A 112865-nucleotide genomic window follows, 5' to 3' on the forward strand; every position below is an offset into this window, starting at 1 on the left:
CATGCGTGCCTCATCCTCGTGAATTCGCCGTGTCGGGCGACGCGGAGCAGTCTGCCGCGGCGCGCTGGTTTGCAGCGAGTGTAGAAAGCGACGGAACCGTTTTCAAGCAATAAAAACGCCCGCCATCTTTCGACGGCGGGCGTTTTGCGGTTTTCGCCACATTGCGGCATCGCACGATGCCGCACGGGCCTCAACCCATCTTCGTGAATGCGCTGCACCAGCCCTTCGCCGACACCTGCTTGCCGGGGAAGGCGCCGCACGGGCCCGAAGCCGAACCCTTCTTGCCCTGGTACAGCATGCAGGCCGCGCAATCCTGGCCCGCCGCGTATTTCGGATACTTCGCCTTGTCGACCTTCGTGGCATCGGCCTTGTAGCCGAGTGCCACCGCGGCCGGATCGGTTTCCGACAGCATCGGCGCATCGGCCAGCGCTTCACGCGAAAGCGCCAGCGCGGACACGGCACCAATGCTCGTAATCAGGAAACTCCGACGGGATGTTTTCATGGGGGACTCGCTCCAACGTTATCGGTTTGAAAGCTGTTCTGGCGACAGCCGTTCGACAGAATAACGCTCAAGCGAATGAATGTGCGCGCCGAAATGCCGGAGATAAGGGATTTCACACGGGAGCTCACACGGAATTCACACGGCTGGTCCGCACGAATGCGGGCCGCGTGCGTCACCCATGCGACGTCATGTCGCCGACGCGCTGCGCGAGCGCGAGCGACGCGGTCAGCCCCGGCGACTCGATGCCGAACAGGTTCACGAGCCCGCGCACGCCGTGCTGCGCCGCGCCCTGCACGATGAAGTCGGCCGGCGGCTCGCCGGGCCCCGCGAGCTTCGGCCGGATCCCCGCATAGGCCGGCTGCAGCGCATCGTCGGGTAGCCCTGGCCAATATGTGCGGATCGACGCGTAGAACGCCGGCGCGCGCGCCGGATCGACTTCGTAGCGCAACGCATCGACCCACTCGACGTCCGGGCCGAAACGGGCCTGCCCGGCCAGGTCGAGCGTAAGATGCACGCCGAGCCCGGCGCGGTCGGGCATCGGATAGACGAGGTGCGAGAACGGCGCGCGCCCGGACAGGCTGAAGTAGTTGCCGCGCGCGAGATAGAGCGGCGGCACCCAGCGCGGGTCGAGCCCGCGCGTGCGGCGCGCGAGCGCCTGCGCGCCGAGGCCCGCGCTGTTGATCACGCACGCGGCCTCGATTTCGGTCGGCGCGTCGCCGCCGGTACGCACCACGAAGCGGCCGCCGCGCAGCACGTCGATCGATTCGACCGGGGATTTCACCGCGCACATCGCGCCGTCGCGCTCGGCGTCGCCGAGCAGCGCCAGCATCAGCTGGTGGCTGTCCACGATACCGGTGCTCGGCGAGAACAGCGCCTCCGCGCATTCGAGCGCGGGCTCGAGCGTCTGCGCCTCGGCACGCGTGAGCGGCATCAGGTCGAGCACGCCGTTTTCCGCCGCGCGCGCGGCGATCGCCTTCAACTGCTTCACCTGCGCGGCGCTCGTCGCGACGAGCAGCTTGCCCACGCGCCGGTGCGGCACGTGGCGTGTCTCGCAGAACTCGTACAACAGGTCGCGCCCGTGCACGCACGACAGCGCCTTCAGCGAACCGCGCGGGTAATAGAGCCCCGCATGAATCACCTCGCTGTTGCGCGAGCTCGTGCCCGTGCCGATCGCGTCGGCCGCCTCGAGCACGATGGTTTCGCGCCCGCGCGCGGCCAGTTCCCGCGCAATCGCAAGGCCGACGACACCCGCGCCGATCACCACACAGTCCGTCTGCTCCATGGCGTTTCGCGCCGCTTGCGCATCGAGGGGAGAGAAGGGAATTGTACGTCCCGGTCCGCCCGCTTGCCGAACGTCTCCGTATCGGCCTGCACGCGCCACGCGGCGAGGCGCGTGCAGGCCGGCTCAGAATCCGATCGGCCGGCGCTTCGTCGCGCCCTCGTCGGCGCGGATGTCGGACGGCGCGATCACGTCGCGGCCGCCGAGCCGCGCGGCGCCGAACGCATGCAGCAGCGCACGGCGCATCGTGCGCGGCGGCGTCGCGGCCAGCACGTCGAGCGCGTCGTCGTCGAGCGTGTCGGGGAAGCGCCGCCCCCACGCGTGCGACGTGCGGATCTCGTCGTAGATCGTCTGCGCGATACGGCGCGCGCCGGCCGCGTCCGGCGGCGCGATCTCGTACACGTTCATCCGGTTCAGCAGCGGCTCCGGAATCGCCTGCGCATCGTTCGCGGTCGCGACCCAGATCACGTTGCCGGCATTGATCGGCACTTCGGCGAATTCGTCGACGAACGCGCGCGCGGTGTCGTGCTCGAGCAACGCGTACAGCGCGCCGAGCGGATCGTATTGCGCGTCGCTGCCGGCCTTGTCGATCTCGTCGACCGCGATCACCGGGTTCGCATAGCTGCCGTTGACGAGCGCCTCGAACACCTTGCCGGGCTTCGCGTTCTTCCATTGCGACGACGCGCCCGACAGGATCCAGCCGGCCGTCAGCGAACTCATCGGCACGTAGTGATACGCGGTGCCGAGCAGTTGCGCGAGCGCCTTCGCGAAATGCGTCTTGCCGATGCCGGGCGGCCCGAGCAGCAGGATCGGCATCAGTTCGAGCCGGTCGTCTGTCTCGAGGCACAGCGCGACCTGCTTGCGCACGTCGTCGAGCGGCTCGGTGAAATTGGGCAGCGCGCCGCCGAGTTCGTCGAATGACGGCATCCGGTTCGGCTTCACGCAAAAGCGCAGATTGCCGGTCTTCAGCATCCGCTCGTAGGTGGCGCGCAGTGCGTCGCTCGCGCTCTCGTTCAAGTCGTTCAACGCGGTCTCGACCTGCTCGAGGTCGTACACCGTGCTCAAGGACGCTACCGCCAGTTCCTGTTTCACCATCGCCGTCGTCATACCAACCTCGCTACCGCTACCGTCACACGATCATCAGACCCTTACGATTTCAGTGTAGCGATCCCGCACCGGCGTGCAAGCAAGCAGCCGCCCCGGTCTGCTGCTAACACCACGCGCACACTGCAGCGCCGCGCGGTGCGGCGTATGATCAATGATTCACCGGCCGCCGCGCCGGCCATGCCACGGCGCCCGCGCGGCGCCGTGCGCTTCGTTTCGAAGGTATGCCGATGTCCATCCCTGCTGCCGTCCCGCGCGCCGACACCGATGCGATCGACGCCGTCGACTCCGCACTCAAGTCGCGCCGCGCGATTCGCGCGTTCCTGCCGACGCCCGTGCCGCGCGACACGCTCGAGGCGATCCTCGAAGCCGCGAGCCGCGCGCCGTCGGGCACCAACATCCAGCCGTGGCGCGTGTACGTCGCGACCGGCGCGACCCGCGACGCACTCGCCGCGGCCCTGAGCGCCGCGTACGACGATCCGGCGCGCGACGAGAAATACGTCGCCGAGTACGACTACTATCCGCGCGAATGGGTGTCGCCGTATATCGACCGGCGCCGCAAGGTCGGCTGGGACCTGTATGGTCTGTTGAACATCGGTCGCGACGAAAAAGCCCGCATGCACGCGCAGCATGCGCGCAACTTCCGCTTCTTCGATGCGCCCGTCGCGCTGTTCTTCACGCTCGACCGCGTGATGACGCACGGCGCATGGCTCGACTGCGGAATGTTCCTGCAGGGCGTGATGACAGCCGCGCGCGCACGCGGCCTCGATACCTGCCCGCAGGCCGCGTTCGTGCCGTTCCACCGGATCATCGCCGAGCATCTCGGGATGCCGCCCAATGAGCAGCTCGTCTGCGGGATGTCGCTCGGCCATGCGGACCCGGACGCGATCGAGAACCGTCTCGTCACCGAGCGCGCGAGCGTCGCCGAGTTCGCGCGCTTTTTCGCTTGAAAACGCATGACGCGGACCTACCTTTCGATCAGGACCGGATCGTGCTGCGAACCTGCGGCGATACGTCCTGTCACACCACCGTCCCGATCCATCGGGCGTAAGATGTGCGTCCGTTCCCCGCTACCCCGCGTTTCCGGAGAAGTTTCATGCTGAAACACGGCCTGGCCGTCCTGCTCGCGAGCGCCGCGCTCGCGGCCCATGCGCAGAGCCCCGCACCGGCCGTCGTCGCGTGGGAGATCCAGGTGGTACGTGACGGTCAGACGATCGACACGTTCCAGCAACGCACCACCGTGGGTCAAACCCGTACCGACACCCATCGCTATCCGTCCGCCGTGCCCGTCGGCTGCGGCAATGCCGCGCGCGTCGTGCCGACCGAGCGCTCGCGCTCGGTGACGGTCGCGCCGCTCACCGTCGACGACGCCGCACACACGGTGTCGCTCGCGCTCGACGTGCAGGAAACCCTCGACGACGAAAACGCGACGCGCAGCGATCCGTGCCTGCCCGCGTCGCCGCGGCAGATCGTCGCGAGCCATCCGGGCCTGTCGGTCGGCGGCGACGCATGGACCGACTGGACGCTCGTCGAGCAGCGCCCGCATCTCGTCTACCGCGTGCGCGCGCACGTCACGAAGGACTGAGCGCCATGTCCGCCGACGCCCTGTCCTTGCCGTTCGCCGAGCCGCACGCCGCGCCCGACGAAATCACCGCGGTCAGCTGGAACCTGCACAAGGGCCGCTCGCCGCTCGGCTTCACCGCATGGAACGCGATGCGCAACTGGATGCAGTCGACGCACGCCGACGTGTATTTCCTGCAGGAGGCGATGGCGCGCCGCATGCCGCGCCCGATGCTCGCCCCCGGCTTCGGCGCACCGATGGACGACACGGTCGACGACGTGTGGCACTGCCAGGCCACCGAGATCGCGCAGGCGCTCGACTGGCAGATCGCGCTCGGACCGAACGTGTTCAAGCCGTCGTGGCGGCACGGCAACGCGATCCTGTCGCCGCATCCGCTCGACCTCGGCGGCCGCTGGGACATCTCCGCGCACCGCTTCGAGCGGCGCGGGCTGCTGGTTGCGCGCGCGACGCTCGCGGGCGCACGGCCCGTCACGCTGCTGTGCGCGCACCTCGCGCTCACGCGCGCGGCGCGGCTGCGCCAGATGCACTGGATCGCGCACTGGATCGTGCGCAACGCGGGCGACGACCCGCTCGTGCTCGCCGGCGACTTCAACGACTGGCGCAACGATTCGGTCGCGCTGTTCGGCGAGATCGGGCTGTCCGAGGTCGCGACGCTGCTCGGCCAGTCGGGCCGCACGTTCCCCGCGTTCTCCCCGGCGCTCGCGCTCGACAAGATGTTCGTGCGCGGGCTGACGCCGCTCGAGTGGCAGGCGCCGTCCGGCGAAACCGCGTGGCTGTCGGACCACCTGCCGTATATCGCGCGGCTGCGCCTCGATCCGCAGTGACGCGGTAGCGCGGCAGCAGGGCTGCGCGCCAGAGTAGCGATTTGCCGGCCCGCCGCCGCGCCCGCCATGAGTATTCGTGCGTCGCGTTCCTGTTCGCGAGCCCGCGTGCGCAGCGCGGCGTCCACTCGACGCGCTGTGCGGCGCCGCGCTCGTCGGCCTGGGCGCGAAGCTCGCGGCTGATTGCTGAAAGCCAGTTGCAAGATTTCGTTGCGCCAAATCCGCGCAGCCGCGCGGGTCAAGCCCGCATCTGCCCCAAGCAGGGTAAAATACCCAGTTCCTCAATTGTCTGTCATCGAGAAGGCGCGTGTCCGACGCGCCGGCCGGCCGATCCGCGATCGGGCCGACGCACTCGGTTTTTTGCCCGTTTTTGGGCCCGTTACACGCGTCCGCTACGCGCGTCCGTTTTCAAAGCCATGAGCAAATACGACACCGCCACCGTCCAATCCGTCCATCACTGGACCGACACGCTTTTCAGCTTCACCTGCACCCGTGAGCCGAGCCTGCGCTTCAACAACGGCGAATTCACGATGGTCGGCCTCGAGGTCGACGGCAAGCCGCTCGCGCGTGCCTACTCGATCGTCAGCCCGAACTACGAAGAGCACCTCGAATTCTTCAGCATCAAGGTCCAGAACGGCCCGCTGACGTCGCGCCTGCAGCACCTGAAGGTGGGCGACTCGGTGCTGATCGGCAAGAAGCCGACCGGCACGCTCGTCGCCGACAACCTGCTGCCCGGCAAGACGCTGTGGATGCTGTCGACCGGCACGGGCCTCGCCCCATTCATGTCGATCATCCGCGACCCGGACATCTACGAACGCTTCGACAAGGTCATCCTGACGCACACCTGCCGCCTGAAGGGCGAGCTGGCGTACATGGACTACATCAAGCACGACCTGCCGGGCCACGAGTACCTCGGCGACATCATCAAGGAAAAGCTCGTCTACTACCCGACGGTCACGCGCGAGGCGTTCGACAACGAGGGCCGGATCACCGACCTGATCGCGACGGGCAAGCTGTTCACGGACCTCGGCGTGCCGGCGTTCTCGCCGGAAAACGACCGCGTGATGCTGTGCGGCAGCACCGCGATGCTGAAGGACACGACGGACCTGCTGAAGCAGGCCGGCCTGGTCGAAGGCAAGAACAGCGCGCCGGGTCACTACGTGATCGAACGCGCATTCGTGGACTGATCGATCCCCGAATTTGTGCAGCATCAAGAACCGGAGCAATAGCTCCGGTTTTTTTTCGCCCCTACTTGGCGAATTCGTAACAAACCGCGATCATTCCATGGCAAATCGTTACATTTTGATACGCACCATCCAGGTGCTTCCGTGTCAGTGTTTTTCCTACAACAGCTTCACTCGGATTATTCACATTTACCCTTAAATGTCCGCCTGGCATGACGTTTTCCAAATTTTTGAGATATTATTCGCCCCGCGCGGTCGCCGATTCGGCGACCATTGGAGGGTCGGACTCAAACGTTACAAGATGTAACTTTTGTTACCTCGGTACGGGGCGATTCTCTGGCGGCTGCCGTCATCGAAACGGCAGCCGATCCAGGCAGCCAGCCGGTGTCCGAACCGCTTTCTGATAGCAGGGAGAGTCATGGTTACGTCGCTCAATGCGCCCACGGGCGCTCACGCCCCGTTCCCGTCGCAGCCGCTCGACTGCGACGCAGCCGCGCCCGTGGCCGAAGCCCTGCCCGAACACGACACGTCCGCCGCCCGGATCGCGGCGCTGTCCCTCCAGCTGATGATTGCCGACGAGGCGGCGCGCCGCCATCTCGCCGGCGAGCTGCATGACGGACTCGGCGCCGAACTCACCGCCGCGCGTTTCGCGCTGGCAAACGTTCAAACGTGGCTGCCGGCCGATGCGCCGGACGGCTGCCTGCGCGCGCTCGAGCTGGCGCAGCAGGCGCTCGACTCCGCCACCGACGCCAACCGCCAGCTGATCGACGAGCGCGACACGCCGGCACTCGACGGCGGTGTCGTCGGCGCCCTGTCGACGTGGGTCGACAGCCACACGGCCCGCACCGGCCTGCGCACGAGCTTCGTCTGCGCGGCCGACGCGCGACTCACGCAGCTCGGCGGCGCCGGCGCGCTCGCCATCTTCCGCGTCGCGCAGGAAGCGCTGTCGAACGTCGCGAAGCATGCGCGCGCGACATCCGTCGACGTGCAGATCGACACCGACGAATCACATATGTCCCTGATCGTCACCGACGATGGGACCGGTCTTGCACGTAGCCGGCGCACCGGCTACGGTCTCGCCGGAATGCGCGCACGCTGCGAGGCGTTCGGCGGCAGCTTCGACGCGAGCGCGCCGGAAGCGGGCCGCGGCACGCGCGTCACCGCGCGCTTCGCGTGGGACTCGCTGTTCGCGGAGCCGGCGGCCGCGCGCCGCGCATCGCTTTCGTGAGGCCCTCATGAGCCTGAACATCCTGCTCGTGGACGATCACGCGATCGTCCGGCAAGGGATCCGCCATCTGCTGATCGACCGCGGCATCGCGCGTAACGTGACCGAAGCCGAGACCGGCAGCGATGCGGTGGCCGCCGTCGACCGCCAGGCCTTCGACGTGATCCTGCTCGACATCTCCTTGCCTGACACGAACGGCATCGAGGTGCTCAAGCGCATCAAGCGCAAGCTGCCGGGCGCGCCGGTGCTGATGTTCTCGATGTATCGCGAGGACCAGTACGCGGTGCGCGCGCTGAAGGCCGGCGCGGCCGGCTACCTGTCGAAGACGGTGAATGCCGCGCAGATGATCGGCGCGATCCAGCAGGTCGCGGCCGGCCGCAAGTACGTGAGCCCGGCGATGGCCGAGGCGCTTGCCGAATACGTGTCGTTCGAGAACGAACCGCTGCCGCACGAGAAGCTGTCCGACCGCGAATACCAGACGCTCTGCATGCTGGCGTCGGGCAAGCGCCTCACCGACATCGCGAACACGCTGTCGCTGTCGGTGAAGACGGTCAGCGTGTACCGGTCGCGGCTGCTCGAGAAGATGCGGCTGTCGAACAACGCGGAACTGACGTTCTACGTGATGAGCAACCGGCTCGTCGACATGGCGCCCGCGTCGGGCGCCTGATTCATCGTCCTCACCGCGCCGGCCGGCTCCGCGCCGGGCCCGGTGCGCCGAACGACGCACACAAGCGCTTGTTTTATCGGACGATTCCCGAGCGCGCCGCTGCGCCGCAGCGGGTCTTCCACGCCAAATCGGCTAAAATTACGGGTTTTCACTCACTCGGCGCCGCCGCGCTCGCGCGCGCTGGAGACTCATCCGCAATGTCCCTCTTCCGCAAGAAAAACGTCGATCGCATGATCGCCGGCGCACACGGCGCCGGGCTCAAGAAAGCGCTCGGCGCAATCGACCTCACCTTCCTCGGCATCGGCGCGATCATCGGCACCGGCATCTTCGTGCTGACCGGCACGGGCGCCGTGCAGGCCGGCCCCGCGCTGATGCTGTCGTTCGTGATCGCCGCGATCGCGTGCGGCCTCGCGGCGCTGTCGTACGCCGAATTCGCGTCGACGATTCCGGTCGCGGGCTCGATCTACACGTACTCGTACGCGACGCTCGGCGAGCTCGTCGCCTGGATCATCGGCTGGGACTTGATGCTCGAATACGGCCTCGCGGCGTCGGCCGTGTCGGTCGGCTGGTCGGGCTACCTGCAGTCGCTGCTGCAGGGCTTCGGGCTCACGCTGCCGACCGTGCTGACGGCCGCGCCCGGCGCGATTCCGGGCGTCGTCACGTGGTTCAACCTGCCGGCGTTCCTCGTGATGCTGGTGATCACGACGCTGCTGTCGATCGGCATCCGTGAGTCGACCCGCATCAACAACATCATGGTGTTCATCAAGGTGTCGGTCGTGCTGCTCGTGATCGCGGTCGGCGTCTTCCACGTCACGCCAGCGAACTGGAAGCCGTTCATGCCGCACGGCTGGAACGGCGTGTTCGGCGCGGCGGCCGTGATGTTCTTCGCGTTCATCGGCTTCGACGCGGTGTCGTCGGCGGCCGAGGAAGTGAAGAATCCGAAACGCGACCTGCCGATCGGCATCATCGCGTCGCTCGCGGTGTGCGCGGTGCTGTACGTGACGGTCGCGGCAGTCGCGACCGGCATCGTGCCGTCGGCGCAGTACGCGAACGTGTCGCACCCGATCTCGTATGCGCTGCAGATCGCCGGCGAGAAGTGGGTCGCGGGCTTCATCGATCTCGGCGCGGTGCTCGGCATGCTGACCGTGATCCTCGTGATGAGCTACGGCCAGACGCGCATCATCTTCGCGATGTCGCGCGACGGGCTGCTGCCGGCGGCGCTGTCGCGCGTGCATCCGCGCTACGCGACGCCGTTCCTGACGACCTGGCTCGTCGGCCTGTTCTTCGGGCTGATCGCCGCGCTCGTGCCGCTCAACGTGCTCGCCGAGCTGATCAACATCGGCACGCTCGCCGCGTTCTCGATGGTGTCGATCGCGGTGCTGGTGCTGCGCCGCACGCACCCGGAACTGCCGCGCGCATTCCGCTGCCCGGGCGTGCCGGTGGTGCCGATCCTCGCGGTCGGCGCGTGCCTGTTCCTGATGCTAAACCTGCAACCCGTCACGTGGGCCGCGTTCGGCATCTGGCTCGTCATCGGCCTCGTGATCTACTTCCTGTATTCGCGGCACCACTCGAAGCTCGCGCACGGTCAGCACGACGCGCATTGACCGCCGTCGCTGCGCGCGCACGCCGCGCGCAGCGGCACGACGCCACGCCGGGCCGTCACCGGCCCCGTGGGCACCCCCTCCCCGCCCGAACCCGCCCGGCCATCGGCGCCCCTTGAGCGTGGCGCACCACACGCACCACACGCGCCGCCGCGCCCCGCCCGCACCCGATCGCTGCCCGATCGTCGCGATTTCTTGCCCGATCGTCCGGATTTGCCCGCACGATTTGCACGCTGCCAGCACGCGCGCGCCGGGCGGTTCATAATCCGGCCATCGAACGACGGCCCGGCCCGGCGGGCCGTCCGGCAACAGGAACGGAATGATGGAAAGCGTCGATCTCGATGTACTGAAATCCAGCGCGCGCTGGCTCGACGAAGGGCGCCGCGTGCTGCTCGTGACGGTCGTGAAGACGTGGGGCTCGTCACCCCGCCCCGAGGGCGCGATGCTCGCGGTGCGCGAGGACGGCCTCGTGGTCGGCTCCGTGTCAGGCGGCTGCATCGAGGACGACCTGATCGCCCGCGTGCATGCGAGCGGGATCGCGGCCGATGCACGCCCGGAAGCCGTCAAGTACGGCGTGACGGCCGAGGAAGCACACCGCTTCGGGCTGCCCTGCGGCGGCACGATCCAGCTCGTGCTGGAGCCGCTCACGCCCGACAGCGGGATCGCCGCGCTGTGCGCGGAAGTCGAGGCCGGCCGCCTCGTCACGCGCACGATGACGCTCGCGACCGGCCGCGCGTCGCTGTCGCCCGCGCAGGCGACCGACGGGCTCGCGTTCGACGGCGACCGGCTCGTGACGATACACGGGCCGCGCTACCGGATGCTCGTGATCGGAGCGGGGCAGTTGTCGCGCTATCTGTGCCAGATCGCGGTCGGGCTCGATTATCAGGTGACGGTCTGCGATCCGCGCGAGGAGTACACGGATGCGTGGGACGTGACGGGTACGCGCGTCGTACACACGATGCCCGACGACACTGTGCTCGACATGAAACTCGACGCGCGTTCGGCCGTGATCGCGCTCACGCACGACCCGAAGCTCGACGATCTCGCGCTGATGGAGGCACTGAAGACGCCCGCGTTCTATGTGGGCGCGCTCGGCTCGCGGCGCAACAACGCCGCCCGGCGCGAGCGGCTGCTCGAATTCGACCTGAGCGAGGCGGAACTGGCGCGGCTGCACGGGCCGGCCGGCATCTACATCGGCAGCCGCACGCCGCCGGAAATCGCGATCTCGATCCTCGCCGAGATCACGGCCGCGAAGAACAACGTGTCGCTGCCGACGATCCTGCAGGTCGAGGGCGCGAAGGCCGCCCGCGAGATCGCGGCGAACAGCGGCGCGACCTGCGGCCTCTGAAGCTGGTTGCCCCGTGGCGCATGGCCGTGCCGGAGGCCGTCATGCGCCGGCGGACAACCGGCGCACGTCGATGGTCAAGTCAGGCGAGACCCGCGGCGAGCGCCGCGGCGACGGAGCCTGCCACCAGCACGACGCCGACCGTGCGGCGCTTGTTCAGCTCCGTCCACAGCAGCACGCCCGTCAGCGACAACAGGATCAGCGAACCGGCGATCGTGTCCATCAGCAACACCCAGCCGAGATTCATGCCGACGCCGCGATGCAGGTTGTTCAGCGTGGTCAGGAACGTATTGCCGGTGCGCTTCACCGATACGTAGCCATTGCCGACCCAATATTCGGCCTGCAGGCTCTGGTGCGGACCGAACAGGCCCATCTGCCAGTGCTCCGGCTGCATCACGCGCTTGTCGCCCCAGGCGACCGGCTGCGCAGGCTCCTTGCGCACGCGGCCCGGCCGGCCGTCGAAGTGCAGTTCGTGCTGCAGCCACTTCGTCATCGCGGCCGGCGACTTCGGCGCCGGATCCGGCAACGCGATCTGCATCTGCTCGACCTGCGGTTCGCCGGTCGGGATCTTCAGCGGCGGCGCACGGTGGTTGAGCAGCACGCCCGTCACGCCGAACAGCAGCCCGAGCACCGCGCCCCAGAGCCCGACCCAGCCATGCACCTTGCGCAGCCATTTGATGAAGGTCGCGCGGCGCGAGCGCTGGCGGCGCGTCGCCAGTTCGGCGTCGCTCAGGGGCCGTGCGGCCGGATGCAGCACGGTGACGCCCGCTGGGGGCCTGCCCGCCTGCGGCGGGGCGATCGTTTCGGGCGCGTTCACGCGAGAGTATCCATTCGTTCAAAGCAACGGGCAGCGCACGAAAAACGCGCGCCGCCCGGATAACATGAAAATGAGAATGGATATCATTACACAAATGACGCGCCCGCTCAATCCCACGGCGAACGTCGGCCGACAAGAATATCAGGCGATAACCGACGAAGCGCGCGGATTCCACGCCAATCCAGGTCAATAGAAGGAAATGCCGGCGAAATGATTGTGAAAGACTGTGACAACATCTCGCAAGGAAAACGGGCCGGCGAACGCTCAGCGGCGCAGCGGCGGTAGCGGAAAGTGCGGGGCGACGTCGCCCGGCCCGGGCTCGGTCCGATCGAGCGCGTACAGCCATGCCAGCAGATCCGCGACGGCCTGGTAAAGCTGCGGCGGAATCCGGTCGTCGAGATCGACCTGCATCAGCAGCGACACCATCTCCGGCGCGGTATGCACGTACAGCCCGGCATCCCGCGCACGAGCGACGATCATCTCGGCGAGCAGGCCGTACCCCTTCGCAACCACGCGCGGCGCGGTATCGCCCCCCTTCGGATCGTAGACGAGCGCGGTCGCGCGCTTGCGGGACGCCATGCTCATCGCGGCACCTCGTCGTCGGCGCCCGGCGTGCCGCCCGCCGCGCTGCGCGCATACGCGGCGGCTGCCGCCTGCGCGACGAGCGGGTCGAAGCCGTCCGGTTCGTCGCCGACCGCACGGATCGACAGTCCGCCGAGCTGCAGCCCCGATCCCTCGAACCGCTGCCGCAGCGCGGCCTCGTTCCGCGTGAGCCGGTCGGCGCCGGCCGAATTCGCGCGCAGTCGCGCGACGAGTTGCGCGCCATTGAGCACCAGCTCCGCGTCGACCGTGCCGAGCGACGGTAACGTGAGCGTCAGCCGCGTGCGCCATGCGATCCCGCTCCCTGCATCGTCGCCGCCGCGCGACGCGTGGCCACCCGGATCGTCGGGCTCGATCGTCCAGTCGAGGCGCGCCCCGGGCCACGCCTCGCCCGCCCAGCGGAACTGGTCGGTCGCGAGCGCATCGAGCTGCTGCCGGACGATCGGCACGGCGGCCGGATGTACGGGAGCCGGTGCCTGCGCCTGCGGATCCGCCGACGCGGCGCCCAGTTCGGCGCGCGCAGGCGTCCAGCGCGTGTCGGGGCGGTCGCCGAGCGGGTCGGTCGTCGCGGCCGTGACCGACGCCGCACCTTGCCGAGCGGCGGCAGCCGCGTTCTGTGCAAGCTCGCGCGGCACCGCACCGCCGGACGCGGGCGTGCCCGGCTGCGTGGCCGTTCGCGCCGTCGTCGGTAGCGGCAGGCGCTGCGCGAGCAGTTCGTCGAGCACGTCGGGTGCGTCCTGCTGCGCGGCATCCGGGGCGGGCTGCACCGGCGCGGTCGTGAGCCGCGCCTGCGGTTCGCGCATCAGCGCGGCGAGCGGGCGCTGGCCGGCCAGCCACTGCGCGAGATGGGATTCGTAAAAGAGGCCGCTTTCGCTCACGGCCTGCGCGAGCGCCGCACGCAGCGCCGCGACGGGCGGCGCGGCCGCCGCATCGCGCGCGGCCGCGACGTCAGACGCAGGCGTTGCAGTGGAAAGCGTGGCGGCGGACGCAGCCGGACCGGCGGCCGGCTGCCCGTCCGGCGGCACGGCCGCCGCCGTGCTCAGCAACACGGCAGGATCGGCCAGCAGCGGCGTGCGCCCGGCGATCACGGGCGTCGCGATGCCGCCCGAGCGCGAGATCGCGTCGAGCACGAGCGCGACCTCGGACAGCGCGGTCTGCGCGGATGCCGGTGGTGCCGCCGGCGGAGCCCCTGTCGAAGACGGCGACGACGCGCCGGCGCCCGGCGTGCCGACCTGCGCGGTCGCGCCGCCGCCAGCGGGCGCCGTCACGGAGCCGGTCAGCAGGCTGTCGAGGCGACTCGCCAGCAGGGCGGCCGCAACGGAGTCGATACCGGTCATGATCGGAGCCTGCTCACCTCAGCCACATCGTTGGGAAGCCGGGCAGGCGGCAACCGCCGCCCCGGCAAACGGGCACTACCCGCGAGCGCGGTAGAGATCGGTCAATACCTGGGTCGAGCGCCGCGCCTCGAACAGCGCGGACAGCCGGGCGACTTCCGGGCTCGCGAGATCGCGGATCGCGGCGTCGTCGGCGAGGATGCGGCGGATCAGCCCGAGCTTGCGACCGAGGTCGGCCTGGTCGAGCGCGACGCCCGGATCGGCCTCCTTCAGCCCATCGACGAGACGCAGGAATTCGGCCTGCAACTCCGGCAGCGCGCTCCACTCCGCGCCGCGCGCCGCGGACAGCATGCGGCCCGAAACGGCCGCGAGCGCCTCGTAGCGAGCGAAGTATTCGGCCTTGAGATTCATCGTGCCGCGCCCGCCGCCTGTTGCGCGGCCATGCGCGCGACTTCCGGAGCGATGCCCGTCCACGCTTCCTCGAGCGTCGCGAGCAACCCGTCGACCTCGACCAGCATCGCGTCGCTCGCGTGCATGTTGGCTTCCAGCAGGCGCCGGCCGATATACGTGTACAGCGCGTCGAGGCGCCCGGCGATCTGGCCCCCCGCGTCGCGGTTCAGCGACGCCTGCAGGCCGCTCTCGACGATCCCGATCGCCTTGCCGATCGCTTCGCCGCGTGCGGGCACGTTGCCCTGCTGCAGATGCATGCGCGCGAGCGCGATGGCCTGGCGCGCGCCCTGGTACAGCATCGCGATCAGCCGGTGCGGGGAGGCGCCCATCACCCCCGTCTCGACGCCGACACGCGCGTATGCACTGGCTCCAGCGTGTCCTGGGGAAAACATGCGCTTCTCCTTGTGTTGCGTTGGCTATGCGGTGGCCGCCGCGCTGCAATGCATGAAGCGGCCTTCTTCCAGAGTTATCGGAAGGGAATTGAAAAGCTTTAGGCGCACGGGCCGCCGGCCGGACCGGCAGGCCGCTCACCGGGCGCGTCGCCGGTCGGCCGCCCGCGGCTGCCCGTCGCCGGCTGGCCGACCCGGGTTGCCGGGCCCGTCACACGGACATCTGCATGATGTCGTTGTACGCGCTCACGAGCTTGTTGCGGACCTGGAGCCCGAACTGGAAACCGATGTTGGCCTTCTGCATGTCGACCATCACGTCGTTCAGCGACACGTTCGCCGCGCCGACCTCGAACGCCTGCGCCTCGCCGAGCGCGTGCTTCTGGTCGCCGCTGATCTTGTCCAGCGACGCCTTCATCGCGCTCGCGAACGTGCCGGCCGTCGCCGCGCCCGAACCGGCGAGCGCCGCCGTCGGGCTCGCGACCCCGCCGCTCGCCTGCGCGGCCATCGCCTGCATCTGTTGCAACACCGAACCGATTCCGCTGACGTTGGCAGCCATGCTGTCCCCAGACATATGAGAGTAGAGACCCGGACGCACCGGGCGCTCCGACGGCGCCGCACGACGCGCACCATGCCGGATCGCGAAAAAGGATAGCAGCGCGGCGCGCGCCAAAGCCGCGAAAGTACGGGGGAAACCCCGCTCTTTTCAGTCGATCGGAGTCGCGCTCCGGTCCCGATAATCGCATCGTGTCATTGTCCGTCCGCTCGTCCGAGCGGCTCAGTCGTCCCGCTCCGGAGAAATTCCACGCATGGATTCGCAGGCCAACTCGCTGATCAACCCCGACGCCCGCACGGGCCTCGCCAGCCCGGTGCCAGGCGCCACCGCGGCCGCCGCGTTGCCGGGAGCAGGCGGCGCCGGCGCGGACTTCGGGTTCGGCGGCTTCGCGGAACGCATCCCCGGCATCACGCGGATGAAGGGCAACCCGAAACTGCCGTTCGTGATCGCCGTCGCGCTCGCCATCGCCGCGATCACCGCGCTCGTGCTGTGGAGCCGCGCGCCCGACTATCGCGTGCTGTACAGCAACCTGTCGGACCGCGACGGCGGCGCGATCATCACCGCGCTCCAGCAGGCAAACGTTCCCTACAAGTTCGCCGACGCCGGCGGCGCGATCCTCGTGCCGTCGAACCAGGTACACGAAACGCGCCTGAAGCTCGCCGCGATGGGCCTGCCCAAGGGCGGCTCGGTCGGCTTCGAGCTGATGGACAGCCAGAAATTCGGCATCAGCCAGTTCGCCGAGCAGGTGAACTACCAGCGCGCGCTCGAAGGCGAGCTGCAACGCACGATCGAGTCGATCAACGCCGTGAAGACGGCGCGCGTGCATCTGGCGATCCCGAAGCCGTCGGTGTTCGTGCGCGACAAGGAAGCGCCGAGCGCATCGGTGTTCGTCGATCTCTACCCGGGCCGCGTGCTCGACGAGGGCCAGGTGCAGGCGGTCACGCGGATGGTGTCGTCCGGCGTGCCCGACATGCCGGCCAAGAACGTGACGATCGTCGACCAGGACGGCAACCTGCTGACGCAGACCGCGTCGGCCACCGGCCTCGACGCGAGCCAGCTCAAGTACGTGCAGCAGGTCGAGCACAACACGCAAAAGCGCATCGACGCGATCCTCGCGCCGATCTTCGGCACCGGCAACGCGCGCTCGCAGGTCAGCGCGGACATCGATTTCTCGAAGCTCGAGCAGACCTCGGAAAGCTACGGCCCGAACGGCACGCCGCAACAGGCCGCGATCCGCAGCCAGCAGACCAGCAGCGCGACCGAACTCGCGCAGGGCGGCGCATCGGGCGTGCCGGGCGCGCTGTCGAACACGCCGCCGCAGCCGGCCTCCGCGCCGATCGTCGCCGGCAACGGCCAGAACGGGCCGCAGTCGACGCCCGTCAGCGACCGCAAGGACCAGACGACCAACTACGAGCTCGACAAGACGATCCGCCACGTGGAGCAGCCGATGGGCAACGTGAAGCGGTTGTCGGTCGCCGTCGTGGTCAACTACCAGCCGGTCGCCGACGCGAAGGGCCACGTGACGATGCAGCCGCTGCCGCCCGCGAAGCTCGCGCAGATCGAGCAGCTCGTGAAGGACGCGATGGGCTATGACGAGAAGCGCGGCGACTCGGTCAACGTCGTGAACAGCGCGTTCTCGACCGCCACTGACCCGTACGCCGACCTGCCGTGGTGGCGCCAGCCGGACATGATCGCGATGGCGAAGGAAGCCGCGAAGTGGCTCGGCATCGCGGCGGCTGCGGCGGCGCTCTATTTCATGTTCGTGCGCCCGGCGATGCGCCGCGCGTTCCCGCCGCCCGAGCCGGCCGCACCGGCACTCGCGGCGCCGGAGGATCCGGTCGCGCTCGACGGCCTGCCCGCCCTGGAACAGGCGGACGAGCCCGATCCGCTGCTTCTCGGCTTCGAGAACGAAAAGAACCGCTACGAACGCAACCTCGACTACGCGCGCACGATCGCCCGCCAGGATCCGAAGATCGTCGCCACCGTCGTGAAGAACTGGGTGTCCGATGAACGCTGAAGGCCTGACCAAGAGCGCGCTGCTGCTGATGTCGATCGGCGAGGAAGAGGCCGCTGAAGTATTCAAGTTCCTCGCGCCGCGCGAGGTGCAGAAGATCGGCGCCGCGATGGCCGCGCTGAAGAACGTCACGCGCGAGCAGGTCGAGGAGGTGCTGCACGAGTTCGCGAAGGAAGCCGAGCAGCACACCGCGCTGTCGCTCGATTCGAGCGAGTACATCCGCTCGGTGCTGACCAAGGCGCTCGGCGAGGACAAGGCCGGCGTGCTGATCGACCGGATCCTGCAGGGCAGCGACACGAGCGGCATCGAGGGCCTGAAGTGGATGGACTCGGCCGCCGTCGCGGAACTGATCAAGAACGAGCATCCGCAGATCATCGCGACGATCCTCGTGCACCTCGACCGCGACCAGGCGTCCGAGATCGCGTCGTGCTTCACCGAGCGGCTGCGCAACGACGTGCTGCTGCGGATCGCGACGCTCGACGGCATCCAGCCGGCCGCGCTGCGCGAGCTCGACGACGTGCTCACCGGCCTGCTGTCCGGCAGTGACAACCTGAAGCGCAGCCCGATGGGCGGCATCCGCACCGCGGCCGAGATCCTGAACTTCATGACGAGCAATCATGAGGAAGGCGTGCTCGAAAGCGTGCGTCAGTACGACGCCGACCTCGCGCAGAAGATCGTCGACCAGATGTTCGTGTTCGAGAACCTGCTCGACCTCGAGGATCGCGCGATCCAGATGGTGCTGAAGGAAGTCGAGTCGGAAACGCTGATCATCGCGCTCAAGGGCGCGCCGCCCGCGCTGCGCCAGAAATTCCTCGCGAACATGTCGCAACGCGCGGCCGAACTGCTCGCCGAGGATCTCGACGCGCGCGGCCCGGTGCGCGTGTCCGAAGTCGAGACGCAGCAGCGCCGCATCCTGCAGATCGTGCGCAACCTCGCCGAGAGCGGTCAGATCGTGATCGGCGGCAAGGCGGAAGACGCGTATGTCTGATTCCGCGCGCGAGCACGCCGGCACCCTCACCGCATACCAGCGGTGGGAGATGGCGTCGTTCGATCCGCCGCCGCCCCCGCCGCCGCCCGACGATGCGGCAGCGGCGGCCGCCGCGCTCGCCGAGGAGCTGCAGCGCGTGCGCGACGCCGCGCATGCCGAAGGCCATGCGGCCGGCCACGTCGAAGGCCAGGCACTGGGTTACCAGGCCGGGTTCGATCAGGGGCGCGAACAAGGCTTCGAGGCCGGCCAGGCCGAAGCACGCGAACAGGCCGCGCAGCTTGCGGCGCTGGCCGCGTCGTTTCGCGAGGCCGTGTCGGGCGTCGAGCACGATCTCGCGTCCGAGCTCGCGCAGCTCGCGCTCGACATCGCGCAGCAGGTCGTGCGCCAGCACGTGAAGCACGATCCGGCCGCGCTCGTCGCGGCCGTGCGCGACGTGCTCGCCGCCGAGCCGGCGTTGTCCGGCGCGCCGCATCTCGTGGTGAATCCGGCCGACCTGCCCGTCGTCGAAGCCTATCTGCAGGACGATCTCGATACGCTCGGCTGGAACGTGCGCACCGACGCGTCGATCGAGCGCGGCGGCTGCCGCGCGCACGCCGCGACCGGCGAGGTCGACGCGACGCTGCCGACCCGCTGGCAGCGCGTCGCCGCCGCGATCGGCAAGGTGAGCGCATGGTGACGCCCACGCCCGAATCGGTACTGCACGACGGGATGACACCGCTCGAGCGCGAGCTCGCACTCGCGTCGTTCGGCCCCGATGCGTCGTTCGGCCTCGAAGCGTCGCATGGCGCCGCGCACGGCACGCACGCGCCCGCGACGGATACCGCCGGCGATGCGCCGCGCGCGCCGCGCGCGCCGCACAATCCGCACCTCGCGCACTGGCGCACGCACCTGACCGGGCTCGCGGCCCGCAGCCACCGCGCGCTGCCGCTGCGCCCGTGCGGGCGCCTCACGCGCGCCGCGGGCCTCGTGCTCGAGGCGATCGGGCTGCGCCTGTCGGTCGGCGCCGAATGCACGATCGAATTGCCGCCCGGCAGCACGCTGCCGCACGCGGAAGCGGAAGTCGTCGGCTTCGCCGGCGATCGCCTGTTCCTGATGCCGACCACCGACGTCGCGGGCGTCTTGCCCGGTGCGCGTGTGTGGCCGCGGGAAAGCGCGCCCGTCGCCGATCCGCTCGCCGGTGCGAAGCGGCTGCCGGTCGGCTGGGAAATGCTCGGGCGCGTGGTCGACGCGTCGGGCCGCCCGCTCGACGGCCTCGGCCCCCTCGCGTCGAAGGTCGACGCACCGCTGTCGGCGCCGTCGATCAACCCGCTCGATCGAGAGCCGATCCATCACGTGCTCGACGTCGGCGTGCGCGCGATCAACGGGCTGCTCACCGTCGGCCGCGGGCAGCGGATGGGCCTGTTCGCGGGTTCCGGCGTCGGCAAGTCGGTGCTGCTCGGCACGATGGCGCGCTACACCAGCGCGGAAGTGATCGTGATCGGGCTGATCGGCGAACGCGGCCGCGAAGTGAAGGAGTTCATCGAACAGATCCTCGGCGAGGACGGGCTCGCGCGCTCGGTCGTCGTCGCAGCGCCGGCCGACGTGTCGCCGCTGCTGCGGATGCAGGGCGCGGCCTACGCGACGTCGCTCGCCGAGTATTTCCGCGACCAGGGCAAGCACGTGCTGCTGCTGATGGATTCGCTGACGCGTTACGCGATGGCGCAGCGCGAGATCGCGCTTGCGATCGGCGAGCCGCCCGCGACCAAGGGCTATCCGCCGTCGGTATTCGCGAAGCTGCCCGCGCTCGTCGAGCGCACCGGCAACGGGCCCGAAGGCGGCGGCTCGATCACCGCGTTCTACACGGTGCTGACCGAAGGCGACGACCAGCAGGACCCGATCGCCGATTCGGCGCGCGCGATCCTCGACGGCCATATCGTGCTGTCGCGCGCGCTCGCCGAAGCCGGCCACTATCCGGCGATCGACATCGAGGCGTCGATCAGCCGCGCGATGACCGCGCTGATCGACGAAACGCATCTCGACCGCGTGCGGCAGTTCAAGCAGATGCTGTCGCGCTACCAGCGCAATCGCGACCTGATCGCGGTCGGCGCCTATGCGCCCGGCCGCGACGCGCAGCTCGACCGCGCGATCGCGCTCTACCCGCGCATCGAATCGTTCCTGCAGCAGGGCTTTCGCGAATGCGCGCCGTTCGCGTCGAGCCTCGGCGCGCTCGATGCGCTGTTCGACGTACACGGAGGCTGACCCCGATGGCACACGGCTTTCCCCTTCAACTCCTGCTCGACCGCGCGCAGGAAGATCTCGACACGGCCGCGAAGCAGCTCGGCACCGCGCAGCGCGACCGCACCGCGGCCGCCGACCAGCTCGATGCGCTGCTGCGCTATCGCGACGAGTATCACGCGCGCTTCGCGCAGTCCGCGCAACACGGGATGCCGGCCGGCAACTGGCGCAACTTCCAGGCGTTCATCGATACGCTCGACGCGGCGATCGTGCAGCAACGCAACGTGCTGGCCGCAGCCGAAGTCCGCATCGACGAGGCGCGCCCCAACTGGCAACAGAAGAAGCGCACCGTCGGTTCATACGAAATCCTGCAGGCGCGCGGCGTCGCGCAGGAAGCGCAGCGTACGGCGAAGCGCGAACAGCGCGACGCCGACGAACACGCCGCGAAGATCCTGCGCATGCGGGCCGATGCGGCCCGTTCAGCGTAACCGCTCACCGCTTTCGAACGAGAGAATCGTCATGCCTCCCCTGCCCCTGCTCGGCGTGCTGCTCGACACCGCCGGCACCGCACTCAAGGCGATCCGCGATGCGGGTTCGTCCGCCTCCGCCAAGTCCGCCGGCAACGATGCCGCAAGCAGCCCTGCCGCCATGCCGTTCGCGCAGACGCTGAAGCAAAGCGTCGTCACGCGGCACGACGCGGCAATCGCCGGCAAGCCGGACGTCTCGACGAAACAGGCGTCGTCGACATCCGCCGCCGGCACGAAGTCCGCCGACCACGACGACGACCAGTCGACCGAAGACGCCATCGCGACGCTCAACCCGGACGCTGCCGCGCTCGCCGCGGCAGCCGCCGTGCAGGCGCAACTGCAGACGCGCGCGAACGACGCGGCGCCGGCCGGCGCCGATACCGCTGCCACCGCCGCGCAAACGACGGCCGTGTCCGGCCAGCCCGACGCCACGGCCGCGCTGACGAACCACGCAAGCAAGGATGCGGCCGCCGAGCCTGCCGTGCCGGTGTCGGGTCGCGACACGCTGCAGGCGGCACTCGCGAAGCTGACCGGCGGCGCGGGCGCAATCGCGATGCCCGCGACGGGCACGGCTGCGACGGCGGCAGCACCCGCGGCGGCGACGTCCGCCTCGGCTGCCGCTACGCCGCCGACGCCGAAAGTCCCGACCTTCGACCGCACGCTCGCCGACGCGAAAGGCGCGCTCGCGACGCAGCAGGCGCCCACGCAAGCCAGCGCACCGGCGCTGCAGGCCGGCGCAACGGCCCAGCCCGCCGCGCAGCACGCATTCGCGGCCGCCGAGGAAACCGCCAGCCCGGCCGCCGACGCGACGGTCGCTGCCGCCGCAACGGCTGCGGCAGCCGCACAGGCGAACCTCCAGGCATCGCCCGCCGCAAGCTCGATCGCCGCGGCCAACGCACACGTGCTGGCGCCGCACGTCGGCACCGCCGACTGGACCGATGCGCTGAGCCAGAAAGTCGTGTTCCTGTCGAATGCGCACCAGCAGAGCGCCGAGCTGACGCTGAACCCGCCGGACCTGGGCCCGCTGCAGGTCGTGCTGCGCGTCGCGGACAACCACGCGCATGCGCTGTTCGTGTCGCAGCACGCGCAGGTGCGCGACGCGGTGGAAGCCGCGCTGCCGAAACTGCGTGAAGCGATGGAAGCGGGCGGGCTCGGCCTGGGCAGCGCGAGCGTCAGCGATGGCGGCTTCGCGTCGCAGCAGCAGAACCCGCAGCAAAGCTTCGCCGGCGGCCGGCCGTCGCCGCGCGCGCGCGCCGGGTCGTCAGCCGTCGACGCACCGGTCGACGCCGTGCAATCCGCAGCGGCCGGCGCGACCGTGAGCCGCACGGGCCTCGTCGATACGTTCGCCTGAGCATCGCGTCGGTCGTGTGCCGGTGCGCGCCGCTCAGCGGCCGTGCGCCGCCGCGGCCGCCTCGTTGCGCGGCACGCCGCCGCCCCGGCGTGTCGCGACGATGAAGTCCGCCGCGCGTTCGCCGATCATCACCGACGGCGCATTCGTGTTCCCGCCGATCAGCGTCGGCATCACCGACGCATCCACCACCCGCAGCCCTTCGACGCCCCGCACGCGCAGTTGCGGATCCACGACCGCGCGCGCATCCGAACCCATCCGGCAGGTGCCGACCGGGTGATAGATCGTGTCGGCATGCTCGACGATCGTCGCGCGCAGCTCGGCTTCGCTCTGGTCCGCCCGCGTGTAGAGCTCGCGCCCGCCCTGCGACGCGAGCGGCGCCTGCGACAGGATCCGGCGCATCGCCTGCGCGCCGCGCACGAGCAGGTCGAGATCGCGCGTATCGCTGAAGAAGCGCGGATCGATCAGCGGTGCGTCGCGCGCATCGCCGCTCGCGAGCGCGACCGTGCCGCGGCTGAACGGGCGCAGCGCGCACACGTGCAGCGAATAGCCGAAGCCCCAGTGCATCTTGCGGTTGTGGTCGTCGACGAGCGCCGTGCAGAAATGCAGCTGCAGGTCCGGACGATCGAGCGACGGGTCGCTCTTGATGAAGCCGCCGGCCTCGGCGACGTTGCTCGTCATCATCCCCGTGCGGCTCGAGAAGTAGCGCACGAGCGCCGGCGTCATCTTCGCGATCCCGCGCAGGCAGACGCCGACCAGCTCCGACGAATTCACGCGCGTGTTGATGATGAAATCGATATGGTCGATCAGGTTCGTGCCGACGTCCGGCGCGTCCTGCACGACGGCGATCCCGTGCCGGCGCAGCTGTTCCGCCGGACCGATCCCCGAGCACATCAGCAGTTGCGGCGAATTGAACGCGCCGGCCGACAGGATCACTTCCGCGCGTGCACCGAGCGTCTCGACGCGTCCGTCGCGCGACACCACGACCCCGACCGCGCGCTTGCCGTCGAAGCCAACGCGCAGCACCGTCGCGTCGGTGATCACGTGCAGGTTCGGCCGCTCGCGGCCGTAAATGTATGCGCGCGCGACGCTGCAGCGCGAGCCGTCGCGATGCGTGACCTGATAGAAGCCGACGCCTTCCTGCGTCGCGCCGTTGAAGTCGTTGTTGAGCGGATAGCCGGCCGCGTGCGCCGCCTGGATGAATCGTTCGGAAAACGGATTGCGAAAGCGCAGATCGGACACCGTCAGCGGGCCGTCCGCGCCGTGCCATGCATCGGCACCGCGCGCGTTGCCTTCCGCGCGGCGGAAATACGGCAGCACGTCCTGCCAGCCCCAGCCCGTCGCGCCGAGTTGCGCCCATTCATCGTAGTCGCCCGGGTGGCCACGCGTGTAGATCATCGCGTTGATCGCGCTCGAGCCGCCCATTCCGCGCCCGCGCGGCTGATATCCGCGGCGGCCGCCGAGGCCCGGCTGCGGCACCGTCTCGTAACCGTAGTTCGTGCCGAGCTTGAACGGCACGAGCGCCGCGATTCCCACCGGCATGTTGACGAGCAGGTTGCGCTCCGTGTGCGAGCCGGCCTCGATCAACGCGATCGTCGCGTCGGGGCATGCGTCGGCAAGGCGGCTGGCGAGGCTCGAGCCGCCCGACCCTCCGCCTACGATGATGTAGTCGTATTGCATGTCACGTCTCCTTCGTGTCATGAACGGCGCCCGGCGCGGCCGGCTCCCGCTTGTAATGTTCGGGCATTGTAGGAATGGCCGCCGCGCGCGCGGCACGCCGATTCAAGAGCGATTCCTCTAAACGCCCGCGTGAACTAAATTTAAGATGTATCGATTGATGCGACGCGATGCACCGGCCGCCAGAAGCCGCGCCGTCGCGAAACTGGGGAGACGACGATGCAGCGCGACGCTCTGCAGGCCGCGTGCCGACCGGGTTGTCCGGACGCACCGTGCGCGGCCCGCATTTCATTTCAAACGGATGCCCGGACGGTGACGTGCAACGCCGTGCGCGCGGCCGGTCGAAATCGAACGACGCCACGTATCGCCGACCGTTTGGACGGCTCGTCGCACGCGCGGCACGACCTGCCGGTGCGCGCGTCGCCGCGCGCACCGCGCTGCCCTGCTTCGGTGCGCCGGCAAGTACCCGCCGCGCGCCATCGCACACCGGCCGGACATCGCGTCCGGCCGTACGCGCGGACCGCGCAATCCCGTTTTCGGACACGAACACCGTCGCGCGGATGCGACGCTTGCCGCACGCTGCACCCTGTTTTCGACCGTGCATCGCATCCGGCACCCTGCCGTGCGACGCGCGCCATCCTGCCCCGCCCCGCCACGCTCGCCGAGCGGGTACGTGCGGCCTGACTGCTGGCCGACGTGCCATGCCCAACTGGAGGAGACGAAATGAAGAACGATTTGCCCGAACTGGCCCCGCAAGCGCAGCCGTCGGTCGATGCCTTGACGTCGCTGCTGCGCGACCAGCGCGCGGCCTACCTGCGCGCGCCATACCCGGAGTGGGACACCCGCGCGCAGCACCTGCGCGCGCTGCGCACGATGCTGATCGATCACGCGGATGCGCTCGCCGATGCGATCAGCGCCGACTTCGGGCATCGCGCGAAGCAGGAAGTGCTGCTGTCGGAAATCTGGATGGCGAAGGAAGAGATCGACGACGCGCTCAAGCACGGCAAGCGCTGGATGAAGCCGATCCGCAAGCCGATGAACAAGTGGCTACGGCCGGCGCGCGCGAAGGTGCTGCCGCAGCCGCTCGGCGTGGTCGGCATCGTCGTGCCGTGGAACTATCCGGTCCTGCTCGCGGCCGGGCCGCTGATCTGCGCACTCGCCGCCGGCAACCGCGCGATCGTCAAGATGTCCGAACTAACGCCGCGCACGTCGGCGCTGTTCGAACAGCTGATCGCGAAGACCTTCTCGCGCGACCATGTCGCGGTCGTGAACGGCGATGCGGAGATCGGCGCCGCGTTCACCGCACTGCCGTTCGATCACCTGCTGTTCACCGGCTCGACGCACGTCGGCCGCCACGTGATGCGCGCCGCGGCCGACAATCTCACCCCCGTCACGCTCGAGCTCGGCGGCAAGTCGCCGGCGATCGTCGGGCCGAATGCGCGCTTCGACGCGGCTGTCGATGCGATCATCGGCGGCAAGACGTTGAACGCGGGCCAGACCTGCATCGCGCCCGACTACGTGCTGCTACCGCGCGGGATGGAAGCCGCGTTCATCGAGCGCGCACGGGAGCGCTTCGCGAAGCTGTATCCGGACCTGTCGACCAACGGCGACTACACGACGATCGTGTCGCCGCGCCATTACGCCCGGCTGCAACAGCTCGCGACCGACGCGCAGGCCGCCGGCGCGCAACTGCATCCGCTGTCGGATGCGCCGTCCGACCCCGCGTCGCGCCGCTTCGTGCCGTGTGCGGTCACGCACGTGCCGGCCGCGTCGCAGCTGATGCAGGAGGAAATCTTCGGGCCGCTGCTCCCGCTCGTGCCGTACGAGCGGCTCGACGAGGCGATCGCGTACGTGAACGCGCGCCCGCGGCCGCTCGCGCTGTACCTGTTCGATGAGGATGGGGGCACGATCGACCGCGTGATGCGCGAAACGATCTCCGGCGGCGTGACGGTCAACGATGCGTTGCTGCACATCGCGTGCGGCAGTTTGCCGTTCGGCGGCGTCGGCGCGAGCGGGATGGGCGCGTATCACGGCTACGACGGCTTCGTGACGTTCTCGAAGATGAAGCCCGTGCTCACGCAGGCACGCCTGAATACCCGCGGGCTGATCGCACCGCCCTATGGCAAGCGCTTCGCCGCGGTGATCAAGATGATGTTGAAGTTCTGAGCGGCGCGGGCCGCGAGCCACGCGCGTCGGCCCACCCGAAAATGCCGCGCGGCGAGGTTGCCGCGCGCGCCGTCACACGGGCCAGAGCGGCCCTTCCTGCATCGCGCCGATCTGCTCGCGCAGCTCGAGCACGCGTGCTTCCCAGTATCGATGCGTGTTGAACCACGGGAACGCGGCCGGAAACGCCGGATCGTCCCAGCGGCGTGCGAGCCATGCCGCGTAGTGGATCAAGCGCAGCGTGCGCAGCGCTTCGACCAGATGCAGTTCGCGCGGCTCGAATTCGCAGAAGTCCTCATAACCGGCGAGCAGGTCCGCGAGCGCGCGCGACGCGCCTTCGCGATCGCCGGGCAGCAGTAGCCACAGATCCTGGACCGCGGGCGCCATCCGGCTGTCGTCGAAGTCGACGAAATGCGGGCCCGCGTCGGTCCACAGCACGTTGCTCGGATGACAGTCGCCGTGCGTGCGCAGCAGGCGGATCTCGCCCGCACGCTCGAACGCCGCCTCGACGCCTTCGAGCGCGAGCGTCACCGCCGTCTCGTAGGCGGGCCTTACGTCGTCGGGAATGAAATCGTGCGCGAGCAGGTAGTCGCGCGGCTCGTAGCCGAACGCGCGGATGTCGAGCACGGGACGCGCGACATACGGCCGCGTCGCGCCGACCGCGTGAATCCGGCCGATGAAGCGGCCGAGCCATTCGAGCGTGTCGCTGCGGTCGAGGTCGGGCGCGCGGCCGCCGCGCCGCTCGAAGATCGAGAAGCGGAAGCCGTCGAACGCGTGCAGCGTACGGCCGTCGACGACGCGCGCGGGCACCGCCGGAATCTCGCGCGCGGCGAGTTCGGCGACGAACGCGTGTTCTTCCAGAATCGCTTCGTCCGACCAGCGCGCGGGCCGGTAGAACTTCGCGACGACGGGCGGGCCGTCCTCGATGCCGACCTGGTAGACGCGGTTTTCGTAGCTGTTGAGGGCGAGCAGGCGCCCGTCGGTGCGCAGTCCGGCCGGCATCAGCACGCTGTCGAGCGCATCGAGCACGCACTCGGGCGTGAGGCCGGCGAACGGCGGGCCGGCGGGAGCTGCGGAGGCGGAAGTGACGTCTTTCATGCCCCGCATTGTGCCGTCAGCCGCGCCGAAACACGAGCGTCCGATACGGCACGCGCGCTCAGTGGATCGCGGCGCCGGCCGGCAGCACGGATTCGCCGGTGTCGATCAGGTCCTCGAGAAAGAACGGCTCGGTGTTGAGTTCCTTCGACTCGCCTGGCACGCCGGCGTACCAGGTCACCATGGCCATGTCGCCCAGAACGCGCTGAACGATGCCGCGCGCGCCCTTCGGCACGGCGATATGGGTAGTGCAGACAATCGACCCGACATGCATGATGGTTCCCCACTCTTGAAACTTGAAACCCGGCTCGCTGGCGAGCCGGCAAATGCACGATCCGCGCCGCCCTCGTCGGGGTGTTGCGCGTAATCCCATTGTTCACGGTTTATCGAAGCGCGAAAAGAAGAAGAAGCAGGCGAAGTGCCGCGAATTCGTCGAATGTCTCCAATCAACCACTGCGCCGCGCGTGCGCTTGCACGGACGGATACCCCCATCATACCCTGTCGAATGTGACCGTCCGCCGAAACCGGCCACACGCGCGGCGCCGGCCTCCCGCCGACGGCGGTTGCGCCCGGCGGCCGCCTTGCGTTACCTTTGACGCTCATTCGCGTTCAAGCGCTAATCGACCCGATGCAACCGCTCACGTCCGCTCTCGCAACATCCCGGCCGCAGTTCGACTCGCGGCCGCAGGCGTGCGCGCATCCATCCGTCCTCCCTCCTCCTGTTGCACCGCCGCTCGTCGGCGCCGCGCCGCCCCCGCCGGCGGCACGCGTCGGCTGACCAGCCGGCTTTCGGTTTCCGTTTTCCATTCGCCCGTTTGCGGCCGTTCGTGCGTCATTGCGCACGGCGCGTTGCCACGCGCGCGACTTGGGACGTTTCGATCCGTTCGACAGGTGGATTCACATGATTTCGTTCAAACGCGCGCTCGCCGCGCATGGCGTGACGTCGCTCTTCGTCTTGCTGTGGAGCAGCGGCGCGATCTTCGCTGAACTCGGTCTGCGCCACGCATCCGCGTTCGTCTTTCTCGCCGCACGATTCGCGCTCGCGTCACTCGTGCTGCTCGTGCCGGCCATCATGCGCGGACGCTGGCTGCCGCCGCGCGGCGAGCGGCGCATGGCCGCGCTGACCGGCCTGCTGATGATGGGCGGCTATTCGATCTTCTACCTGCTCGCGCTCGAGCGCGGGATCGCGCCGGGCGTGCTTGCGACGATCCTCGGCGTGCAGCCGATCCTCACGCTGGCGATCATCGAGCGGCGCTGGCAACCGATGCGCGTCGCGGGGCTCGGGCTGTCGCTCGCCGGTCTCGCGCTCGTCGTGTGCCGCGGCGTGGGCGGTGCGGGTCTGCCGATCATGGGCGTCGCCTGCGCGCTCACGGCGCTCGTCGCGCTGACCGCCGGCTCGCTGCTGCAAAAGCACGTGCGCGCGGCGCCTGCCGACGTGCTGCCGCTGCAGAACGCGATCGGCCTCGCGCTGTGCGTGGCGATCCTGCCATTCCGGCCGGTCTCGCTCGAGGTCGGCTGGGCGTTCATCGTCCCGCTGCTGTGGCTCGGCATCGTGATCTCGGTGATCGCGCAGTTGCTGTTCTACCGGTTGATGCAACGTGGCGATCTCGTCAACGTGACGAGCCTGTTCTATCTCGTGCCCGTCCTCACCACGCTGATGGACGCGGTCTGGCTCGGCAACCGGCCCGAACCGCTCGCGCTCGCCGGCATGGGCGCGATCGTGGCGGGGCTCGCGCTCGTGTTCCGCACCCCGGCCGCTCGCGCGCGCCCCGATCGCGCGTAGGCGAACGGGCCGCCGCGCCCGCGGGTGCGGCGGCCCGTATCGAACATGTACGACGTTTCAGCGCGAATCGAAAGGAGCGGGAAAGAATGGTGCAAGGCATTCGTCCGACTCGCCGGAAAAATGCAGATTCTCCGGGGTTTTCCGCATACTTTTAATGGTTCGGATAGCGAAAAACGCAGCGAGGTTGCCTATACTCGAACTGACCGCCCCGTTCGCAATCGGGGTCGGCCCAACACGAGAAATGCCCGGCATGGGGCTGGAAGACGCGCGTGCGCCTGTTCCGGCCGGCTCTGGAGACACGCATGACCACCTATTTCACGATCGGCGACTTCATCCTGTTGATTCCGATGGCGCTGGCCGGCGCGCTGTTTCTCGGCGCGGTGCCGTGCGCAACCGAATTCCGCCACAACCTGCTGCGCGTGCTCGGCGTCATCCTCGGCGTCGGCGTTGCGGTATTGCTCGTCGAAGGCCTGCCTGCTCTGCTCTAGCGACGCGTTGGCGTGCGCCGGTCACGCCGCGGCATCGCAGCGACGTAGCCGTTTGTGTGCGTGCGCAGCGATACGGCATGCAATGGTTCGCATCCCGTATCGACTGTCCTTGATGCCGATCAGATCGCCTGATCGGTGGACGGTTTTTCCCACAGATTGATGCCACCCTCGGTCGCGTAGCGATCGATCTCCGCGAGTTCGTCGGCCGAGAATTCGAGATTCTTCAGCGCGCCGACGTTTTCGCGCACTTGCTCCGGACGGCTTGCGCCGATCAGTGCGGACGTCACGCGGCCATTGCGCAACACCCAGGCGAGCGCCATCTGCGCGAGGCTCTGCCCGCGCCGCTGGGCGATGCCGTCGAGCTTGCGCACGTGCTCGAGGTTGTCCGCGCTCAGGTGATCCTGCTTCAGCGAGCCGCCGCCCGGCTTGTTCACGCGCGCATCGGCCGGCACGCCGTTCAGGTATTTCGACGTCAGCAGCCCCTGCGCGAGCGGCGTGAACGCGATGCTGCCCGTGCCGATGTCGTCGAGCGTGCCGAGCAGATCCTCCTCGACCCAGCGGTTCAGCAGGTTGTACGACGGCTGGTGGATCAGCAGCGGCACCTTGTATTGCGCGAGCAGTTGGGCCATCTCGCGCGTCTTTGCGGCCGAGTACGACGAAATGCCGATGTACAGCGCCTTGCCCTGCTGCACGGCCGATGCGAGCGCGCCGGCGGTTTCCTCGAGCGGCGTGTGCGCGTCGAAGCGATGCGAATAGAAGATGTCGACGTAGTCGAGCCCCATCCGCTGCAGGCTCTGGTCGAGGCTCGCGAGCACGTACTTGCGCGACCCGCCGCCGCTGCCGTAAGGCCCCGGCCACATGTCCCAGCCGGCCTTCGTCGAGATCAGCAGCTCGTCGCGGTACGGCCGGAAATCTTCCTTCAGCAGCCGGCCGAAGTTGGTTTCGGCGCTGCCGTACGGCGGCCCATAGTTGTTCGCGAGGTCGAAATGATTGATGCCGAGGTCGAACGCGGTGCGCAGGATGTCGCGCTGCGTCGCGATCGGCGTCGAGTCGCCGAAGTTGTGCCACAGGCCGAGCGACAGGGCGGGCAGTTTGAGCCCGGATTTGCCGCAGGTGCGGTATTGCATGTCGGCATAACGTTCGGAAGCTGCTTCGTAGGCCATGAGTCGGTTCCGTGAAGACGTCGGGGATGGGACGCGCGCCGCGCGCGAACATCGCGCGCCGGCGGCGAGGGAAACGTACGACGGTTATGGTATCGAACGTGGGCGAAGCGCGCACGGCAATGGACGCAGCCGCGTGCGTCGCCTACACTGCGGCGTCTCGAATCACCGTTACAGCGAGGTTGGTATGTCCCGGGTCATCTCGGTTGCGCTGCTCGTCGGCGGCGTCGTGCTGCTGTATTTCGGCGGCCAGTCGTTCCATTCGATCAACGACAACGTGTCGCGCTTCTTCACCGGCTCGCCCGCCACGAAGACGATCCTGCTGATCGCCGGCGGCGCCGTCGCATCGCTGATCGGCCTGATCGGCCTCGCGATGCCGGCCAACAAGCGCTGATCGCGCAGCCGCGCGATGGCGGCCCGCGTTGCGGAGCGGGCTGCACGAAATGCAACGGGCGGCCCAGGCCGCCCGTTTGTTCATCCGCCCGCGCGGCCGCAGTGCCCCATCGGACAAGCGGCGCGGCTGCATCGCCGCCCGAACCGCCGCTAGAACTGCACTTCCGGCTTCGCCGCCGAACGCGTGCCCGGCGTCGGCCGGTTGCTCACGCCGTGGTACGTATAGACGAGCGAGAACTTCACCTGGTCGGAGCGGTTCTGCCCCGCCGAATGCAGCGTGTTGCAGTGGAAGAACACGACGTCGCCCGTCTGGAGCGACGGGCAGGTTGCCGCGTCGATCATCTTGCGGTTTTCCGGCAGGTCGCTGCGGAAGAACTTCGCGTCGTCGAACGCTTCCGGCCCGAATTCGGCCGTGTGCGAACCCGGCACCAGCCAGAGCGCACCGTTTTCATTCGTTTCCGGCCCGAGCGCGAGCCACACCGACACCATGTCCGCGCGTTCGAACGACCAGTAGCGGAAGTCGCGATGCCAGCCCGTCAGGCTGCCGTATGCGGGGTGCTTCGTCATCATGCAGTTGTGATGCGCGCGTGAAAGCACCGGCTGCTCGCCGAAATACTCGCGCATCCACTCGCCGATTTCGGGTGCGATCGCGCGCGCGGCGAACGCCGGATCGCGCGTGTAGGCGTCCAGCAGCCGTCGCACCGTATGCCCGCCCGGCGCATGCTTCGACTCGGGCGCGCCCGGGTAGCGCAAATCCGCCTCGAACTCGATCGGCTCCGCCGCTTCCTGCAACTGGCGCGCCGCGATCTGCTTGAGCGCCGCGCACTGCGCCTCGTCGACAAGGCCGCGCGCGACGACGAAGCCGCGTTCGCGCAATTCCGCGACTTGCGCGCGGATCGATTCCAACTGCAATGGAGACGACATGGGATGCCAGACGTTTATCGTGTGAATGTGACGATTGTAAATCGGCGCCGGATGCCGCGAACAGCGCCATTGTCGTGCGCAGGGGCATGCCAATCGTCGTTTTGATCTGGCGCAAGGGAACTGTGCGGCGCGGCGCGAGCCTCAGCGACAGGCGGTATGCAGCGACACGCTTGCGGCACAAGGGTTTATCGCGACTTTTGCACGTCACGAATCCCTTGTAGCCTGTCGCGGCCTGTCAATTCTGGCGGGCGCGGCGCGCAACGACTTTCGGTAAGATCCGTTGCGCCATCCGAGGCCGTTCATACCAGTGCGCTTTTCAAGAGCGCCATCCATACAAGCGAAGCATCGTTCACATGCCACTCCGTCTGACTTCCCGTCTCAACCGCACTGCGAAGCGCGTCACGCCGTCCGCTCCCGCCCGCCCGCTGCGCCATCACCGCGCACGCACACGGGCGCTCGCCGAGCATACGCACGCGCACAGCCGGCTGGACGGCATCCGCGCCTGGTTCCACGCGTTCTTCTCGATGATGAGCGCGCAGGCGTTCGCACGCCGCGCCGGCCTGCGCTCGCTGCTGCAGAAGCCGTCGTCGCTGCGCGCGCTCGCGCTGCGCCGCACGCTGGGCCCGCAGCGCCGCATCAACCGCCCGCGCCGCCTCGCGGCCAGCAACGGCTGGTTCGGGTTCAGCGCACGCTGAACCCGCGCCGGCGGGCAGTGCTCGCCACGATCGCAGCGATGCCGTCATCCCGCTGGCGATCGACGCGCATAAAAAAACCCCGGCATGCCGGGGTTTTTTGTTTCGGGCGGACGACGCTTACGCGACGCGTGCCGTCGGCTCCACGCCGGCCGCTTCGGCCAGTGCGAGCGCCTTGTCGGTCGCTTCCCACGAGAATTCCGGCTCTTCGCGGCCGAAGTGGCCGTAAGCTGCCGTCTTCTCGTAGATCGGGCGCAGCAGGTCGAGCATCTTGATGATGCCCTTCGGACGCAGGTCGAAATGCTCGCGCACGAGCTTCGTGATCACCGCATCCGACACGCGGCCCGTGCCGAACGTGTTGACCATCACCGAGGTCGGCTCGGCCACGCCGATCGCGTACGACACCTGGATCAGCGCGCGCGAGGCGAGGCCTGCCGCGACGATGTTCTTCGCGACGTAACGGCCGGCATACGCTGCCGAACGGTCGACCTTCGACGGATCCTTGCCCGAGAACGCGCCGCCGCCGTGCGGTGCGGCACCGCCGTAGGTGTCGACGATGATCTTGCGGCCCGTCAGGCCGCAGTCGCCCTGCGGACCGCCGATCACGAACCGGCCGGTCGGGTTCACCAGGAACTTGATGTCGCCCTTGATCAGGTCGGCCGGCAGCGTCGGCTTGATGATTTCCTCGATCACGGCTTCGCGCAGCGCCGGCAGTTCGATGTCCGGTGCATGCTGCGTCGACAGCACGACGGTGTCGATCGAATCGGGCTTGCCGTCGACGTAGCGGATCGTCACTTGCGACTTCGCGTCCGGGCGCAGCCACGGCAGGCGGCCGTCGCGGCGCAGGCTCGCCTGGCGCTCGACGAGACGGTGCGACAGGTGGATCGGCAGCGGCATCAGTTCCGGCGTTTCGTCGCATGCGTAACCGAACATCAGACCCTGGTCGCCCGCGCCTTGATCGAGGTTGTCGTCATGCGCGCGGTCGACGCCTTGCGCGATGTCCGGCGACTGCTTGTCGTACGCGACGAGCACCGCGCAACCCTTGTAGTCGATGCCGTAGTCGGTGTTGTCGTAGCCGATGCGCTTGATGGTGTCGCGCGCGATCTGGATGTAATCGATGTTGGCCGTCGTGGTGATTTCACCGGCCAGAACGACGAGACCCGTGTTGCACAGCGTTTCGGCTGCAACGCGGGAGTATTTGTCCTGCTCGAGGATGGCGTCGAGAATCGCGTCCGAGATTTGGTCCGCGACTTTGTCCGGATGGCCTTCGGAGACGGATTCGGACGTGAAGAGATAATCGTTTGCCACTTTTTCAGGCTCCTGTGTGGTTACGGTTGGTTTCACGTAGCCAGCTTCGTTGGGCCTGAAGCGGCGACGCTTTAGCGGATTACCAGGACCGGGCAGCGCGCTTCGCGCCAGCCGGCTTCGCCCCGCAAGTTGTCAGTTAACTCGGCGAAGCCCGTATTATAGCGGCTTTCGTGAATTGTCACAGAGCGCCACTCGTGCTGCATCGTCCGCTGTCCTACCCCCCTGTTCGCAACGTGCCGGCCAGCCGGCCCCACGGAGATTCCGCATGCTAGGCCGCCTCGGCACGCACCTCGCCATCGGCTTGCTGAAGCTGCTCGCCCTGCTGCCGTACGGCTTGACCGCACGGTTCGGCGACGGCCTCGGCTGGCTGCTGTACCAGATTCCCAGCCGGCGAAAGCGCATCGTACATACCAATCTGAAACTCTGCTTCCCCGACTGGAGCGACGAACGGCGCGAGGAAGTGGCGGGCCAGCACTTCCGCCACGCGATCCGCAGCTACGTCGAGCGCAGCTACCAGTGGTTCGCGTCGGAACAGGCCTACCGCAAGCTGTTCACGATCGACAGCGAGATCGACCTGAGCGATCCGGACATGCCGCCCACCCTCCTGCTCGGTCTCCATTTCGTCGGCATCGAGGCCGGCTCGATGGCGATCAATCTCGCACTCGGCCGTGTGTGCGGATCGCTCTACACGCCGATGAAGAACCCGGAAATCGACGCCGCCGCCAAAGCCGGCCGCAGCCGCTTCGGTGCGGAACTGGCGGGCCGCGCAGACAGCGCGCGTATCGTGCTGCGCTGGCTGCGCGACCGCAAGCCCGTGATGCTCGGCGCGGACATGGACTACGGGATGCGCAACTCGACGTTCGTCCCCTTCTTCGGCGTGCCGGCGTGCACGCTGACGGCCGTCGGCCGGCTCGCCAAGACGGGCCGCGCGCAGGTCGTGCCGTTCATCGGCGAGGTGCTGCCGAACTACAAGGGCTACCGGCTGAAGGTGTTCAAGCCGTGGGACAACTACCCGACCGGCGACGACGATCTCGACGCGCGGCGGATGAACGAATTCCTCGAGGAGCAGATTCCGCTGATGCCGGAGCAGTATTACTGGGTGCACAAGCGCTTCAAGACGCGCCCGCCCGGCGAGCCGAGCCTCTACTGAGCCGAACCCGCGGGCGCGCGGCACGATGCGCGCCTGCAGCCGTGCCACCTTCGGCGCGCCTTGCGCGCGCCCCTGCCAGAGACCGTGGGCCGATTGCTGCGCGAGCCACGGATCCGCCGTCCCGCCGCTTTCCCCGCCTAGCCACCCGAATGACGCCCCGCCCGCGCAGGACGCCCCTGTCGGCTGCATGTATCATTTGCGGTTGAGATCAGCACGACGAACGACGCCGCACGCCATCGCGGCACGCCGCGTCCGCCGTGCCGACCGCCCTGTTCGCCATGGAATTCCGGACCCAGTGAAACTCTCGTTCACCAAGATGCACGGCGCGGGCAACGACTTCGTCGTGCTCGACAGCTATTCGCGCGCGCTGCCGCCGCTCACCGAGGCGCAGGTGCGCGCGCTCGCCGACCGACACTTCGGCATCGGCGCCGACCAGTTGCTGCTCGTCGAGAAACCGACCGTCGACGGCGCGGATTTCAAGTACCGGATCTTCAATTGCGACGGCGGCGAGGTCGAGCACTGCGGCAACGGCGCGCGCTGCTTCGTGAAGTTCGTCAGCGACCGCGGCCTGACCGACAAGCGCAGCGTGCGCGTGCAGGTGATGAAGGGCCTGATCACACTGACGATGCAGGACGACGGCGAAGTCGTCGTCGACATGGGCGCACCCATATTCGCGCCGGCGCAGGTGCCGTTCGACGCCTCGGGGCTCGACGGCCGGACGGAAGGTAACGACACCCTGTGGCCGCTCGACGTCGGCGGCGCGACGCGCTGGATCTCGACGGTGTCGATGGGCAACCCGCACGCGGTGCAGGTCGTCGAAGACGCCGAAGCGTATCCGGTGCTCGAAGAAGGCCCGCTGATCGAGCTTCACGTCCGCTTCCCGCAGCGCGTGAATGCCGGCTTCATGCAGATCGTGTCGCGCAACGAGGTGAAGCTGCGCGTGTACGAGCGCGGCGCGGGCGAGACGCTCGCGTGCGGCACCGGCGCGTGCGCGGCGGTGGCGGCCGGCATCCGGCGCGGCCTGCTCGATTCGCCGGTAACCGTGCACACGCACGGCGGCACGCTGACGATCAGCTGGGACGGCGCGCGCGACGAAACCGCCGCGCTGATGATGGCCGGGCCCGCCGCGACCGTGTTCGAAGGCGAGATCGACCTGAACGTCTGACCCTGCAACGTCCTGATAACTGAACGCTCCAGCCACATGAACGATCGCGAAGTCGCTGACTACCTGCTCGCCAATCCCGAATTCTTCGCGCAACACGCGGAACTGCTCGCGACGATCCGTCTCGCGAATCCGCACGGCAAGGCCGCGATCTCGCTGCAGGAGCGGCAGATGGAAATGCTGCGCGACAAGAACAAGCATCTCGAGCGCCGGCTCGCCGAGCTCGTGCGCTACGGCCACGAGAACGACAGCCTGTCCGCGAAGTTCAGCCGCTGGACCGCGCGCGTGATCGCGGAACGCGATCCGTACGCGCTGCCGCGCACGATCGCCGACGGCATCGCCGAGGTGTTCGACGTGCCGCAAACCGCGCTGCGCGTGTGGGACGTCGCCGACACCTACTCGCAGGCCGACTTCGCGCGCCAGGTCGGCGAGGAAGTGCGCCTGTTCACGAACGGGCTGTCGACGCCGTACTGCGGCGCGAACACCGGATTCGAAGCGGCCCAGTGGCTCGCACCCGCGCTCGCGGCGCCGGCCGCGAATGCGGCGGAAGGCGCTGAAGCCGCGCCGGCCGGCGACGGCGCGGCCACGTCGGTCGCGCTGCTCGCGCTGCGCGCGCCGCTCGGCGGCACCGACGCCCCCGCGTTCGGCCTGCTGGTGCTCGGCTCGCCCGATCCGCGCCGCTTCCACGACGGGATGGCGACCGACTTCCTCGCACAGATCGCGGCGCTCGCGAGCGCCGCGCTCACGCGCCTCCTGCCGCACTGATGCCGCGCCCATGACCGACGATCCGATCGCCGCCTACCTGTCGAACCTGAAGCACGTCAGGCAGCTGTCGGAACACACGCTGCGTGCGTATACGCACGAACTCGACGAACTGAAGAAGCTCGCCGCCGGCCGCCCGCTCGAGGCGCTCACGGCTGCCGACATGCGCGGCGCGGTCGCGCGCGCGCATGCGGGCGGGCTGTCCGCGCGCTCGATCTCGCACCGGCTGTCCGCGTGGCGCGCGTTCTACCGCTGGCTCGCGCAGCGCATCGAGATGCCGGCGAACCCCGTCGCCGCGGTGCGTGCGCCGAAGCGCCCGAAAACCCTGCCGAAGGCACTTTCGGTCGACGACGCATCGGCACTGATGGACGCGCCGCTCGCCGGTACGACCGAAGGCATCCGCGATCACGCGATCCTCGAACTCTTCTATTCGTCCGGGTTGCGCCTCGCCGAACTGGTCGGGCTCGACGTCATGTACACGCAGGCGGACGGCTACCGCTCGGCCGGCTGGCTCGATCTCGCCGAGGCCGAAGTCACCGTGCGCGGCAAGGGCAACAAGGAACGCAAGGTGCCGGTCGGCCGCAAGGCGATCGAGGCGCTGAACGCGTGGCTCGCCGTGCGCGGCGAATTCGTGAAGCACGATCCGCATCCGCTGTTCGTGTCCGTGCGCGGCAACCGGATGGCGCCCGGCGTCGTGCGCGACCGCGTGAAGCGCGCGGCGCTGGCCGCGGGCATTCCCGCCAACGTCCACCCGCACGTGCTGCGCCATTCGTTCGCAACGCACGTGCTGCAGTCGAGCGGCGACCTGCGCGCGGTGCAGGAACTGCTGGGCCACGCGAGCGTCTCCGCCACGCAGGTCTATACGTCGCTCGACTTCCAGCATCTCGCGAAAATTTACGACAGCGCGCATCCGCGCGCGAAGAAGCGCGACTGACGCGCTTCCCGTGTTACCCGCCGCGCGCGGCGACCGGCCAAGGTCGGCTTCGCGCACGGCCCCTTTCGATCTCATCATGCAAACCGTCACCCTCAAGCCGTCCAAGGAAAAATCGCTGCTGCGCCGCCATCCGTGGATCTACGCCAATGCGATCGACCGCGTCGACGGCAAGCCCGCGCCCGGCGCGACCGTGATCGTCCGCGCGCACGACGGCCGCTTCCTCGCGCGCGGCGCGTACAGCCCGCAGTCGCAGATCCGCGTGCGCGTGTGGAGCTTCGACGAGAACGAACCGATCGATCACGCCTTCTTCAAGCGCCGCGTGCAGCGCGCGGTCGCGCACCGCACGACGATGGTGTCGGGCACGGGCGCGGTGCGGCTCGTGTTCGGCGAAGCCGACGGGCTGCCGGGGCTGATCGTCGACTATTACGTCGCGGACACGGCCGAGCCGGGCGCCGCACCGCGCGGCCAGCTCGTGTGCCAGTTCATGGCGGCGGGCGTCGAGGCGTGGAAGGACGCGATCGTCGCGGCACTCAGCGGCGCGACCGGCTGCCCGAACGTGTACGAACGCTCGGACGTGTCGATCCGCGACAAGGAAGGGCTCGAACAGACGACCGGCGTGCTCGCCGGCGACGCGCCGCCCGCGACGCTGATCGCGAACGAAAACGGCGTGCGTTATCACGTCGACGTGCCGAACGGCCACAAGACGGGCTTCTACGTCGACCAGCGCGATAACCGCGCACTCGTCGCGCAATACGCGGCCGGCCGCGACGTGCTCAACTGCTTCTGCTACACGGGCGGCTTCTCGCTCGCGGCGCTCAAGGGCGGCGCGAACCGTGTCGTGTCGATCGACTCGTCGGGCGACGCGCTCGCGCTCGCGCAGCAGAACGTCGTCGCGAACGGCTTCGATGCCGAGCGCGCGACCTGGCTCGACGCGGACGCGTTCAAGACACTGCGCCGCCTCGTCGACGAAGGCGAGCGCTTCGACCTGATCGTGCTCGATCCGCCGAAGTTCGCGCCGACCCGCGACAGCGTCGACCGCGCATCACGCGCATACAAGGACATCAACCTGAGCGGCTTCAAGCTGCTGCGTCCGGGCGGCCTGCTGTTCACGTATTCCTGCTCGGGCGCGATCGACATGGACCTGTTCCAGAAGATCGTCGCGGGCGCGGCCGCCGACGCGAAGGTTGACGCGCGGATCCTGAAGCGGCTCGGCGCGGGCGTCGATCACCCGCTGCTCGCCGCGTTCCCGGAAGGCGAATATCTGAAGGGCCTGCTGTTGCAAATCGTCTGATCGCCCCGATCTACGCGCACACCCGCGTCCGCCGGGCCGCCCGGCTGGCGGCCACGCGCTCGAGCCTGTCGTCCGGACGACAGGCGAAGGCTTGACAGGTATGTTTCAATGGATGGTTGTGCGCCCCGGCTTGCGAGTCGACGGCGCGACGCACACATCCTGGTTTTGACCCCGATTCACGAACCACAGGCGACCGACATGGCCACTCCCGTCACCATCCTCACCGGCTTCCTCGGCAGCGGCAAGACGACCCTGCTCAAGCGCATCCTGAACGAACAGCACGGCATGAAGATCGCCGTGATCGAGAACGAGTTCGGCGAAGAAAACATCGACAACGAGATCCTCGTTCAGGACACGAACGAGCAGATCATCCAGATGAGCAACGGCTGCATCTGCTGCACGATCCGCGGCGACCTCGCACGCGCGCTCGGCGATCTGGCCGCGAAGAAGCGCGAAGGCAAGCTCGACTTCGACCGCATCGTGATCGAAACGACCGGCCTTGCGAACCCGGGCCCCGTCGCGCAAACCTTCTTCATCGACAGCGAAATCGCCGACGATTTCCTGCTCGACGCGGTCATCACGCTGGTCGACGCCAAGCACGCGAACGCGCAGCTCGACGAACACGAAGTGGTGCAGCGCCAGGTCGGCTTCGCCGATCGCCTGTTCATCACGAAGTCGGACCTGGTCGACGACCAGGCCGTCGCGGCGCTCAAGCACCGCCTGATGCACATGAACCCGAAGGCGACGATCAAGGTCGTGAACTTCGGCGAAGCCGACATCAAGGAAATCTTCGACCTGCGCGGCTTCAACCTGAATGCGAAGCTCGAGATCGATCCGGACTTCCTCGCCGAGGACGACCACGCGCACCATCACCACGATCACGACCATGATCACGATCACGCGCATTGCGACCACGATCACGGTCAATGCGCGCACGATCACGACCACGGCCACCACCACGCGCACCACGACGACAAGATCAAGTCGTTCGTGTACCGCAACGACCGCCCGTTCGACCCGAACAAGCTGGAAGACTTCCTCGGCGGCATCCTGCAGATCTACGGCGAACGGATGCTGCGCTACAAGGGCGTGCTGTACATGAAGGGCGTCGACCGCAAGGTCGTGTTCCAGGGCGTGCACCAGATGATGGGCAGCGACCTCGCCGCGAAGTGGCTGCCGGTCGAGAAGAAGACCAACAAGATGGTGTTCATCGGCGTCGACCTGCCGCAGGACCTGATCACCGACGGCCTCGACGCCTGCCTCGCCTGAGCCTTCTGGCCCGGCGTCGCGCGCCTTCCATGCGGCCGCCTTCCGGGGCGGCCGCGGCGCTTGCGCGGTGCCTTTTCCGGGCAGGGTTTCGCCGTCATCGCTTTTTCGCGATTTGCGCGTTATATTTTCTAGATATTGGCGCAGCCGACGGGGATCGACCCGATACGGCGCCCGCTTGCGATTCAGTTACAATACGTGCCCGCTGGAGTACGGCAATAACAGGCCCGGTTCTTGCTGAACCATTGACCGGGCATCGCAACCGCGCCGGATCGCCCATCCGCCACCCGGCCGCGGCCGATGCGATCTGCCGCGCAGCACACCGGTTCGCCGCGCGCGCAAATCCGCGCCAGGGCTATCCTGGTATTTGAGAACCGGTTTTCCAGAGGCTTTCGGCCCCGCGGCGGCATATCGCAAATGATTGCAAGCGCAGTTGCGGGTAATCCCAAAGTGCAGGCAATATCTCTTGATTTGCCGCACATTGAAGAAGCAAGCAGATGACGAAGAAACTCTTGACCGAAGCCGAAATCCTGAAGATGAGCGACAAGGATTACATGAATGAGGATCAGCTCGCCTTCTTCAAAAATCGGCTCGAACAGTTGCAGGCGGACATCCTCAAGAACGCAGGCCAGACGACCGAGAACCTGCGCGAGACGGTGATCGTGCCCGATCCCGCCGATCGCGCGACGATCGAGGAAGAGCACGCGCTCGAACTGCGCACGCGCGATCGCGAACGCAAGCTCCTCAAGAAGGTTCAACAGTCGCTCGCCCGCATCGATTCCGGCGATTACGGCTGGTGCGAGGAAACCGGCGAGCCGATCGGCATCCCGCGCCTGCTCGCGCGCCCGACGGCCACGCTGTCGCTCGAGGCGCAAGAGCGCCGCGAACTGCGCCAGAAGCTGTTCGGCGACTGATCGAGCGGCGTTCCGCTCCGACACGCTGCTTCCCGAAAGCGCGCGGCCTGCCGCGCGCTTTTTGTTTTTCCGGCACCGGTTCCCTGCCCGCCGGCCGATTTGCCTCCCCCTCTTGATATCCCGGCGCCCGCCCTAAAATGAATCGGACGCGCGCCGGGCCGCTCCCCGGCGCACTGCGATTCAAGCGGCGGCGCCCCGCGCCGCCCGACTCTTCCCCGTTTTTCTCAAGGAACGCAGATGGAGCAATTTCACGGCACGACCATCGTTTCGGTCCGGCGCGGCGACAAGGTCGCGCTTGGCGGCGACGGCCAGGTAACCCTCGGCAACATCGTCATGAAGGGTGGCGCGCGGAAAGTGCGGCGGATCTACAACAACCAGGTACTGGTCGGATTCGCGGGCGGCACCGCCGATGCGTTCTCGCTGCTCGATCGCTTCGAGGCGAAGCTCGAGAAGCACCAGGGCAACCTGACCCGCGCGGCCGTCGAGCTCGCGAAGGACTGGCGCACCGACCGGATGCTGCGCCGCCTCGAGGCGATGCTGATCACGGCCGATGCGACCACCACACTCGTGATCACCGGCAATGGCGACGTGCTCGACCCGGAAGGCGGCATTTGTGCGATCGGTTCGGGCGGCGCCTATGCGCAAGCTGCGGCCCGCGCGCTCGCGGAGAACACCGAGCTGTCCCCGCGCGAGATCGTCGAGAAATCGCTCGAGATCGCCGGCGACATGTGCATCTACACGAACCACAACCGCATCATCGAAACGATCGAGTAAGGACCGCACCATGAGCACCATGACCCCTGCCGAGATCGTCTCGGAACTCGACAAGCACATCATCGGCCAGAACAAGGCGAAGAAGGCCGTCGCGGTCGCGCTGCGCAACCGCTGGCGCCGCCAGCAGGTCGCCGATCCGCTGCGCACGGAAATCACGCCGAAGAACATCCTGATGATCGGGCCGACCGGTGTCGGCAAGACCGAAATCGCGCGCCGCCTTGCGAAGCTCGCCGACGCGCCGTTCATCAAGATCGAGGCGACCAAGTTCACCGAAGTCGGCTACGTCGGCCGCGACGTCGACAGCATCGTGCGCGACCTGATCGAGATCTCGGTCAAGCAGACGCGCGAATCCGAGATGCGCAAGGTGCGCAGCAAGGCAACCGACCAGGCGGAAGACCGCATCCTCGACATCCTGCTGCCGCAACCGCGCGCGGTGGGCTTCGGCGGCAACGCGGATCACGCGAACGACGACAACAACGCGACGCGCCAGACCTTCCGCAAGCGCCTGCGCGAAGGCCAGCTCGACGACAAGGAAGTCGAACTCGACCTCGAGCAGCCGACGGCCGGCATGGAAATCATGGCGCCGCCGGGGATGGAGGAAATGACCGAGCAGATCCGCTCGATGTTCTCGAACCTCGGCAGCGGCAAGAAGCAGCGCCGCAAGGTGAAGATCAAGGAAGCGCTGAAGCTGCTGACCGACGAGGAAGCGGCGAAGATGCTCAACGACGAGGAAGTGAAGACGAAGGCCGTGCAGAACGTCGAGCAGAACGGCATCGTGTTCCTCGACGAGATCGACAAGATCACGTCGCGCAACAACGAAGGCAGCGGCGGCGAAGTGTCGCGCCAGGGCGTGCAGCGCGACCTGCTGCCGCTCGTCGAAGGCACGACGATCAACACGAAGTACGGGATGGTGAAGACCGATCACATCCTGTTCATCGCGAGCGGCGCGTTCCACCTGGCCAAGCCGAGCGACCTGATTCCCGAACTGCAGGGGCGCTTTCCGATCCGCGTCGAACTCGATTCGCTGTCGGTGGAAGACTTCGAGGCGATCCTCGACGCGACCGACGCGAGCCTCGTCAAGCAGTACCAGGCGCTGCTCGCCACCGAGGACGTGCAGCTCGAGTTCGCCGAAGACGGCATCCGCCGCCTCGCCGAGATCGCGTACGCGGTCAACGAAAAGACCGAGAACATCGGTGCGCGCCGGCTGTATACGGTGATCGAGAAGCTGCTCGAGGAGGTGTCGTTCTCGGCCGGCAATCACGCCAGCGAGCGCGTCACGATCGACGCGAAGTACGTCGATCGCGCGCTCGGCGAAGTGTCGCAGGACGAAGACCTGTCGCGCTACGTGCTGTAACGCACGCGGCGTCGAATGCGAAACGGGCGGCCCGACGGGCCGCCCGTTTTCGTTGGTGCGCCCGGCCGATGCAGCCGCGCCCCTTACTGCCGCACCGGCTTCTTCGCGAGCTTGCGTTGCAGCGTGCGGCGGTGCATGTTCAGCGCGCGCGCGGTCGCCGAGATGTTGTTGTTGTTCTCCGCCAGCACGCGCTGGATGTGCTCCCATTCGAGCCGGTCGACCGACAGCACGACCGGATTCTCGAGCGCCTCGTCTGCCTGCACTTCGCTCGCGTTGGTCTGCAGCGCGGCCAGGATCGACTCGATGTTCGCGGGCTTCGCCAGATAGTTGTCAGCGCCTTCCTTCACCGCCTGCACGGCGGTCGCGATGCTCGCGTAGCCGGTCAGCACGAGAATCCGCGCGTCGGGCTGCAGGTCGCACAGCGGCGCGATCAGGCTCAGGCCCGAATCGTCGCCGAGATGCAGGTCGACGGTGATGAACTGGAACTTGCCGCCGGCCGCCAGCCGCAGCGCCGCCTCCTTGTCGTGCGCCTGCTGGACCGCATAGCCGCGGCGCTCGAGGCCGCGCGCGAGCGTGCCCGCGAACACCTCGTTGTCGTCGATCACCAGGAAATTGTTCTCGCTCATGTGGTTTCTCCGTCTACGTGTTGGTTGAGGCGGCCGGCACCGCGATACGTGCCACCGGCAGGCGCAGCACCGCGCGCGTGCCGCGGCCGGGGGTGCCGGCCGGGCGGCCGTCCGGCGTGGCCGTCGCTCGTTCGGTCGCGCGCTGGCCCGACGCACCTGCCGCGTGTCCGTTCGCGCCGCCATGGCTGCGCCCGTTGCCGCCCCCCGCGCGCGGCGTGACATCGGACAGCTCGATCTCGCCGCCGAGACGCACGGCCGCGCTGAACGCGAGGTACAGGCCGACCCCGTGGCCGCCCTGCGTGCTGTCGACCGGCATCGAGCCGAGCGATTCGCGCAGCGCGGCCGGAATGCCGGGGCCGTCGTCGCATACCTCGAATTCGATCTGGTCCGCAGCCCGCTCGTGATGCGCAAGCTTCGCGGCCAGCGTCACGCGGTGCGGGCTCGCCCGTGCGGCGTTGTCGAGCAGGATCGTCAGGATCTGGCCGGCCGCGACCGTGTCGTCGAGCCCAACGCCCGACGGGCGCGCGCCGAGCAGTTCGAACTGCACGTGCGGATGCCTCAGGCGCCAGTGCTCGACGAACGTGTCGAGCCAGTCGTCCACCGGCTGGCGGCTCGCCGGCGCGCTCGCCCGGCTGCGCAGGCGCGCGAGCGCCGACGTGCAGAGCGTCATCTGTTCTTCCAGCACCTTCAGGTCGGCCTCGTAGCGCGCGAGCCCAGGATCGGCGCGCGCCGCATCGCGCAGCTCCTCCGCAAGCATTGCGATCGTCGACAGCGGCGTACCCATCTCGTGCGCGACGGTGGCGGCCTGCACGCCGAGCGCGACCGCCCGCTCGTCGCGCAGCAGGTGCGCCTGCGCTTCGCCGAGCGCCGCATCGCGCTGGCGCAGCGCGTTCGACATGCGCGCGACGAACCATGCGATCAGCCCGACGCTGACCATGAAGTTCGCCCACATCCCCGTGCGGTAGTAGTCGAACAGATTCGCCGGGTTGTCCATGTTGAGCGGCACCGAATCGAATCCGAGCGCCGCGTAGCACGCGACCGCGAACGCCGCGAGCCAGATCATCAGGTGCCACGGCAGCACGGCCGCCGCGATCGCGAGCGACGGCAGGTATAGCGACACGAACGGGTTGGTCGTGCCGCCCGACAGGAACAGCAGCGCCGACAGCGCGCCGAGGTCGACCCACAGCTGGCCGAGCAGCTCGAAATTGGTCTCGGGCCGCGCGCGCAGCACGCGCACCCAGGTCAGCGCGTTGAAAACGATTTCGAGCGCGATGACCATCAGCATCGCCGGCAACGGCAGATGCACGCCGAAATAGGTCTGCACGACGCCGATCGTCACGAGCTGGCCGATGATCGCGAGATTGCGCAGCCAGAACAGGTGACTGAGGTTGACGCGCCCGGTGGTGGTAATTCGTTGCATCCGGGCAGTTTACCCGTTTAGCGCCCGGCACCTCTATCGGGGGCCGGTTCAGCGCGGACGGACGGCGCACCGGACGAGCCGGCGTCGAGTCGGGTTGCACGGGCCCGCGCCGTCAGCCGGCCTCGCGTGCCATGCGCTGCGCGATCTCGGCGGCGAGACACTCCGGGCAGAGGCAGCGCGTACCGGCCGCCGGCGGCGCGCCGCCGGACAGGGTCGGCATCGACGCGCACCAGCAGTCGAATGGCTGGGTGCGAGCGCCGCAGTCGAAGCCGCGCCCGCAGCGTGGGCAACGCGCGCGGCGCGGCGTCGAACGGGCGTCGGCGGCGGTATCGGTCATGGCGGAAACGCGGAAGCGGGCAGGAACGTCACCCTACGCGACAAGCATAGCGCGGCGGACGGATTTTGCACGTCGGCCGCTCGGCCGATGCATGCCGCCGACGCAGGCCGTCGCGCTGTCCACCCCGCCGCCGCGGGCGCGCCGCGCGGGGTCCGGCACCATGGCCGGCGGGCCGCCGCGCGCGGCGACCGGCCCGCGCGATCGGCCGTCCGGCCAGCCCAAAAACCCGATGCTGCGCTGCGCCACTCCTGTACAATTCGCCCTGTTTCAACCGTTCCCAGCCAGAGCCGCCGCCATGTCCGAGCCCATCGACCTCTCGCAGATCGCCCCCACGCTGAAGGCAGAAATCCTCGCGGAGGCACTGCCGTACATCCGCCGCTACCACGGCAAGACCGTGGTGATCAAATACGGCGGCAACGCGATGACGGAAGAGCGGCTCAAGCAAGGCTTCGCGCGTGACGTGATCCTGCTGAAACTGGTCGGCATCAATCCGGTGATCGTCCACGGCGGCGGCCCACAGATCGATCACGCGCTGAAGAAGATCGGCAAGGCCGGCACCTTCATCCAGGGCATGCGCGTGACCGACGAAGAGACGATGGAAGTCGTCGAATGGGTGCTGGGCGGCGAAGTCCAGCAGGACATCGTGATGCTGATCAACCACTTCGGCGGCCATGCGGTGGGCCTGACGGGCAAGGACGGCGGCCTGATCCACGCACGCAAGCTGCTGATGCCGGACCGCGACAATCCGGGCCAGTACATCGACATCGGCCAGGTCGGCGAAGTCGAGGCGATCAACCCGGCGGTCGTGAAAGCGCTGCAGGACGACGCGTTCATCCCGGTGATCTCGCCGATCGGCTTCGGCGAGGACGGCCTCTCGTACAACATCAACGCGGACCTCGTCGCGGGCAAGCTCGCGACGGTGCTGAACGCCGAGAAGCTGCTGATGATGACCAACATCCCCGGCGTGATGGACAAGGACGGCAACCTGCTGACCGACCTGTCGGCGCGCGAGATCGACGCGCTGTTCGCGGACGGCACGATCTCGGGCGGCATGCTGCCGAAGATCTCGTCGGCGCTCGACGCTGCAAAGAGCGGCGTGAAGTCGGTGCACATCGTCGACGGCCGGATCGAGCACTCGGTGCTGCTGGAAATCCTGACCGAGCAGCCGTTCGGCACGATGATCCGCTCGCATTGAGCGCGCGCCGCAAAACCTCCAGCCCCGACCTGCCGGCGTCGCTGCGACGCCGGCGCATCTCCCGCAGCCGGCCGCGCGCCGGCGCGCCCGTCTGGCTGTTCGATCTCGACAACACGCTCCATCACGCATCGCACGCGATCTTTCCGGAGATCAACCGCGCGATGACGCAGTACATCATCGACACGCTCCACGTCGGGCGAGCCGAAGCCGACCGGCTGCGCACCGGCTACACGCAGCGCTACGGCGCCGCGCTCCTCGGCCTCGCGCGCCATCACCCGATCGATCCGCACGACTTCCTGCGCGTCGTCCACACGTTTTCCGACCTGCCCGCGATGCTGCGCGCCGAGCGCGGCCTCGCGCGCATCGTCGCCGCGCTGCCGGGCCGCAAGTTCGTGCTGACCAACGCGCCCGAGAACTACGCGCGCGCGGTGCTGCGCGAGTTGCGCATCGAGCGCCTGTTCGAGCGCGTGATCGCGATCGAGCACATGCGCGACCGTCGCACATGGCGCGCGAAGCCCGACCACACGATGCTGCGCCGGATTCTGCGCGCCGCGCATGCGCGGCTCGAAGACGCGATCCTCGTCGAAGATACCCGCAGCCACCTGAAGCGCTACAAGCGCCTCGGCATCGGCACGGTGTGGATCACCGGGCACCTGCCGGGCCATCTGCCGAACATCGGCCGCCCGCAATATGTCGACCAGCGCATTCGTTCGTTAAAATCGCTCCGACTGGGCACACGATCGGGGCGACAGAAATGCAGCCGACTTACCCGCAGGACCAAGCCGTAAAGGAAGACCAGGCCACGCCGTCCCGCACGCGCCCGAAGCCGGGCGAGCGTCGCGTGATGATCCTGCAGACGCTCGCCGCGATGCTCGAGGCGCCGAAGCCCGAAAAAATCACGACGGCCGCGCTCGCGGCCCGCCTCGACGTGTCGGAAGCCGCGCTGTACCGGCATTTCACCAGCAAGGCGAAGATGTACGAAGGCCTGATCGAGTTCATCGAGCAGGCACTGTTCGGGCTCGTCAACCAGATCGTCGCGAAGGAGCCGAACGGCGTGCAGCAGGCGCGCACGATCGCGCTGACGATGCTCAATTTCGCGGCGAAGAATCCGGGCATGACGCGCGTGCTGACGGGCGAGGCGCTGGTCGGCGAGGACGAGCGGCTCACCGAGCGCGTGAACCAGCTGCTCGACCGGATCGAGGCGACCGTCAAGCAGTGCCTGCGGGTCGCGCGTACCGAGGCGCAGGCGCCCGATGGCGCCGCGCCGTTCGTGCTGCCGGCCGATTACGATCCCGCCGCGCGCGCGAGCCTGCTCGTCAGCTACGTGATCGGCAAGTGGCACCGGTTCGCGAAAGGCGGCTTCCAGAGGCCGCCCGGCGAGCAGGCCGATGCGCATTTGCGGCTGATCCTGCAGTAGCCGGGCGCAGCCGGCCCGCGAAATCCGCGCTCCGCGGAATTCCGCTATACTCCTCCGACCTGCCACCTTGGGTGGCGGGTCGGAAGCGCGCCGATTTGCTGACTCGATTGCGGGCGCGCGAACCGACCAGGGCCTTGATGCGTCTTCGTCCCGGCGGTTCACTACAAATGCGGCTAAAGAGGTCGTCAGCCGCGCACCTTCGCCTCCGCGCATCGCCGACACCGTTTAGCCGCCCAGTCATAAGGCGGAACGAATGGAATCGATCGGCATCGTCGCTCCACAGACCATGCACTTCGCCGAACCGCTGCGCTTGCAAAGCGGCAGCGTGATCGGCAACTATCAGCTCGTCGTCGAGACGTACGGCGAACTCAACGCCGCGCGCTCGAACGCGGTGCTCGTCTGCCACGCGCTCAACGCGTCGCACCACGTCGCCGGCGTCTACGCGGACGATCCGCGCAGCACCGGCTGGTGGGACAACATGGTCGGCCCGGGCAAGCCGCTCGACACCAACCGCTTCTTCGTGATCGGCGTGAACAACCTCGGCTCGTGCTTCGGCTCGACCGGCCCGATGAGCATCGATCCATCGTCCGGCAAGCCGTATGGCGCACGCTTTCCGGTCGTCACCGTCGAGGACTGGGTGCATGCGCAGGCGCGCGTCGCCGACGCGTTCGGCATCGAGCGCTTTGCCGCCGTGATGGGTGGCAGCCTCGGCGGGATGCAGGCGCTCGCATGGAGCCTGATGTATCCGGACCGCGTCGCCCACTGTATCGACATCGCGTCGACGCCGAAGCTGTCCGCGCAGAACATCGCGTTCAACGAGGTCGCGCGCTCCGCGATCCTGTCCGATCCCGACTTCCACGGCGGCAACTACTACGCGCACGGCGTGAAGCCGAAGCGGGGCCTGCGCGTCGCGCGGATGATCGGCCACATCACGTATCTCTCCGACGACGACATGGCCGAGAAATTCGGCCGTGCGCTGCGCCGCGCGGACGGCGCGCTCGACGCGTACAACTTCAGCTTCGACGTCGAATTCGAGGTCGAGTCGTACCTGCGCTACCAGGGCGACAAGTTCGCCGACTACTTCGACGCGAACACCTACCTGCTGATCACGCGCGCGCTCGACTACTTCGACCCGGCCAAGGCGTTCGACGGCAACCTGACGGCCGCGCTCGCGCACACGCAGGCGAAATACCTGATCGCGAGCTTCTCGACCGACTGGCGCTTCGCGCCCGCGCGGTCGCGCGAGATCGTGAAAGCGCTGCTCGACAACAAGCGCACGGTCAGCTACGCGGAGATCGACGCGCCGCACGGCCACGACGCGTTCCTGCTCGACGACGCGCGTTATCACAACCTGCTCCGCGCGTATTACGAACGAATCGCCAACGAGGTGGGTGCATGAACCAGCAAGCGCTGAACTCCCTGTCCGCACGCGCGGACTTCCGTGCGATCGCCCGCTGGGTCGAACCGCGCTCGACCGTGCTCGATCTCGGCTGCGGCGACGGCTCGCTGCTGTCGCTGCTGTCCGAGGAACTGGACGTGTCCGGTTACGGGATCGAACTGAATGACGCCGGCGTGCTCGCGAGCACGAAGAACGGGATCAACGTGATCCAGCAGAACCTCGAGGACGGCCTGCGCCTGTTCGAGGATCACAGCTTCGATTTCGCGATCCTGTCGCAAACGCTGCAGACGATCCACCAGACGGCCGCGATCCTGCGCGAAACCGCGCGTGTCGGACGCGAATGCATCGTTTCGTTCCCGAACTTCGGCTACTGGGCGCACCGGCTGTCGGTGCTGCGCGGCCGGATGCCGGTGTCGAAGTCGCTGCCTTACCAGTGGCACAACACGCCGAACGTCCGGGTGCTGACGATCAAGGATTTCGAGGCGCTCGCGCCCGAAGTCGGCGTCACGATCCTCGACCGCATCGTGCTGCACGAAGGCCAGCCGATTCGATGGGGAGCCAACTGGCGTGGTAGTCTTGCTGTCTACCGCGTCAAGCGCAGCTGAGCCGGGGAGCCGTTGACGGATGATCCGGCCCGCACCCGCGTGCGGCCGCCCCTCCTGCGCCGCCCGCGCTGCCTGCGCCGCCGCCGCAATCAGTCAACGCTACCCAGTTTCTGTCCATGTCCAAAAGGCCACACGAGGCGCCCGCACTCACCGCTCACGAGGATCACCCCGGCTGGCGCGCCTATCTGAACACGCACATGCTGATCTGCGTGTTCCTGGGCTTCACGTCCGGTCTGCCGCTCTTCACGCTCGTCTACCTCGTGCAGGCATGGCTGCGCTCCGAGGGCGTGAACCTGAAGGAAATCGGCCTGTTCGCGCTGATCCAGTTCCCGTATACGTGGAAGTTCCTGTGGGCGCCGCTGATGGACCGCTACGTCCCGCGCCTGCCCGGCTGGCGGCCGGGACGCCGGCGCGGCTGGCTGCTGCTCACGCAGGTGCTGGTCGCCGGCGCGATCGCCGCGCTCGGCTTCGTGTCGCCGCGCGACTCGATCTGGACGGTCGCCGCGCTCACCACGCTCGTCGCGTTCTTCGGCGCAAGCGCGGACGTCGTGATCGACGCCTACCGTCGCGAGCTGCTGCGCGACACCGAGCAGGGCCTCGGCAACGCGATACACGTGAACGCGTACAAGCTCGCCGCGCTGATCCCCGGTTCGCTCGCGCTGATCCTGTCCGACCACATGCCGTGGGACGTCGTGTTCGCGATCACCGGCGCATTCATGCTGCCGGGCATCCTGATGACGCTCGTCGTGCGCGAGCCCGAGGTGATCGGCGCGCCGCCGCGCAACCTGCGCGACGCGATCGTGCTGCCGTTCCGCGAATTCATCCAGCGCGACGGCTGGCGCGGTGCGCTGCTCGTCATCGCGTTCATCTTCCTGTTCAAGATCGGCGACACGATGGCCACCACGCTGTCGACGTCGTTCTTCCTCGATATCGGCTTCACGCGCACCGAAATCGGCATCGTCGCGAAAACCACCGCGCTCGTCGCGAGCGTTGCCGGCGGCATCATCGGCGGCATCTGGCTCGTGAAGATCGGCATCGGCCGCGGGCTGTGGATCTTCGGCGCGCTGCAGATGGTGTCGACGCTCGGCTTCGCGTGGCTCGCGCAGGTCGGCCCCGGCTCGCCGGTGCTCGCGGTGCTTTACGACTTCACGGTCGCGGCAAGTCACGCGCTCGCGTCGTTCCTGTCGGTCTTCGGCTTCGAGGTCACGCCGCATCTGAGCCCGATGACGGTCGCGCTCGCGCTCGTCTACGCCGCCGAAACGTTCACCACCGGCCTGACGATGGCCGCGTTCGTCGCGTATATCGCGAGCACGACCGATCCGCGCTACACGGCCACGCAGTTCGCGCTGTTCACGAGTCTCGCGTCCGTGCCGCGCACGCTCGCCTCGGCCGCGAGCGGCTTCATCGTCGCGAAGATCGGCTGGTTGGACTACTTCATCGTGTGCACCGCGCTCGCGATCCCCGGCATGCTGCTGCTGTTCAAGATCGCGCCCTGGAACGGCACCGCGCGCAACGGCGAGGCCAGCCGTGCGCAATGATCGACTGCATCGCGCGGCACGCGTCGCCGCCGCGCTGAGCGTCGGCCTCGCGACGCTCGGCGCGGCGGGAAGCGTGCATGCGACCGACACAAGTGCGGCTGCGGCCGGCTCCGCGCCCGCCATCGCGCCGGCTGCGCCGTCCACGCCCGCCGCTCCGGTTGCGCAGTCCGCCGCCGAAGCCGCGCAGCCGACCGGCGCCGCCGTGCCTGCGAAGGCCTACACGTCGACGTCGCAGCAGGTGCGCTACGGCAACGCGATCGCGTTCCGCACGCTGATCCCGTCGCCGCTGCTCGAGCAGCTCACCGCGAGCGAATACGCGCAGATCGTGCAGGCGGCCGCCGACAGCGACCGTCTGCTGCCCGCCAACCAGCCGCGCGTGAAGCGACTGCGCGCGATCGTCATGAAGCTCGCGCCGTATTCGGTGAAGTGGAACGATCGCGTGAAGAACTGGGCATGGGACGTCAACGCGATCCGCTCGCGCGACATCCGCGTCACGTGCCTGCCGGGCGGCAAGGTGCTCGTGTACGGCGGGATGCTCGATCGCGTCCGCCTGAACGACGACGAGTTCGGTGTGCTGCTCGCGCACGGCATCGCGCATGCGCTGCGCGAACACGCACGCAGCAATTTCAGCACGACGTCGCAAACGTCGCTGCGCGCGGCCTCGCTGCCGCCGCTGTTCGGCGTCGGCGAGCCGCTGCCGCAGGCGCTGAACCTCGGCGCGCGTCTGCAGACGCTGCGCTACGACCCGACCGACGAAACCGAAGCCGACGTGATCGGCGGCGACATTGCCGCCCGCGCGGGCTTCGATCCGCGCGCGGCGATCACGTTGTGGGACAAGCTCGCGGCGGCGACGCGCGCGAACAGGACATCGGGCTTCATCTACATGCATCCGTACAACGCCGCGCGGCGGCAGGATCTGCTGAACCGCCTGCCGGACCTGATGCCGCTGTATGCGAAGGCAGTCGGCAAACGGGTCGACACGCTCCCCGACTACGCGGGCATCAGCGCGCAGCGGCGCAAGATCGTGCGGCGCTGAGCGCCGCATGCGGCGGCTTCCCCGCCGCGCATCGCCGGCGCGCGTCAGCGGCGTATGAGGCCGGGCGCTACGCGCCGACTGCCGACTCGACGGGCCGGCTGCCGCTTTCGCGCATCCAGCGCACGTCGTCTCCCGGGCTGCGGCCGAACAGCCGCTTGAACTCCCGGCTGAACTGCGATGCGCTCGCATAGCCGACCCGCGCCGCGGCGGCACCTGCCCCGAGACCGTCCTGCACCATCATCAACCGCGCCTGGTGCAGGCGCGCGGCCTTCACGTACTGCATCGGCGACGTCGCCGTCACGTGCTTGAACTGCGCATGGAACACCGCCAGGCTCATCCCGGCCTCGCGCGCGAGCGTCTCGACGTCGAGATCGGCCTTCAGGTCCGCATGGATGCGCCGCAGCGCCTTCGCGATGCGGCCGAAATGATGTTGCTGAACGAGCGCCGCGCGAATCGCGTCGCCCTGCGCGCCCGTCAGCACGCGATACGCGATCTCGCGCATGATCGCCGGCCCGAGCACGCGCGTGTCGTGCGGCGACGCGAGCACTTCGAGCAGCCGCACCACCGCGTCGGCGAGCGGCGCATCCAGCGGCGTCGAACAGACGCCGTGCGGCTCGCCGACCGCCGCACCGAGCGTCTCGTCGAGCAGGATCGCGAGCTCGGCGATCACCGCGAGATCGACGCGGATCGAGATCGCGAGAAACGGCTCGTCGATGCTCGCGAAGGTCTCGCATTCGAACGGCAGCGGCACCGACAGCACGAGATACTGCTGCGCGTCGTAGACGAACGAGCGATCGCCGAGATAGCCGAGCTTGCGGCCCTGGCACACGACGATGATGCTCGGCTCGTACAGCACCGGCATGCGCGGCACCGGACGGCTCACGCGGATGAAGCGCACGCCGTCGAGCGCCGCCAGCGTATCGCCGTCGTTCGGTGCGAGACGCGAATGCAGCTCGATCATGCGGCGCCGCACACGGTCGCCCGCGTCTTCTGAAAGGGGCTGGAAGCTCATCGGCGTCATCCTGTCCTGCAAGAGAATCAGGCTCGCAATGTAGCACCTTGAAAGCGTTTTTACGGCCGTTCGCGCGCAATTCGAGAGGAATAGGCAAATCTTCGAGACCTTCGTGTATTTCGCCGACGCCGCTCGCTCCTTACGATGGGCACCTGTCTCGCCGCGTCGCCACATGACGCGGCGGCAGTCTGATTCGCCGGATGTTTTCCCGGACAAGGAGCCCCTGCATGAGCACAACCTACGCTTACGCGGCGACCGACGCGCAGTCACCGCTCGCCCCGTTCGAATTCCAGCGCCGCGCGCTGCGCGACCTCGACGTCCAGATCGAGGTGCTCTACTGCGGCGTCTGCCACTCGGACCTGCATCAGGCCCGCAACGAATGGCGCAACACGATCTACCCGGTCGTGCCGGGCCATGAAATCGTCGGCCGCGTGACCGCGACCGGCCCGCAGGTGTCGCGCTTCAAGGTCGGCGAGCTGGTCGGCGTCGGCTGTCTCGTCGATTCGTGCCGCACCTGCCCCAGCTGCGCGGAAGGCCTCGAGCAGTATTGCGAGAACGGCTTCGTCGGCACCTACAACGGCCAGGATCGCGTGACCGGCGATGTCACGTACGGCGGCTATTCGACGCAGCTCGTCGTCGACGAGGCATTCGTGCTGCGCGTGCCCGAGACGCTCGACCCGGCCGGCGCCGCGCCGCTGCTGTGCGCGGGGATCACGACCTATTCGCCGCTGCGCCAGTGGAACGTCGGCCCCGGCAAGAAGGTCGGGATCGTCGGCCTCGGCGGGCTTGGCCACATGGGCGTGAAACTCGCGCGCGCGATGGGCGCGCACGTCGTGCTGTTCACGACGTCGCCGTCGAAGATCGAGGACGGCAAGCGCGTCGGCGCGCATGAAGTGGTGATCTCGAAGGACGAGGCGCAGATGAACGCGCACCTGAACAGCTTCGATTTCATCCTGAACACGGTCGCCGCGCAGCACGACCTGAACCCGTTCCTGCACCTGCTCAAGCGCGACGGCACGATGACGCTCGTCGGCGCGCCGGAGCACGACCATCCGTCGCCGCAGGTGTTCAACCTGATCTTCAAGCGCCGCCGCCTCGCGGGCTCGCTGATCGGCGGGATCGCGGAGACGCAGGAAATGCTCGATTTCTGCGCGAAGCATGGCATCACGTCGGATATCGAGACGATTCCGATGCAGCAGATCAACACCGCTTACGAGCGGATGCTGAAGAGCGACGTGAAGTACCGGTTCGTGATCGACATGGCGTCGATCAAGCAGTAAGCCGCGCGCCAAACGAAACGGGCCGCATGTTCGACATGCGGCCCGTTCTGCATCCGGCGACCGGACGGCCCGACGGCTACGCGCGCGGCGGTGCGCCGACGATCACTTCTTGTAGTCGTAATCCACCGTCAGCGGCGCGTGATCGCTGAACTTGATGTCCTTGAAGATCGACGTGCTTTTCGCGGTACCGGCCACGCCGGGCGTCGCGATCTGGTAGTCGATCCGCCACCCGACGTTCTTCGCATACGCCTGGCCGCGGTTGCTCCACCACGTGTACTGCTCGGGGCGCTGGTCGAGCGTGCGGAACACGTCGACGTAGCCGACATCGTCGAACAGCTTCGTGAGCCACTCGCGCTCTTCCGGCAGGCAGCCCGAGTTCTTCTGGTTGCTCTTCCAGTTCTTGATGTCGATTTCCTTGTGGACGATGTTCACGTCGCCGCACAGGATCACCTCGCGCTTCTTCTTCAGCTCGGCGAGGTGCGGCATGAATTCGTCCATGAAGCGGTACTTCGCCTGCTGGCGCTCTTCGCCGCTCGAGCCGGACGGCACGTACACCGACACGACCGACAGCTTGCCGTAGCGCGCCTCGACGTAGCGCCCCTCGGAATCGAATTCGCTGCTGCCGAAGCCGATGATCACGTCATCGGGCTCGTGGCGGCTGTACACGCCCGCGCCGCTGTAGCCCTTCTTCTCGGCGTGGTGGAAATAGCTCCTGAAGCCGTGCGGCTCGACGAATTCAGCCGGCAGGTCGTCGGCCGATACCTTGATTTCCTGCACGCACACGCAATCGGCGTTCTGTTCGCCGAGCCATTCGAAGAAGCCCTTCTTCGCGGCGGAGCGGATGCCGTTCAGGTTGGCGGTAATCACTCGCATCATGTCGGGTTCCGTTGTTCAGTTCAGTTCGATGTTGTTACAGGATCGCAGGCTAGCGGATCTTCACGCCTTCGAGCTCGGGCTTCGCCGGCGGGAATTCCAGCTTCATGTCGGTCATCGTGCGCAGCAGCAGCTCGGCGATCATCACGTTCCGGTGCGTCTTCGAGTCCGCCGGGATCACGTACCACGGCGCATGCTCGGCCGACGTCGCGGCGAGCGTGTCGCGGTACGCGGACTGATATGCGTCCCAGCGCTTGCGCGCGTCGAGATCGGAGATGTCGAACTTCCAGTGCTTGGTCGGATCGTCGATACGCGCCTGCAGCCGCGCGCGCTGTTCGTCCTTCGAGATGTGCAGGAAGCACTTGATGATGGTCGTGCCGTTCTCGACCAGCATCGTCTCGAAATCGCGGATCTGCCGGTAGCGGCGCTCGCACTCCTTGCTGTCGATCGCGTCGAGCACGCGCGGCACGAGCACGTCTTCATAGTGGCTGCGGTTGAAGATCGCGAGCTCGCCCGCGGCCGGCACCTGCGCATGCACGCGCCACAGGAAGTCGTGCGCGGCTTCGATCGGCGTCGGCGCCTTGAACGACACGACGCGCAGGCCGAGCGGATCGACCTCGCGGAACACGGCGCGCACGGTGCCGTCCTTGCCGCTGGTATCCATCCCCTGCAGCACGAGCAGCACGCGCTTCTTCTGCTGCGTGTGCAGACGCTCCTGCTGCACGTCGAGCTCGATCGACACGGCCGACAGCCGTTCGCGGTCGGCATCCTTCGACCCCGACGAGAACGGCTTTGCAGCCGGGTCGAACGCATCGAGCGTGAATGCGGCGGCTTCCTTCTCGCGCGTGCTGTACGGCACGCGGAAATCGTCGAGCGACGGTTGTTTCGCCATTCGTTCCTCCGTTGGGCGGTGCGAGGCACATGCGCACACGATAACGCATGCACCAAAACGACGGGCCGCCCCGAACAGGTTCGGCGGCGGCCCGTCGTCAGGCGCGGTTCAGGCGCGCGGCCATGCTCAGCCGAGCTTCTTCTTCAGCAACTCGTTGACCTGCTGCGGATTGGCCTTGCCCTTGGTCGCCTTCATCGCCTGGCCGATCAGCGCGTTGAACGCTTTTTCCTTGCCCGCGCGGAATTCCTCGACTGACTTCGCGTTCGCCGCGAGCACCTCGTCGATGATCGCTTCCAGCGCGCCGGTGTCGGAGATCTGCTTCAGCCCCTTCGCATCGATGATGCGGTCGGCCGCGCCGTCGTCGGTCGCCTTCTCGTCCCAGATCGTCGAGAAGATTTCCTTCGCGATCTTGTTCGAGATCGTGCCGTCGGCGATGCGCTGCAGCACGAGCGCGAGCTGGGCCGCCGAAACCGGAATCGCGTCGATCTCGATGCCGTCGCGGTTCAGCTGCGACGATACGTCGCCCATCAGCCAGTTCGCGGCGATCTTCGCGTTCGCCGCGCCGGCCTTTGCGACCACGGCCTCGAAATACGCGGCCATCGCCTTGCTCGACGTCAGCACGCCCGCGTCGTACGCGGACACGCCGTACTGCTCGACGAAGCGCTGCTGCATCGCGGCCGGCAGCTCGGGCATCCCGGACTGCACGCGCTCGATCCAGTCCTGGCCGATCACGAGCGGCATCAGGTCCGGATCGGGGAAGTAGCGGTAGTCGTGCGCGTCTTCCTTGCTGCGCATCGAACGCGTCTCGCGCTTGTCCGGATCGTAGAGGCGCGTTTCCTGCACGACTTCGCCGCCGTCCTCGATCAGCTCGATCTGGCGGCGCACTTCGTAGTTGATCGCTTCCTCGAGGAACCGGAACGAGTTCAGGTTCTTGATCTCGGCGCGCGTGCCGAACTTCTCCTGGCCGACCGGCCGCACCGACACGTTCGCGTCGCAGCGGAACGAGCCTTCCTGCATGTTGCCGTCGCAGATGCCGAGCCACACGACGAGCGCGTGCAGCGCCTTCGCATAGGCCACGGCCTCGGCCGCGCTACGCATTTCCGGCTCGGTGACGATCTCGAGCAGCGGCGTGCCCGCGCGGTTCAGGTCGATCCCCGTCATACCGGCGAAGTCTTCGTGCAGCGACTTGCCCGCGTCTTCCTCGAGGTGCGCGCGGGTCAGGTTGACCGTCTTCTCGTACGCTTCCTTGCCGGCCTTCTCGTTGGCGGGCACCTGGATCGTGATCGAGCCGCCCTGCACGACCGGAATCTCGTACTGGCTGATCTGATAACCCTTCGGCAGATCGGGGTAGAAATAATTCTTGCGCGCGAAGATGCTGCGCGGCGCGATGGTCGAGCCGATCGCGAGGCCGAAGCGGATCGCGCGTTCGACCGCGCCGCGGTTCAGCACCGGCAGCACGCCCGGCAGCGCCAGGTCGACCGGGCAGGCCTGCGTGTTCGGCTCGGCGCCGAACTGCGTCGACGCGCCGGAGAAAATCTTCGAGACGGTCGACAGTTGCGCGTGCGTCTCGAGACCGATGACGACTTCCCATTGAGTCATATGCTTACACCCCCGCCGGAACTTGCTTGTGCCAGTCGGTCGCGCGCTGGAACGCGTCGGCGACCTGCAGCATCCGGGCTTCGTTGAAATAGTTGCCGATGATCTGCAGACCGACCGGGCGCTTCGCGTTCGCGCCGGCGCCGAAGCCGCACGGCACGCTCATGCCGGGCAGGCCTGCGAGGCTCACCGACAGCGTGTAGATATCCGCGAGATACATCTGCACCGGATCGTCGCCCTTCGCGCCGAGATCCCATGCGACCGTCGGCGACGCCGGGCCCATGATCACGTCGCAGGACTTGAACGCTTCCTGGAAATCGTTCGCGATGATGCGGCGGATCTTCTGCGCCTGCAGGTAGTACGCGTCGTAGTAGCCGTGCGACAGCACGTAGGTGCCGACCAGGATCCGGCGCTTCACCTCGGGGCCGAAGCCTTCGGCGCGCGACTTCTTGTACATGTCGAGCAGGTCGCCGTACTGCGCGGCGCGGTGGCCGAAGCGCACGCCGTCGAAACGCGACAGGTTCGACGACGCCTCGGCCGGCGCGATCACGTAATACACGGGGATCGACAGTTCCGTCTTCGGCAGCGACACCGGCACGAGTGTTGCGCCGAGCGCCTCGTATTGCTTGAGCGCCGCGTCGATCGACGCGCGCACGTCGTCGGCGAGGCCGTCGCCGAAGTATTCCTTCGGCAGGCCGATGCGCAGGCCCGCGAGCGGCTTGCCCGCATCGTTGCCCGGCGCCCACGGCTGGCCGAGGTGGCGCGTGAAGTCTTCATCGTCGCGCTCGAGGCTCGTCGAGTCGCGCTCGTCGAAGCCGGCCATCGCATTCAGCAGCAGCGCGCAGTCGGACGCGCTCTGCGCCATCGGACCGCCCTGGTCGAGCGACGACGCGAACGCGATCATCCCGTAGCGCGACACGCGGCCGTAGGTCGGCTTGATGCCCGTCACGCCCGCGAACGACGCGGGCTGGCGGATCGAGCCGCCGGTGTCGGTGCCGGTCGCGGCCGGCGCGAGGCGCGCGGCGACGGCGGCCGAGCTGCCGCCCGAGCTGCCGCCCGGCACGGCGGTCGTGTCCCACGGGTTCTTCACCGCGCCGAACGCCGAATTCTCGTTGGACGAGCCCATCGCGAACTCGTCCATGTTGGTCTTGCCGAGCGTGACCATGCCGGCCGCCTGCAGGCGGGCGACGACGGTCGCGTCGAACGGGCTTTCGTAGTTCGCGAGCATCTTCGAGCCCGCGGTCGAGCGCCAGCCGCGCGTGACGAACACGTCCTTGTGCGCGATCGGCAGGCCGGTCAGCGCGCCGCCCGCGCCGCGCGCGAGTTCGGCGTCGGCGGCCTTCGCCTGCGCGAGGGTGAGGTCGGCGTCGACATGGACGAACGCGTTCAGGTCGCGTGCCGCGTCGATCCGTTTCAGGTAGAGCTGCGCGAGCTCGACGGCCGAGCATTCCTTGGCGGCGAGCGCGGCGCGCAGTTCGGTCAGGCTTTTTGCGTGCATTGAGTGGTTTTCCTGGGAATTCTGGGTGGCGCGCGGCGCGAAGGCGGCGCGCTTGTCATCGAATGCTTACTCGATCACCTTCGGCACGAGATAGAGGCCGTCCTGGACGGCCGGCGCCGGACGCTGGTTGTCGTCGCGATTGACGACTTCCGTCACGGCGTCGTCGCGCAGGCGCTGCGCGACTTCCTGGATCTGTTCGATCGGGTGGGCGAGCGGCGCGATGCCGGCGGTGTCGACCGCCTGCATCTGCTCGACGAGGCCGAAGAATTCATTGAGCTGGCCGAGCGTATGCTCGGCGTCGGCGTCGGCCATTTCGAGTCGCGCCAGGTGCGCGATGCGTTTCACATCGGTCAGGGTCAGGGCCATGCGATCACCGGAAAAACAAGGCTGCGCAGCGCATGAAAACCGCGCTGCGGCGGGGGGTTGGAGGGTGCGATCCCACCCTCAAAAATCAGGGCCGAAGCGGCAAAAATACCGTCCGTTTCGATTCAAATACCGAGAAATTATAAGGTATCATTACGCGTTCGACCCAAACCCGGCAGCCTTTTCCCGCACCGTTTCGCCCCGCTTCGGCAAGCCGTGCGTGCTTCGTGCGATCCCCGGTAGCCATCACTCGCAGCTTCGTGCGCCGCGGCGGCCGCTTCCGCCACGCTTCCCGAGGCTGTTATTTTTTCCGCTGCCGCCCTCAGCGTTCGCTATGCAGGGCCGGCCCAGAGCGAAACAGGATTCTGAATGTTCGGTTTTTTGCGCAGCTACTTCTCCAACGATCTGGCGATCGACCTCGGCACCGCAAACACCCTGATCTACATGCGCGGCAAGGGCATCGTGCTCGATGAGCCGTCCGTCGTGTCGATTCGCCAGGAAGGCGGCCCCAACGGCAAGAAGACGATCCAGGCGGTCGGCAAGGAAGCCAAGCAGATGCTCGGCAAGGTGCCGGGCAACATCGAGGCGATCCGCCCGATGAAGGACGGCGTGATCGCCGACTTCACCGTCACCGAGCAGATGATCAAGCAGTTCATCAAGACGGCGCACGAGTCGCGCATGTTCTCGCCGTCGCCGCGCATCATCATCTGCGTGCCGTGCGGCTCGACCCAGGTCGAGCGTCGCGCGATCAAGGAAGCCGCGCATGGCGCCGGCGCGTCGCAGGTCTACCTGATCGAGGAACCGATGGCGGCTGCGATCGGCGCGGGCCTGCCGGTGTCGGAAGCCACGGGCTCGATGGTCGTCGACATCGGCGGCGGCACGACGGAAGTCGGCGTGATCTCGCTTGGCGGCATCGTGTACAAGGGCTCGGTGCGCGTCGGCGGCGACAAGTTCGACGAGGCGATCGTCAACTACATCCGCCGCAACTACGGGATGCTGATCGGCGAGCAGACGGCCGAGGCGATCAAGAAGGAAATCGGCTCCGCGTTCCCGGGCTCCGAAGTCAAGGAAATGGAAGTGAAGGGCCGCAACCTGTCGGAAGGCATTCCGCGCAGCTTCACGATCTCCAGCAACGAAATCCTCGAAGCACTGACCGATCCGCTGAACCAGATCGTGTCGTCGGTAAAGATCGCGCTCGAGCAGACGCCGCCGGAACTCGGCGCCGACATCGCCGAGCGCGGGATGATGCTGACGGGCGGCGGTGCGCTGCTGCGCGACCTCGATCGCCTGCTCGCGGAAGAAACCGGCCTGCCGGTGCTCGTCGCCGAAGATCCGCTCACCTGCGTCGTACGCGGTTCGGGCATGGCGCTCGAGCGCATGGACAAGCTGGGCAGCATCTTCTCGTACGAGTGATCGCCTAAGCAGTCCCGTTTGATATGACGCACCCGCGGCGTGGCCGGATCGCTCGTTCAGAACGAACCGCCACGCCGTTTGCGCGTCTGAGCATTATTTAACCGATCCCACGCGCCCGGCGCCGACCATGGAATACAGTCCGCCGCCCCTCTTCAAGCAAGGTCCGCCCGCGCTCGCGCGGCTCATCTTCTTCGTCGCCCTCGCCATCGCGCTCCTCGTGTCGGACGCGCGCTTCAGCACGCTCGAAATCGTCCGCGGCGTGCTGGGCACCGTGCTGTACCCGCTGCAGCGCGCGGCGCTCGTGCCGCGTGACTTGTTCATGGGCGCGGCCGACATCGCCGTCACGGGTGCATCGCTGCGCCACGAGAACGACGCGCTGCGCAAGCGCAACCTGCAGCTGTCCACGCAGGCCAACCAGGCCGCGGTGCTCACGCAGGAAAACATGCATCTGCGCGCGGTGCTCGAGTTGCGCCAGCACATCGCGACGCAATCGACGCCCGTCGAGATCCAGTACGACACCAGCGACCCGTTCACGCAGAAGATCGTGATCGGGCAAGGTTCGCAGCAAGGCATCCAGAACGGCGCACCGGTCGTCAGCGAGGACGGCGTGATCGGCCAGATCACGCGCGTGTTCCCGCTGCAGGCCGAAGTCACGCTGATCACCGACCGCGATCTCGCGATCCCCGTGCAGGTGCTGCGCACCGGCCTGCGCAGCGTGATCTACGGGACGCCGAAGGGCGATTCGCTCGACCTGCGCTTCGTGCCGACGAGCTCGGACCTCGTCGCCGGCGACGAACTCGTCACGAGCGGCCTCGACGGCGTGTACCCGCCGGGCCTGCCGGTCGCGAAGGTCGTGCGCGTCGACAAGCTCGCCGATACCGCATTCGCGCGCGTGACCTGCGCGCCGGTCGCCGCCGTGCGCGGCGCGCGCCAGATGCTCGTGCTGCACTACCAGAACGACGTCCCGCCGCGCCCGGTCGAGCCCGACCCGGCCGCCGAGAAGAACGCGAAGGGCAAGAAGGGCGCCAAGGCCGCCGCGAAGGGTGACAAGGCAGAAAAGGCCGACGCGAACGCGAAGGCGGCCGCCGCGGCCGCGCCCGGCGCGAAACCCGCGCCGTCGGCACCCGTCGCTCCGGCCAAGCCCGCCGTCGCGCCCGCGAAGCCCGCGGCCGGGCAACCAGGAGCCCAGCGATGAACCGCCCGCAATACATCCTGCAGCCGGTCAACCCGTATTTCATCGTCTTCAGCCTCGCCGCCGCGTTCCTGCTGAACCTGATGCCGTGGGGCCGCCTGCCGGGCGTGCCCGACTTCGTCGCGCTCGTGCTGCTGTTCTGGAACATCCACCAGCCGCGCAAGGTCGGGATGGGTGTCGCGTTCGCGCTCGGCATCCTGATGGACGTGCATGACGCGGGGCTGCTCGGCGAGCACGCGCTTGCCTATACGCTGCTGTCGTACGGCGCGATCACGATCCACCGCCGCGTGCTGTGGATGCCGATCGGCGTGCAGGTGCTGTACGTCACGCCGCTGCTCGTCGTCGCGCAGCTGGTGCCGTTCGTGATCCGCCTCGTGATGGGCGCCGCGTTTCCCGGCTGGCGCTATCTGGTGGACGGCTTCGTCGAGGCCGCGCTGTGGCCGATCGCGAGCCACCTGCTGCTGATGCCGCAACGCCGCCCGGTCGACCCGGACGATACGCGCCCCATCTGAGCCGGACCGACCTTGAATACCTGCCGCCCCCACGCCCGCGCGCCGCGCTCCGGGGCGGCTCCTCGCCCGCGCGTGGTCGCCGCGCACGGGCCAGATCGATCGTAACCGCATGACCGAATTCAACGACACCCAACAGCAGCTCTCGAAGTTCCGCCTGCGCGTCGCGGCGGCGGGCGTGTTCGTGTTCGTCTGCTTCGGGCTGCTCGCGAGCCGCTTCTTCTACCTGCAGTTGATGCAGCACGGCAAATACGCGCTGCAGGCCGAGGAAAACCGCATCTCGGTCGCGCCGATCGTGCCGAACCGCGGGATCATCACCGATCGCAACGGCGTGGTCCTCGCGAAAAACTATTCGGCGTACACGCTCGAGATCACGCCGTCGAAGCTCGACGACACGCTCGACAACACGATCGACAAGCTGTCCGCGATCATCCCGATCGACGCGCGCGACCGCCGCCGCTTCAAGAAGCTGCAGGAAGACTCGAAGAACTTCGAGAGCCTGCCGATCCGCACGCGCCTCACGGACGCGGAAGTCGCGCGCTTCACCGCGCAGCGCTTCCGCTTCCCCGGCGTCGACGTGCGCGCGCGCCTGTTCCGCCAATATCCGCTCGGCACGACCGCCGCGCACGTGATCGGCTACATCGGCCGGATCTCGAAGCGCGACCAGGATCGCATCGACGCGATAAGCGACGACAACGACAGCGACCAGGAACACTACGATCCGCGTCGCGACGCGAACAACTACAAGGGCACCGACTACATCGGCAAGATCGGCGTCGAGCAGAGCTACGAAACCGAGCTGCACGGCCTCACGGGCTTCGAGGAAGTCGAAGTGACGGCCGGCGGCCGGCCCGTGCGCACGCTGTCGCGCACGCAGGCGACGCCCGGCAACAACCTCGTGCTGTCGCTCGACATCGGGCTGCAGCAGGTCGCCGAGCAGGCGTTTGCCGGCAAGCGCGGCGCGCTCGTCGCGATCGAGCCGAAGTCGGGCGACGTGCTCGCGTTCGTGTCGTCGCCGAGCTTCGACCCGAATTCGTTCGTCGACGGCATCGACCAGCAGACCTGGGACGAGCTGAACAACTCCACCGACAAGCCGCTCCTGAACCGCCCGCTGCACGGCACCTACCCGCCCGGCTCGACGTACAAGCCGTTCATGGCGCTGGCCGGCCTGACGCTCGGCAAGCGCTCGCCGGGCTGGGGCTTCCAGGATCCCGGCTACTTCACGTTCGGTGGTCACACGTTCCGCAACGACGTGCGCTCGGGCCAGGGCTGGGTCGACATGAACAAGGCGATCATGGTGTCGAACGACACCTACTTCTACATGCTCGCGCGCGACCTCGGCGTGAACGCGATCGCGAACTTCATGAAGCCGTTCGGTTTCGGCCAGATCACCGGCATCGACATCCAGGGCGAGGCGCGCGGGATCCTGCCGTCGACCGACTGGAAGAAGAAGGCGTTCAAGAAGGCCGCTCAGCAGAAGTGGTTCGACGGCGAGACGATCAGCCTCGGGATCGGCCAGGGCTACAACTCGTTCACGATCCTGCAGCTCGCGCACGCCACCGCGACGCTCGCGAACAACGGCGTCGTGATGAAGCCCCACCTCGTGAAGGAGGTCGAGGATCCGATCACGCGCGGGCGCCATCTGACCGTGCCGAAGGAAAGCGAAACGATTCCGCTCAAGCAGGCCGACATCGACGTGGTGAAGCGCGGGATGGAGAACGTGATCGAGAACCCGTCCGGCACCGCGTACAAGGTGTTCCGCGGCGCGCCGTACCTCGCGGCCGGCAAGACCGGTACCGCGCAGGTGTTCTCGCTGCAGGGCTCGAACTACAAGGGGCACCTGCTCGCCGAGCACTTGCGCGACCACGCGCTGTTCATCGCGTACGCGCCGGTCGACCATCCGCAGATCGCCATCGCGCTGATCGTCGAGAACGGCGGTTGGGGCGCGCAGGCCGCCGGCCCGATCGCGCGCCGCGTGCTCGATTTCTACCTCGTCGATCGCCAGAAACCGGAGAACGAGGCGGCCGCCGTCGCCGCCGCTGCGTCGGCGACCGAGCCGATCAACGCGCCGGTGATCGGCGATGCCTCGAAGACCGTGTCCGTCGCGGCCGGCTTCAAGGCGCTTCCCCAGCCCGTCGTGCCGGTCGCGGCCAGCGCGGCGGATGCGGCATCGGCCGCGTCGGCGCCCGATGCATCGGGCGCGGCCGGGGCAAGCGCGGCGCAGCCCGCCGTCGCGAGCGCAGCAGCGCCGATGGCCGCGAGCCTGCCGCCGATCCGGCGCCCGCACCGGCCTCGCCGGCCCGCCAGCGACGCGCAGCCGCTCGCCACCGCGCCGCGCGACGACAACTCCCGTGCCCCGGCCGCCGCGAAAGCGGCGAACGCCGGCACCGCTCATTAACGGAGAAAGGCATGCAATTCGACAAGCGCGCCTGGCTCGACAAGATCAAGCAGATGTTCGCGGGCTTCGACCGCCCGCTCGCCCTCATCGTGTTCCTGCTGCTGTGCGTCGGCATCGTCACGCTGTACAGCGCGTCGATCGACATGCCGGGCCGCGTCGAGGACCAATTGCGCAACATCCTGCTGACGTTCGTGCTGATGTGGGTGATCGCCAACATTCCGCCGACGACGCTGATGCGCTTCGCGGTCCCGCTGTATTCGTTCGGGGTCGCGCTGCTGGTCGCGGTCGCGCTGTTCGGGATGACCAAGAAGGGCGCGAAGCGCTGGCTGAACGTCGGCGTCGTGATCCAGCCGTCGGAAATCCTCAAGATCGCGACACCGCTGATGCTCGCGTGGTATTACCAGCGCCGCGAAGGCGGGCTGCGCTGGTACGACTTCGTCGCCGCGTTCGGGATCCTGATGGTGCCGGTCGGGTTGATCGCCAAGCAGCCCGATCTCGGCACGGGCCTGCTCGTGTTCGCGGCCGGCTTCTTCGTGATCTACCTCGCCGGCCTGTCGTTCAAGCTGATCGTGCCGGTGCTCGTCGCGGGCGTGATCGCGGTCGGCTCGATCGCCGTGTTCGAAGAGCGCATCTGCCAGCCCGAAGTGCAGTGGCCGCTGATGCACGACTACCAGAAGCACCGTGTGTGCACGCTGCTCGACCCGACCTCCGACCCGCTCGGCAAGGGCTTCCATACGATCCAGGCCGTGATTGCGATCGGCTCGGGTGGCGTGCTCGGCAAGGGCTACCTGAAGGGCACGCAGGCCCACCTCGAGTTCATTCCGGAGAAACACACCGACTTCATCTTCGCGGTGTTCTCGGAGGAATGGGGGCTCGTCGGCGGCCTCGTGCTGCTGACGCTCTACATGGCGCTGATCGCGCGCGGGCTCTACATCGCCGCGCAGGGCGCGACGCTGTTCGGCCGTCTGCTCGCGGGCTCGCTCACGCTCGCGTTCTTCGTCTATGCGTTCGTCAACATCGGGATGGTGAGTGGCGTGCTGCCCGTCGTCGGCGTGCCGTTGCCGTTCATGAGCTACGGCGGCACCGCGCTCACGACGCTCGGCATCGCGATCGGGATGATCATGAGCGTCGGGCGACAGCGGCGGCTGATGAAGAGCTGACGCCGCGCACGACACGCAGTCGCCAGCGGAGCAGTCGCGGCAATGAAAAACGGCGCCTCGTGCGCCGTTTTTCATTGGGCAGGTCGAATGCAGTGCGTGCCGCCCGCTCACTACGGCGTCGCGCGCGGGTTCCCATGGTCCGCGCCCGATGCCGGCTCCTGCGTCTTCAGGCGCGCGCTCAGCTCCTTGAATTTCAGCCCGGCCGTCTCGTCGCCCTGCGCGGCCGCGGCCGCGTAATACGCGCGCGCGATGTTCAGGTTTTGCGTGACGCCGTCGCCACCGCGCTCGTAGAACGACGCGGTCACGTACTGTGCGGTCGGCTCGCCCGCGTCGGCTGCCTGCTTGTACCACGCGAACGCCTGCCGGTTGTCGCGCTGCGTGCCGCGCCCGTCGAGGAACTGGTTCGCGAGCGACAGCTCGGCCTGCACGTGCCCCTGCTTCGCCGCGCGCAGGAACCAGCGGTGCGCTTCGGCCGGATTGCGCGCAACAAACTCGCCGTCGTCGAACATCCGCCCGTACACGTACTGCGCATGCGACATATTCGCGTCGGCCGCCCGCTTCAGCCAGCGCAGCCCTTCGTCGACGTTCGCGGTCACGCCGACGCCGGTGAGCAGCATCATCGCGTAGTTGAACTGCGCGAGCCGGTCGCCGCGTTCGGCCGCGTCGTGGAACTGCACCAGCGCCGCGCGATAGTCGCCGGCGTTGTAGTCGGCCACCGCCGATTGGGTCTCGCGCGCCGGGTCCGGCTTCGCATGCGGCGCATTCTGCGCGACCGCCGCGACGCACACGGCCCACAGCCCGAGCATCGTGCCGATGCGCCCGCGTACGCCGGCCGTACGCCGCGCGCGTCCGGATCCCGCGCCGTCGCTGCCGTTCATGACCGCACCTCCTGCAGCGCCTGGCGCGTCGCACGCAGCAGCCAGCTCACGTCGGCCGACAGCGTGATCATCCGGTAGCCAGCCTCGCGATACTGGCGCGCGGTTGCCGTATCGTTCGCGAAGATGCCGACCGCGACGCCGGCCTGCTTGCCGGCCGCGAGCACGCGCGCCATCGCGGTTTCGACGTCCGGGTGGCGGCTGTCGCCGAGATGCCCGAGGCTCGCCGCCAGATCGGCCGGGCCGACGAACAGGCAGTCGACGCCCGGCGTCGCGGCGATCCGCTCGACTTCATCGATGCCGCGCGCCGATTCGATCTGCACGATCACCGCGACCTGCGCATTCGCCGTCTGCAGGTAATCGCGGCGCATGCCGAACGCCGCCGCCCGCACCATGCCTGCCACGCCGCGCAGCCCGTCGGGGGAATCCGGCGACGGGAAGCGCGTGAGGCGCACGGCGTGCGCGGCCTCGTCGGGCGTCTCGATGCACGGGAACATCAGCGTGCGCGCGCCGGCGTCGAGCGCGCGCTTCACGAGCCACGGCTCGCGCCCCGGCACGCGCACCACGGGCTCGCTCGGCAGGTGCGCCGCCGCCAGCGCGCGCAGTTGCGACGCGACGTCGCGGCTGTCGTTCGGCGCGTGCTCCATGTCGATGCAGAGCCAGTCGTAGCCGGCGTGCGCAAGCGCTTCCGCGACCGAATCGCTGCCGAGCGACAGCCACAGGCCGTACAGCGGCTCGTCGCCGTCGTGCAGACGTTGTTTGAGGGAATTGGTGAGCGTGCTCATCGATACGGCCTCCTGGACGGAACGGCAATCGAACGGGACAAGCAACAAGCAAAGCGGGCGTAACACGCCGGGCCGCCATGCACGGCGGCGCCGGACCGGGGCCCTGAACGTTGGTCGGACGTAGGCGGCCGATCTGACAGCGCGGGTCGCGCGGATGCGTTTTCCGGTGCCACGCAACGATCATAGCGCGGCGTTACGCGGAATGTGGGAACAGGTGGAAAGCGGCGCCGGACGAGGCCGCACGGCGCGGTGGCAGGCAGCCCGCACCGGTTGGCGAGGCTGCCGAAAGGGCAATATCAGCGGCCGGGCTGGCGCTCGACGTCGGCCCAGCAGTTCGGCGTTTCGTACAGACGCACACGTTCCAGGCGCAGGTTCACGCCGTAGTGCGCGTCGTACACGTTCGCGAGGATGTCGAATGCGATCGCCGCAAGGTTCTCGACGGTCGGGATCCGGTCGAGCACGACGGTCTTGTGGTCGGCCATCTGCTCGAGGAACGAGCGCACGACTTCGTCGCGCGCGTAGACCAGGAACGCGTGATCCCACTTGTTGACGAGGTGCTCGACCGCGAGCGCCTTCACGTCGGCGAAATCCATCACCATGCCGCGGTCGGGCGCCCCCTCGGTATCGACGAGATCGCCGCGCAGCGTGACTTCGAGCACGTAGCGATGGCCGTGCAGGTTCCGGCACTGGCTGCGGTGATCGGGAATGCGGTGGCCCGCGTCGAATTCGAGTTTTCGGGTAATCAGCACGATGTCAAAAGCCGTGGCTCAGGGAATGTTCAGATATTTGTGGGTCTGCATCGACAGCCGCCACTGCGGATGCCGCTTGCACCAGTCGATCGCGAGCTTCGTATTGAGATCGCGCGACGGGCCGTCCATCGGCTGCACGAGAAAATACTCGAAATCGAGCTTCGCGTAGTCGGCCAGCCGCTGGTTGTCCTGCGGGATCACGACCTTCAGCTCGTTGCCCTTCGTGACGACGAGCGGCGCGTCGGCCTTCGGGCTCACGCAGATCCAGTCGATCGTCTCGAGCACCGGCAGCGAGCCATTGGTCTCGATCGCGATCTCGAAGCCTGCTGCATGCAGCGCGTCGACGAGCGGCTGGTCGAGCTGCAGCATCGGCTCGCCGCCCGTGCAGACGACGAAGCGATGCGCTTCGCCGTCCGGCCACAGGCCGGCGATCGTCGCGACGAGCGCTTCGGCGTCCTTGAACTTGCCGCCGTTCTCGCCATCGGTGCCGACGAAGTCCGTATCGCAGAAACGACACACGGCGTCCGCACGATCCTCTTCGCGGCCCGACCACAGATTGCAGCCGGCGAACCGGCAGAACACGGCCGGACGGCCCGCGTTCGCGCCCTCGCCTTGCAACGTGTAGAAAATTTCCTTGACCGCGTAAGTCATCGTGCTTCGTCCGGCTTGCGCCGCTCGTTGTCGATCAGAATCCGTTATTCATCCAGCGCCGCCGACGCACCCGCGTCACAGCGGCGCTTCGGTCACCCGCTCGCCCTTCAGGTAGGCCTCGTAGCCACGCTTGCGCAGCTTGCAGGCCGGGCATTCGCCGCAGCCGAAGCCCCAGTCGTGCAGTTCCGCGCGCTCGCCCACGTAGCACGTGTGCGTCTCGACGCGGATCAGTTCGACGAGTGCCTCCCCGCCGAGTTGCTCGGCGAGTTGCCAGGTCTGCGCCTTGTCCAGCCACATCAGCGGGGTCTCGAGCACGACACGCGTGTCCATGCCGAGGTTCAGCGCGACCTGCAGCGCCTTCATCGTGTCGTCGCGGCAGTCCGGGTAGCCCGAGAAATCGGTCTCGCACATTCCGCCAACCAGCACGCGCAGACCGCGGCGATAGGCGATCGCGGCCGCGATCGTCATGAACAGCAGGTTGCGGCCCGGCACGAACGTGTTCGGCAAGCCGTTCGCCGAGGTCTCGATCTCGATCGTGCGCGTCATCGCGGTATCGCTGATCGCGCCAAGCACCGACAGATCGATCATGTGATCGTCGCCGAGGCGGTCCGACCACGCCGGAAACTTGCGCTTCAGCGCTTCGCGCACGCCTTCGCGACACTCGAGTTCGACGCGATGACGCTGGCCGTAATCGAAGCCGAGCGTCTCGACCGTCTGGTAGCGTTCCAGGGCCCAGGCCACGCACGTGGCGGAATCCTGCCCGCCGGAAAACAACACGAGCGCGCCGTCTTTAGCGTCTGTCCGAATCACCGTGATACTCCGTGAATGTGTAGGCTCGCGTCGCACTGCGCCCCGAGGCCGGCTGCCGCCAGGCGGCCCGACGCGGCCGGCCTGCGCCGGCCCGACCAGTATAGGCAGCGCGGTCAGCCGCGAATGCGGCGGCGCGCTTATACCGCTCATCGCGCGGCATCGTTGCCGCGCACCACGGCAGGCGCGCCACGGGCGACCGGCCATGCGCATGAAGCGATGCGCTAAGTCATTGAGCGGGCACGGATTTTATCATGCCCCGGCGAATGCTGCCGGGCACGCCGCCCACGACACGCAATACCCACCACAAACGAAAAACCCCAAGAACCTTCCGATTCTTGGGGTTTTAAATGCTGGTGGCCTGGGACGGAATCGAACCATCGACACGCGGATTTTCAATCCGCTGCTCTACCAACTGAGCTACCGGGCCAACGAAGAATGAAAGTATATCGAGCTATTCGTTCCTGAGCAAGTGTTTTCGCGAAATATTTTATGCGGCGCCTTCGGACGGTTTCTTGCCGAGCTCGACGCCGAGTTGCTTGAGCTTGCGATAGAGGTGCGTGCGCTCGAGGCCCGTCTTTTCCGCGACGCGCGTCATGCTGCCGTTCTCGCGTGCGAGGTGATATTCGAAGTACGCGCGCTCGAATGCGTCGCGCGCTTCGCGCAACGGGATGTCGAACGGAATCGCGGCCGTCTGGCCCGCGAGGCCGAGCGCCGTGGCCATGTCGTCGCCGAGCGTCGGCAGCGCGGCCGCGGATGCGACTGCCGCCTGCCCCGATGCTTGCCCGACACCGGCTTTCGCGGCCGCATTGACGGACACCGGCGCCGCGCCGCGCGCGAGACCGTGCTCGACGGACTTCAGCAGCTTCTGCAGCGCGATCGGCTTCTCGAGGAAATCGAGTGCGCCGATCTTCGTCGCCTCGACGGCCGTGTCGATCGTCGCGTGCCCGGACATCATGATCACGGGCATCGTCAACAGGCCCTGCGCCGCCCATTCCTTGAGCAGCGTGACGCCGTCGGTATCGGGCATCCAGATATCGAGCAGCACGAGATCGGGCGCCTGATTCAGGCGGTATTCCCGCGCGGCCTGCGCGTTCTCCGCCGCCTCGACGACATGTCCTTCATCGCTGAGGATCTCCGAGAGCAATTCCCGGATGCCCATTTCATCATCTACCACCAGGATGGTTGCCATTTACGCTGCCTTTGTCTGCATACTTGCTTTTGTCTTGGCGGGAGCCGTCCCGCCCTGCGCGCCGGATTCGGCGCTTGGCGTATCGCTCGCCATCTGCAGGAACAGGATCGACACCTGCGCACCCTCGACGGTCTCGCCGTGCATGCGATTGCGCAGATCGATCCGCGCGCCGTGCTCGTCGACGATTTTCTTGACCGTGGCCAGCCCGAGCCCCGTGCCCTTCGCCTTCGTCGTCACGTAAGGCTCGAACGCACGGGTCAGGATGCGTGCCGGAAAACCGGGCCCGTTGTCGGACACGGTAAGACGGACCGCGACGCGCGTTTTGCCCTCGGCGTCGGGGTCGCCATATTCTACTGTCTTGGTTTCGATCAACACACGCGGATGCGCGACTTCCGCGACCGAGTCCTGCGCGTTCTGCAGCAGGTTGTGAATCACCTGGCGCAGTTGCGTCGCGTCGCCGCGAATCACCGGCAGCGACGGCGCGAGTTCGGCGACGATCGCGCTCTTGCCTTCGCCGACACCATACAGCCCGAGCACCTCGCTCGCCAGTTCGTTCAGCTGCAGGTTCGCGAGCACCGCCGGCGGCGTGCGCGCATATTCGCGGAAATCGTCGACCATCCGCTTCATCGCGGCCACCTGGTTGACGATCATCGTCGCGCCGCGCTTGAGCACGTCCGCATCGGGCGGTGCGAGCTTGTCGGACAGCTTCATCTGCAACCGCTCGGCCGACAGCTGGATCGGCGTCAGCGGGTTCTTGATCTCGTGCGCGAGCCGCCGCGCGACCTCGCCCCATGCGACCGAACGCTGCGCGGAAATCACGTCGGAGATGTCGTCGAAGACGACGACGTAGCCGGACGTCTGTGGATCGTCGGCCTCGCCCTCGACCGTCGACACGAGGCGTGTGCCGCGCACGAGCAAGGTCAGCGGATCGGCTTCGCCCGGCACCTCGATCGCGAACTGCTGCTGCCAGTGACCGCGATCGCCGCTGCCGCCGTCCGAAGCCGCTTCGCGATCGGCGAACGCCTTGCGCACCATCGCGCCGAATTCCGCGACGACGCCGATCCGGTCGAGCGCCGTGCCGATCATCGCGCCGAACGGCTGCCGGAAGATCCGCTCGGCGCCGCGGTTGGCCGTCGTCAGCCGGAACTGGCGATCGAGCACGAACACGCCGGCCGTCAGGTTCGCGAGGATGCTCTCGAGATACGTCTTCGAATGCTCGAGCGCGATCCGGTTCTTCTCGACCGCCTGCCGCGCCTCGGACAGCTGGCGTGTCATCGCGTTGAACGACTGCGTGAGGAAGCCGAGCTCGTCGCGCGACTTGATCTCGCGCTTCGGCGTGTAGTCGCCTTCGGTGATCTCCTTCGTGCCCTGCGCGAGCAGGAACAGCGGTCGCGCGAGCTGCTGGCCGAGCGCGAGCGCGAGCATCATCGCGATGAAGGTCGCGAGGAACAGCGCGAGCGTCAGCGTGCCGATGTACATCTTGCGCAGCCCGGTGCGGCCGAGCGCTTTTTCCTGGTACTCGCGATACGCGCGCTGCACCGCGTCGGCGTTGTGCGCGAGCGTGGGCGGCACCGGCTGGGTGAGCTGCAGGAATCGCTCCGCCGGTTGCAGCAGCGACGTCGTCGCATCGGGTATCGGCCGCACGACGCGCAGCCGCAGCGCACCCTTCGCGCCGTGCGCGCGCGGGTCGCCGTCGACCTCGCCCTCGATCGCCGCGTACGCGCCGTGTTCGCGGGCCTGGCTCAGCATCAGCGGAGTCGGCAGGTCGTCCGGAATCAGCGCGGCGAAATTGCCCGATGCCTGCGCGACGATGTGCAGGTCGGGCGCCGCGCCGGAGCCGCCGCGGCTCGGCTCGACGATCGTCGCATCCTGCACGCCGAACTGGTCGCGCAGGCGCAAGAGCGTGAGTGTCGTGCCGTTCGTGTTCGCATCGACGCTCGCGAGCTGGTCCGACATCAGCCGCGCCTTCGTCTGCAGGTCGGACAGCGACGCGTCGAGCATCCCGCGGCCGAGGTTCAGGCCGGCGGTCAGCGCGGTCTCGACGTTCACGTCAAACCACGACTCGATACTGCGCGACACGAACTGGTACGACACGATGTAGATGATCCCGCCCGGCACCACGCCGACGAGCGCGAAGAACACCGCGAGCTTCGCGAGCAGCCGCGTGCCGAACTTGCCCTTCCTCAGGCGCACGACGATCATCCCGATCAGCCCGAGCACCACCAGCAGGAACACGAGCGCGACGATGATGTTCATCGCGTACAGCCACGAGTAGTAGCGGTCGAAGAATTCGGTGTTCGCGCTCGCGGCCGCGAGCAGCACGAGCAGCAGCAGCGCCGTGAGCGCGACGGTCGAGACGATCACACGAACGAGGAGGCTCTTCCCGCTGGCCGCGCGGCGCACTTTATTTAGCACGTTCGGTCACCGTGAAAGTGAAGCGCTTCCAGTCCGACCCGAGCGTCCAGTCGCGGTTGTTCACCGCGTCGACCTGGAACGGCTTCGGCATCAGCGCCGTATCGAGTTGCATCCGCACCGAGGCGGTGTAGGTTTCGCCGGCACGCACCTGGTTGCGGTCGATCACGTGCCACGACGTGATGTGCCGGACGACCGCGAGCGCATCCTTCAGCGATGGGAAGCCGAGTTGCAGCCCGCCCGTCGACACGCGGTACTCGCGCGTGAGCGGCTGGAACGACAGGCGGATCGTCTGCGACACCGACACCGGCTGCTCGTCGAACCAGTACCAGCGCGCGCGGCCCAGTTCGAAATCGGTCGTGAAGTAAAGCGGGATGCCCTTGTTGACGGCATCCTCGAGGTTCGGATTCAACTCGAAATCGAAGCGGGCATCGAGGCTCCAGCCGCTTCCGTCAGCCTGCAGCGATGCGCGCTGCACGGCGATCGACTCGGCACGCGCCGGCCGAACGACAGTCAGGCACAGCGCCAACGCGACCAGCAGGACGGCCGCGAGCCGAAGTGGAAAAAGGTGTTTGATCGTCACCGTTTCTGAAACCGCGCGTAGAAGAATCCGTCGTGATCGGTGTTCTGGTCGAGTGCGCCGGCCGCCCCGCCGTGCACGCCGCCCGGCAGCAGTTGGCCGGGCGCGTCCAATCGTACCGCATCTTCACAGGCCGCTTCAAACCAGCGAGCCTGCAACTCACCTTCCTCGGGGAAGATCGAACAGGTCACGTAGAGCAGTTCGCCGCCTGGCTTCACGAGCGGCCACAACGCTGTCAGGATGCGACGCTGCTCCGCGACGAGCGCGGCAATATCGGCTTCGCGGCGCAGCCAGCGAATGTCGGGATGACGACGCACGATGCCGGACGCCGAGCACGGCACGTCGGCCAGGATGCGGTCGAACGGACGGCCGTCGTACCACGCGTCCGGCGCGCCCGCGTCGCCCACGCGCACGTCCGCCGCGAGAGACAGACGCGCGAGGTTCTCGCCGATACGCGCCGCGCGGGTCGCGTCGCTTTCGAGTGCGACGACTTCGGCGTCGGCCAGCTCGAGGATATGCCCGGTCTTGCCGCCCGGCGCCGCGCACGCGTCGAGCACGCGCATGCCGTCGCGCGCACCGAGCCATTCGGCCGCAAGCTGAGCACCGGCATCCTGCACCGACACGACGCCGTCGGCAAAGCCCGGAATGCGGTCAACCGGCAGCGCCGACGCGAGCCGCACCGCATGGCGACCGATCCCGGTCGCCTCGATTCCGCTCGCGCGCAGCGTATCGAGATACGCATCGACGGTTGCGCGGCGCGCGTTCACGCGCAGCGTCAGCGGACCCTGGCGCTCGCCGGCCGCAAGAATCGTCTGCCAGGCTTCCGGCCACGCACGCTTCACCGCATCGACCCACCAAGTGCGGTAATTCCAGCGTGCGACGGGATCGTTCTGCATCGCCGCGACGAGCGCGTCGCGCTCACGCTGGAAACGCCGCAGCACGGCGTTGACCAGCCCCTTCGCGAACGCAAATTCGCGCCGTGCGCCGATCACGCTGACGGCCTGGTCGACGATGGTGAATGCCGGATACGCCGCCGCGTCCTCCGGATCGAGCAGCAGCGCAAGCGCACCGGCGAGCACCGCATGCACATGCGCGGGCGGCGCCTTGCTGACCAGCCGGCCGATCAGCCAATCCGCACTGCCGAGACGACGCATCGTCCGATACGCGACGTCCTGCGTCGCGCCGCGCGCCAGCGCCTGCGCGCCGGCCGGCATCTGCGCGAACACCGCGGCCAGTGCCGCCGGCAGCGCGGTACCGCGCCGCACCGCATCGACGGCCTGCGCGGCCGCGTCGAGCGCGAAGCCCAGCGAATCGGGCGCGAGATGCAGCGCGGGCAGGCGCGCGGCGCGGCCGGAGGAAGACTGAGCGGAGGAGCGGGTTCGTGTCATCGGAGCAAAATCGGCAAACGGGTGCCGCGAGCGGCGGAAACCCAGCGGCCGCATGGCCGCCGCGATTCCAAACCGCGCATTGTAGCGTGCGATCATGCGGCCCCTTTACGGGGCGCACAAATGAAACACCCCGCAGCGCGGGGCATGCGGGGTGATGTGTCGAGCGCGACGCGACTTAGTCGAAGCGGCCGGTGCGCGCCATCTCCATCAGGCGCGCGATGCGCTCCTCGGTCGCCGGGTGCGTGGAGAACAGATTCTGCAGACCGCCGCCGTGAAGCGGGTTCATGATCATCATCTGCGCGGTGGCCGGATGCGCTTCGGCCGCCTGGAACGGGATGCCGGCCGCATAGCGATGGATCTTGTCGAGCGCGGTGGCGAGCGACTGCGGATCTCCCGAGATCTGCGCGCCGCCGCGGTCGGCCTCGAACTCGCGCGCTCGCGAGATCGCCATCTGGATCAGCGCACCGGCGATCGGTGCGAGCAACGCGACTGCGATCCCCGCGATCGGGTTGGCCGGACGGCCGTTTTCGTCGCGACCGCCGAAGAACATCGCGAAGTTGGCCAGCGCCGAAATCGCGCCTGCCATCGTCGCGGTGATCGTCGAAATCAGGATGTCGCGATGCTTCACGTGCGCGAGCTCATGCGCCATCACGCCGCGCATCTCGCGCTCGGACAGCACACGCAGGATGCCCGTCGTCGCGGCGACCGCCGCGTGCTCGGGGTTGCGGCCCGTGGCGAACGCGTTCGGCGCGTCCTCATTGATCAGGTAGACGCGCGGCATCGGCAGGTTCGCACGCGTGGCGAGCTCGCGCACCATCCGGTAGAACTGCGGCGCCGTGTTCTCGTCGACCTCCTGCGCGTTGTACATGCGCAGCACCATCTTGTCGGAGAACCAGTACGAGAAGAAATTCATGCCGAGCGCGAACAGCAGCGCGATCGTCATGCCGCGCGAGCCGCCGATCATGCCGCCGATCACGATGAACAGGGCCGTGATCGCGGCCATCAGCATCGCCGTTTTGACCCAATTGAACATACCCACTCCTTATCCGTCAGGGGACCCGCCGCACATTACGATGCACGGCGGAAAATTGTAAGCGATTTGTTAGATAAGGTCTTGCCGGAAAAATTCAATTTCAGCGTTGCGTCGCCGCGAGCCGCAGCCCGAGGCCGACGAAGGCGCTGCCCACCGTGCGGTCAAGCCACTTCCTGACGCCCGGCTTGCCGGAAAAGCGCTGCGTGACGCTGCCCGCGACCCACGCGACGATGCAGCTCCAGATCGTGCTCATCACGAGGAACACCGAACCGAGAGCCAGGAACGCCAGCGCCTTGTGCGGGCTGTCGGCCGACACGAACTGCGGGAAGAACGACACGAAGAACAGCACGACCTTCGGGTTCAGCACGTTGGTCCAGAAACCCTGCATGAACAGCTGGCGCAGCGGCTTCGCGGCCGTGGCCCGCGCCGCCTCGGCGCCTGCCGGCGCGGCGACCTGCCTCGCGAGGATCATGCGCACGCCGAGATAGATCAGGTAAGCGGCACCGACCAGCTTGATCACCATGAACGCGGCGGCCGACGCCGCGAGCAGCGCAGTCAGGCCGAACGCGCACGCAAGCGCGTGCACGCAGCAGCCGGCGGAGATGCCGAGCGCGGACATCAGCCCCGCGCCACGGCCCTGCGCGACGCTGCGGCCGACGATGTACGCCGTATCGGGGCCGGGCGTGACGTTCAGCAGGAAAACCGCGAGCACGAAGAAGCCGAAATGGGTGATGCCAAGCATGAAAACCTCGAAATCGGAAAGCGCAGGGAAATTCTACGCGCGCCTGCTGCGCCGTGCGACTCGGCCATCCGGCCAATTGCGCACGACCGGCATGTCGGGTCGAATGACGCTCACAGCCCGTCGGGCAACGCGAAGCGCTGGCCCGCGGCGAGCGGCGAGCCGGCCAGGAATTCGCGCGCGGGCAGCCGCTTGCCGCCCGGCTTCTGCAGTTGCGTGACGCGCAGCGCGCCGCCACCGCATGCGACGACCACGCCTTCCGGCGAAGCCTCGACGATCGTGCCGGGCACCGCGTCGACAATCCCGCCGCGCGCCGCCACGGGCTCGGCCGCCCACAGCTTGATTGCCGCGCCGTCGAGCATCGCGACGCCGCCCGGGAACGGGTCGAACGCGCGCACCTGGCGCGCGAGCACGTCGGCCGGCTTGCGCCAGTCGAGCGCCGCTTCGTGCTTGCCGATCTTTTCCGCGTAAGTCACGCCGTCGGCCGGTTGCGGGGTGGCGGGCAGCGCGCCGTCGCGCTCGAGCCGCACCAGGGCGTCGACGATCAGGCGCGCGCCGTCGGCGGCCAGCCGGTCGTGAAGCGTCGCGGTCGTATCGTCGGCCGCAATCGCGACGCGCGCTTCGTCGATCATCGCGCCGGTGTCAAGGCCGGCGTCCATCTGCATCAGCGTGACGCCCGTCTCGGCGTCACCGGCCTCGATCGCGCGATGGATCGGCGCGGCGCCGCGCCAGCGCGGCAGCAGTGACGCGTGGATGTTGATGCAGCCGGCGCGCGGAATGTCGAGCACTTCCTGCGGCAGCAGCAGGCCGTATGCGGCGACCACCATCACGTCGTGCGGTGTCGTGCGCAGCAGCTCGATCGCGTCGGCCGCCTCCGTCGGGTACTTGCCCGCGCGGCGCAGCGACGTCGGCTGCGCGACGGACATTCCGTGCTCGACGGCATAGCGCTTCACGGCGCTCGCCTGCAGTTTCATCCCGCGCCCGGCGGGACGGTCGGGCTGGGTGAGCACGAGCGGCACCGGAAAACCGGCCTCATGGATCGCGGCGAGTGCGGCCGCGGCGAATTCCGGCGTGCCGGCAAAAATCACGCGCAACGTATGGGTCATGACAGCGTTCGGGATCGGTCTGGGCAAACGCGCGTCACATCGCGCGTTCGAGTTTCTTCATCTTCGTCTTGATACGGTTCTGCTTCAGCGGCGACAGGTATTCGACGAACACGCGACCCATCAGGTGATCCATCTCGTGCTGCACGCACACGGCGAGAAGGCCCTCGCAGTCGAGCTCGAAGGTCTCGCCCTGCTCGTTGAGCGCACGCACACGCACGTGGTCGGGACGCTCGACTTCGTCGTAGATCCCGGGTACCGACAGGCAGCCCTCCTCGTAGATCTGTTTCACGTCGCTCGACCAGATGATCTCGGGATTGATGAACGCGCGCAGCTCGTTCTTCTCCTCGGAGACGTCGATCACGATCACGCGCTCGTGCACGTCGACCTGCGTCGCCGCCAGGCCGATGCCCGGCGCGGCGTACATGGTTTCGGCCATGTCGGCGACGAGCTTGCGGATCCGGTCGTCGACCTTGTCGACGGGCTTGGCGACCTTGTGCAGCCGCTTGTCGGGGTAATGAAGAATGTTCAGCAAAGCCATGGTGTTCGGTATTCGGTGGAGCGGCACGCCGCATCGGCCATCCGGCCGGCTGGCGCCGCCGCCGGGATGCAATGAAGATGAGGCGGACGCGCGGCATGTCAACGCCGCGGGTCTGCCTCCTGCAATTGGCCGGACGCTCGCGCGCGCGGCCCTGTCGAGTATTTCGGATGATGAAAATTTTATCATGGCGCCACGCGGTTCGCTGGCCGCCGCATTCGAGGGGAACCTCATGTCGCCGCAAGCGCTGACGACCTCCGCGTTGCGTGCGTGGCTGCAGCTCTCGCATGCGCCGGGACTCTCGCCCGCCGTGCTGCGTGCGCTGCTCGATGCATTCGGCTCGCCGACGGCGCTGCTGCGCGCGTCCGACCAGGCCATCGGTGCGGCGAGCAGCGCTGCCACCGCGCGGGCAGTGCGCACCAGCGAGCGGAACGACCTCGATGCGCGCACCGACGCCACACTGGCATGGCTCGATACACCGGGCAACGCGATCGTCACGCTCAACGATCCCGTCTATCCGCCGCGGCTGCGCGACCTGCATGATCCGCCACCGCTGCTATATGTAAAGGGCAGGCTCGACTTGCTGCACGGACGCGGGCTCGCCGTGGTCGGCAGCCGCCATGCAACGCCGCAGGGGCTCGCAGACGCCACGCGCTTCTCGCATGCGCTGTCCGATGCGGGCCTCGTGATCGTCTCCGGTCTCGCGCTCGGCATCGACGGCGCCGCACATCGCGGCGGGCTCGACGGCCGCGCCGGCACGGTCGCGGTGATCGCGACGGGTGCCGATCTCGTCTATCCGGCTCGGCACCGCACCCTTGCGCACGAGATTGCCGCACGTGGCGCGATCGTTTCCGAATGGCCGCTCGGCACACCCGCGCGGGCGTCACATTTCCCGCAGCGCAACCGGCTGATCGCTGCGCTCGCGCTCGGCGCGCTCGTCGTCGAAGCCGCGCCGCGCTCCGGCTCGCTGATCACCGCGCGGCTCGCGAACGAGCTGGGCCGCGACGTGTTCGCGATGCCGGGCTCGATCCACGCGCCGCTGGCGCAGGGCTGCCACGCGTTGATCCGCGACGGTGCGAAGCTCACCGCGACGCCGCTCGACGTGCTTGAGGAATACGGGTTGGGCGAACCGGCTGCTCACGCCGGCCGCGCGGCGGATTTGCGTTCGCGCCCCGATAACGGAGGAACGACCGACACCCCCGGGCAATGCGCGGGCGAGCACATCGGGGAAGCGGGATCCGCCATTCCGGCCGCTGCGCCCGCCGAGATCGACGGCACGCCAACCGACAACCCGGCCGAACGATCCGTGCTCGCCGCACTGGGATACGGCCCCGTTACTTACGAGTGGCTCGCCGAGCACACCGGCTTGCCCGACGACGCGCTGCACCGCTCGCTACTCGGGCTCGAACTGGCCGGCCGCGTTGCGAGCATGCCCGGCGGACGCTTCGCGCGGCTTGACGCAACGCCCACCCCGCCCGCGTCCGGCGTGCTACAGTCCCCCGCATAGAGGCGGCCGTGCCGCCGACGCTACTCAAGGAATTCCATGCCCGCGCTGAATCTCGACACCGATGCCGATCGGATCGCCGAGCGCCTCGCCGATCCCGACACGCTGCTGGTCGCCTGCCTGTGCGCCGAATGGTGCGGCACCTGCCGCGAGTACCGAACGGCCTTCGACCAACTCGCCGACGCCCATCCCGAGGCCTGCTTCGCGTGGATCGACGTCGAAACCCATGCCGACCGGCTCGACGATCTCGACGTCGAGAATTTCCCGACGATCCTGATTGAGGACGCGAACACCGCGCGCTTCTTCGGCACGGTGCTGCCGCACGCGGCGATCGTCGAACGGATGCTGTCCGACCTGAGCGCCGTGCCCGGCGCGCCGCATGCACCGAAATTGCGCAATATCCTGAATGTCGAGGCGTAAGCCGCACGCCAGCCCGGCAGCTTTTCGCGCCGTCGCGCGTGCCGCCACGCCGGGCGCTTGCCGCCATTGCGGCCCCCCACTATGATGAGCCGCTTTTTGCACGCCGCGCCGCCGTCGCCACGGCGTGTGCTATAAAGCCGTCGTAAAAGGGACCCACGCCGGCGAACCCGGTCTACCAACACACATCTGTCATGTCCAAAGCACTGATCATTGCGGAAAAGCCTTCTGTCGCGAACGACATCGCGCGCGCTTTGGGCGGCTTTACAAAGCATGACGAGTACTTCGAGAGCGACGAATTCGTCCTCTCGTCCGCGGTCGGCCACCTGCTGGAAATCGCCGCCCCGGAAGAGTACGAGGTCAAGCGGGGGAAATGGAGCTTCGCTCATCTGCCCGTCATCCCCCCGCATTTCGACCTGAACCCGATCGCAAAAAGCGAGTCGCGCCTGAAAGTCCTGACCAAGCTCATGAAGCGCAAGGACGTCGACCGCCTGATCAACGCATGTGACGCGGGGCGCGAGGGCGAGCTGATTTTCCGCCTGATCGTGCAGCACGCGAAGGCGAAGCAGCCGGTCCAGCGCCTTTGGCTGCAGTCGATGACGCCGCAGGCGATCCGCGACGGTTTCGCGCATCTGCGCAGCGACACGGACATGCAGCCGCTCGCCGACGCCGCACGCTGCCGCTCGGAAGCCGACTGGCTCGTCGGGATCAACGGCACGCGGGCGATGACCGCGTTCAACAGCAAGGGCGGCGGCTTCTTCTTGACGACCGTCGGCCGCGTTCAGACGCCAACGTTGTCGATCGTCGTCGAACGTGAAGAGAAAATTCGCCGTTTCATCCCGCGCGACTACTGGGAAGTGAAGGCCGAGTTCGCCTGCGCGGGCGGCTTCTACGAAGGCAAGTGGTTCGACCCGAAATTCAAGCGCGACGAATTCGATCCGGAAAGGCGCGACTCCCGCCTGTGGAGCCTACCGGCCGCCGAAACGATCGTCGCCGCGTGCCGCGACCATGTCGGCACGGTGTCCGAGGAATCGAAGCCGTCGACGCAACTGTCGCCGCTGCTGTTCGACCTGACGAGCCTGCAGCGCGAGGCGAACAGCCGCTTCGGCTTCTCCGCGAAGAACACGCTCGGTCTCGCGCAGGCGCTATATGAAAAGCACAAGGTGCTGACGTACCCGCGTACCGACGCGCGCGCGCTGCCGGAAGACTACATCTCGACGGTGCAGTCCACGCTCGAGATGCTCAAGGAGAGCCACAACTATCTGCCGCACGCGAAGCAGGTGCTCGACAAGGGCTGGGTGAAGCCGAACAAGCGGATCTTCGACAACTCGAAGATCAGCGACCACTTTGCAATCATCCCGACGCTGCAGGCGCCGAAGTCGCTGTCCGAGCCGGAGCAGAAGCTGTACGACATGGTCGTGAAGCGCTTCCTCGCGGTGTTCTTCCCGGCGGCCGAATTCCGCGTCACGACGCGGATCACCGAAGTCGCCGGTCATCACTTCAAGACCGAAGGCAAGGTGCTCGTCGAGCCGGGCTGGCTGCAGGTGTACGGCCGCGACGCCGAAGGTGCGGACGCGAACCTCGTGCCGGTGCAGAAGGACGAGAAGGTGAAGACGGACGAGATCGCCGCCGTCGCGCTTGTGACGAAGCCGCCCGCACGCTACTCGGAAGCGACGCTGCTGTCGGCGATGGAAGGCGCGGGCAAGCTCGTCGAGGACGATGAGCTGCGCGAGGCGATGGCCGCGAAGGGCCTCGGCACGCCGGCGACGCGCGCGGCGATCATCGAAGGCCTGCTCGGCGAGAAATATCTCGTGCGCGAAGGCCGCGAACTGATCCCGACCGCGAAGGCATTCCAGCTGATGACGCTGCTGCGCGGGCTCGGCGTGAAGGAACTGACCGCGCCCGAGCTCACCGGCGAATGGGAATACAAGCTGTCGCAGATGGAGCGCGGCAACCTCGGGCGTGACGCGTTCATGCAGGAAATCGCCCGCATGACGCAGCAGATCGTCAAGCGCGCGAAGGAATACGATTCCGACACGATCCCGGGCGATTACGCGACGCTCGAGACACCCTGCCCGAACTGCGGCGGCCAGGTGAAGGAAAACTACCGCCGCTTCGCATGCACGAAGTGCGAGTTCTCGATCTCGAAGATTCCGGGTAGCCGACAGTTCGAGATCGCGGAAGTCGAGGAATTGCTGCAGCAAAAGACCATCGGTCCGCTGTCTGGCTTCCGCAGCAAGATGGGCCGCCCGTTCTCGGCGATCCTGAAGCTCTCGTTCGACGACGAGACGAAGAACTACAAGCTCGAGTTCGACTTTGGCCAGGACCAGGGCGGCGAGGAAGGCGAGGCGCCCGACTTCTCCGCGCAGGAACCGGTCGGCGCGTGCCCGAAGTGCAAGGGCCGCGTGTTCGAGCACGGGATGAGCTATGTGTGCGAGCACTCGGTCGCGAATCCGAAGACCTGCGACTTCCGTTCGGGCAAGGTGATCCTGCAGCAGGAAATCACGCGCGAGCAGATGGCGAAGCTGCTGGCCGACGGCCGCACGGATCTGCTGCCGAACTTCAAGTCGTCGCGCACGGGCCGCAACTTCAAGGCCTTCCTCGTGAAGCAGCCGGACGGCAAGATCGGTTTCGAGTTCGAGAAGAAGGAGCCGAAGGCTGCCGCCGCGAAGAAGACGGCAAAATCGGCGACGAAGGACGCCGAAACCGTGACGGAAGGCGCCGAAGAGAAACCGGCACCGGCTCGCAAGACCGCCGCCCGCAAGACGACGGCGCGCAAGACGGGCTCGTAATGCTCGGGTTGCCGGGGGTTCCCCCGGCGCGTCGCGCGCCGGTCGAACGACCATGAAAGCGGCAATAAAAAAACGCGGATCGATCGCTCGATCCGCGTTTTTTCTTGATGCCGGCCGTCTCTGTGCGCGGCCGCCGCGACGTTACAGCGGCGACGGCACCGCGACCCGCGCGCGCGGCGAACGCGCGAGGCGCGGCTGCAGGTTCGGGTCGGTCGATTCGGGTGGCTCGGCACGCATCTCGACGCCGATCGGCGCAGGCGCAGCACCCTGTGCCGCCCACTGTTCGCCCATCGTCGCGTCGGTCGCGTGGCTGAAATACTCGACGAGGTGGTCGATGAACGTCCGCACCTTCGCAGGCAGATGGCGCCGGCTCGGATAGGCGATGTTGATCTCGACCTGCGGCAGCCGGAAATCCGGCAGCAGCCGCACCAGCGCACCGCGCGCGATGTCGCTGCCGATCAGGTAGCTCGGCAGGATCGCGACACCCATCCCGAGCAGCGCGAACTGGCGCAGCATCGCAGTGTTGTTCGCGACGATCACGTTGGTCGGGCGCACGCGCACTTCGCCGTCCGGCCCCGTGAACACGCGCTCGTCGCCCCAGTATTCGGTCGGCAAGCTCAGCGCCGGGTGCTCGGCGAGGTGTTCCGGGTGGGTCGGCACGCCGTGCTTTTCCAGGTAGCTCGGCGTCGCGCACACGGTCATGCAGCCCGTGGTCAGCCGCCGCGTGACGATGCTCGCGCTGCGCATCTGACGCGTGACGACGATCCCGACGTCGAAACCTTCCTCGACGAGATCGACCTGGCGGTCGACCAGCGTCAGATCCGGCACCACCTTCGGGAATTTCTCGGTGTACGACTGCAGGACGGGAGCAAGGTTGTGCAGGCCGAACACGACCGGCGCGACGATGCGCAACGTGCCCACCGGCTCGTGATTGCGCGCGACGACCATCTGTTCGACATCCTCGAGCTCATCGAGAATCTGGCGCGCCCGCTCCAGGTAGACCTGGCCCGACTCCGTCAGCGAAAGGCTGCGCGTGGTGCGGTTCAGCAGGCGCGTGCCGAGCCGGCCTTCCAGATCGGCGACGTGACGCGTCGCGACCGCGTTGGAGATATCCATTGCACTCGCGGCCCGCGCGAAACTGCCGAGATCCGCAACCTTGACGAACACGCGCATCGACTGCAAATGATCCATAAACGACTCCTGCCGCTGTTACAACTTCAAAAAGTTGAAGCATATGCGTAATTCTCCTACGACAGCGGAAATGATGCAGAGTTGCTCAACAAGGCCCGTGTTGACGATAAAAATAGTCAAAAATCCTCACCCATCGCGAATGGATGATCCAATTATTCTGATTGAAGCAACAATTGGGTGAACCTCATCCGGTAAGCGGCCGAATCAGGAAGGACGTGTCTGATGCGACACAACATCGCACCCCGTCGCACCCGACGGGAGCGACGCCGGGTCAGGCCAGAGCCGATTGCGGCGGAGCGTAACAACCTGTTAAAAAGACACCAAGACGTCCGCCGACGTAGCATCATGTCGGCCCCGGCCGGGCGGGACGGGTGCGCGACGTGCGCCGCCGCCACTGCCGCTTTCAACGCGCGACTCCCGCTGATCATGAAAATTGCCATCCTCGACGACTACCAGGACGCCGTCCGCAAGCTGAACTGCTTCGAGATGCTTGCCGAGCACGACGTGAAGGTCTTCAACAACACGGTTCGCGGCCTGGGGCAACTCGCGAGCCGCCTGGCGGAAGTCGAGGCGCTCGTGCTGATTCGCGAGCGCACGCCGATTTCGTCGCAATTGCTCGCCAAGCTGCCGAATCTGCGCATGATCAGCCAGACCGGCCGTATCTCGAGCCACATCGACCTCGAAGCATGTACCGACCGCGGCATCGCGGTGCTGGAAGGCACGGGTTCGCCGGTCGCGCCCGCCGAACTGACCTGGGCGCTCGTGATGGCCGCCCAGCGCCGCATTCCGCAATACGTCGCGAACCTGAAACAGGGTGCCTGGCAGCAATCGGGCCTGAAGACGTCGGCGCTGCCGCCGAACTTCGGTCTCGGCCAGGTGCTGCGCGGCCAGACGCTCGGCATCTGGGGCTACGGCAAGATCGGCCGGCTGGTCGCCGGCTACGGCAAGGCGTTCGGGATGAACGTGCTGATCTGGGGCCGCGAGCATTCGCTCGAGGCCGCGCGCGCCGACGGCTACACGGCCGCCGAGAGCCGCGAAGCGCTGTTCGAGCAGAGCGACGTGCTGTCGCTGCACCTGCGCATGCACGACGACACGCGCGGGATCGTCAAGCAGGAAGACCTGATGCGGATGAAGCCGACGTCGCTGCTCGTCAACACGAGCCGCGCTGAGCTGCTCGAGGAAAACGCGCTCGTCAACGCGCTGTCGCACAACCGTCCGGGGATGGTCGCGATCGACGTGTTCGAGAGCGAGCCGATCCTGCAGGGCTACAGCCTGCTGCGGATGGAAAACGTGATCTGCACGCCGCACATCGGCTACGTCGAGCGCGAAAGCTACGAGCTCTACTTCAGCGCGGCGTTCCGCAACATCCTCGCGTTCGACCAGGGCGACATGTCGAGCGTCGTCAACCCGGAAGCACTGACGCCGCGCCGCGTGCGCTGACCGGCGCGGGCCGCGCTCGCCGCGCGGCCCCGTTTCTCCGTTCCCGCCTTCAGGCGGCCACGCGGCCGCCCGTCATCGCGTCGACGCGCGTGAGGAAATGCTCGCCGTCGCGCCGTCCGAGGTCGTACGCATGCCGCATCTGCGACGGACTCGTGTAATCCCAGCTCGAAATCGGCACCTTGCTCGACGGCTGTACATAGAGCCGCCTCTGGTCGCCGTGCGCGACCGTGAACATCTGCGGGCGCGGATACAGCCGCGTGACGAGTACCAGCACGTCACCCGGCGATGCGTCGAGCGCGTCGACCGGCACGTTGTCGACCATCCCCCCGTCGAGTACGGGCCGCCCGCCGCGGCGCAGCACCGGCGTGAACGGCGGCGTGCACGACGACTGCAGGATCAGGTCGGCGAGTTCGTCGACACTTGCGCATGCCTGCGCGCGCACGAATTCGGGCCGGAAGCCGAGCGTGCGCCCGAGCGTCGGGTGCAGCGTCTTGCGCACGTATTTCTCGATGTTGTACGCGACGAGGCCGGCGGCGACCGCACTGCGCGCGCCGAGCCAGCGCGGCACGTGCGACACGCCGATGCGGATCTCCGGCGCCGCGGCGAGCTTCGCGAACGGCTCGCCGTAGATGTCGAGCAATGCCTGACGGTAGATCCGGTAATGCGGAAACACCGGCTCGCGCCCGAACAGGTTGCCCCAGTACGCGTTCTTGCGGTTGTGGCGCAGCGCCTCCTCGTAATAGCGCATCACCCACGCGGCATCGCGCGTATACAGCATGCAGGCGGTCGCCGCGCCGGCCGAGATGCCGGCGATCACGCGCGGGCGCAAGCCGAGCGCCGGCTGGGCAACGTCCCAGAAGCCGGCCTGCCACCAGCAGCGATTGCCGCCGCCCGCGAAAACGATCTGGTCGAACATCGCGCCGCTCAGCTGACGAGCGCGTAGGTCGACGTTGCGTGAACGGCCATCTTGCCGTCCTCGTCGAACAGCTCGACTTCGCCGAATACCAGGTTGCGGCCCATACGCAGCACGCGCGCGGTGACGAGCACGTCGCCCTTGCGCACCGGACGCATGAAATTCGTGTTCAGCGAGACGGTGGTCATCGGCCGGAACTCGCCGAGCGCGGCCGAGATCGCGACCACCATCGCGGTGTCGGCGGCGGCCGTGAACACCTGCCCGCAGATGATGCCGCCCGAATGACGGAATTCGCCGGAAAACGGCAGGCGCATCGTGACGCTGTCGTCGCCGATCGATACGGGGACCAGACCGAGCGAGCGGACCCACGGGGCCAGGAGCCGATCCAGCAATTCGCGGACTGCGTTTTCGTCCATCTTCGAATGTCCAGAAAACGTTGCGCGACCGCCGCGCAACGGGTGTGGACGTCATCATACCGGGAGCGCGCCAACTGCGATCGCTCGTGAGCGCGCGAGCCGCCGCCGGGGCCGTGACGAAGTATTTTCAGGAAATTTGCAGAAAGCGCTTGCCAAGCCCGAAATACCCGTGCATAATCTTTCTTCTGTTGGGGGCGTTAGCTCAGTTGGTAGAGCAGCGGACTCTTAATCCGTAGGTCGAGTGTTCGAGTCACTCACGCCCCACCAGGAATTTCAAAGGCCGGTCAGCGCAAGCTGACCGGCCTTTTTCCATTCCGGCGACCGATTCAGGCGCCCGCCCGACTCCCAAGCATCACGGCATGCAATTACATACATGCCTCGCCCGTGCACTTTCCGCTAGAATCGTCCGACAAAATATCACACGACCGGGACGGCGATCGCCATATCGCCCCCGGCACTGAGAGAGCATGGGACGTCAGACATGGAATCATGTGAGCGAGACGCGACCATTCGGAGGGCACGGTCACGCCGACAGCCGCGCGCACGTCGAGTCGCGCCATCCCCCCGATCGCATCCGGCCCCGTCGCACGACGCGCACCGCGGATCCGGCCATGCCACGTAAGGACGCGCTCGTCGCACTCGCGCTCGGCGTTGCGCTGCTCGTGGTCGCAGCGATGCTCGCCGTCACCGCGAGCCGTGCGGTGGGTGATCTGGTCCGCACGCCGGGCACGGTCGTGCGCATCGTGCAGGACAGCGACGCGATGCGCGGATACCGTCCGATCGTCGCCTATCTCGCGAACGACGGCCACCGCCGTGAAGTCGCCGGCAATACCGCATCGGTGGTCCCGGCGTACGACATCGGCGAAAGCGTCGACGTCCTGGTCGATCCGGCCCATCCGAACCGTCCCGCGCTGATCGACGATTTCACACAACGCTGGTTTCCCGTCGCGGTGCCGGCACTGCTCGCGGTCGCGTCGCTTGTGGTCGGCTGCCTGCTGTACGGGAGCGAGCGCCGTAGCCGGCGAGACAACGCGCTTGCCGCACCGGCCGCCGGCAAGACGGCCCGCCGCCGCTGGAACATCGCGATCGTGCTGGTACCGATCGCGATCGGCACCGGCTTCCTGGCCGGCGCCGGTGCTGCCGGGCTGCGCCAGTGGCAGATCGCCCGCCATTACGCGCACTCGACCGGCCACGTCGTCGAGATCACCGAATCGGCACAATCGTCCCGCACACGCACGTCGCTCTACTCGGCGACCATCGCGTTCACGACCGACAGCGGTCGCCCGGTCACGTTCGCGCAAGGCTCGGCTTCATCGCGCCCCGGGCTGTACGAAGGCGAGGTGGTCAACGTGCTGTACAACCCCGTCATACCCGAGCGCGCGGTCATCGACCGGTTCTGGGACCGGTGGGGACTCACGGCGATCCTGTTCGCGATCGGCGCACCGTTCCTCGCCACCGGATTGTTCGTCATCGGTGCGCTGTGGCCCGATCATCGGCCGCACGAACTCGCTGAATGATGAATGCGGAGGAGACGGGCCGTCGACGCCGCGGCCATCCGCGAGAAACACCGCAACGTGCGCCCGCATCTCCGGCACTTCGAGCAGGTTCACGCAGCGCAGCAACGTGCGCTTGCATCCAAATCGGCGAACGACATGAGCCGATCGAATAACGCCCGCACCGGCCGCGAAGCCGGTGCGGGCGCGGGCACATTGCGTGCCGCTTACCACGGCAGCGAATAGGTCTTCGTGTTCGTGAAGCTCTTCATCGCCTCCTGCACGCCTTCCTTGTAGCCAAGCCCCGAATCCTTCACGCCGCCGAACGGCGTCAGTTCGAGCCGGTAGCCCGGCACCTCGCGCACATTCACGCTGCCGACCTCCAGCTCGGTGATGAAACGCGTGATGTTGTCGAAGCGGTTCGTGCAGACCGACGACGACAGCGCATAGTCGGTGCTGTTCGACATCCGGATTGCTTCGTCGATGTCACGGAAGCGCATGATCGGCGACACCGGGCCGAACGTCTCGTACTTCACGAGCGGCATGTCGGGTGTCACGCGATCGATCACCGTCGGCGAATACAGCGCACCGTCGCGCACGTTGCCGACCAGCAACCGCGCACCGCGCGCGATCGCGTCGTTCACCTGCTGCTCGCAGAACGTCGCGGCCGCCTCGTCGATCACCGTGCCCATGTCCACCGACGGATCGGACGGATTGCCGTACGACCACGCGCGCGTCTTCTCGACCACCAGCTCCGTGAAGCGATCGGCCACCGTCTCGTGCACGAGCATGCGCTTGATCGCGGTGCAACGCTGCCCCGAGTTCTTGTACGAGCCCGACACGGCGAGCGTGCTTGCTTCGTCGAGATCGGCGTCGTCCATCACGATGATCGGATCGTTGCCGCCGAGTTCGAGCACCGCGCGCCGGTAGCCCATCCGCGACGCGATCGACTTGCCGATCGATACGCCGCCGGTGAACGTGATGAGGTCGATCGCCGGATTCGTGATCAGCTCATCGGCGATCTCCTTCGGGTCACCGGTGATCACTTGCAGCATCTGCGGCGGCAGGCCGGCTTCGTACAGGATGTCCGCAAAGAGGTAGCACGACAGCGGCACCTTCTCCGACGGCTTCACGACGATCCGGTTGTTGGTCGCGACCGACGGCACGACCTTGTGCGCGACCTGGTTCATCGGATGGTTGAACGGCGTGATCGCGGAGATCACGCCGAGCAGCGGTTCGCGCTGCGTGTACACGCGGCGCTTCTTGCCGTGCGGTGTCAGATCGCACGAGAAGATCTGCCCGTCGTCCTTCAGCACTTCGCCCGCGCCGAACGTGAGCACGTCGGCAACGCGCCCGGCTTCGTACGTCGAATCCTTGATGCACAACCCGGCCTCGGCCGTGATCAGCGCCGCGATCTCGGCGGTGCGCGCGCGCACGATGTCGGCCGCGCAGCGCAGGATCGCCGCACGCTCGTGGCGCGTGAGCGACGGCCGGTATGCACGCGCGGCGGCGAACGCGCGTCGCACGTCATCGAGCGTCGCCTTCGGCACGGTGCCGACGAGCGTTCCGTCGTACGGGTTGCGCACGTCGATGACTGCGTCGCGATGAATCAGCTCCCCATCGATTCGCAGTGCTTCACGATGAAACGAGCAGACCTCCGTCGATGCTGCAATGTCGTTCATGATGTCTTCCTGACGGGTGCGTACGCGTCACTGCAGATGATTGAGCGCGATGTCGATGATGTCGAAGTTGCGCAGTCGCGCGCGGGCCGTGACGTCGGTCGCGACCGGCTTGCTGAAGATCAGCGGCACGATCTGCTCGGAGAGCCCGCCGTGCGAGCGCAGCGGCACGTCGAGGCCCGACAGGTCGTGCTTGATGCGGCTCGTGCCGAGCACGACGTCCTGCTTCGAGATCACGATCAGGTCGCCCATCCGGTCGGGCGGCAGCTCGAAGCGCGCGCAGCCCTCGGCGCCCGTCAGCACGACCTCGATGCCGTCCACCGCGGCAAGCCGCGCGCGCAGCGCGTCGGCGTCGGCGGAATCCGGCACGTACACGGTCGCGAACGAGCCGAGCGCGCCGTGGTGCACGACGTACGGATCGGTGATCGGCAGGATCACGCGCGCGGCATCGTGGCCGAGCCACTCGTCGAACAGCTCCTGCAGGTAGATGACGTTGGGCTCGCCGGTCTCGCCGTCGTGCTTCGCGTTCATCCCGTGGTCGGCCGTGATCGCGACGATCGCGCCGAGCTCGTCGAACCGCTTCAGGTATGCGTCCATCATCTGGTAGAACGCGTTCGCGCCGCCCGTGCCGGGCGCGCACTTGTGCTGCACGTAGTCGGTCGTCGACAGGTACATCAGGTCGATCGGGCGTGTTTCGAGCAGGCGCACGCCGGCCGCGAACACGAACTCGGACAGCTCCGCGCTGTACACGCTCGGCACCGGCTTGCCGACCAGTTCCAGCACGTTGTCGATGCCGTTTTCCTCGATGCTCGCCTCGTCGGCCTTCTCCGACGAGAAGCAGATGCCCTTGAGCCCCTTGCCGAGCAAGCGACGCAGCTTGTCCTTCGCGGTGACGACCGCGACGCGCGCGCCTCGTTCGGAGAAGGTCGCGAGCACGGTGGGCGCGACGAGATACTTCGGATCGTTCATCAGCACCTCGGCGCCGGTGTCGCGATCGTAGAAGTAGTTGCCGCTTATCCCGTGGATCGCCGGCGGCACGCCGGTAACGATCGACAGGTTGTTCGGGTTGGTGAAGCTCGGCACCACGCACTCGCCCTTGAGCGCCGTGCCCGGCTTGAGCAGCGTGCGCAGGAACGGCGCGACGCCGGCCTCGGCCGCCATCTCGAGATATTCATAGGCGCAACCATCGACGCAGACCACCACCACGGGGCGGCTCATCCAGTTGTAGCGGCGGCCGTTCACTTCCACGAATACAGGCGTTTCAGACATGACGTTCAGTCCGTTCGGTTCGAAGGGGTTGAGCTGTCGGCGCCCGCACCGCGCCGAGGAGGATGTTTTCCATGCTTGACATTAAAATCGATGATTTGTAGATTGTCAACAATATGGAGAAGACAGAAAGCAAAAGTCGAAGGGACGACGGGCTCGCCGCACACGGCGACCGCTATCGGCACAGCTGCCGCGCGCTCGTCGACGGCTTCCGGCCGTTCGGCGATCCGGCGATCCGGGTGCCGATCATCTTCACGTTCCATGCGCTGGACGGTCCAAACTACGATTTCAATCGGTTTTATCAGGAGGTCAAAATGCGCGGCTACGTTCTGTATCGGGGCAAGCTGACGGAAGTCGATACGGTCCGCGTCGGCTGCATCGGCCGCTTCAGCGAAGCCGGCATTCAGGGCGCGGTCGCCACGATCGCCGACACGCTGAAGGCGATGGGCGTGCGCCGCGTGTCCGCCGAAGCCGCGGCCTGACGCGATGTACCCGCCGCACGACGACACGCATCGCCGTGCGGCGGTTTCGCTTTCTTTCCCCGCCGTGCGCGGCACGGCGCCCGACCCTTACCGGCACGACAACCGATGCGACCCTTCTGGATCGAACAAGCACTGTTCAACGACGGCGATCTCGCCCCCGCCCTGCAGGGCGCGACGCAGGCCGACGTCTGTATCGTCGGCGGCGGCTTCACCGGGCTTTGGACCGCGATCCAGGCGAAGCAGCAGAACCCGGCGCTCGACATCGCGATACTCGAAGCCGACCTGTGCGGCGCCGGCGCGAGCGGGCGCAACGGCGGGTGTCTGCTCACATGGTCCGCGAAATTCCTGACGCTGCGCCGCCTGTTCGGGGAAGCGGAGGCGATCCGGCTCGTGAAGGCGTCGGAGGCGGCCGTCCAGCACATCGCCGACTTCTGCCGTACGCATCGCATCGATGCAGAGCTGCGGCTCGACGGCACGCTGTACACCGCGACGTCGCGCGCGCAGGTCGGCACGCTCGCGCCGGTGCTCGACGCGCTCGCCGCGTGCGGCATCCACAGCTACGAGCCTCTGCCGGCCGCCGAGGTCGCGCGCCGCTCGGGCTCCGCACGCAATCTCGACGGCGTGTACTCGCCGATCGCCGCAACCGTGCATCCGGGCAAGCTCGTACGCGGGCTGCGCCGCGTCGCGCTCGACATGGGCATCCGGATCTACGAGCGCACGCCGCTCGTCGACTTCACGCCGGGGCAGCCGGCCGTCGTGCGCACGCCGTCCGGCAGCGTGCGCGCGAGCAAGCTGGTGTTCGCGATCAACGCGTGGATGGCGAGTCGCTTCCCGCAGTTCGAACGCACGATCGCGGTCGTGTCGAGCGACATGGTCATCACGGAGAAATGCCCGGAACTGCTCGAGCAGACCGGACTCGTGGACGGTGTGTCGGTGCTCGATTCGCGGATCTTCGTGTACTACTACCGCACGACGGCCGACGGGCGGCTGATGCTCGGCAAGGGCGGCAACACGTTCTCGTGGCGCAGCCGCATCGCGCCGGTGTTCGACCGGCGCTCGCCGTACGAGGCGCAGCTCACGCAGAGCCTGCGCGAATTCTTCCCGTCGCTCGCGGGCGTACCGATCACCGCGAGCTGGAACGGCCCGTCGGACCGCTCGGTGACGGGCTTCCCGTTTTTCGGCCGCCTCGACGACGCGCCGAACGTGTTCTACGGCTTCGGCTATTCGGGCAACGGCGTCGGGCCGACCTACATGGGCGGGCAGATCCTGTCGTCGCTGGTGCTCGGCCTCGACAACGTCTGGACGCGCAGTCCGATCGTGCGCGGCCCGCTCGGCCATTTCCCGCCGGAGCCGATCCGCTATGTCGGCGCGCACGTCGTGCGCAATGCGATCCGCCGCAAGGAGCGCGCGGAAGACGAGAGCCGACGGCCGGCGAGGGTCGACACGTGGCTCGCGAAATTCGCGAGCGCGGCTGGCAAGGCCGACAAGGCGTGACGATGCGATGACGTCACGCGCAACGAAACGCAATGAAAAAGGGACGCTGCGAAGCGTCCCTTTGCATTTGGCACGACCGCCCGTGCCGCCGCGTCACACGCGCGCGGCTTTCTCACGCGCCACGTTGCCAGCCGAGGGCAGCGCCTGCTCGTGCGTGCGGCGCATCCGCGCAAGGCCGTGCGCGACGTGCTCGCGCACGAGCGCGACGGTCTTCTCCTCGTCGCCGCTCGCCAGCGCCTGCACGATCTTGTCGTGCTCGGCCGCCGACACCGCGATCGCGTCCTCCTCGGCCTCGATCGCGGCCTGGCGCAGCAGCCCGAGCTGGCGCACGAGCCGGCGATAGGTGTCGGTGAGGTGCGTATTGCCGACACCGACCACCATCGCGTCGTGGAACTGCACGTTCAGCTCGGTGTAGCGCGTGACGTCGTGCGTCTTCGCCGCATCCTTCATCGACTGGATGATGCCCTTCAGCACCTTCAGCGTGTCGGGCGAAATGCGTTTCGCGAGCGCGCGCGCGACCGACTCGTCGAGCATCGCGCGCACTTCGTAGATCTCCTCGGCCTCGCGCAGCGGCACGACGCGCACCGTCACGCCGCGGTTCTTCTCGTTGCGCAGCAGCCCGGCCTGCTCGAGCGCACGAAACGCCTCACGCACGGGGCCGCGCGACACGTTCAACTTGGTCGCGATATCGACTTCGTTGAGTTTCTCGCCGGGCGCATATTCGCCGGACACGATCGCGCGTTCGAGCATGTCCTGGACAAGCATCGCGAGCGACTGGCTTTGCAGGAGTTCGATGGCGTTGAGCGCGTTCGGGGCAGTCATGATCGGGCAGGCAGCGAAGCTGCGGATGAGAACGAGGGCGCCATGTCGGCGAATGATCGCTATATACCCTCACCCCGATATATTGTCAACAGTTTTCAGTTTCCAATAGCGCGTGCCTCATGCCGGAATGCGATGAGCGTGCGGCCGGCGCGAGCACGCCGAACCGCACGACGCAGGCCAGCCGTCAGGCCGTCTGCTTGACCGGCCCCGGATCGCTCTGGCTCGGCCGGCCCGTCTCGACGTGGCCCGCGAAGCGGCGCACGACCTTGTCGTCGCCGCCGCGCAGCGTCGTCGCGGTGATCGTCAGATCGTACCAACCGTGGCTCGACGACAGCTCGAAGTGATCCTCGATGCGCTCGCCCGGCTCCAGCGTGTAGGTGCGCGCATGCGCGTGGCTGTATGCGTTGTCGACGACCACGCGGCATGCCGCACGGCCGCTGTTGCGCAGTTGCAGGTACACGTGGCGGTTGCGCACGTCGTAGCCGATCTTCGCTTCCGGGTTCGCGTGGCGGCCGTCCGCGGCCAGCCGCGTGTTGCCCTGGAATTCGCACAGATAGCCGTTCGGGCCATAGGCGGCGAGATGGTAGTCGCCGCGCGCGGCCGACGTGCTCCAGGTGTCGGCGAAACGGTCGTGCGAGGACACTGCGTAGCGGCGCGGCGGCGTCGCCGGATTGCGGCGGTCGTACACGTAGAACGCGGCGCCCGCGTCACCCGAGTTCGCGAAGTCGAGCGACACGCTGTCGTCGCGCCCGTTCACGCGGGCATGCACGAACAGCTCGTACGGCAGCGCGCGCGCCGGACGCGTGCCGGGCTCCTGCGCCGGCATCGACTGCTGCGCGGGCACCTGGTATGCCTGGCCGGCGGTGGCGATGTGCTGCGGCACCGTGAAGCTCACCGTGCGCGTATCGGGCCGCGCGGAGAAGTCGAATGCCGACGTGAGGTCGCCGCAGACCGACCGGCGCCATGCGCTGATGTTCGGCTCCTGCACGCCGAAGCGCGCTTCGAGGAAACGCAGCACCGACGTGTGGTCGAACGTCTCCGAGCAGACCCAGCCGCCCTTCGTCCACGGCGAGATGATGATCAGCGGCACGCGCGGCCCGAGGCCGATCGGCTGGATGCCACCCGGGTCCGCGCCCGGCACCAGCGGGCTCATCTCGCCCGGGTACTTGTTCAGGTCGAGCAGTTCGTCGCCGAGGTTCGACAGCAGGTTCGACGACACGATGCCCTGGCCGCCTGCCCCGCTCGTGACCGGCGGCACCGGCGGCACGACGTGGTCGAACAGCCCGTCGTTCTCGTCGTAGTTGAGGATGAACACCGTCTTCGCCCACACCTCGGGGTTCGACGTCAGCGCCTCGAGCACCATGTTGATGTAGAACGCGCCGTCGGTCGGCGACGCCTGCGGATGCTCGCTGTACTTGTACGGCGCGACGATCCACGACACCTGCGGCAGCCGGTTCGCCTGCACGTCGGCCTTCAGCTCGGCGAGCGTGTGGTCCGACGCGCCCTTGTCGACCAGCGGGCCGCTCGCGCCTTCCTTCACCTGGAACTTCTTGAAGAACATCAGCGAATTGTCGGTGTAGTTGTCGGTCGGGTCGCCCGGGATGCCCGTGCCGCCCTGGTACACCTTCCAGCTGATCTTCGCGTTCTCGAGACGTTCCGCGTAGGTCGTCCACGTGTAGCCGTTCGTGTTGTTGCGCTCGCCGATGCCGGGGCCGTTCGGTTGCGTGCCGTACACGTTGCGCGAGTCGATCGTGCCGGTCCACAGGTAGATGCGGTTCGGTGCCGTGTCGGCGTGCGCGGAGCAGAAGTACGCGTCGCAGATCGTGAACGCGTCGGCCAATGCGTAGTGGTACGTGAGATCCTGGCGCTTCAGGTAGCCCATCGTCAGCACGTCCTGCTTCTGGTTCACCCACTGGTCCCACTGGCCGTTGTTCCAGGACAAGTGGCCGCTGCTCCAGCCGTGGTTGGTGCCCGGCTGGAATTCGGTCGTCTGCTTCGGATCGAGGTAGAACGGCAGCACGTACGGCGCGGACGGGTCGAGCCCGCGCGAATGGTAGTTCTTCGTGAACACCGACGCCGGCGGCTGCTGCCACACCGGCACACCGCTCGGCAGCAGGTGCGGGCGCGGGTCGTTGAAGCCGCGCACGCCGCGCAGCCCGCCGAAGTAATGGTCAAACGAGCGGTTTTCCTGCATGAAGATGACGACGTGTTCGACGTCGCGGATCGTGCCGGTGCGATAGGCGGCCGGCATGGCCAGTGCCTTGCGGATCGCGGGCGGGAAGCCGGCGTAGGCGGCCATCGCGCCGGCGGACTGGGCGGCAAGGCGCAGGAAATCGCGTCGATTGGTGGCGGACATGAAGAGGATCCTGTGGGTCGGTAAGGGTGGCGCCGGTCGAGCGGGGCCGGCGGTCGGTGCGTTGCCGCTATTACTCCGCACCGGCGTGTCCCGGCCGTGACCGGTTCCAGCAGGTTTCTTGCGCTCACCCCCAGCTTTTTTTCGAAGCGACGCCCGGCGCGCCTTTCATCCGGCCGACACATGCCTGCGCTACGCTGACGCGCGATGAAGAGGGGGGAGAAGCCGAGTCGTGTTCGATCAGCTGAAGGCGTTCCACGCGACCGTCCGGCAGGGCAGCATCACGCGCGCCGCGCGCCACCTGGGCGTCAGCCAGCCGACGATCGCCGCGCAGATCCGGCAAGTCGAGCAGTTGTACGGCGTCGAGCTGTTCTATCGCAGCGGCCGCAGGCTCGAAGTCACTGAAACCGGCATCGAGCTCCTGCCGCTCGTCGAGAAGATGATCTCGCTCGAGGCGCAGGCCGACATCATGCTGCGCAACGTCGGCGGCCTGTTCGAAGGACACCTGCGGATCGGTGCGACCGGGCCGTACTACATCATGGACGCGGTCGGCCGCTTCTCGCATGCGCATCCGTCGATCGCACTCACGTGCCGGATCGGCAATTCCGAGGAAATCCTGCAGGCGCTGCAGGAATTCCGCATCGACCTTGCCGTGTCGTCGCAGCGCAATGACGCGGAAGGCCTCGAATGCAAGGTGATCTCCACCGATCCGCTCGTGCTCGTCGTGCATCGCGACCATCCGCTCGCGCGCTTCGACACGATCGACGCCGCGCAGCTCGCGAACGTGCGGCTGCTGATTCGCGAGGAAGGGTCGGTCACGCGCCGCTGCACGGAGACGATCCTCGCGGCGGCCGGGGTCGCGCCCACGTCGGTCGCCGAGATCGGCAGCCGCGAAGCGATCCGCGAGGCGATCCTGCATGGCGTGGGCGGCAGCCTGTTTCCGCGCGGAGAGGCCGAGCGTCATCCGGACCTGCGCGTCGTCGCGCTGCGCGGTGTCGACACGACGATCGACGAATATGTGTACTACCTGAAGGCGCGCCGCCAGAGCCCCGCGATCGATGCGTTCCTCGCGTGCATCCTGCCGGCGCAGACCGCGACGCACGAGCCAACGCACGCGACGCGGCCGGTGAACGCGCGCTGAGCCGCCGCGCGTTCACCGGTTCGCGCATTTCCCTGCACCTCCGTGGTCATGTCCGGCGCGTGTCCCGCGCCTTCCCTCTTGCTTCCCGCCGTGTGTTACTTCGGCAGCGCCGGAATCATCCACGTGAACACGTGCTGCTGCAGGAACACGAGCACGCCGAGCAGCAGCGTGAGGATCACGCTGTGCCAGAACGTGCGCGCGAACACGACGCCTTCCTGCCCCTTCAGGTCGGTCGTCGACACGCCCGTGGCGATGTTCTGCGGCGAGATCATCTTGCCCATCACGCCGCCCGACGAGTTGGTCGCGGCCATCAATACCGGATCGAAGCCGAGCTGCCGCGCCGCGACCACCTGCAGGTTGCCGAACAGCGCATTGCCGGACGTGTCGCTGCCGGACAGGAACACCGCGATCCAGCCGAGCGACGCCGACACGAGCGGGAACAGCGCGCCGGTCGACGCGACGCCGGTGCCGAGCGTGTAGCTGATGCCCGAGTAGTTCAGCAAATACGCAAGCCCGACGATCATCATCACCGTGATGATCGCGATCCACGTCTGCCGCCAGGTCTTGACCACGCATTCGAAGAACGCGCCGACGCCGGTGCGCGTCAGCACGGCCGTGATGACCGCCGAGAGCAGGATCGCGGTGCCCGTGCCGAGCGGCTGGAAGTCCCAGATCGCCGCATACGGCTTGTGATACAGCGACACGAGCACCGCGTTGTGCAGGCCCGGCCATTTGATCTTCACGTCGCCGATCGCCGCGACGTTCGCATGCACCCAGACGATCACGACCACCGATACGACGATCCACGGCAGCCAGCCGCCGAAGCCCGCGCGCGCGGCGCCGGCCGCGGCGGGCGCGCTGCGTGCGAGCGCGTATTGCGGATCGGGCTGCGGCTTCCACACCTGCAGGAAGCCGATCGTGACGATCAGCGACGTGAGCGACGACAGCACGTCGGTGAGCTGGTAGCCGAGGAAGTTCGACGTGACGAACTGCGCGATCGCAAAGCTGCCGCCCGACACGAGCAGCGCGGGCCACAGCTTCGAGATCGAGCGCAGGCCGCCGTACGCGCCGACCACGTAGAACGGCAGCAGCAGCGCGAAGAACGGCAGTTGCCGGCCGACCATCGCGCCGAGCGTCGCGGGCGGCAGCGACGTGACCGCGCCGAGCACGGTGATCGGCACGCCGAGCGCGCCGAACGCGACCGGTGCCGTATTGAACAGCAGCGTGTAGGTGAGCGCTTCGAGCGCGGGGAAGCCGAGCGCGATCAGGAGCGCGCTGGTGATCGCGACCGGCGTGCCGAACCCGGAGATCCCTTCGAGCAAACAGCCGAACGAGAACGCGACGACGAGCAGCACGAGGCGGCGGTCGTCGGGCAGGTTGTCGAGCATCCACTGCCGGAACTGGTCGAAGCGGCCCGACTTCACCGCGATGTTGTACAGCAGCAGGGCGTTGAACACGATCCACATCACCGGCACGACCGCGAGCGCCATACCGGCGCCGACCGCGTCGAACGCGAGGCCGGCCGGCATGCCCCACGCACCGATCGCGACCGCGAGGCCGGCGACGAGGCCGGCGAGCGACGCCTGCCACGCTGGCCGGCGCAGCACGCCGAGCGCGATCAGCGCGACCGCGATCGGGATCACGGCGACGAGGAAAGACAGGAACAGCGAGTTGGCGACGGGCGTCAACGGCTGCGCGAACAGGATGCCGGGCGGCAGGGCTGCGGTGGGATTCATCGTGTCTCCGTTGTCGACCGGAGTTGGCGCTTTAGCGCCTTACTCCGGTCCCATGCTTCGCGGTCGACCGGAGTTGGCGCTTTAGCGCCTTACTCCGGTCCCATGCTTCGCGGTCGACCCGAGCTGGCGCTTTAGCGCCTACCCCGGTCCCATGCTTCACGGTCGACCGGGGCTCGCGCATCAGCGCCTGCGCACACCTCGATCCCGTTCGAACGTCTGTTCCACGGCCGCAACGATCATCCGACGCTTGCGCACGCAACCATGCCGCAGCGCCAACCGATCGGTCGCTTAAAAGAGGTTAGGAGGCGCATTGCGCTTCCACAAGGAGGGCAAGCCCGATGCGCCCGGTGCCGATACACGGCATCCGCCGCACGTTGAACGGCGGCTGGCGCCCCGCTGACGCGCGCGCCAGCAATCCGCCGGCGCAATGTTGCTCAACCGGAAAAGGTGACTGACGGGACGCGGGGTGTTTCGTTTGGCATCCGAAGCCTAGACTCGCTGCATCGGTTCCGCCCGCGCCGACGACGGCGCGGCTCCGGAACGCTCACGGAGCAAACACGATGAAAACCATGAAACTTGCGGCGTACGCGTTGGTGCTGATCGGCTCGGCCGTCGCCGCCCAGGCTCAGGCTGAGTCGACGCTGACGCGCGCGCAAGTTCGCCAGGAACTCGCGGAACTGCAGGCCGCCGGCTATCGGCCGAGCCTCGCCAGCGGTCCCGACTTTCCGCAAAACATGCAGGCGGTCATGCAGCGCGCCGCGCAGGCGCGCGGCGATGCGGCCGGCCACGGCAACGACGGCCACGCGAATGTGGAATCAGGGAAGCCGGCGCTGCCGCGCGTGGCCGATCGCGACACATACGCGCATCACTGAAGCGGCTGAAACCCGGCCGGGCGCGTGACCGCACCACCATCCGGCCCGCGGCCGGCCTGCCCGCCGCGCGACGCGCAGCGGGCGGCGGCCATCAAACGCTGAAGCGGTTCAGCGTATAGGCACGATAGGCCGCGACGAACGCATCGAACGATCCGGCCTCCTTCGCTTCCAGTTCGGCCTGCTCGGCCAGCGACTTCGCCGCGAGCGCCTGCTCGGTGCGCATCGTCTCCGCCGACGGCGGGTTCGCGCGGAAATGCGCGGCGTGCGCCTCGCTGTGCGCGAGCGCGAACGCGAGGAACGACTGACCGTTCTCGCGCATCGTGCGCAGCACGCGCGCCGACGGCGTGCGCTCCGGATCGGCGAGTTTCTCGCGCTGCGCGGCAATCGCACGCGCATGCTCGTCGCCGCCGCGGATCTCGTCCAGACGGCGCCCGACGGTCTCGATATCGGCCATCAGGTCGTCCGCCCACGCCTGCAGCGTGACCGGCTGGCCGTCGCGCACCAGCGTGAGCCCCGGCTTGCGCCCTTCCATCGTCACGCTGCCGAAGTTCGCATTCGCTTCCTTGTACGCGTCGCAGTCGAGCGCAGGGCTGTCGTCGAGCGCGCAGGCAAGCAGGAACGCGTCGATGAAGCGTGCGGTCTCCAGCGCGATGCCGGTCGGCTCGAACGGATCGATGTCGAGGCAGCGCACTTCGATGTACTGCACGCCGCGCGACGCGAGCGCATGCAGCGGACGCTCGCCCGAATACGTGATGCGCTTCGGCCGGATCGTCGAGTAGAACTCGTTCTCGATCTGCAGCACGTTCGTGTTGATCTGGATCCACTCGCCGTCGCGATGCGTGCCGATCGCCTCGTACGGCGGATACGGCTCGCTCACGGCCTTCGACAGCGCATCGAGATAGCCAGGCAGCGTGTTGTAGTCGACGTGCAGCGCAGCCTGCGCGGTCGTGTTCGAGTAACCGAGGTCGCTCATCCGCAGGCTGGTCGCGTACGGCCGGTACAGCGTATCGGCATCGAACGCGTCGAGCTTGTGCGGCTTGCCGCGCAGGAATTTCGCGTCGAGCGCGGGCGATGCGCCGAACAGGTACATCAAGAGCCAGCTGCGGCGGCGGAAGTTGCGGATCTGCGCGAGATAGCGCTCCGACTGGTAGTCGACGAGCGTGCCCGTCGAGCCCTCTTCCGCATGCAGGCGCCGCCACACTTCCTCGTGCAACGAGTAGTTGTAGTGGATGCCGGCGATGCACTGCATCGTGCGGCCGTAGCGATACGCGAGGCCGCGGCGGTACACCGTCTTCAGGCGGCCGATGTTCGACGTGCCGTAGTCGGCGATCGGAATTTCATCGTCGGCCGGCAGCAGGCCCGGCATCGAGTCGTTCCACAGCATCTCGTCACCGAGCGACGCATACACGTAGCGGTGCAGATCGTCGAGACGTTCGAGCGTGATCGACGCGTCGCCTTCCGCCGGCGTGATCAGTTCGATCAGCGCTTCGGAATAATCGGTCGTCAATGAAGGGTGCGTGAGGGCTGAACCGAGCGCGCGCGGATGCGGCGTGAACGCGATCATCCCGTCGCGCGTCACGCGCAGGCTTTCCTTTTCGATGCCGCGCAGGCCGTCGGGCAGATGCTGCCGCGTCGGGCCCGAGCTCAGCGCTTCGAGACGATTCAGCAGCAGTTCGGACTGGCGGTGAGTCATGGTGTTCGACATGGAGACGCAAGTGCGTGACGGCCGCGCGCGAAATGCCGCGCGCGGCCGGCTGGATTATTGGTCGCTTCGTTGGTAGCGGGCACTTTAACATCTCGCCGTAACACGCGCTTGAGGTGGCGCCGGGCGGTGCGCGCCGGCCGCGGCGGGCCGTCGGGCGGGACGATGGCAACGAACGCCGCGCGCACGACTGACCGTCGTCGGCACCGGCGGACGCACCAATCACACGACATTCATCGGAGGGAACGTGAGCGACGAGCAAGGCAGCGCCGTCAGGTGCAACCCGTTCAGCCGAAGCCGCGATGCATCGTCGTCACGGCCGGGCCAAGCGTACGCGCCGGGGTGTCAGACACCGGAGCGGGTTGATCACCGTCAAACGTCGCAACCATGAGGATCACCGACCGATCGCTGCCGGCGTGATGCCCCTTGCGCGTTGCGTCGCGGCCCTGTCCGGTCGCACCCGCCGGCCTGCGGCCAAGACCGTCATCCGCCGCGCGCGCCGCCGGCCCGGTCCGCCACGTCGTTCCACAAATGAAGCGCCGCATACGCACGCCACGGCCGCCAGCCTTCGGTCCGGCTTTTCTGGCTCGCGAGCCGGTCGAGCGACGGATCGCGCGCCGCGATCGACTGCATCAGCACCAGATCGGACGCCGGCCACGCGTCCGGGTCGCGCCAAGCGCGCATCGCGATGTATTCGACGGTCCACGGGCCGATGCCGGGCAGGTCGAGCCACGCGCGACGCAGCGTCGCAAGATCGGCCTGCGCGGGATCGAGCGGCACGTGGCCGGCCGCCACCGCGCGCGCCATGCCCGTCAGCGCCGCGGCCCGCTTGCCCGGCATCCCGATCTTCTCCAGATCGCATGCGGCGAGCGCGTCCGGCGTCGGAAATCGCCAAGCGGGGGCGCCGTCCGGCGCTGCCATGCCGTCGTCGTGCACGACGCGCTCGCCGGCCCGCTGGACGAGCCGGCCGACGATCGTCGTCGCCGCCTTCACGCTCACCTGCTGGCCGACGATCGCGCGCACCGCGAGCTCGAATCCCGACCAGGCGCCCGGCACGCGCAGCCCCGGTGCGGCCTCGACGAGCGGCGCGAACCACGGGTCGCGCGCGAGTCCGCCGCCGATCGCGGCCGGGTCGGCGGCGAGGTCGAACATCGATGCGACGCGCTGCGCGAATGCATCGTCGACATGCCGCGCGGCCGCCCCTTCGAGCGTCGCGATCAGGCAATGCCGGCGCGGATGCTTCGTGACGACGAGCCTGCCCGCGTCGCCGTTCAGATCGACGATCCGGCGATACATGCCGTCGACGACCTGTTCGACACCCGGAATCGCCCGTCCGCTGAAGAAGCGCAGCACGCGCGCCCAGTCGTAGGGCGCCTTGAAGCGCAGCGCCATCTGCGCGGACGGCGGCACGTGGCCGCCGTTCGCGATCGATGTCGTCGTGGTTTTGTCGATGCTCAAACTGCGTTGCCCTCCGCAACGGCTTCGGTTTCATCGTCGCGCACGTGGCGCGCCTCGGACGCGAGCAGCGTCGCCTTGCGGCGCACGCCCCAGCGATAGCCGGCGAGCGCGCCGCCCTTCTGCACGACACGGTGGCACGGGATCGCGAGCGCGACCGGGTTCGACGCGCAGGCCGATGCGACGGCTCGCACCGCGCGCGGCGAGCCCAGCGCCTCGGCGATCTCCGAATAGCTGCGCGTTTCCCCGTACGGGATGTGCGTCAGCGCTTCCCACACGCGCTGCTGGAACGCGGTCGGCGCGATGTCGAGCGGCAGGTCGAACGCGTGCCGCGTGCCGTCCAGATACGCGCGGATCTGCGCGACGAACGGCGCAAGCCGCGACGGAGATTCGACCAGCTCGGCACGCGCGAACGCGTCCTTCAGTTCGCCGACGAGCGACGCCGGTTCGTCGCCGAACGCGATCCGGCAGATGCCCTGTTCGGTCGCGGCGACGAGCACCGTGCCGAGCGGCGTCGACGCGGTCGCATAATCGATTCTCGAGCCGGCGCCCTGACGACGGAACGCGGACGGCGCCATCCCCAGCTCGCGCGGCACCGATGCGTAGAGCCGCGACGGCGAGTTGAACCCCGCGTCGACGGCCGCCTGCGTGACCGGCTGCCCGCTTTGTAGCGCCTCGCGCAGGGCAGCGCCGCGCTGCGCGGCCTGATACTGCCGCGGCGACACGCCGACCACGCGCTTGAACAGCCGCTGCAGGTGGAACGGGCTCACGTGCACGGCGTCGCTCAGCTGCTGCAGCGTGAGCCGCTCCGGATGCGCGTCGAGCACCGCGCACGCGCGGTTGACGATCTCGAGCTCGCGCGGCAATCCTTCCGGCTGGCAGCGCTTGCATGGGCGGAAGCCGGCCGCGCGCGCGGCGGCCGGATCGGCAAAGAAGGACACGTGCTCGCGCCGCGGCAGCCGCGACGCGCAGCTCGGGCGGCAGAACACGCCGGTCGTGCGCACGGCATAGAAGAACGCGCCGTCCGCATGCGGATCGCGGGCGGTCACGGCGCCCCAGCGGGCATCGTCGGTCGAATAGGCGGCTTTCATCTGAACCTCGCACTCTCCAGTGTAGATGGTGCCTACTCTAGACATCGGCATGGGCCGTCGCGCCCTGAATCTTGCTCTGTGATTCGCGCCGGCGAAACCCGAGACTAACTCGGGGAAACAATCGGGGGCACATCGAACTCGTTCAATCGGACGAAAAGCCACGCAGCCGCTGCGTCCACGCCGCTTTCGTCATCATCGCGTCACCATTTTGCTGCAGTGCGGATGCGACAAATCGCCGTGCTGACCATTTTTTACACTCGGAATATTGCAACGCACCATCGCCGTGTGTATAGTTGGAACTGTCTCCTCCATGTCTCCTCCTGATATGGATTAAGCCCGTTCCGCTCTGCGTGAACGGGCTTTTTTTCGTCCGTCGATCGTGCCCGTTCCGGCATACGTCGCCGGCGCGGTCTACACTCGGTGCACGCCATCCGCGAAGGAGTGCCCGCTCATGAAACCGACCATCCGCGCGATCGATCACGTCGTGCTGCGCGTGACCGACATGGCTGCGATGACGCGCTTTTACTGCGATGCCGTCGGCTGCCACGTGGAGAAGGAACAACCCGACCTGGGCCTTGTACAGTTGCGCGCCGGCGACGCGCTGATCGACCTGCTGTCGGTTGGCGGCCCGATCGACCGTCCCGACAGCGGCCCGCCCGGCACCGGCCGCAATCTCGACCATCTCTGCCTGCGCGTCGAGCCATTCGACCCCGATGCACTGATCGAACATTTCGCCGCGCATGGTGCGCGCCCTGGCGCCCCCGCCGAACGCTACGGTGCGGGCGGCTACGGGCCGTCGATCTATCTGTTCGATCCCGAAGGGAACATGCTGGAATTCAAGGGGCCGCCCGCCGCGCTCGGCTGAGCGCCGGCCGTCACGCGCCGGCGCGCGCCTTCAGGACCGTCCATTCGACCGCGACGGGATCGTGATCGGCGCTCGAGATCCAGGCGGCGCCGTCCTGGACCGTGCACTGCAGGCGCATCGTACGCTCGGCAAGACGCCCGAGCGCGGCCGCGACGCCGTCGGCCAGCGACAGCACCTGGACGTTGCGCAGTCGCTCCACCTTGCTGCGCACGCCCTGCCACCAGATGTCCGAGGTCTTGCCGCCATACGCGATCACCGTGACCTGCCCGGCGCGGCCGGCTGCCTTCGAGATGCGCCGCTCGTCGGGCTGGCCAGCCTCGATCCACACGTCGATCGCGCCCGTCAGGTCCTTCTGCCACAGATCGGGCTCGTCGACGTCCGACAGCCCCTTGCAGAACTCGAGACGCTCGTGCGCGAACAGCGCGAACGCGACGATGCGCACCATCATCCGGTCGTCGGTTTCCGACGGGTGACGGGCGACCGTCAACGCGTGATCGGCGTAGTAGTGCCGATCCATGTCGGCAATTTGAAGCTCGGCTTTGTAGATCGTGGATTTCAGCGCCATGCGGATACGGCCCGGGCGGGCATTCGGTTCGGTCGGGCCGTGATGATACCGAATGCGCGCCGCCCGGCGCGTGACGGGCGCTCCACAGCACGACGGCCCGGCATCGGCCGGGCCGCGTTCGTGCCGCGCCACCGGCAGTTCCGGCCGGCGCGCGGGTGCGAGAGGTGCGTGCGGGTTACTGCTTGACGAAGCGCGAATCGGTCCAGAGGCCCTGCTGGTCGCTGTTGTCGGCGCTGACGAACTGGACGTCGCCCTGATCGACCGACACCACGCGGAAGCGCTGGCCTTCCGGCACCGACAGGCAACGGTAGTCGTCGAAGTATTGCTGCTTCGCCTGCGACTTGCCGTCACGCTCGTGACTCAGTACGGAGTCCAGATTGTCTTTCGAGAGACAGCCCCATGCATTCTTCGTCAGCTGGATTTCCTGCTTCGGCTGGACAGCCGCATCGCCGCCCGCCTGGGCGATCGACACCAGGGAAAATGCGCCGACAAGGGCGAAAAGGACACCGGTACGCTTCATCATGTTCTGTCTCCAGGCTTGCGGGCACCAGGCTCGGTTAGCTATGTGTTTAAAGGTGATCGTGAACCCGCGTTTTTCAATTTAGAAGACTGGCAAGCGATAGCAAGCACATTTGTTGTGCGACCGCAATAGCGGCGAATTGTCGCACCGTGCGCACCTCCGATTTTTTGCTTGCCGCGCACGCGCGGCGGCGGCTGTCATCAGGCGAATTCGCCCGCGCCGCCGGGCGCAATGCGTTGTCCCGCAAGACCGTCAGCGAAATTGCAATACGCCGGTTGAACGGTTTGGATAATTCATTTCAATATCGAGACCATTTTGATGCGTTGCACACAAAGTCATCCGAAACGATATGAATTTACCGCAGTGCGGAACCGGATTTACCTGATACAAGAAAAATGCCAGGTATAAGCGCACTCGTATTTTCCCGTATTTTCCCGAATGGGCCGTGCGCCCGCAGCGCGTGGCCGAAGGCCGTCTTCACCCGTGTTTTACCCGGCGTTATTCAGACCGATTGCGGCCGCTCGAAATAATCGAGCTGGAAGATGCACATGCGATAAGCGTTGTGATACGCGCCGTTTCCGAAAAATTCTTCCTTCAATTCCGCCTCGTGCTGGAATCCGCATTTCTCGTACACGTGGATTGCCGCCGCATTCGACGTATCGACGATCAGGTACAGCTTGCGCATGTTCAGCACCTTGAACGCATATTCGATCGCGAGGCGCGTCGCCTGGCCCGCATAGCCACGCCCCTGGCACTGGGGCGCGATGATGATCTGGAACTCGCCGCGACGGTGAATGTAGTCGAGCTCGATCAGCTCGACGAGGCCGACCAGTTCGTCCTGAGGATCGACCGCGACGAAGCGGCGCTCGCGCTGGTCGTGCACGTGGCGGTCATACAGTTGCGACAGCTCGGAGAATGTTTCGTACGGCTCCTCGAACCAGTAGCGCATGATCTTCGCGTCGTTGTTCAGCTCGTGAACGAAGCGCAGGTCCTGACGCTCCAGCGGCCGCAGTGCAAGCGTGTGCTTGTCGTTCTGGAGTTGCATGGTCGTGTCCTTTTTGATGCCCGCGTGCGCGTGAAACGTCCGTGCCGCGGCACTGCGACAGGAGCGCGTTCCGCGCTGTAAGAAGTTGACCGCGGGCGAAGTTCAGAGCCTAGAATGGGACCAAGGGTTCCTGCCACCGCAAGGAGGCTATCGTGATCGAGCAAGTCATACTCGGCATCTTCCTCGTATTGCCACTCGTGATCGTGGCTGCACTGTTCTCCGACGAACTGTGGCAGGAACATCGGCGGCAGCACCCGCGCGACGAAAACGCACCGCACATCGACTGGAAGCATCCGTGGCGTCGCGTGCGGCGCGGGCACTGAGTCGATCGCCATCCCCGCAGGCACTCCGTCCGGGGCCGGTCGCCCCGAGCCGAACGGTGCCCCTTCCGCTACGAACCCATTCCCGCTCAACCAGCGAGACGCCGACGTGAACGACAAACCCGCCCTCCCTCCGCACGATATCCCTGGCGAAGCGATCGATCTGCAGATCGCCGACGTGCTGGCCGCCGTCCGCTACCCGGCGAACAAGGATGCGATCGTCGACGCTGCACGCGACGCCGGCGCGAGCAACGAAGTGCTGTCGATGCTCGACGGCCTGCCCGAACAGGACTATGCGGACGTCGATGCCGTCACGCGCTGGGTCGCCGGCAACTTCGGCCCCGGCCTCGGGATTTGAGCGCGCGCCAATAACGCGATAGGATCGGGCCGCACCGGTCGCATCGCGGCCGGATGCATGCCGTCCGGCGTCAAGACCGGGCGTGACCGCACGAGCGCCCGGGGGAAATCCATGGAAGGCATTCTGATCCAGCACACGACGCGTCGTCAGCTCTGGTTCGGCGCACTGACGGCGCTCGTCATCGTGCTCGCGCTCGGGATCGCGATGCCTCATGCGAACGTCGCGCTGCCGGCCGTCGAGCCGTTCATGCCGATGTGCGCGCTGACCGTGTTCACCACCGCGAGCATCGCCGCCTTCTTCCTCGGCGCGCAGTTCACCGTCACCCGCCAGCCCGTGCTCGGTGCGCTCGGCGGCGCCTATGCGTTCACCGCACTCGCGGTCGCGCTGCAGCTGCTCACCTTTCCCGGCGTGTTCGCGCCGCACGGCTTGCTCGGCGCACGTCCGCAAAGCGCCGCGTGGATGTGGGTCTTCTGGCATGCCGGCTTTCCGTGCTTCGTGATGGCCGCGCTGCTCGCTCGCGAGCGGCTCACGCGTGCGCCGGTCGGCACGGCGCAGACGCGTTTGTGGACGTTCGCGCTGGTCGGCGGCCCTGCCATCGCGGCTGCGCTGCTGTGCGTGCTCGCGCTGAACGTGGCACTGCCGCCCGCGTTCCATCCGCCGGCCGACGCGGCCGTACTGCCCGTCAACGGGATCGCGCTGGTCGTATGGATCCTCAATGCGCTCGCGCTCGTCGCCGTGCTGGCCGCCGGCCGGCTGCGCACGACGCTCGACCTGTGGCTCGCGATCGCGGTGCTCGCCTGCCTCACCGACACGACGCTGAACCTGCTGACCACGAATCGCTTCACGGTCGGCTGGTATCTCGCGCGCATGTTCAGCATGTTCACGCCCGGCGTACTCGTGTGCGTGCTCGCATGGGAGGTGACGAAGCTGTATCAGGAGCTGTTCGAAGCACATGCGACGCTGGTTCGTTCGTCCGCGCGCGACGGGCTGACCGGCGCGTTCAACCGCAGCCACTTCAACGATCACTTCCACACGTTGTTCCTGCAGGCGCGGCGGCAAAGCGAGCCGTTGTCGCTGCTGATGATCGACGTCGATCACTTCAAGGCCTACAACGACGCGTTCGGTCACGTGAAGGGCGATGCATGCCTGATCGCCGTCGCGAATGCGCTCACCGCTGTGGTGCGGCGTCCCGCGGATATCGTCGCGCGCTATGGCGGCGAGGAGTTTGCGATCGTGCTGCCGAACACCGGTGCGCGCGGTGCGCGGATCGTTGCCGAGGAAGCGCGCGAAGCGGTGCTGCGGCTCGATCTCGCGATGCCTTCGTCGCCGGCGGGGCGCGTGAGCGTCAGCGTCGGTTGCGCGACGGTGTCGGCCGAGGATCTGTCGACGCCCGACGCATTGATCGAAGCCGCCGATGCCGCGCTGTACCATGCGAAGGATGCGGGGCGAAACCGCGTCGTCATGGCGTGAAAACGTCTGCGGATTGGCGATTTGTTACGGTCATTGTGACCGGAATAATCCGCCGTTACGGATTGCGGCACCGGGAAACGATCGCTTACAGCCCGTGTCGACGGCGCTCGCTATGCTGGATTTATGTCGAATCCGAGCAGGTGAACGCGATGAAGAAAACCCTTTTGCTGATTGCCGGCGTTGCCGTGTTGCTGAGCGGCTGTATCGTGGTGCCTGATGGTGGCGGGTATTACGGTGATGGCGGGTATTACCATCATCATCGGCATTGGGATTGATGCATTCCGGCCCGGCCGCCGCGATTGCGCCGTCCGGATCGGATCAGCCGATTGATCCGGACTGCCGGGAGCGGCAATCGCGTCTTTCCTCATGAACCGCGGGAAAGTTTTCGCAAGGCTTCGGCGCGTATCCCTGGATTCTGACGACATCACATCTGGCCTCGAACTCGAAGCCGATCTCGGCAAGCTTTCCCGACGTCTGCGCTGAATGGTCCGCCGCTTGGTGCGTGGCACGGCGTCCGCCATCGACAAGGCGCTCATCCCGGAACGGGACCGATGCGCCAAAGGGAAACAGCGGGACGGGAAGTGCCCGCTCACTTCCCGATACAAAACCTGCTGAAAATCACCCCCAGCAGATCATCCGAAGTGAACTCACCGGTAATCGCATTGAGCTGCTCCTGCGCCAGCCGCAGTTCCTCGGCAAACAGATCGAGCGATTGCGCCCTCTGCTCCGCATGATCGGCCGCCTGCGTGAGATGCGCCTGCGCAGCCCGCAGTGCGATCAAATGCCGTTCGCGCGCCAGATAAACGCCTTCGGCCCCGGCCTGCCACCCCGCGATTCGCAGTAGCTCCGCGCGCAGCATGTCGATCCCGTCACCGCGCTTCGCCGACAAATGCACCTCGGTCAGGTCGCCTTCGGCCGCCGGATGCTCGACGCACGCCGGCACGCCGGTCAGATCCGTCTTGTTCAGCACCCGCACCACCGGCACGTCAACCGGAAACCGCGCCGCGATCGCCTCGTC

General features: G+C 67.5%; 108 protein-coding genes, 2 tRNA genes and 2 pseudogenes (2 of these 112 running past the window's edge). 58 read left to right on the forward strand and 54 right to left on the reverse strand.

What is annotated here, in order from left to right; all coding sequences use genetic code 11:
- From ACT2FV_RS32120 to ACT2FV_RS32135, 4 genes are all read right to left on the reverse strand, one after another.
- Positions 1-3: the beginning of an MFS transporter gene (locus ACT2FV_RS32120; RefSeq protein ID WP_444505404.1), read on the reverse strand. It extends 1305 nt beyond the left edge of the window; the window shows 3 of its 1308 coding nt (coding positions 1-3); its start codon is at positions 1-3; the stop codon falls past the left edge of the window.
- A 187-nt stretch (positions 4-190) separates the two neighbouring features.
- Positions 191-502, reverse strand: a complete 312-nt coding sequence (locus ACT2FV_RS32125; RefSeq protein WP_059508331.1) for a high-potential iron-sulfur protein — start codon at positions 500-502, stop codon at positions 191-193.
- A 172-nt stretch (positions 503-674) separates the two neighbouring features.
- Positions 675-1784 (reverse strand): NAD(P)/FAD-dependent oxidoreductase, encoded by a 1110-nt coding sequence (locus ACT2FV_RS32130; RefSeq protein ID WP_124626969.1) that lies wholly within the window; start codon positions 1782-1784, stop codon positions 675-677.
- Positions 1785-1907: 123 nt separating this feature from the next.
- Positions 1908-2888, reverse strand: coding sequence for an AAA family ATPase (locus ACT2FV_RS32135; protein WP_059607402.1), 981 nt, complete (start codon positions 2886-2888; stop codon positions 1908-1910).
- Positions 2889-3115: 227 nt separating this feature from the next.
- Between ACT2FV_RS32135 and ACT2FV_RS32140 the strand changes: the two genes are divergently transcribed.
- The 9 genes and pseudogenes from ACT2FV_RS32140 (at position 3116) to ACT2FV_RS32180 (ending at position 11313) form a co-directional block, all read left to right on the forward strand.
- Complete coding sequence (locus ACT2FV_RS32140) at positions 3116-3835, forward strand: nitroreductase (RefSeq protein ID WP_124902938.1); 720 nt, start codon at positions 3116-3118, stop codon at positions 3833-3835.
- A 146-nt stretch (positions 3836-3981) separates the two neighbouring features.
- On the forward strand, positions 3982-4470 hold the full coding sequence (locus ACT2FV_RS32145; RefSeq protein WP_174909410.1) for a hypothetical protein: 489 nt from the start codon (positions 3982-3984) through the stop codon (positions 4468-4470).
- 5 nt (positions 4471-4475) lie between these two features.
- The gene (locus ACT2FV_RS32150; RefSeq protein WP_059607406.1) at positions 4476-5291 is read left to right on the forward strand and encodes an endonuclease/exonuclease/phosphatase family protein; all 816 of its coding nucleotides are present in this window, start codon (positions 4476-4478) and stop codon (positions 5289-5291) included.
- A gap of 71 nt (positions 5292-5362) precedes the next feature.
- Positions 5363-5478, forward strand: a pseudogene (locus tag ACT2FV_RS32155) (LysE family translocator); the annotation flags it as partial.
- 226 nt (positions 5479-5704) lie between these two features.
- Entirely contained in the window at positions 5705-6475 is a 771-nt protein-coding gene (locus ACT2FV_RS32160) for a ferredoxin--NADP reductase (RefSeq protein WP_059535031.1), read from the forward strand.
- Between the two features lie 415 nt (positions 6476-6890).
- Positions 6891-7700, forward strand: a complete 810-nt coding sequence (gene rqpS / locus ACT2FV_RS32165; protein ID WP_444505405.1) for a quorum system sensor histidine kinase RqpS — start codon at positions 6891-6893, stop codon at positions 7698-7700.
- Between the two features lie 7 nt (positions 7701-7707).
- Positions 7708-8364, forward strand: coding sequence for a response regulator transcription factor RqpR (gene rqpR, locus ACT2FV_RS32170; RefSeq protein ID WP_059607410.1), 657 nt, complete (start codon positions 7708-7710; stop codon positions 8362-8364).
- A gap of 197 nt (positions 8365-8561) precedes the next feature.
- Entirely contained in the window at positions 8562-9968 is a 1407-nt protein-coding gene (locus ACT2FV_RS32175) for an amino acid permease (protein WP_059607413.1), read from the forward strand.
- Between the two features lie 319 nt (positions 9969-10287).
- The gene (locus ACT2FV_RS32180; RefSeq protein WP_059607548.1) at positions 10288-11313 is read left to right on the forward strand and encodes an XdhC family protein; all 1026 of its coding nucleotides are present in this window, start codon (positions 10288-10290) and stop codon (positions 11311-11313) included.
- Positions 11314-11392: 79 nt separating this feature from the next.
- Here the strand turns inward: ACT2FV_RS32180 and ACT2FV_RS32185 are convergent, their stop codons facing one another.
- The 6 genes from ACT2FV_RS32185 to fliE all read right to left on the reverse strand — a co-directional run bounded on the left by ACT2FV_RS32185 (position 11393) and on the right by fliE (position 15456).
- The gene (locus ACT2FV_RS32185) at positions 11393-12127 is read right to left on the reverse strand and encodes a PepSY-associated TM helix domain-containing protein (protein ID WP_124626979.1); all 735 of its coding nucleotides are present in this window, start codon (positions 12125-12127) and stop codon (positions 11393-11395) included.
- A gap of 264 nt (positions 12128-12391) precedes the next feature.
- Positions 12392-12712, reverse strand: a complete 321-nt coding sequence (locus tag ACT2FV_RS32190; protein ID WP_124626981.1) for an EscU/YscU/HrcU family type III secretion system export apparatus switch protein — start codon at positions 12710-12712, stop codon at positions 12392-12394.
- On the reverse strand, positions 12709-14064 hold the full coding sequence (gene fliK / locus ACT2FV_RS32195) for a flagellar hook-length control protein FliK (protein ID WP_444505406.1): 1356 nt from the start codon (positions 14062-14064) through the stop codon (positions 12709-12711). Before fliK ends, ACT2FV_RS32190 begins: the two co-directional genes overlap by 4 nt.
- A 75-nt stretch (positions 14065-14139) precedes the next feature.
- Complete coding sequence (locus tag ACT2FV_RS32200) at positions 14140-14472, reverse strand: flagellar protein FliT (RefSeq protein WP_059607422.1); 333 nt, start codon at positions 14470-14472, stop codon at positions 14140-14142.
- The gene (fliS, locus tag ACT2FV_RS32205; protein ID WP_059535013.1) at positions 14469-14903 is read right to left on the reverse strand and encodes a flagellar export chaperone FliS; all 435 of its coding nucleotides are present in this window, start codon (positions 14901-14903) and stop codon (positions 14469-14471) included. The genes ACT2FV_RS32200 and fliS overlap by 4 nt, the downstream gene beginning before the upstream one ends.
- A gap of 208 nt (positions 14904-15111) precedes the next feature.
- Positions 15112-15456, reverse strand: a complete 345-nt coding sequence (gene fliE, locus ACT2FV_RS32210; protein WP_059448462.1) for a flagellar hook-basal body complex protein FliE — start codon at positions 15454-15456, stop codon at positions 15112-15114.
- Between the two features lie 250 nt (positions 15457-15706).
- On the opposite strand from fliE, the gene fliF reads away from it, so the two are divergent.
- Genes fliF through ACT2FV_RS32240 form a run of 6 tightly spaced genes read left to right on the forward strand, consistent with a single transcriptional unit; the run spans position 15707 to position 22547 of the window.
- Positions 15707-17470, forward strand: coding sequence for a flagellar basal-body MS-ring/collar protein FliF (gene fliF / locus ACT2FV_RS32215; protein WP_174909420.1), 1764 nt, complete (start codon positions 15707-15709; stop codon positions 17468-17470).
- Positions 17460-18455, forward strand: a complete 996-nt coding sequence (gene fliG, locus ACT2FV_RS32220) for a flagellar motor switch protein FliG (protein ID WP_124626987.1) — start codon at positions 17460-17462, stop codon at positions 18453-18455. The genes fliF and fliG overlap by 11 nt, the downstream gene beginning before the upstream one ends.
- The gene (gene fliH / locus ACT2FV_RS32225; protein ID WP_059607427.1) at positions 18448-19131 is read left to right on the forward strand and encodes a flagellar assembly protein FliH; all 684 of its coding nucleotides are present in this window, start codon (positions 18448-18450) and stop codon (positions 19129-19131) included. Before fliG ends, fliH begins: the two co-directional genes overlap by 8 nt.
- Positions 19125-20693 carry a flagellar protein export ATPase FliI gene (gene fliI, locus ACT2FV_RS32230; protein WP_444505407.1) on the forward strand — a complete coding sequence of 523 codons (1569 nt, stop codon included), beginning with the start codon at positions 19125-19127 and terminating at the stop codon, positions 20691-20693. The genes fliH and fliI overlap by 7 nt, the downstream gene beginning before the upstream one ends.
- Positions 20694-20698: 5 nt before the next feature.
- Positions 20699-21157, forward strand: a complete 459-nt coding sequence (fliJ, locus tag ACT2FV_RS32235) for a flagellar export protein FliJ (protein WP_059607431.1) — start codon at positions 20699-20701, stop codon at positions 21155-21157.
- Between the two features lie 31 nt (positions 21158-21188).
- The gene (locus ACT2FV_RS32240; protein WP_444505408.1) at positions 21189-22547 is read left to right on the forward strand and encodes a flagellar hook-length control protein FliK; all 1359 of its coding nucleotides are present in this window, start codon (positions 21189-21191) and stop codon (positions 22545-22547) included.
- A 33-nt stretch (positions 22548-22580) separates the two neighbouring features.
- Here ACT2FV_RS32240 and ACT2FV_RS32245 read toward each other — a convergent pair whose 3' ends face one another.
- A complete protein-coding gene (locus ACT2FV_RS32245) occupies positions 22581-24224 on the reverse strand; it encodes a GMC family oxidoreductase (protein ID WP_124626995.1) in 1644 nt (547 codons plus the stop codon).
- A 720-nt stretch (positions 24225-24944) separates the two neighbouring features.
- On the opposite strand from ACT2FV_RS32245, the gene ACT2FV_RS32250 reads away from it, so the two are divergent.
- Positions 24945-26387: a coniferyl aldehyde dehydrogenase gene (locus ACT2FV_RS32250; RefSeq protein WP_444505409.1), complete on the forward strand. Its 1443-nt coding sequence runs from the start codon at positions 24945-24947 to the stop codon at positions 26385-26387.
- A 72-nt stretch (positions 26388-26459) separates the two neighbouring features.
- Here the strand turns inward: ACT2FV_RS32250 and ACT2FV_RS32255 are convergent, their stop codons facing one another.
- Positions 26460-27482, reverse strand: a complete 1023-nt coding sequence (locus tag ACT2FV_RS32255; RefSeq protein WP_124626999.1) for a serine/threonine protein kinase — start codon at positions 27480-27482, stop codon at positions 26460-26462.
- A 58-nt stretch (positions 27483-27540) separates the two neighbouring features.
- Entirely contained in the window at positions 27541-27753 is a 213-nt protein-coding gene (locus ACT2FV_RS32260; RefSeq protein ID WP_011886311.1) for a hypothetical protein, read from the reverse strand.
- Between the two features lie 627 nt (positions 27754-28380).
- Here ACT2FV_RS32260 and ACT2FV_RS32265 point away from each other — a divergent pair.
- Together ACT2FV_RS32265 and ACT2FV_RS32270 are read left to right on the forward strand one after the other, a co-directional pair.
- A complete protein-coding gene (locus ACT2FV_RS32265) occupies positions 28381-29262 on the forward strand; it encodes a DMT family transporter (RefSeq protein WP_444505410.1) in 882 nt (293 codons plus the stop codon).
- A 302-nt stretch (positions 29263-29564) separates the two neighbouring features.
- The gene (locus tag ACT2FV_RS32270) at positions 29565-29750 is read left to right on the forward strand and encodes a hypothetical protein (RefSeq protein ID WP_014895742.1); all 186 of its coding nucleotides are present in this window, start codon (positions 29565-29567) and stop codon (positions 29748-29750) included.
- A 119-nt stretch (positions 29751-29869) separates the two neighbouring features.
- Here ACT2FV_RS32270 and mgrA read toward each other — a convergent pair whose 3' ends face one another.
- Positions 29870-30913 carry an L-glyceraldehyde 3-phosphate reductase gene (gene mgrA / locus ACT2FV_RS32275; RefSeq protein WP_124627003.1) on the reverse strand — a complete coding sequence of 348 codons (1044 nt, stop codon included), beginning with the start codon at positions 30911-30913 and terminating at the stop codon, positions 29870-29872.
- Positions 30914-31097: 184 nt separating this feature from the next.
- Between mgrA and ACT2FV_RS32280 the strand changes: the two genes are divergently transcribed.
- The gene (locus ACT2FV_RS32280) at positions 31098-31304 is read left to right on the forward strand and encodes a DUF3185 family protein (RefSeq protein WP_059448449.1); all 207 of its coding nucleotides are present in this window, start codon (positions 31098-31100) and stop codon (positions 31302-31304) included.
- Positions 31305-31453: 149 nt separating this feature from the next.
- Here the strand turns inward: ACT2FV_RS32280 and ACT2FV_RS32285 are convergent, their stop codons facing one another.
- Positions 31454-32227, reverse strand: a complete 774-nt coding sequence (locus ACT2FV_RS32285; RefSeq protein WP_059607448.1) for a phytanoyl-CoA dioxygenase family protein — start codon at positions 32225-32227, stop codon at positions 31454-31456.
- Between the two features lie 353 nt (positions 32228-32580).
- On the opposite strand from ACT2FV_RS32285, the gene ACT2FV_RS32290 reads away from it, so the two are divergent.
- Positions 32581-32922, forward strand: a complete 342-nt coding sequence (locus ACT2FV_RS32290) for a hypothetical protein (protein WP_059678994.1) — start codon at positions 32581-32583, stop codon at positions 32920-32922.
- A gap of 117 nt (positions 32923-33039) precedes the next feature.
- Here the strand turns inward: ACT2FV_RS32290 and metK are convergent, their stop codons facing one another.
- Positions 33040-34227 (reverse strand): methionine adenosyltransferase, encoded by a 1188-nt coding sequence (gene metK, locus ACT2FV_RS32295; RefSeq protein WP_059607451.1) that lies wholly within the window; start codon positions 34225-34227, stop codon positions 33040-33042.
- Positions 34228-34492: 265 nt separating this feature from the next.
- On the opposite strand from metK, the gene ACT2FV_RS32300 reads away from it, so the two are divergent.
- From ACT2FV_RS32300 to hslU, 9 genes are all read left to right on the forward strand, one after another.
- Entirely contained in the window at positions 34493-35377 is an 885-nt protein-coding gene (locus ACT2FV_RS32300) for a lipid A biosynthesis lauroyl acyltransferase (protein ID WP_151051082.1), read from the forward strand.
- Between the two features lie 295 nt (positions 35378-35672).
- A complete protein-coding gene (gene dapF, locus ACT2FV_RS32305; RefSeq protein WP_151051079.1) occupies positions 35673-36542 on the forward strand; it encodes a diaminopimelate epimerase in 870 nt (289 codons plus the stop codon).
- A 36-nt stretch (positions 36543-36578) separates the two neighbouring features.
- Positions 36579-37304, forward strand: coding sequence for a DUF484 family protein (locus ACT2FV_RS32310; RefSeq protein ID WP_444505411.1), 726 nt, complete (start codon positions 36579-36581; stop codon positions 37302-37304).
- 10 nt (positions 37305-37314) lie between these two features.
- Positions 37315-38235, forward strand: a complete 921-nt coding sequence (gene xerC / locus ACT2FV_RS32315) for a tyrosine recombinase XerC (RefSeq protein WP_059607459.1) — start codon at positions 37315-37317, stop codon at positions 38233-38235.
- 76 nt (positions 38236-38311) lie between these two features.
- Positions 38312-39526: a class I SAM-dependent rRNA methyltransferase gene (locus ACT2FV_RS32320; RefSeq protein ID WP_059607461.1), complete on the forward strand. Its 1215-nt coding sequence runs from the start codon at positions 38312-38314 to the stop codon at positions 39524-39526.
- Positions 39527-39724: 198 nt separating this feature from the next.
- Positions 39725-40795 carry a CobW family GTP-binding protein gene (locus ACT2FV_RS32325; RefSeq protein WP_059607463.1) on the forward strand — a complete coding sequence of 357 codons (1071 nt, stop codon included), beginning with the start codon at positions 39725-39727 and terminating at the stop codon, positions 40793-40795.
- Between the two features lie 494 nt (positions 40796-41289).
- Positions 41290-41706, forward strand: a complete 417-nt coding sequence (gene dksA, locus ACT2FV_RS32330; protein ID WP_006477498.1) for an RNA polymerase-binding protein DksA — start codon at positions 41290-41292, stop codon at positions 41704-41706.
- A gap of 237 nt (positions 41707-41943) precedes the next feature.
- On the forward strand, positions 41944-42480 hold the full coding sequence (gene hslV, locus ACT2FV_RS32335; RefSeq protein WP_006760749.1) for an ATP-dependent protease subunit HslV: 537 nt from the start codon (positions 41944-41946) through the stop codon (positions 42478-42480).
- A gap of 10 nt (positions 42481-42490) precedes the next feature.
- The gene (hslU, locus tag ACT2FV_RS32340) at positions 42491-43834 is read left to right on the forward strand and encodes an ATP-dependent protease ATPase subunit HslU (RefSeq protein ID WP_124902916.1); all 1344 of its coding nucleotides are present in this window, start codon (positions 42491-42493) and stop codon (positions 43832-43834) included.
- Between the two features lie 83 nt (positions 43835-43917).
- Here hslU and ACT2FV_RS32345 read toward each other — a convergent pair whose 3' ends face one another.
- The 3 genes from ACT2FV_RS32345 to ACT2FV_RS32355 all read right to left on the reverse strand — a co-directional run bounded on the left by ACT2FV_RS32345 (position 43918) and on the right by ACT2FV_RS32355 (position 46217).
- On the reverse strand, positions 43918-44460 hold the full coding sequence (locus tag ACT2FV_RS32345; RefSeq protein WP_044847841.1) for a response regulator transcription factor: 543 nt from the start codon (positions 44458-44460) through the stop codon (positions 43918-43920).
- 13 nt (positions 44461-44473) lie between these two features.
- A complete protein-coding gene (locus ACT2FV_RS32350) occupies positions 44474-45880 on the reverse strand; it encodes an ATP-binding protein (RefSeq protein ID WP_174920050.1) in 1407 nt (468 codons plus the stop codon).
- 112 nt (positions 45881-45992) lie between these two features.
- Complete coding sequence (locus ACT2FV_RS32355; RefSeq protein ID WP_059607468.1) at positions 45993-46217, reverse strand: cysteine-rich CWC family protein; 225 nt, start codon at positions 46215-46217, stop codon at positions 45993-45995.
- Between the two features lie 295 nt (positions 46218-46512).
- On the opposite strand from ACT2FV_RS32355, the gene argB reads away from it, so the two are divergent.
- The 7 genes from argB (at position 46513) to ACT2FV_RS32390 (ending at position 53407) form a co-directional block, all read left to right on the forward strand.
- Positions 46513-47412 carry an acetylglutamate kinase gene (argB, locus tag ACT2FV_RS32360; protein WP_059534964.1) on the forward strand — a complete coding sequence of 300 codons (900 nt, stop codon included), beginning with the start codon at positions 46513-46515 and terminating at the stop codon, positions 47410-47412.
- Positions 47409-48200 carry a pyrimidine 5'-nucleotidase gene (locus tag ACT2FV_RS32365; RefSeq protein WP_059607470.1) on the forward strand — a complete coding sequence of 264 codons (792 nt, stop codon included), beginning with the start codon at positions 47409-47411 and terminating at the stop codon, positions 48198-48200. Before argB ends, ACT2FV_RS32365 begins: the two co-directional genes overlap by 4 nt.
- Positions 48167-48829: a nucleoid occlusion factor SlmA gene (slmA, locus tag ACT2FV_RS32370; protein ID WP_124627020.1), complete on the forward strand. Its 663-nt coding sequence runs from the start codon at positions 48167-48169 to the stop codon at positions 48827-48829. Before ACT2FV_RS32365 ends, slmA begins: the two co-directional genes overlap by 34 nt.
- 253 nt (positions 48830-49082) lie before the next feature.
- Entirely contained in the window at positions 49083-50228 is a 1146-nt protein-coding gene (gene metX, locus ACT2FV_RS32375; RefSeq protein WP_124902912.1) for a homoserine O-succinyltransferase MetX, read from the forward strand.
- Positions 50225-50833, forward strand: coding sequence for a methionine biosynthesis protein MetW (gene metW / locus ACT2FV_RS32380; protein ID WP_124627025.1), 609 nt, complete (start codon positions 50225-50227; stop codon positions 50831-50833). The genes metX and metW overlap by 4 nt, the downstream gene beginning before the upstream one ends.
- A 116-nt stretch (positions 50834-50949) precedes the next feature.
- Positions 50950-52371 carry an AmpG family muropeptide MFS transporter gene (locus ACT2FV_RS32385; protein ID WP_151052256.1) on the forward strand — a complete coding sequence of 474 codons (1422 nt, stop codon included), beginning with the start codon at positions 50950-50952 and terminating at the stop codon, positions 52369-52371.
- Positions 52361-53407 (forward strand): M48 family metallopeptidase, encoded by a 1047-nt coding sequence (locus tag ACT2FV_RS32390; RefSeq protein ID WP_444505412.1) that lies wholly within the window; start codon positions 52361-52363, stop codon positions 53405-53407. Before ACT2FV_RS32385 ends, ACT2FV_RS32390 begins: the two co-directional genes overlap by 11 nt.
- Before the next feature lie 67 nt (positions 53408-53474).
- Here ACT2FV_RS32390 and ACT2FV_RS32395 read toward each other — a convergent pair whose 3' ends face one another.
- Positions 53475-54419, reverse strand: a complete 945-nt coding sequence (locus ACT2FV_RS32395) for an AraC family transcriptional regulator N-terminal domain-containing protein (protein WP_444505413.1) — start codon at positions 54417-54419, stop codon at positions 53475-53477.
- A gap of 227 nt (positions 54420-54646) precedes the next feature.
- Here ACT2FV_RS32395 and ACT2FV_RS32400 point away from each other — a divergent pair, with 227 nt between their 5' ends.
- Entirely contained in the window at positions 54647-55699 is a 1053-nt protein-coding gene (locus ACT2FV_RS32400) for an NAD(P)-dependent alcohol dehydrogenase (RefSeq protein ID WP_059607484.1), read from the forward strand.
- Between the two features lie 102 nt (positions 55700-55801).
- Here ACT2FV_RS32400 and ACT2FV_RS32405 read toward each other — a convergent pair whose 3' ends face one another.
- The 5 genes from ACT2FV_RS32405 to gatC form a co-directional block, all read right to left on the reverse strand.
- Complete coding sequence (locus ACT2FV_RS32405) at positions 55802-56575, reverse strand: exodeoxyribonuclease III (protein WP_059607486.1); 774 nt, start codon at positions 56573-56575, stop codon at positions 55802-55804.
- A gap of 49 nt (positions 56576-56624) precedes the next feature.
- Positions 56625-57464, reverse strand: a complete 840-nt coding sequence (locus tag ACT2FV_RS32410) for a polyphosphate kinase 2 family protein (RefSeq protein ID WP_226117585.1) — start codon at positions 57462-57464, stop codon at positions 56625-56627.
- A 126-nt stretch (positions 57465-57590) separates the two neighbouring features.
- Positions 57591-59063 (reverse strand): Asp-tRNA(Asn)/Glu-tRNA(Gln) amidotransferase subunit GatB, encoded by a 1473-nt coding sequence (gatB, locus tag ACT2FV_RS32415; protein WP_059678975.1) that lies wholly within the window; start codon positions 59061-59063, stop codon positions 57591-57593.
- A 4-nt stretch (positions 59064-59067) separates the two neighbouring features.
- A complete protein-coding gene (gene gatA / locus ACT2FV_RS32420; protein WP_444505414.1) occupies positions 59068-60558 on the reverse strand; it encodes an Asp-tRNA(Asn)/Glu-tRNA(Gln) amidotransferase subunit GatA in 1491 nt (496 codons plus the stop codon).
- Positions 60559-60624: 66 nt separating this feature from the next.
- Entirely contained in the window at positions 60625-60924 is a 300-nt protein-coding gene (gene gatC / locus ACT2FV_RS32425) for an Asp-tRNA(Asn)/Glu-tRNA(Gln) amidotransferase subunit GatC (protein ID WP_006407213.1), read from the reverse strand.
- Positions 60925-61290: 366 nt separating this feature from the next.
- Here gatC and ACT2FV_RS32430 point away from each other — a divergent pair, with 366 nt between their 5' ends.
- The 5 genes from ACT2FV_RS32430 to rodA all read left to right on the forward strand — a co-directional run bounded on the left by ACT2FV_RS32430 (position 61291) and on the right by rodA (position 67593).
- Positions 61291-62334, forward strand: coding sequence for a rod shape-determining protein (locus tag ACT2FV_RS32430; RefSeq protein ID WP_004189550.1), 1044 nt, complete (start codon positions 61291-61293; stop codon positions 62332-62334).
- Between the two features lie 127 nt (positions 62335-62461).
- A complete protein-coding gene (mreC, locus tag ACT2FV_RS32435; protein ID WP_174920056.1) occupies positions 62462-63529 on the forward strand; it encodes a rod shape-determining protein MreC in 1068 nt (355 codons plus the stop codon).
- On the forward strand, positions 63526-64038 hold the full coding sequence (gene mreD / locus ACT2FV_RS32440; protein WP_009687274.1) for a rod shape-determining protein MreD: 513 nt from the start codon (positions 63526-63528) through the stop codon (positions 64036-64038). The genes mreC and mreD overlap by 4 nt, the downstream gene beginning before the upstream one ends.
- A 109-nt stretch (positions 64039-64147) precedes the next feature.
- Positions 64148-66433, forward strand: coding sequence for a penicillin-binding protein 2 (gene mrdA, locus ACT2FV_RS32445; RefSeq protein ID WP_124902898.1), 2286 nt, complete (start codon positions 64148-64150; stop codon positions 66431-66433).
- A gap of 11 nt (positions 66434-66444) precedes the next feature.
- Positions 66445-67593 (forward strand): rod shape-determining protein RodA, encoded by a 1149-nt coding sequence (gene rodA, locus ACT2FV_RS32450; protein WP_059448422.1) that lies wholly within the window; start codon positions 66445-66447, stop codon positions 67591-67593.
- A 110-nt stretch (positions 67594-67703) separates the two neighbouring features.
- Here the strand turns inward: rodA and ACT2FV_RS32455 are convergent, their stop codons facing one another.
- The 14 genes from ACT2FV_RS32455 to def all read right to left on the reverse strand — a co-directional run bounded on the left by ACT2FV_RS32455 (position 67704) and on the right by def (position 80448).
- Positions 67704-68471, reverse strand: coding sequence for a tetratricopeptide repeat protein (locus ACT2FV_RS32455; protein WP_151051663.1), 768 nt, complete (start codon positions 68469-68471; stop codon positions 67704-67706).
- Positions 68468-69253 carry an HpcH/HpaI aldolase family protein gene (locus tag ACT2FV_RS32460; protein ID WP_059607501.1) on the reverse strand — a complete coding sequence of 262 codons (786 nt, stop codon included), beginning with the start codon at positions 69251-69253 and terminating at the stop codon, positions 68468-68470. Before ACT2FV_RS32460 ends, ACT2FV_RS32455 begins: the two co-directional genes overlap by 4 nt.
- 296 nt (positions 69254-69549) lie before the next feature.
- Positions 69550-70002, reverse strand: a complete 453-nt coding sequence (gene queD, locus ACT2FV_RS32465; protein WP_044847357.1) for a 6-carboxytetrahydropterin synthase QueD — start codon at positions 70000-70002, stop codon at positions 69550-69552.
- Between the two features lie 18 nt (positions 70003-70020).
- The gene (gene queE / locus ACT2FV_RS32470) at positions 70021-70653 is read right to left on the reverse strand and encodes a 7-carboxy-7-deazaguanine synthase (protein WP_059468636.1); all 633 of its coding nucleotides are present in this window, start codon (positions 70651-70653) and stop codon (positions 70021-70023) included.
- A gap of 75 nt (positions 70654-70728) precedes the next feature.
- Positions 70729-71463, reverse strand: a complete 735-nt coding sequence (queC, locus tag ACT2FV_RS32475; RefSeq protein ID WP_059607503.1) for a 7-cyano-7-deazaguanine synthase QueC — start codon at positions 71461-71463, stop codon at positions 70729-70731.
- A 351-nt stretch (positions 71464-71814) separates the two neighbouring features.
- Positions 71815-71890, reverse strand: a tRNA-Phe gene (locus ACT2FV_RS32480).
- 60 nt (positions 71891-71950) lie between these two features.
- Positions 71951-72652, reverse strand: a complete 702-nt coding sequence (esaR, locus tag ACT2FV_RS32485; RefSeq protein ID WP_059607505.1) for a response regulator transcription factor EsaR — start codon at positions 72650-72652, stop codon at positions 71951-71953.
- Positions 72653-75067, reverse strand: a complete 2415-nt coding sequence (esaS, locus tag ACT2FV_RS32490) for a sensor histidine kinase EsaS (RefSeq protein WP_444505415.1) — start codon at positions 75065-75067, stop codon at positions 72653-72655.
- Positions 75057-75647, reverse strand: coding sequence for a DUF4390 domain-containing protein (locus ACT2FV_RS32495; protein WP_059607510.1), 591 nt, complete (start codon positions 75645-75647; stop codon positions 75057-75059). The genes esaS and ACT2FV_RS32495 overlap by 11 nt, the downstream gene beginning before the upstream one ends.
- Entirely contained in the window at positions 75644-77032 is a 1389-nt protein-coding gene (gene rsmB, locus ACT2FV_RS32500) for a 16S rRNA (cytosine(967)-C(5))-methyltransferase RsmB (RefSeq protein WP_174920058.1), read from the reverse strand. Before rsmB ends, ACT2FV_RS32495 begins: the two co-directional genes overlap by 4 nt.
- Positions 77033-77207: 175 nt before the next feature.
- On the reverse strand, positions 77208-78065 hold the full coding sequence (htpX, locus tag ACT2FV_RS32505; protein WP_006485774.1) for a zinc metalloprotease HtpX: 858 nt from the start codon (positions 78063-78065) through the stop codon (positions 77208-77210).
- A gap of 100 nt (positions 78066-78165) precedes the next feature.
- Entirely contained in the window at positions 78166-78807 is a 642-nt protein-coding gene (locus ACT2FV_RS32510; RefSeq protein WP_444505416.1) for a LysE family translocator, read from the reverse strand.
- A 110-nt stretch (positions 78808-78917) separates the two neighbouring features.
- Complete coding sequence (fmt, locus tag ACT2FV_RS32515; protein WP_151051215.1) at positions 78918-79910, reverse strand: methionyl-tRNA formyltransferase; 993 nt, start codon at positions 79908-79910, stop codon at positions 78918-78920.
- Positions 79911-79944: 34 nt separating this feature from the next.
- Complete coding sequence (gene def, locus ACT2FV_RS32520) at positions 79945-80448, reverse strand: peptide deformylase (RefSeq protein WP_151051213.1); 504 nt, start codon at positions 80446-80448, stop codon at positions 79945-79947.
- Between the two features lie 229 nt (positions 80449-80677).
- Here def and dprA point away from each other — a divergent pair, with 229 nt between their 5' ends.
- From dprA to ACT2FV_RS32535, 3 genes are all read left to right on the forward strand, one after another.
- Positions 80678-81952, forward strand: coding sequence for a DNA-processing protein DprA (gene dprA, locus ACT2FV_RS32525; protein ID WP_444505417.1), 1275 nt, complete (start codon positions 80678-80680; stop codon positions 81950-81952).
- Positions 81953-81988: 36 nt separating this feature from the next.
- The gene (locus ACT2FV_RS32530) at positions 81989-82369 is read left to right on the forward strand and encodes a thioredoxin family protein (RefSeq protein ID WP_124627056.1); all 381 of its coding nucleotides are present in this window, start codon (positions 81989-81991) and stop codon (positions 82367-82369) included.
- Between the two features lie 191 nt (positions 82370-82560).
- Positions 82561-85158, forward strand: coding sequence for a DNA topoisomerase III (locus ACT2FV_RS32535; RefSeq protein WP_151051204.1), 2598 nt, complete (start codon positions 82561-82563; stop codon positions 85156-85158).
- A gap of 141 nt (positions 85159-85299) precedes the next feature.
- On the opposite strand, the gene ACT2FV_RS32540 is transcribed toward ACT2FV_RS32535, so the two are convergent.
- Positions 85300-86349, reverse strand: coding sequence for a LysR family transcriptional regulator (locus ACT2FV_RS32540; RefSeq protein WP_124902882.1), 1050 nt, complete (start codon positions 86347-86349; stop codon positions 85300-85302).
- A 426-nt stretch (positions 86350-86775) separates the two neighbouring features.
- Here ACT2FV_RS32540 and ACT2FV_RS32545 point away from each other — a divergent pair, with 426 nt between their 5' ends.
- Complete coding sequence (locus ACT2FV_RS32545; protein ID WP_059678959.1) at positions 86776-87789, forward strand: D-2-hydroxyacid dehydrogenase family protein; 1014 nt, start codon at positions 86776-86778, stop codon at positions 87787-87789.
- A gap of 49 nt (positions 87790-87838) precedes the next feature.
- Here the strand turns inward: ACT2FV_RS32545 and ACT2FV_RS32550 are convergent, their stop codons facing one another.
- Both ACT2FV_RS32550 and ACT2FV_RS32555 read right to left on the reverse strand, forming a co-directional pair.
- Positions 87839-88705 carry a patatin-like phospholipase family protein gene (locus ACT2FV_RS32550; RefSeq protein WP_124627060.1) on the reverse strand — a complete coding sequence of 289 codons (867 nt, stop codon included), beginning with the start codon at positions 88703-88705 and terminating at the stop codon, positions 87839-87841.
- Positions 88706-88713: 8 nt separating this feature from the next.
- Positions 88714-89118: a PaaI family thioesterase gene (locus tag ACT2FV_RS32555; protein WP_011886440.1), complete on the reverse strand. Its 405-nt coding sequence runs from the start codon at positions 89116-89118 to the stop codon at positions 88714-88716.
- A 191-nt stretch (positions 89119-89309) separates the two neighbouring features.
- On the opposite strand from ACT2FV_RS32555, the gene ACT2FV_RS32560 reads away from it, so the two are divergent.
- Both ACT2FV_RS32560 and ACT2FV_RS32565 read left to right on the forward strand, forming a co-directional pair.
- Positions 89310-89385, forward strand: a tRNA-Lys gene (locus tag ACT2FV_RS32560).
- Positions 89386-89585: 200 nt separating this feature from the next.
- Positions 89586-90635, forward strand: coding sequence for a DUF3592 domain-containing protein (locus ACT2FV_RS32565; protein ID WP_444505418.1), 1050 nt, complete (start codon positions 89586-89588; stop codon positions 90633-90635).
- Positions 90636-90838: 203 nt separating this feature from the next.
- Here ACT2FV_RS32565 and phnY read toward each other — a convergent pair whose 3' ends face one another.
- Both phnY and phnA read right to left on the reverse strand, forming a co-directional pair.
- Entirely contained in the window at positions 90839-92293 is a 1455-nt protein-coding gene (gene phnY, locus ACT2FV_RS32570) for a phosphonoacetaldehyde dehydrogenase (RefSeq protein ID WP_444505419.1), read from the reverse strand.
- A gap of 27 nt (positions 92294-92320) precedes the next feature.
- Complete coding sequence (phnA, locus tag ACT2FV_RS32575) at positions 92321-93559, reverse strand: phosphonoacetate hydrolase (protein ID WP_444505420.1); 1239 nt, start codon at positions 93557-93559, stop codon at positions 92321-92323.
- Between the two features lie 143 nt (positions 93560-93702).
- Between phnA and ACT2FV_RS32580 the strand changes: the two are divergent.
- Positions 93703-94038: pseudogene (locus ACT2FV_RS32580) on the forward strand (2-aminoethylphosphonate--pyruvate transaminase); the annotation flags it as partial.
- 105 nt (positions 94039-94143) lie between these two features.
- On the forward strand, positions 94144-95532 hold the full coding sequence (locus ACT2FV_RS32585) for an FAD-dependent oxidoreductase (RefSeq protein WP_444505421.1): 1389 nt from the start codon (positions 94144-94146) through the stop codon (positions 95530-95532).
- A 93-nt stretch (positions 95533-95625) separates the two neighbouring features.
- Here the strand turns inward: ACT2FV_RS32585 and ACT2FV_RS32590 are convergent, their stop codons facing one another.
- Positions 95626-96354, reverse strand: coding sequence for a phosphonate utilization associated transcriptional regulator (locus ACT2FV_RS32590; RefSeq protein ID WP_059602994.1), 729 nt, complete (start codon positions 96352-96354; stop codon positions 95626-95628).
- Between the two features lie 184 nt (positions 96355-96538).
- Positions 96539-98710: a phosphocholine-specific phospholipase C gene (locus ACT2FV_RS32595; protein ID WP_444505422.1), complete on the reverse strand. Its 2172-nt coding sequence runs from the start codon at positions 98708-98710 to the stop codon at positions 96539-96541.
- A 229-nt stretch (positions 98711-98939) separates the two neighbouring features.
- On the opposite strand from ACT2FV_RS32595, the gene ACT2FV_RS32600 reads away from it, so the two are divergent.
- Positions 98940-99848, forward strand: a complete 909-nt coding sequence (locus tag ACT2FV_RS32600) for a LysR family transcriptional regulator (protein ID WP_059602989.1) — start codon at positions 98940-98942, stop codon at positions 99846-99848.
- Between the two features lie 95 nt (positions 99849-99943).
- Here ACT2FV_RS32600 and ACT2FV_RS32605 read toward each other — a convergent pair whose 3' ends face one another.
- Positions 99944-101584: an L-lactate permease gene (locus tag ACT2FV_RS32605; protein ID WP_444505423.1), complete on the reverse strand. Its 1641-nt coding sequence runs from the start codon at positions 101582-101584 to the stop codon at positions 99944-99946.
- A 560-nt stretch (positions 101585-102144) separates the two neighbouring features.
- Between ACT2FV_RS32605 and ACT2FV_RS32610 the strand changes: the two genes are divergently transcribed.
- Positions 102145-102456, forward strand: a complete 312-nt coding sequence (locus ACT2FV_RS32610; protein ID WP_124906056.1) for a DUF4148 domain-containing protein — start codon at positions 102145-102147, stop codon at positions 102454-102456.
- Between the two features lie 91 nt (positions 102457-102547).
- Here ACT2FV_RS32610 and gshA read toward each other — a convergent pair whose 3' ends face one another.
- From gshA to ada, 3 genes are all read right to left on the reverse strand, one after another.
- The gene (gene gshA, locus ACT2FV_RS32615; RefSeq protein ID WP_444505424.1) at positions 102548-104161 is read right to left on the reverse strand and encodes a glutamate--cysteine ligase; all 1614 of its coding nucleotides are present in this window, start codon (positions 104159-104161) and stop codon (positions 102548-102550) included.
- A 480-nt stretch (positions 104162-104641) separates the two neighbouring features.
- Complete coding sequence (locus ACT2FV_RS32620; protein WP_175815934.1) at positions 104642-105616, reverse strand: DNA-3-methyladenine glycosylase family protein; 975 nt, start codon at positions 105614-105616, stop codon at positions 104642-104644.
- Positions 105613-106704, reverse strand: a complete 1092-nt coding sequence (gene ada / locus ACT2FV_RS32625; RefSeq protein ID WP_151049717.1) for a bifunctional DNA-binding transcriptional regulator/O6-methylguanine-DNA methyltransferase Ada — start codon at positions 106702-106704, stop codon at positions 105613-105615. Before ada ends, ACT2FV_RS32620 begins: the two co-directional genes overlap by 4 nt.
- A 451-nt stretch (positions 106705-107155) precedes the next feature.
- Between ada and ACT2FV_RS32630 the strand changes: the two genes are divergently transcribed.
- On the forward strand, positions 107156-107569 hold the full coding sequence (locus ACT2FV_RS32630; protein WP_059602970.1) for a VOC family protein: 414 nt from the start codon (positions 107156-107158) through the stop codon (positions 107567-107569).
- Positions 107570-107579: 10 nt separating this feature from the next.
- Here the strand turns inward: ACT2FV_RS32630 and ACT2FV_RS32635 are convergent, their stop codons facing one another.
- Positions 107580-108134 (reverse strand): YaeQ family protein, encoded by a 555-nt coding sequence (locus ACT2FV_RS32635; protein WP_124627092.1) that lies wholly within the window; start codon positions 108132-108134, stop codon positions 107580-107582.
- Between the two features lie 175 nt (positions 108135-108309).
- Complete coding sequence (gene sap1 / locus ACT2FV_RS32640) at positions 108310-108657, reverse strand: surface attachment protein Sap1 (RefSeq protein WP_059602967.1); 348 nt, start codon at positions 108655-108657, stop codon at positions 108310-108312.
- Between the two features lie 146 nt (positions 108658-108803).
- On the opposite strand from sap1, the gene ACT2FV_RS32645 reads away from it, so the two are divergent.
- Positions 108804-109007 (forward strand): hypothetical protein, encoded by a 204-nt coding sequence (locus ACT2FV_RS32645; RefSeq protein WP_159086591.1) that lies wholly within the window; start codon positions 108804-108806, stop codon positions 109005-109007.
- Positions 109008-109156: 149 nt separating this feature from the next.
- Here the strand turns inward: ACT2FV_RS32645 and speG are convergent, their stop codons facing one another.
- On the reverse strand, positions 109157-109699 hold the full coding sequence (gene speG / locus ACT2FV_RS32650; RefSeq protein ID WP_151049719.1) for a spermidine N1-acetyltransferase: 543 nt from the start codon (positions 109697-109699) through the stop codon (positions 109157-109159).
- A gap of 152 nt (positions 109700-109851) precedes the next feature.
- Between speG and ACT2FV_RS32655 the strand changes: the two genes are divergently transcribed.
- From ACT2FV_RS32655 to ACT2FV_RS32670, 4 genes are all read left to right on the forward strand, one after another.
- Positions 109852-110022 carry a hypothetical protein gene (locus ACT2FV_RS32655; RefSeq protein WP_006489933.1) on the forward strand — a complete coding sequence of 57 codons (171 nt, stop codon included), beginning with the start codon at positions 109852-109854 and terminating at the stop codon, positions 110020-110022.
- Between the two features lie 106 nt (positions 110023-110128).
- Complete coding sequence (locus ACT2FV_RS32660) at positions 110129-110377, forward strand: DUF2795 domain-containing protein (protein WP_006756942.1); 249 nt, start codon at positions 110129-110131, stop codon at positions 110375-110377.
- A 111-nt stretch (positions 110378-110488) separates the two neighbouring features.
- Positions 110489-111847, forward strand: coding sequence for a diguanylate cyclase (locus ACT2FV_RS32665; protein ID WP_444505425.1), 1359 nt, complete (start codon positions 110489-110491; stop codon positions 111845-111847).
- Positions 111848-111996: 149 nt separating this feature from the next.
- Positions 111997-112122 carry a hypothetical protein gene (locus ACT2FV_RS32670; RefSeq protein WP_256980637.1) on the forward strand — a complete coding sequence of 42 codons (126 nt, stop codon included), beginning with the start codon at positions 111997-111999 and terminating at the stop codon, positions 112120-112122.
- A 314-nt stretch (positions 112123-112436) separates the two neighbouring features.
- On the opposite strand, the gene mnmE is transcribed toward ACT2FV_RS32670, so the two are convergent.
- Positions 112437-112865, reverse strand: partial view of a tRNA uridine-5-carboxymethylaminomethyl(34) synthesis GTPase MnmE gene (gene mnmE, locus ACT2FV_RS32675; protein WP_124627096.1) — the 3' portion only. It continues 966 nt past the right edge of the window; 429 of the gene's 1395 nt are visible here — the last part of the coding sequence; its start codon lies beyond the right edge, outside the window; it ends in the stop codon at positions 112437-112439.

This window comes from Burkholderia sp. PR2, from assembly GCF_052372875.1.
In the GTDB taxonomy this organism is placed as follows: Bacteria; Pseudomonadota; Gammaproteobacteria; order Burkholderiales; family Burkholderiaceae; genus Burkholderia; species Burkholderia diffusa.

Coding starts and splice junctions, on each gene's coding strand:
- ACT2FV_RS32125 (WP_059508331.1), bottom strand. CDS start 502: ATGAAAACATCCCGTCGGAGTTTCCTGATTACGAGCATTGGTGCCGTG.
- ACT2FV_RS32130 (WP_124626969.1), bottom strand. CDS start 1,784: ATGGAGCAGACGGACTGTGTGGTGATCGGCGCGGGTGTCGTCGGCCTT.
- ACT2FV_RS32135 (WP_059607402.1), bottom strand. CDS start 2,888: ATGACGACGGCGATGGTGAAACAGGAACTGGCGGTAGCGTCCTTGAGC.
- ACT2FV_RS32140 (WP_124902938.1), top strand. CDS start 3,116: ATGTCCATCCCTGCTGCCGTCCCGCGCGCCGACACCGATGCGATCGAC.
- ACT2FV_RS32145 (WP_174909410.1), top strand. CDS start 3,982: ATGCTGAAACACGGCCTGGCCGTCCTGCTCGCGAGCGCCGCGCTCGCG.
- ACT2FV_RS32150 (WP_059607406.1), top strand. CDS start 4,476: ATGTCCGCCGACGCCCTGTCCTTGCCGTTCGCCGAGCCGCACGCCGCG.
- ACT2FV_RS32160 (WP_059535031.1), top strand. CDS start 5,705: ATGAGCAAATACGACACCGCCACCGTCCAATCCGTCCATCACTGGACC.
- rqpS (WP_444505405.1), top strand. CDS start 6,891: ATGGTTACGTCGCTCAATGCGCCCACGGGCGCTCACGCCCCGTTCCCG.
- rqpR (WP_059607410.1), top strand. CDS start 7,708: ATGAGCCTGAACATCCTGCTCGTGGACGATCACGCGATCGTCCGGCAA.
- ACT2FV_RS32175 (WP_059607413.1), top strand. CDS start 8,562: ATGTCCCTCTTCCGCAAGAAAAACGTCGATCGCATGATCGCCGGCGCA.
- ACT2FV_RS32180 (WP_059607548.1), top strand. CDS start 10,288: ATGGAAAGCGTCGATCTCGATGTACTGAAATCCAGCGCGCGCTGGCTC.
- ACT2FV_RS32190 (WP_124626981.1), bottom strand. CDS start 12,712: ATGAGCATGGCGTCCCGCAAGCGCGCGACCGCGCTCGTCTACGATCCG.
- fliK (WP_444505406.1), bottom strand. CDS start 14,064: ATGACCGGTATCGACTCCGTTGCGGCCGCCCTGCTGGCGAGTCGCCTC.
- ACT2FV_RS32200 (WP_059607422.1), bottom strand. CDS start 14,472: ATGAATCTCAAGGCCGAATACTTCGCTCGCTACGAGGCGCTCGCGGCC.
- fliS (WP_059535013.1), bottom strand. CDS start 14,903: ATGTTTTCCCCAGGACACGCTGGAGCCAGTGCATACGCGCGTGTCGGC.
- fliE (WP_059448462.1), bottom strand. CDS start 15,456: ATGGCTGCCAACGTCAGCGGAATCGGTTCGGTGTTGCAACAGATGCAG.
- fliF (WP_174909420.1), top strand. CDS start 15,707: ATGGATTCGCAGGCCAACTCGCTGATCAACCCCGACGCCCGCACGGGC.
- fliG (WP_124626987.1), top strand. CDS start 17,460: ATGAACGCTGAAGGCCTGACCAAGAGCGCGCTGCTGCTGATGTCGATC.
- fliH (WP_059607427.1), top strand. CDS start 18,448: ATGTCTGATTCCGCGCGCGAGCACGCCGGCACCCTCACCGCATACCAG.
- fliI (WP_444505407.1), top strand. CDS start 19,125: ATGGTGACGCCCACGCCCGAATCGGTACTGCACGACGGGATGACACCG.
- fliJ (WP_059607431.1), top strand. CDS start 20,699: ATGGCACACGGCTTTCCCCTTCAACTCCTGCTCGACCGCGCGCAGGAA.
- ACT2FV_RS32240 (WP_444505408.1), top strand. CDS start 21,189: ATGCCTCCCCTGCCCCTGCTCGGCGTGCTGCTCGACACCGCCGGCACC.
- ACT2FV_RS32245 (WP_124626995.1), bottom strand. CDS start 24,224: ATGCAATACGACTACATCATCGTAGGCGGAGGGTCGGGCGGCTCGAGC.
- ACT2FV_RS32250 (WP_444505409.1), top strand. CDS start 24,945: ATGAAGAACGATTTGCCCGAACTGGCCCCGCAAGCGCAGCCGTCGGTC.
- ACT2FV_RS32255 (WP_124626999.1), bottom strand. CDS start 27,482: ATGAAAGACGTCACTTCCGCCTCCGCAGCTCCCGCCGGCCCGCCGTTC.
- ACT2FV_RS32260 (WP_011886311.1), bottom strand. CDS start 27,753: ATGCATGTCGGGTCGATTGTCTGCACTACCCATATCGCCGTGCCGAAG.
- ACT2FV_RS32265 (WP_444505410.1), top strand. CDS start 28,381: ATGATTTCGTTCAAACGCGCGCTCGCCGCGCATGGCGTGACGTCGCTC.
- ACT2FV_RS32270 (WP_014895742.1), top strand. CDS start 29,565: ATGACCACCTATTTCACGATCGGCGACTTCATCCTGTTGATTCCGATG.
- mgrA (WP_124627003.1), bottom strand. CDS start 30,913: ATGGCCTACGAAGCAGCTTCCGAACGTTATGCCGACATGCAATACCGC.
- ACT2FV_RS32280 (WP_059448449.1), top strand. CDS start 31,098: ATGTCCCGGGTCATCTCGGTTGCGCTGCTCGTCGGCGGCGTCGTGCTG.
- ACT2FV_RS32285 (WP_059607448.1), bottom strand. CDS start 32,227: ATGTCGTCTCCATTGCAGTTGGAATCGATCCGCGCGCAAGTCGCGGAA.
- ACT2FV_RS32290 (WP_059678994.1), top strand. CDS start 32,581: ATGCCACTCCGTCTGACTTCCCGTCTCAACCGCACTGCGAAGCGCGTC.
- ACT2FV_RS32300 (WP_151051082.1), top strand. CDS start 34,493: ATGCTAGGCCGCCTCGGCACGCACCTCGCCATCGGCTTGCTGAAGCTG.
- ACT2FV_RS32310 (WP_444505411.1), top strand. CDS start 36,579: ATGAACGATCGCGAAGTCGCTGACTACCTGCTCGCCAATCCCGAATTC.
- xerC (WP_059607459.1), top strand. CDS start 37,315: ATGACCGACGATCCGATCGCCGCCTACCTGTCGAACCTGAAGCACGTC.
- ACT2FV_RS32320 (WP_059607461.1), top strand. CDS start 38,312: ATGCAAACCGTCACCCTCAAGCCGTCCAAGGAAAAATCGCTGCTGCGC.
- ACT2FV_RS32325 (WP_059607463.1), top strand. CDS start 39,725: ATGGCCACTCCCGTCACCATCCTCACCGGCTTCCTCGGCAGCGGCAAG.
- dksA (WP_006477498.1), top strand. CDS start 41,290: ATGACGAAGAAACTCTTGACCGAAGCCGAAATCCTGAAGATGAGCGAC.
- hslV (WP_006760749.1), top strand. CDS start 41,944: ATGGAGCAATTTCACGGCACGACCATCGTTTCGGTCCGGCGCGGCGAC.
- hslU (WP_124902916.1), top strand. CDS start 42,491: ATGAGCACCATGACCCCTGCCGAGATCGTCTCGGAACTCGACAAGCAC.
- ACT2FV_RS32345 (WP_044847841.1), bottom strand. CDS start 44,460: ATGAGCGAGAACAATTTCCTGGTGATCGACGACAACGAGGTGTTCGCG.
- ACT2FV_RS32350 (WP_174920050.1), bottom strand. CDS start 45,880: ATGCAACGAATTACCACCACCGGGCGCGTCAACCTCAGTCACCTGTTC.
- ACT2FV_RS32355 (WP_059607468.1), bottom strand. CDS start 46,217: ATGACCGATACCGCCGCCGACGCCCGTTCGACGCCGCGCCGCGCGCGT.
- argB (WP_059534964.1), top strand. CDS start 46,513: ATGTCCGAGCCCATCGACCTCTCGCAGATCGCCCCCACGCTGAAGGCA.
- slmA (WP_124627020.1), top strand. CDS start 48,167: ATGCAGCCGACTTACCCGCAGGACCAAGCCGTAAAGGAAGACCAGGCC.
- metX (WP_124902912.1), top strand. CDS start 49,083: ATGGAATCGATCGGCATCGTCGCTCCACAGACCATGCACTTCGCCGAA.
- metW (WP_124627025.1), top strand. CDS start 50,225: ATGAACCAGCAAGCGCTGAACTCCCTGTCCGCACGCGCGGACTTCCGT.
- ACT2FV_RS32385 (WP_151052256.1), top strand. CDS start 50,950: ATGTCCAAAAGGCCACACGAGGCGCCCGCACTCACCGCTCACGAGGAT.
- ACT2FV_RS32395 (WP_444505413.1), bottom strand. CDS start 54,419: ATGAGCTTCCAGCCCCTTTCAGAAGACGCGGGCGACCGTGTGCGGCGC.
- ACT2FV_RS32400 (WP_059607484.1), top strand. CDS start 54,647: ATGAGCACAACCTACGCTTACGCGGCGACCGACGCGCAGTCACCGCTC.
- ACT2FV_RS32405 (WP_059607486.1), bottom strand. CDS start 56,575: ATGATGCGAGTGATTACCGCCAACCTGAACGGCATCCGCTCCGCCGCG.
- ACT2FV_RS32410 (WP_226117585.1), bottom strand. CDS start 57,464: ATGGCGAAACAACCGTCGCTCGACGATTTCCGCGTGCCGTACAGCACG.
- gatB (WP_059678975.1), bottom strand. CDS start 59,063: ATGACTCAATGGGAAGTCGTCATCGGTCTCGAGACGCACGCGCAACTG.
- gatA (WP_444505414.1), bottom strand. CDS start 60,558: ATGCACGCAAAAAGCCTGACCGAACTGCGCGCCGCGCTCGCCGCCAAG.
- gatC (WP_006407213.1), bottom strand. CDS start 60,924: ATGGCCCTGACCCTGACCGATGTGAAACGCATCGCGCACCTGGCGCGA.
- ACT2FV_RS32430 (WP_004189550.1), top strand. CDS start 61,291: ATGTTCGGTTTTTTGCGCAGCTACTTCTCCAACGATCTGGCGATCGAC.
- mreC (WP_174920056.1), top strand. CDS start 62,462: ATGGAATACAGTCCGCCGCCCCTCTTCAAGCAAGGTCCGCCCGCGCTC.
- mreD (WP_009687274.1), top strand. CDS start 63,526: ATGAACCGCCCGCAATACATCCTGCAGCCGGTCAACCCGTATTTCATC.
- mrdA (WP_124902898.1), top strand. CDS start 64,148: ATGACCGAATTCAACGACACCCAACAGCAGCTCTCGAAGTTCCGCCTG.
- rodA (WP_059448422.1), top strand. CDS start 66,445: ATGCAATTCGACAAGCGCGCCTGGCTCGACAAGATCAAGCAGATGTTC.
- ACT2FV_RS32455 (WP_151051663.1), bottom strand. CDS start 68,471: ATGAACGGCAGCGACGGCGCGGGATCCGGACGCGCGCGGCGTACGGCC.
- ACT2FV_RS32460 (WP_059607501.1), bottom strand. CDS start 69,253: ATGAGCACGCTCACCAATTCCCTCAAACAACGTCTGCACGACGGCGAC.
- queE (WP_059468636.1), bottom strand. CDS start 70,653: ATGACTTACGCGGTCAAGGAAATTTTCTACACGTTGCAAGGCGAGGGC.
- esaR (WP_059607505.1), bottom strand. CDS start 72,652: ATGGCAACCATCCTGGTGGTAGATGATGAAATGGGCATCCGGGAATTG.
- rsmB (WP_174920058.1), bottom strand. CDS start 77,032: ATGACACGAACCCGCTCCTCCGCTCAGTCTTCCTCCGGCCGCGCCGCG.
- htpX (WP_006485774.1), bottom strand. CDS start 78,065: ATGTTCAATTGGGTCAAAACGGCGATGCTGATGGCCGCGATCACGGCC.
- ACT2FV_RS32510 (WP_444505416.1), bottom strand. CDS start 78,807: ATGCTTGGCATCACCCATTTCGGCTTCTTCGTGCTCGCGGTTTTCCTG.
- fmt (WP_151051215.1), bottom strand. CDS start 79,910: ATGACCCATACGTTGCGCGTGATTTTTGCCGGCACGCCGGAATTCGCC.
- def (WP_151051213.1), bottom strand. CDS start 80,448: ATGGCTTTGCTGAACATTCTTCATTACCCCGACAAGCGGCTGCACAAG.
- dprA (WP_444505417.1), top strand. CDS start 80,678: ATGTCGCCGCAAGCGCTGACGACCTCCGCGTTGCGTGCGTGGCTGCAG.
- ACT2FV_RS32530 (WP_124627056.1), top strand. CDS start 81,989: ATGCCCGCGCTGAATCTCGACACCGATGCCGATCGGATCGCCGAGCGC.
- ACT2FV_RS32535 (WP_151051204.1), top strand. CDS start 82,561: ATGTCCAAAGCACTGATCATTGCGGAAAAGCCTTCTGTCGCGAACGAC.
- ACT2FV_RS32540 (WP_124902882.1), bottom strand. CDS start 86,349: ATGGATCATTTGCAGTCGATGCGCGTGTTCGTCAAGGTTGCGGATCTC.
- ACT2FV_RS32545 (WP_059678959.1), top strand. CDS start 86,776: ATGAAAATTGCCATCCTCGACGACTACCAGGACGCCGTCCGCAAGCTG.
- ACT2FV_RS32550 (WP_124627060.1), bottom strand. CDS start 88,705: ATGTTCGACCAGATCGTTTTCGCGGGCGGCGGCAATCGCTGCTGGTGG.
- ACT2FV_RS32555 (WP_011886440.1), bottom strand. CDS start 89,118: ATGGACGAAAACGCAGTCCGCGAATTGCTGGATCGGCTCCTGGCCCCG.
- ACT2FV_RS32565 (WP_444505418.1), top strand. CDS start 89,586: ATGGGACGTCAGACATGGAATCATGTGAGCGAGACGCGACCATTCGGA.
- phnY (WP_444505419.1), bottom strand. CDS start 92,293: ATGAACGACATTGCAGCATCGACGGAGGTCTGCTCGTTTCATCGTGAA.
- phnA (WP_444505420.1), bottom strand. CDS start 93,559: ATGTCTGAAACGCCTGTATTCGTGGAAGTGAACGGCCGCCGCTACAAC.
- ACT2FV_RS32585 (WP_444505421.1), top strand. CDS start 94,144: ATGCGACCCTTCTGGATCGAACAAGCACTGTTCAACGACGGCGATCTC.
- ACT2FV_RS32590 (WP_059602994.1), bottom strand. CDS start 96,354: ATGACTGCCCCGAACGCGCTCAACGCCATCGAACTCCTGCAAAGCCAG.
- ACT2FV_RS32595 (WP_444505422.1), bottom strand. CDS start 98,710: ATGTCCGCCACCAATCGACGCGATTTCCTGCGCCTTGCCGCCCAGTCC.
- ACT2FV_RS32605 (WP_444505423.1), bottom strand. CDS start 101,584: ATGAATCCCACCGCAGCCCTGCCGCCCGGCATCCTGTTCGCGCAGCCG.
- ACT2FV_RS32610 (WP_124906056.1), top strand. CDS start 102,145: ATGAAAACCATGAAACTTGCGGCGTACGCGTTGGTGCTGATCGGCTCG.
- gshA (WP_444505424.1), bottom strand. CDS start 104,161: ATGTCGAACACCATGACTCACCGCCAGTCCGAACTGCTGCTGAATCGT.
- ada (WP_151049717.1), bottom strand. CDS start 106,704: ATGAAAGCCGCCTATTCGACCGACGATGCCCGCTGGGGCGCCGTGACC.
- ACT2FV_RS32630 (WP_059602970.1), top strand. CDS start 107,156: ATGAAACCGACCATCCGCGCGATCGATCACGTCGTGCTGCGCGTGACC.
- ACT2FV_RS32635 (WP_124627092.1), bottom strand. CDS start 108,134: ATGGCGCTGAAATCCACGATCTACAAAGCCGAGCTTCAAATTGCCGAC.
- sap1 (WP_059602967.1), bottom strand. CDS start 108,657: ATGATGAAGCGTACCGGTGTCCTTTTCGCCCTTGTCGGCGCATTTTCC.
- speG (WP_151049719.1), bottom strand. CDS start 109,699: ATGCAACTCCAGAACGACAAGCACACGCTTGCACTGCGGCCGCTGGAG.
- ACT2FV_RS32665 (WP_444505425.1), top strand. CDS start 110,489: ATGGAAGGCATTCTGATCCAGCACACGACGCGTCGTCAGCTCTGGTTC.
- ACT2FV_RS32670 (WP_256980637.1), top strand. CDS start 111,997: ATGAAGAAAACCCTTTTGCTGATTGCCGGCGTTGCCGTGTTGCTGAGC.